General features: G+C 36.7%; 93 protein-coding genes, 4 pseudogenes and 1 riboswitch. Of the genes and pseudogenes, 65 read left to right on the forward strand and 32 right to left on the reverse strand.

Going from position 1 to position 91382, the window contains the following annotated elements:
• A pseudogene (locus tag D569_RS23715) lies at positions 1-602 on the reverse strand (hypothetical protein); the annotation flags it as partial.
• Positions 603-689: 87 nt separating this feature from the next.
• On the reverse strand, positions 690-1688 hold the full coding sequence (locus D569_RS23720) for a BMQ_0737 family morphogenetic spore coat protein (RefSeq protein ID WP_018933623.1): 999 nt from the start codon (positions 1686-1688) through the stop codon (positions 690-692).
• Between the two features lie 209 nt (positions 1689-1897).
• Here D569_RS23720 and D569_RS23495 point away from each other — a divergent pair.
• From D569_RS23495 to D569_RS0116970, 5 genes and pseudogenes are all read left to right on the forward strand, one after another.
• A pseudogene (locus D569_RS23495) lies at positions 1898-2399 on the forward strand (DJ-1/PfpI family protein).
• A gap of 339 nt (positions 2400-2738) precedes the next feature.
• On the forward strand, positions 2739-3386 hold the full coding sequence (locus tag D569_RS0116955) for a class I SAM-dependent DNA methyltransferase (protein ID WP_018933624.1): 648 nt from the start codon (positions 2739-2741) through the stop codon (positions 3384-3386).
• Between the two features lie 7 nt (positions 3387-3393).
• Positions 3394-3861 (forward strand): S-ribosylhomocysteine lyase, encoded by a 468-nt coding sequence (locus D569_RS0116960; RefSeq protein ID WP_018933625.1) that lies wholly within the window; start codon positions 3394-3396, stop codon positions 3859-3861.
• Positions 3862-3875: 14 nt separating this feature from the next.
• Positions 3876-4790 (forward strand): PLP-dependent cysteine synthase family protein, encoded by a 915-nt coding sequence (locus D569_RS0116965; RefSeq protein ID WP_018933626.1) that lies wholly within the window; start codon positions 3876-3878, stop codon positions 4788-4790.
• Between the two features lie 125 nt (positions 4791-4915).
• A complete protein-coding gene (locus D569_RS0116970; RefSeq protein ID WP_018933627.1) occupies positions 4916-6049 on the forward strand; it encodes a bifunctional cystathionine gamma-lyase/homocysteine desulfhydrase in 1134 nt (377 codons plus the stop codon).
• A gap of 298 nt (positions 6050-6347) precedes the next feature.
• On the opposite strand, the gene D569_RS23725 is transcribed toward D569_RS0116970, so the two are convergent.
• The gene (locus tag D569_RS23725; RefSeq protein WP_018933628.1) at positions 6348-6986 is read right to left on the reverse strand and encodes a DUF1307 domain-containing protein; all 639 of its coding nucleotides are present in this window, start codon (positions 6984-6986) and stop codon (positions 6348-6350) included.
• 192 nt (positions 6987-7178) lie between these two features.
• Between D569_RS23725 and D569_RS0116980 the strand changes: the two genes are divergently transcribed.
• From D569_RS0116980 to D569_RS0117015, 8 genes and pseudogenes are all read left to right on the forward strand, one after another.
• Entirely contained in the window at positions 7179-8552 is a 1374-nt protein-coding gene (locus D569_RS0116980; protein WP_033405133.1) for a dipeptidase, read from the forward strand.
• 87 nt (positions 8553-8639) lie between these two features.
• The gene (locus D569_RS0116985; RefSeq protein WP_018933630.1) at positions 8640-9011 is read left to right on the forward strand and encodes a rhodanese-like domain-containing protein; all 372 of its coding nucleotides are present in this window, start codon (positions 8640-8642) and stop codon (positions 9009-9011) included.
• Between the two features lie 126 nt (positions 9012-9137).
• A complete protein-coding gene (locus D569_RS0116990; protein WP_018933631.1) occupies positions 9138-9830 on the forward strand; it encodes a response regulator transcription factor in 693 nt (230 codons plus the stop codon).
• A 3-nt stretch (positions 9831-9833) separates the two neighbouring features.
• Entirely contained in the window at positions 9834-11231 is a 1398-nt protein-coding gene (locus D569_RS0116995) for a HAMP domain-containing sensor histidine kinase (protein WP_018933632.1), read from the forward strand.
• A gap of 52 nt (positions 11232-11283) precedes the next feature.
• Positions 11284-11361: pseudogene (locus D569_RS24085) on the forward strand (methyl-accepting chemotaxis protein); the annotation flags it as partial.
• A gap of 72 nt (positions 11362-11433) precedes the next feature.
• The gene (locus D569_RS0117005; RefSeq protein ID WP_018933633.1) at positions 11434-12849 is read left to right on the forward strand and encodes a SpoVR family protein; all 1416 of its coding nucleotides are present in this window, start codon (positions 11434-11436) and stop codon (positions 12847-12849) included.
• A gap of 583 nt (positions 12850-13432) precedes the next feature.
• Positions 13433-13876 carry a GyrI-like domain-containing protein gene (locus tag D569_RS0117010; protein ID WP_018933634.1) on the forward strand — a complete coding sequence of 148 codons (444 nt, stop codon included), beginning with the start codon at positions 13433-13435 and terminating at the stop codon, positions 13874-13876.
• Between the two features lie 68 nt (positions 13877-13944).
• On the forward strand, positions 13945-14379 hold the full coding sequence (locus D569_RS0117015; RefSeq protein WP_018933635.1) for a hypothetical protein: 435 nt from the start codon (positions 13945-13947) through the stop codon (positions 14377-14379).
• 567 nt (positions 14380-14946) lie between these two features.
• On the opposite strand, the gene D569_RS0117020 is transcribed toward D569_RS0117015, so the two are convergent.
• The 6 genes from D569_RS0117020 to D569_RS0117045 all read right to left on the reverse strand — a co-directional run bounded on the left by D569_RS0117020 (position 14947) and on the right by D569_RS0117045 (position 20766).
• Positions 14947-15255 carry an ArsR/SmtB family transcription factor gene (locus D569_RS0117020; protein WP_018933636.1) on the reverse strand — a complete coding sequence of 103 codons (309 nt, stop codon included), beginning with the start codon at positions 15253-15255 and terminating at the stop codon, positions 14947-14949.
• 18 nt (positions 15256-15273) lie between these two features.
• A complete protein-coding gene (locus D569_RS0117025) occupies positions 15274-16191 on the reverse strand; it encodes a cation diffusion facilitator family transporter (RefSeq protein ID WP_018933637.1) in 918 nt (305 codons plus the stop codon).
• A gap of 115 nt (positions 16192-16306) precedes the next feature.
• Positions 16307-17491: a chromate efflux transporter gene (chrA, locus tag D569_RS0117030; protein ID WP_018933638.1), complete on the reverse strand. Its 1185-nt coding sequence runs from the start codon at positions 17489-17491 to the stop codon at positions 16307-16309.
• Positions 17492-17606: 115 nt separating this feature from the next.
• Entirely contained in the window at positions 17607-18608 is a 1002-nt protein-coding gene (locus D569_RS0117035) for a TIGR00341 family protein (RefSeq protein ID WP_018933639.1), read from the reverse strand.
• A 69-nt stretch (positions 18609-18677) separates the two neighbouring features.
• Positions 18678-20081, reverse strand: coding sequence for an ATP-binding protein (locus tag D569_RS0117040; protein ID WP_018933640.1), 1404 nt, complete (start codon positions 20079-20081; stop codon positions 18678-18680).
• Entirely contained in the window at positions 20071-20766 is a 696-nt protein-coding gene (locus D569_RS0117045; RefSeq protein WP_018933641.1) for a response regulator transcription factor, read from the reverse strand. The genes D569_RS0117040 and D569_RS0117045 overlap by 11 nt, the downstream gene beginning before the upstream one ends.
• Before the next feature lie 278 nt (positions 20767-21044).
• Between D569_RS0117045 and qoxA the strand changes: the two genes are divergently transcribed.
• From qoxA to qoxD, 4 genes are read left to right on the forward strand one after another with little or no spacing between them, the layout of a single operon-like run.
• Positions 21045-22061 (forward strand): cytochrome aa3 quinol oxidase subunit II, encoded by a 1017-nt coding sequence (qoxA, locus tag D569_RS0117050; RefSeq protein ID WP_018933642.1) that lies wholly within the window; start codon positions 21045-21047, stop codon positions 22059-22061.
• 18 nt (positions 22062-22079) lie between these two features.
• Complete coding sequence (gene qoxB, locus D569_RS0117055; protein ID WP_018933643.1) at positions 22080-24026, forward strand: cytochrome aa3 quinol oxidase subunit I; 1947 nt, start codon at positions 22080-22082, stop codon at positions 24024-24026.
• The gene (qoxC, locus tag D569_RS0117060; protein ID WP_018933644.1) at positions 24023-24619 is read left to right on the forward strand and encodes a cytochrome aa3 quinol oxidase subunit III; all 597 of its coding nucleotides are present in this window, start codon (positions 24023-24025) and stop codon (positions 24617-24619) included. The genes qoxB and qoxC overlap by 4 nt, the downstream gene beginning before the upstream one ends.
• Entirely contained in the window at positions 24620-24925 is a 306-nt protein-coding gene (qoxD, locus tag D569_RS0117065; RefSeq protein ID WP_018933645.1) for a cytochrome aa3 quinol oxidase subunit IV, read from the forward strand.
• Positions 24926-25270: 345 nt separating this feature from the next.
• On the opposite strand, the gene D569_RS0117070 is transcribed toward qoxD, so the two are convergent.
• Positions 25271-25852 (reverse strand): HAD-IA family hydrolase, encoded by a 582-nt coding sequence (locus D569_RS0117070; protein ID WP_018933646.1) that lies wholly within the window; start codon positions 25850-25852, stop codon positions 25271-25273.
• 69 nt (positions 25853-25921) lie between these two features.
• Here D569_RS0117070 and D569_RS0117075 point away from each other — a divergent pair, with 69 nt between their 5' ends.
• The 9 genes from D569_RS0117075 (at position 25922) to D569_RS0117115 (ending at position 33250) form a co-directional block, all read left to right on the forward strand.
• The gene (locus D569_RS0117075) at positions 25922-26926 is read left to right on the forward strand and encodes a DoxX family membrane protein (protein ID WP_018933647.1); all 1005 of its coding nucleotides are present in this window, start codon (positions 25922-25924) and stop codon (positions 26924-26926) included.
• An 85-nt stretch (positions 26927-27011) separates the two neighbouring features.
• Positions 27012-27854: a DegV family protein gene (locus D569_RS0117080; protein ID WP_018933648.1), complete on the forward strand. Its 843-nt coding sequence runs from the start codon at positions 27012-27014 to the stop codon at positions 27852-27854.
• Between the two features lie 749 nt (positions 27855-28603).
• Positions 28604-29740, forward strand: coding sequence for a trans-sulfuration enzyme family protein (locus D569_RS0117085; protein ID WP_018933649.1), 1137 nt, complete (start codon positions 28604-28606; stop codon positions 29738-29740).
• 9 nt (positions 29741-29749) lie between these two features.
• Positions 29750-30505: an SDR family NAD(P)-dependent oxidoreductase gene (locus D569_RS0117090; protein ID WP_018933650.1), complete on the forward strand. Its 756-nt coding sequence runs from the start codon at positions 29750-29752 to the stop codon at positions 30503-30505.
• A gap of 87 nt (positions 30506-30592) precedes the next feature.
• Entirely contained in the window at positions 30593-30697 is a 105-nt protein-coding gene (locus tag D569_RS24095; RefSeq protein WP_018933651.1) for a YjcZ family sporulation protein, read from the forward strand.
• Between the two features lie 202 nt (positions 30698-30899).
• Positions 30900-31661 carry a type I methionyl aminopeptidase gene (gene map / locus D569_RS0117100; RefSeq protein ID WP_018933652.1) on the forward strand — a complete coding sequence of 254 codons (762 nt, stop codon included), beginning with the start codon at positions 30900-30902 and terminating at the stop codon, positions 31659-31661.
• A 21-nt stretch (positions 31662-31682) separates the two neighbouring features.
• A complete protein-coding gene (locus D569_RS0117105) occupies positions 31683-32396 on the forward strand; it encodes an AzlC family ABC transporter permease (protein WP_018933653.1) in 714 nt (237 codons plus the stop codon).
• The gene (locus D569_RS0117110; protein WP_026287367.1) at positions 32396-32689 is read left to right on the forward strand and encodes an AzlD domain-containing protein; all 294 of its coding nucleotides are present in this window, start codon (positions 32396-32398) and stop codon (positions 32687-32689) included. Before D569_RS0117105 ends, D569_RS0117110 begins: the two co-directional genes overlap by 1 nt.
• A gap of 18 nt (positions 32690-32707) precedes the next feature.
• Positions 32708-33250, forward strand: coding sequence for a GNAT family N-acetyltransferase (locus D569_RS0117115; RefSeq protein WP_018933655.1), 543 nt, complete (start codon positions 32708-32710; stop codon positions 33248-33250).
• A gap of 215 nt (positions 33251-33465) precedes the next feature.
• Here D569_RS0117115 and D569_RS0117120 read toward each other — a convergent pair whose 3' ends face one another.
• On the reverse strand, positions 33466-34341 hold the full coding sequence (locus D569_RS0117120) for a cation diffusion facilitator family transporter (protein ID WP_018933656.1): 876 nt from the start codon (positions 34339-34341) through the stop codon (positions 33466-33468).
• A gap of 220 nt (positions 34342-34561) precedes the next feature.
• Here D569_RS0117120 and D569_RS0117125 point away from each other — a divergent pair, with 220 nt between their 5' ends.
• From D569_RS0117125 to D569_RS0117150, 6 genes are all read left to right on the forward strand, one after another.
• The gene (locus tag D569_RS0117125; protein WP_018933657.1) at positions 34562-34807 is read left to right on the forward strand and encodes an IDEAL domain-containing protein; all 246 of its coding nucleotides are present in this window, start codon (positions 34562-34564) and stop codon (positions 34805-34807) included.
• Positions 34808-35215: 408 nt separating this feature from the next.
• On the forward strand, positions 35216-36046 hold the full coding sequence (locus D569_RS0117130; protein ID WP_018933658.1) for a M15 family metallopeptidase: 831 nt from the start codon (positions 35216-35218) through the stop codon (positions 36044-36046).
• Between the two features lie 515 nt (positions 36047-36561).
• The gene (yabG, locus tag D569_RS0117135; RefSeq protein ID WP_018933659.1) at positions 36562-37422 is read left to right on the forward strand and encodes a sporulation peptidase YabG; all 861 of its coding nucleotides are present in this window, start codon (positions 36562-36564) and stop codon (positions 37420-37422) included.
• 169 nt (positions 37423-37591) lie between these two features.
• Positions 37592-38977 (forward strand): class II fumarate hydratase, encoded by a 1386-nt coding sequence (gene fumC / locus D569_RS0117140; protein WP_018933660.1) that lies wholly within the window; start codon positions 37592-37594, stop codon positions 38975-38977.
• A gap of 93 nt (positions 38978-39070) precedes the next feature.
• Complete coding sequence (locus D569_RS0117145; protein WP_018933661.1) at positions 39071-39274, forward strand: alpha/beta-type small acid-soluble spore protein; 204 nt, start codon at positions 39071-39073, stop codon at positions 39272-39274.
• Between the two features lie 142 nt (positions 39275-39416).
• Complete coding sequence (locus D569_RS0117150; protein ID WP_018933662.1) at positions 39417-39671, forward strand: hypothetical protein; 255 nt, start codon at positions 39417-39419, stop codon at positions 39669-39671.
• Positions 39672-39789: 118 nt separating this feature from the next.
• On the opposite strand, the gene D569_RS0117155 is transcribed toward D569_RS0117150, so the two are convergent.
• From D569_RS0117155 to D569_RS0117170, 4 genes are all read right to left on the reverse strand, one after another.
• Complete coding sequence (locus D569_RS0117155) at positions 39790-40890, reverse strand: ABC transporter ATP-binding protein (protein WP_018933663.1); 1101 nt, start codon at positions 40888-40890, stop codon at positions 39790-39792.
• 155 nt (positions 40891-41045) lie between these two features.
• Positions 41046-41942 (reverse strand): PucR family transcriptional regulator, encoded by an 897-nt coding sequence (locus D569_RS0117160; protein WP_018933664.1) that lies wholly within the window; start codon positions 41940-41942, stop codon positions 41046-41048.
• 111 nt (positions 41943-42053) lie between these two features.
• Positions 42054-42242, reverse strand: coding sequence for a hypothetical protein (locus D569_RS0117165; RefSeq protein ID WP_018933665.1), 189 nt, complete (start codon positions 42240-42242; stop codon positions 42054-42056).
• A gap of 43 nt (positions 42243-42285) precedes the next feature.
• Positions 42286-43521: a YheC/YheD family protein gene (locus D569_RS0117170; protein ID WP_018933666.1), complete on the reverse strand. Its 1236-nt coding sequence runs from the start codon at positions 43519-43521 to the stop codon at positions 42286-42288.
• Positions 43522-43611: 90 nt separating this feature from the next.
• Here D569_RS0117170 and D569_RS0117175 point away from each other — a divergent pair, with 90 nt between their 5' ends.
• The 5 genes from D569_RS0117175 to putP all read left to right on the forward strand — a co-directional run bounded on the left by D569_RS0117175 (position 43612) and on the right by putP (position 49407).
• On the forward strand, positions 43612-44736 hold the full coding sequence (locus D569_RS0117175) for a DUF445 domain-containing protein (protein ID WP_018933667.1): 1125 nt from the start codon (positions 43612-43614) through the stop codon (positions 44734-44736).
• A 94-nt stretch (positions 44737-44830) separates the two neighbouring features.
• A complete protein-coding gene (locus tag D569_RS0117180) occupies positions 44831-45181 on the forward strand; it encodes a YlbF/YmcA family competence regulator (RefSeq protein ID WP_018933668.1) in 351 nt (116 codons plus the stop codon).
• A gap of 99 nt (positions 45182-45280) precedes the next feature.
• Positions 45281-46180, forward strand: coding sequence for an ABC transporter ATP-binding protein (locus tag D569_RS0117185; protein WP_018933669.1), 900 nt, complete (start codon positions 45281-45283; stop codon positions 46178-46180).
• Positions 46173-47432: an ABC transporter permease gene (locus D569_RS0117190; protein ID WP_018933670.1), complete on the forward strand. Its 1260-nt coding sequence runs from the start codon at positions 46173-46175 to the stop codon at positions 47430-47432. The genes D569_RS0117185 and D569_RS0117190 overlap by 8 nt, the downstream gene beginning before the upstream one ends.
• A 505-nt stretch (positions 47433-47937) precedes the next feature.
• A complete protein-coding gene (gene putP / locus D569_RS0117200; protein WP_018933672.1) occupies positions 47938-49407 on the forward strand; it encodes a sodium/proline symporter PutP in 1470 nt (489 codons plus the stop codon).
• Between the two features lie 54 nt (positions 49408-49461).
• On the opposite strand, the gene D569_RS0117205 is transcribed toward putP, so the two are convergent.
• Positions 49462-49977, reverse strand: a complete 516-nt coding sequence (locus tag D569_RS0117205; protein WP_018933673.1) for a GNAT family N-acetyltransferase — start codon at positions 49975-49977, stop codon at positions 49462-49464.
• Between the two features lie 114 nt (positions 49978-50091).
• Here D569_RS0117205 and D569_RS0117210 point away from each other — a divergent pair, with 114 nt between their 5' ends.
• Genes D569_RS0117210 through D569_RS0117220 form a run of 3 tightly spaced genes read left to right on the forward strand, consistent with a single transcriptional unit; the run spans position 50092 to position 54563 of the window.
• Entirely contained in the window at positions 50092-51309 is a 1218-nt protein-coding gene (locus D569_RS0117210) for a metallophosphoesterase family protein (protein ID WP_018933674.1), read from the forward strand.
• A 3-nt stretch (positions 51310-51312) separates the two neighbouring features.
• Complete coding sequence (locus D569_RS0117215) at positions 51313-54147, forward strand: ATP-binding protein (RefSeq protein WP_018933675.1); 2835 nt, start codon at positions 51313-51315, stop codon at positions 54145-54147.
• Between the two features lie 14 nt (positions 54148-54161).
• Positions 54162-54563 carry a GNAT family N-acetyltransferase gene (locus D569_RS0117220; protein ID WP_018933676.1) on the forward strand — a complete coding sequence of 134 codons (402 nt, stop codon included), beginning with the start codon at positions 54162-54164 and terminating at the stop codon, positions 54561-54563.
• Between the two features lie 248 nt (positions 54564-54811).
• Here D569_RS0117220 and D569_RS0117225 read toward each other — a convergent pair whose 3' ends face one another.
• From D569_RS0117225 to D569_RS0117265, 9 genes are all read right to left on the reverse strand, one after another.
• Entirely contained in the window at positions 54812-55414 is a 603-nt protein-coding gene (locus tag D569_RS0117225; protein WP_018933677.1) for a DedA family protein, read from the reverse strand.
• 2 nt (positions 55415-55416) lie between these two features.
• The gene (locus D569_RS0117230) at positions 55417-55833 is read right to left on the reverse strand and encodes a GNAT family N-acetyltransferase (RefSeq protein WP_018933678.1); all 417 of its coding nucleotides are present in this window, start codon (positions 55831-55833) and stop codon (positions 55417-55419) included.
• A gap of 18 nt (positions 55834-55851) precedes the next feature.
• Entirely contained in the window at positions 55852-55986 is a 135-nt protein-coding gene (locus tag D569_RS25040) for a hypothetical protein (protein ID WP_018933679.1), read from the reverse strand.
• A gap of 234 nt (positions 55987-56220) precedes the next feature.
• A complete protein-coding gene (locus D569_RS0117240) occupies positions 56221-57450 on the reverse strand; it encodes a hypothetical protein (RefSeq protein WP_018933680.1) in 1230 nt (409 codons plus the stop codon).
• Between the two features lie 95 nt (positions 57451-57545).
• Positions 57546-58526, reverse strand: a complete 981-nt coding sequence (locus tag D569_RS0117245) for a peptidylprolyl isomerase (protein ID WP_018933681.1) — start codon at positions 58524-58526, stop codon at positions 57546-57548.
• A gap of 118 nt (positions 58527-58644) precedes the next feature.
• Complete coding sequence (locus tag D569_RS24915) at positions 58645-58824, reverse strand: hypothetical protein (RefSeq protein ID WP_018933682.1); 180 nt, start codon at positions 58822-58824, stop codon at positions 58645-58647.
• 171 nt (positions 58825-58995) lie between these two features.
• On the reverse strand, positions 58996-59535 hold the full coding sequence (locus D569_RS0117255; protein WP_018933683.1) for a DUF3267 domain-containing protein: 540 nt from the start codon (positions 59533-59535) through the stop codon (positions 58996-58998).
• Between the two features lie 335 nt (positions 59536-59870).
• Complete coding sequence (locus tag D569_RS0117260) at positions 59871-60239, reverse strand: YtxH domain-containing protein (protein ID WP_018933684.1); 369 nt, start codon at positions 60237-60239, stop codon at positions 59871-59873.
• A gap of 70 nt (positions 60240-60309) precedes the next feature.
• Positions 60310-60729 (reverse strand): HIT family protein, encoded by a 420-nt coding sequence (locus D569_RS0117265; protein ID WP_018933685.1) that lies wholly within the window; start codon positions 60727-60729, stop codon positions 60310-60312.
• 452 nt (positions 60730-61181) lie between these two features.
• Here D569_RS0117265 and D569_RS0117275 point away from each other — a divergent pair, with 452 nt between their 5' ends.
• The 9 genes and pseudogenes from D569_RS0117275 to D569_RS25170 form a co-directional block, all read left to right on the forward strand.
• A complete protein-coding gene (locus D569_RS0117275) occupies positions 61182-61928 on the forward strand; it encodes an ABC transporter ATP-binding protein (RefSeq protein ID WP_018933687.1) in 747 nt (248 codons plus the stop codon).
• Complete coding sequence (locus tag D569_RS0117280; protein WP_018933688.1) at positions 61921-63138, forward strand: ABC transporter permease; 1218 nt, start codon at positions 61921-61923, stop codon at positions 63136-63138. Before D569_RS0117275 ends, D569_RS0117280 begins: the two co-directional genes overlap by 8 nt.
• A 479-nt stretch (positions 63139-63617) precedes the next feature.
• Positions 63618-64496: a polyprenyl synthetase family protein gene (locus D569_RS0117285; protein WP_156822992.1), complete on the forward strand. Its 879-nt coding sequence runs from the start codon at positions 63618-63620 to the stop codon at positions 64494-64496.
• A 13-nt stretch (positions 64497-64509) separates the two neighbouring features.
• Positions 64510-64668 (forward strand): competence pheromone ComX, encoded by a 159-nt coding sequence (gene comX / locus D569_RS24100; RefSeq protein ID WP_018933690.1) that lies wholly within the window; start codon positions 64510-64512, stop codon positions 64666-64668.
• A gap of 11 nt (positions 64669-64679) precedes the next feature.
• Positions 64680-66953 (forward strand): sensor histidine kinase, encoded by a 2274-nt coding sequence (locus D569_RS0117295; protein WP_083939068.1) that lies wholly within the window; start codon positions 64680-64682, stop codon positions 66951-66953.
• Positions 66950-67591, forward strand: a complete 642-nt coding sequence (locus D569_RS0117300; protein ID WP_018933692.1) for a response regulator transcription factor — start codon at positions 66950-66952, stop codon at positions 67589-67591. Before D569_RS0117295 ends, D569_RS0117300 begins: the two co-directional genes overlap by 4 nt.
• 218 nt (positions 67592-67809) lie before the next feature.
• Complete coding sequence (locus tag D569_RS0117305) at positions 67810-68100, forward strand: hypothetical protein (RefSeq protein ID WP_018933693.1); 291 nt, start codon at positions 67810-67812, stop codon at positions 68098-68100.
• A gap of 255 nt (positions 68101-68355) precedes the next feature.
• Complete coding sequence (locus D569_RS0117310) at positions 68356-68547, forward strand: hypothetical protein (protein WP_018933694.1); 192 nt, start codon at positions 68356-68358, stop codon at positions 68545-68547.
• A 119-nt stretch (positions 68548-68666) separates the two neighbouring features.
• A pseudogene (locus tag D569_RS25170) lies at positions 68667-68873 on the forward strand (transposase); the annotation flags it as partial.
• A 304-nt stretch (positions 68874-69177) separates the two neighbouring features.
• On the opposite strand, the gene D569_RS23110 reads toward D569_RS25170, so the two are convergent.
• The gene (locus tag D569_RS23110) at positions 69178-69396 is read right to left on the reverse strand and encodes a Blp family class II bacteriocin (protein WP_018933695.1); all 219 of its coding nucleotides are present in this window, start codon (positions 69394-69396) and stop codon (positions 69178-69180) included.
• Positions 69397-69438: 42 nt separating this feature from the next.
• Entirely contained in the window at positions 69439-69672 is a 234-nt protein-coding gene (locus D569_RS23115) for a Blp family class II bacteriocin (RefSeq protein WP_018933696.1), read from the reverse strand.
• A 232-nt stretch (positions 69673-69904) separates the two neighbouring features.
• Here D569_RS23115 and D569_RS0117325 point away from each other — a divergent pair, with 232 nt between their 5' ends.
• The 4 genes from D569_RS0117325 (at position 69905) to D569_RS0117345 (ending at position 75876) form a co-directional block, all read left to right on the forward strand.
• Positions 69905-72133, forward strand: coding sequence for a peptidase domain-containing ABC transporter (locus D569_RS0117325; protein WP_018933697.1), 2229 nt, complete (start codon positions 69905-69907; stop codon positions 72131-72133).
• Entirely contained in the window at positions 72123-73739 is a 1617-nt protein-coding gene (locus D569_RS0117330) for a beta-barrel domain-containing protein (RefSeq protein ID WP_018933698.1), read from the forward strand. The genes D569_RS0117325 and D569_RS0117330 overlap by 11 nt, the downstream gene beginning before the upstream one ends.
• A gap of 409 nt (positions 73740-74148) precedes the next feature.
• On the forward strand, positions 74149-74322 hold the full coding sequence (locus D569_RS24475) for a hypothetical protein (RefSeq protein ID WP_018933700.1): 174 nt from the start codon (positions 74149-74151) through the stop codon (positions 74320-74322).
• 330 nt (positions 74323-74652) lie between these two features.
• Positions 74653-75876: a TraB/GumN family protein gene (locus D569_RS0117345; RefSeq protein ID WP_018933701.1), complete on the forward strand. Its 1224-nt coding sequence runs from the start codon at positions 74653-74655 to the stop codon at positions 75874-75876.
• Positions 75877-76115: 239 nt separating this feature from the next.
• Here the strand turns inward: D569_RS0117345 and D569_RS0117350 are convergent, their stop codons facing one another.
• Positions 76116-77282, reverse strand: coding sequence for a M20 metallopeptidase family protein (locus D569_RS0117350; RefSeq protein WP_018933702.1), 1167 nt, complete (start codon positions 77280-77282; stop codon positions 76116-76118).
• A 143-nt stretch (positions 77283-77425) separates the two neighbouring features.
• Positions 77426-77869 (reverse strand): ferritin-like domain-containing protein, encoded by a 444-nt coding sequence (locus tag D569_RS0117355; RefSeq protein WP_018933703.1) that lies wholly within the window; start codon positions 77867-77869, stop codon positions 77426-77428.
• Positions 77870-78010: 141 nt separating this feature from the next.
• Positions 78011-78107: riboswitch (TPP riboswitch) on the forward strand.
• Positions 78108-78197: 90 nt separating this feature from the next.
• On the opposite strand from D569_RS0117355, the gene tenI reads away from it, so the two are divergent.
• The 7 genes from tenI to D569_RS0117395 all read left to right on the forward strand — a co-directional run bounded on the left by tenI (position 78198) and on the right by D569_RS0117395 (position 82956).
• On the forward strand, positions 78198-78815 hold the full coding sequence (gene tenI, locus D569_RS0117365; RefSeq protein WP_018933705.1) for a thiazole tautomerase TenI: 618 nt from the start codon (positions 78198-78200) through the stop codon (positions 78813-78815).
• A complete protein-coding gene (gene thiO, locus D569_RS0117370) occupies positions 78808-79920 on the forward strand; it encodes a glycine oxidase ThiO (protein ID WP_018933706.1) in 1113 nt (370 codons plus the stop codon). The genes tenI and thiO overlap by 8 nt, the downstream gene beginning before the upstream one ends.
• A 29-nt stretch (positions 79921-79949) precedes the next feature.
• Positions 79950-80153, forward strand: a complete 204-nt coding sequence (gene thiS, locus D569_RS0117375) for a sulfur carrier protein ThiS (RefSeq protein ID WP_018933707.1) — start codon at positions 79950-79952, stop codon at positions 80151-80153.
• 6 nt (positions 80154-80159) lie between these two features.
• On the forward strand, positions 80160-80930 hold the full coding sequence (locus D569_RS0117380; RefSeq protein ID WP_018933708.1) for a thiazole synthase: 771 nt from the start codon (positions 80160-80162) through the stop codon (positions 80928-80930).
• A complete protein-coding gene (locus D569_RS0117385) occupies positions 80923-81942 on the forward strand; it encodes a ThiF family adenylyltransferase (protein ID WP_026287370.1) in 1020 nt (339 codons plus the stop codon). The genes D569_RS0117380 and D569_RS0117385 overlap by 8 nt, the downstream gene beginning before the upstream one ends.
• Before the next feature lie 98 nt (positions 81943-82040).
• Positions 82041-82463: a disulfide oxidoreductase gene (locus tag D569_RS0117390; protein ID WP_018933710.1), complete on the forward strand. Its 423-nt coding sequence runs from the start codon at positions 82041-82043 to the stop codon at positions 82461-82463.
• A 1-nt stretch (position 82464) separates the two neighbouring features.
• Positions 82465-82956, forward strand: a complete 492-nt coding sequence (locus tag D569_RS0117395; protein WP_018933711.1) for a thioredoxin family protein — start codon at positions 82465-82467, stop codon at positions 82954-82956.
• A 112-nt stretch (positions 82957-83068) separates the two neighbouring features.
• Here D569_RS0117395 and D569_RS0117400 read toward each other — a convergent pair whose 3' ends face one another.
• Positions 83069-83542, reverse strand: coding sequence for a hypothetical protein (locus D569_RS0117400; RefSeq protein ID WP_018933712.1), 474 nt, complete (start codon positions 83540-83542; stop codon positions 83069-83071).
• A gap of 135 nt (positions 83543-83677) precedes the next feature.
• On the opposite strand from D569_RS0117400, the gene D569_RS0117405 reads away from it, so the two are divergent.
• From D569_RS0117405 to hemY, 4 genes are all read left to right on the forward strand, one after another.
• Positions 83678-85864 (forward strand): transglycosylase domain-containing protein, encoded by a 2187-nt coding sequence (locus tag D569_RS0117405; protein WP_018933713.1) that lies wholly within the window; start codon positions 83678-83680, stop codon positions 85862-85864.
• A gap of 127 nt (positions 85865-85991) precedes the next feature.
• On the forward strand, positions 85992-87023 hold the full coding sequence (hemE, locus tag D569_RS0117410) for a uroporphyrinogen decarboxylase (RefSeq protein WP_018933714.1): 1032 nt from the start codon (positions 85992-85994) through the stop codon (positions 87021-87023).
• A gap of 16 nt (positions 87024-87039) precedes the next feature.
• Entirely contained in the window at positions 87040-87975 is a 936-nt protein-coding gene (gene hemH, locus D569_RS0117415; RefSeq protein ID WP_018933715.1) for a ferrochelatase, read from the forward strand.
• Positions 87972-89369, forward strand: a complete 1398-nt coding sequence (gene hemY / locus D569_RS0117420) for a protoporphyrinogen oxidase (protein ID WP_018933716.1) — start codon at positions 87972-87974, stop codon at positions 89367-89369. The genes hemH and hemY overlap by 4 nt, the downstream gene beginning before the upstream one ends.
• Positions 89370-89798: 429 nt before the next feature.
• Here the strand turns inward: hemY and yhfH are convergent, their stop codons facing one another.
• Positions 89799-89927, reverse strand: coding sequence for a protein YhfH (gene yhfH / locus D569_RS25045; protein ID WP_083939069.1), 129 nt, complete (start codon positions 89925-89927; stop codon positions 89799-89801).
• Positions 89928-90084: 157 nt separating this feature from the next.
• Between yhfH and lplA the strand changes: the two genes are divergently transcribed.
• The gene (lplA, locus tag D569_RS0117430; RefSeq protein WP_018933718.1) at positions 90085-91080 is read left to right on the forward strand and encodes a lipoate--protein ligase; all 996 of its coding nucleotides are present in this window, start codon (positions 90085-90087) and stop codon (positions 91078-91080) included.
• A gap of 61 nt (positions 91081-91141) precedes the next feature.
• On the opposite strand, the gene D569_RS24110 is transcribed toward lplA, so the two are convergent.
• The coding region (locus tag D569_RS24110) for an integrase core domain-containing protein (RefSeq protein ID WP_156822994.1) at positions 91142-91382 on the reverse strand (241 nt) is incomplete at its 5' end.

A 91382-nucleotide genomic window follows, 5' to 3' on the forward strand; every position in this document is an offset into this window, starting at 1 on the left:
TTGGGAATCAATGTATCACCACAACGTATACGCCCAGAAATTATATCACTACAATCAATCGAATCTGGTCCAAAAAGAAATAGTACACAAGGGTCTGATGGACATTGTACAATAGTTGGTAACGAATCGGTTATTTCTTGATTATCTACTACTACGCTTGCCGTAATTAAAATTTCGGTTGGATCGGTGTCTTCAGGAACCGTAATGATACTTTCAAAGTGGCCCGACGAATCACTAATAGTAGGATTAGGAGAAAAGGAAACAATATCAGGTGTAGCAGAAAAAGATATGTTTGCCCCGGTTAAAGGCTCTCCATCCAACAAAATAGTAACGCTTACTGTCCTTTCGCAGATAGTAACTGCTGGTACAAATAAATCTATTGTAGCAATTTGTTCACATGAAACCGTCAAATTGATTGTTTCTGTGAGAGTTTGATCGTCCACAGTTGCAGAGGCAGTTATCGCTACTTCTGTAGGAGGTGTACCTACTGGAACATTAATACTTGTTATATATTCTCCGTTCATGTCAGTGAAAGCAGGATTAGGAACAAATTCAATTATATCTGGATTAGCGGTGAAGCTTACTTCTACATTCGGTACCATGATACCACCACAGCTGACCATACCAGAAACGAACCCGTTGCAATCGATCGCCTCTGGTCCTGATAAAGTTAAATCACAGGTTTCAGGCTAGCATTGTACAGTAGTAGTTGCTGTACTGGAAATTTCTTGATCGTTAATAACTGTTGATGCTGTCACAGTAATATCGGTGCTTGCTGTTCCTTCAGGTACGGTTACTACAGTCTCAAATTGTCCGAATTCATCAGAAGTAGCTGGATTTGGAGTTATATCAACAATATCTGGAGCTGCAGTGAATATTACAGAAGCCCCTGCTACTGGTTCACCATCACATTCTACTGATCCAGTGATGGTATTCTCACATGTTACTGCTGGTACCAACAAATTAATGGTACATATATCGCAGACAAAAGCAATTTTATCTGCATTCTTGTATAATTTTATGGTTGATTGCTGTACAACCCAATCAACAACTCTCCTTGTATTTACGTATATCTCCTCTTGCTGAAGCGTTGTTTTATTTGCTGTATTTATTTCTTTTTCGTCAGTGAACGATGGAGGACTAGTCCCATCACCCTTTAAAACCTGCTTGGTTGTGTTAACAGGTGGGGAAGCGCATTGAGTTAGAGTAATCTCATTTCTTGGGGAGCAGAGATGTCCCACTAAATTAACTGTCGTGTTTGCTACCGACTGAACACTTTGACAAATGTCTAACGCAATTTGTACTGATTGGTAAGCATTATTTCGACATTGTACAGATGCTACACACCGAAAATCGGTAATGCTACAATCGATCTCCGTTCCTTCTGGTGCACAAAGTAACAATTGCTCTATTTGACAAAAGGGTATAGGCTCTGACATGCATGTATCGAGCTCATTTGTTACTTGGATAACGATATAGCCAGATTTGCGTAGGTAGACCTTTTGCAGTATTATTTGTTCTCTTGATGGTAAAGTAACAGGAACGTCTTCCCGCCCTTGTGGTTGTGGGATTTCTTCGCATAATAAAGATGAAGGTGCAAAAGGATCAATTTGTTTTCCCTCACTGTTAGTTAAAAAGCAAGAAATAACGCCCCCTCTATCTAACAATTCACATAACTCTGGATTCAAAATACCTCACCTACTTCAAAATTATAGATATAAAAGCAGTATATGTATAAATGATGGAAAAGTCTGGGGCTATATCATAAAACTAACATGTTCACTTAACGTAGCATAATGGCTACCGGATAATTAGTAAAAAAAGTCATGTATCACTTATGGTATATTTCACTACAAAGAGAATACTAATTCTATAATTTAAGAAGGAGCGTTTTATTATGGTAAAAATAACAACTGTGATCACAGATATGTTTGAAGATGTAGAGTATACTTCACCGGCAAAGGATTTTAAAGATGCTGTCCATGAGGTTGTCACTATTAAATATGAAGCAGGTAAAAACGGTGAAAGCTAAACAAGCTGATGCAACTGTTACAATTGTTCATGGAATTGATGATGTACAACGTAAGGATGATGATGCATTATTTATTCCGGGAGGTTTCTCACCGGATATGTTAAGAGCGGCTGACCACTTTGTAAAATTTGCTAAGCATTCCATGGATGAAAAGAAACTGTATTTTCCATTTGTCCATAGTTATTAGTTACAGCCAAAACATTGGAGGGGCGTGATACGACCGGTTTTAAGTCGATCCAGGTCTAGAATATGGGGTGCTAATGTCAACGATGAAGAGGTAGTCGTTTGCGGTAATCAACTAGTAACCAGCAGACAGCCAGATGATATTCCGACATTTACCAAAGAATCACTTCAATTACTACAATAAGGAATATTATCTGCCCGTAAGTTATCAGACTTACGGGGATACATATATAGTTAACGATTTTGGTTCTCCCACAAATTCAATTTTCTATAAAGTTCATAATAGTCTTAGTTTAGAGTGTACCTATCTCTCATTTTCACTCAGGATGCTTTTTCAAAATTCTTTTGCTTATGCATGCTTTACACCCCACTCGTGCATAGCTTCTAAAAAGGGCTGAAGACTCTTACTATTTATTTATACTTGTCGCATTTTTGCATATTAAGGGTATTTATGCTATATTAGTGTCAATTCCGATAAAACAGAGTAAAATAGTATGGATTAACATAGATGGAGGAGTTTACCATGGGGAGAGAGTTTTTAGAAGTGTTTGAAGAGTGGGCTTCTACGTATGATGAGGCAGTTACGGGTCATGACCCTCAGTATAGAGATGTATTCGAAGGATATGATACAATATTAAAGGAAGTTGCTCAGCTAGCAGAAGGAACGGTAATGGAATTCGGTGTTGGCACGGGTAATTTAACAGAAAAAGTGTTAGCGAAAGGATTACCAGTGATTGGTATTGAACCATCTGATCCGATGAGGGAATTAGCGAAAGAAAAATTACCTCAATTAGATTTATACGAAGGTGATTTTCTTGAGTTTCCATTACCAAATAAGCCGGTGAATACGATTATTAGTACGTATGCTTTCCACCATTTAACGAAAGCTGAGAAGAACAAGGCGGTTGCTAAATTTTATTCCTTGTTAGCTAATGGTGGGCGCGTTGTATTTGCTGATACGGTTTATGAAAATGAACAGGCAGAACAACAAATTAAACAAGAAGCACATGAGTTAGGCTATCACGATTTACTGGAGGATTTAAACAGAGAATACTATCCTCAATTAGAGGAAATTCGAGAGCTGTTTGAACAAAATGGATTTCATTTTGAAGCCAAAAAACGAAATAAATTTGTCTGGTTATTTGTAGCTGAAAAATTTGAAGAGGAGTGATGGAAAGATGACTAAAAAAATGAATGTTGAAAGTTTTAATTTAGATCACACGAAAGTAAAAGCACCATATGTACGCCTTGTAGGGGTTACTACAGGACAAAATGGGGATAAAGTGTACAAATATGATATTCGCTTTTGTCAGCCTAATAAGGACCATATGGATATGGCAGGATTGCATTCGATTGAACACTTGATGGCAGAAAACATTCGCAACCATATGGACAATGTGTTGGATATTAGTCCAATGGGCTGCCAAACTGGTTTTTACCTCGCTATTCTAAACAATGACAGCTATGAGGATGTAGTAGAAGCGTTAGAGAAAACACTGCAAGATGTATTAGAAGCAACAGAAGTACCAGCTTGTAATGAAGTCCAATGTGGTTGGGCAGCTAATCACAGCTTAGAAGGGGCAAAAGACATCGCTAAGAACATGTTAGCTGGAAAAGACGAATGGCACATCGTGTTTGCTGAATAAAAGAGGGATTAAGATTGGCACTTTATAAAAATATACAACAATTGATCGGCGGTACACCGTTAATGGAGATATCGAATTTCGAACTCCCAGACGGTGTACGACTTTTTGCGAAGTTAGAATTTTTTAATCCTGGCGGCAGTATTAAAGATCGCTTAGGAATTAATTTGATCGAAACAGCATTGGAATCTGGTGAGTTGCAACCAGGTGGAACGATTATCGAACCTACTGCTGGTAATACAGGCATTGGAATTGCTTTAGCTGCAGTTAATAAAGGATTTCGCGTTATTTTTGTTGTTCCTGAACACTTCAGTCAGGAAAAGCAAGTATTAATGCAAGCTTTAGGAGCAGAAATTATCCACACACCTAAAGATGAGGGGATGCGTGGAGCAATCGAGAAAACAAAACAGCTGCTTTCAGAAATCCCGAACAGTTATGCCGCGCAACAATTTGAAAATCCAGCAAATCCAGAAACTTATTACAAGACAATAGCACCAGAAATTGAAAAAGACTTAAATGGTGAAGTATCGATTTTTGTTGCAGGTGCAGGAACAGGTGGCACCTTTATGGGAGCTGCTCGATATTTTAAAGATCAAAATCCAGAAACAAAAACAGTAATTGTGGAACCTGAAGGATCGATTATTGCTGGAGGCGAAGCAGCATCACATCGAACGGAAGGAATCGGTATGGAATTTTTACCAGACTACATGGATCGTGCATTATTCGATGCAATCCATACCATTGATGATGCTGATGCGTTTGATATGGTAAAGCAACTGGCAGAAAAAGAAGGCTTGCTAGTAGGGAGCTCATCAGGAGCAGCAATGGTTGCCGCCTTACGAGAAGCGAAAAAAGCAAAACCTGGAAGCAATATTGTTACCATTTTTCCTGATAGTAGTGAGCGATATTTAAGTAAAGATATTTATCAATGATGATAGCCGTCCGAAGTTTTTCAAAGAAGAAGGATAACGAATGCTGACACCCGAATCCGCTTGGTAATCCATCCCATTGAGAGGGCGTATTACAATTATATGTTTGATTCGTAGGAGGAATAGTTATGAAACGTAAAACAAAAATGGTACATGGTGGTATCACAGGAGATGAAAGAACTGGTGCTGTATCTGTACCGATTTATCAAGTAAGTACGTATAGACAACCTGAAGCTGGAAAACACACTGGTTATGAATATTCCAGAACAGGTAATCCGACACGACATGCATTAGAAACAGTTACTGCAGAGCTAGAGAATGGTAATGCAGGCTTTGCTTTTGCATCAGGAATGGCAGCAATTACAACTGTGATGATGTTACTGAAAGCTGGTGATCATGTCGTATTAACAGACGATGTATATGGTGGAACCTATCGTTTAACAACTAAAGTGTTGAATCGTATTGAATTGGGACACACTTTTGTTGATACAAGTGATATCGCAGCGGTAGAAGCAGCGATTCAGCCCAATACTAAAATGCTATATATTGAAACACCAACTAACCCACTGTTGAAAGTAACCGACTTGAAAAAAATGAAAGAAATTGCTGATAAGTATAACCTGTTATTAGTGGTTGATAATACATTCGCGACACCTTATTTGCAAAATCCATTAGACTTCGGTGCAGATATTGTCTTACACAGTGCAACGAAATATATCGGTGGACACAGTGATGTGGTTTCAGGGCTTGTTGCTGTAAAGGACGAACAACTAGCAGAAGAAATTCACTTTGTTCAAAACTCTGTTGGTGCTGTTTTAGGTCCACAGGATTCATGGTTATTAATGCGCGGTATCAAAACATTAGGATTGCGAATGGAAGCAATCGAGAAAAACGCAAACAAAATTGCTGCTTATCTTGACCAACATCCAAATGTCGAGAAAGTATATTACCCTGGTTTAGCATCACATGCAGGGCATGACGTTGCTAAACAACAGGCAGAAGGATTCGGTGGTATGATCGCATTTGATGTTGGAAGTGGCGAAAAAGCGGATCAAGTATTGAGTAGAGCTGATTATTTCACCTTAGCGGAAAGTCTTGGTGCAGTAGAAAGTTTAATTTCGATTCCAGCACGCATGACACATGCTTCAATTCCAAAAGATCGTCGTGAACAATTAGGCATTACTGACGGATTAATTCGGCTATCCATCGGAATTGAGGATGTCGATGATTTAATAGAAGACTTAGCAAAAGGTTTAGACTAACAAAAATAAAAACACTTATCTCTTGTTTGAAGAGGTAAGTGTTTTTTCATAAATTGCTCCATAACGAGGAATCCCAAGTTAATCTTCGTTGATCGCGAACATTTGTTCCGCTATTGGTGATAAAAATACCGTTTTTAGAGTGCTCGCGGACATCTATTCCGCTATTCATCGAAAATAGTGCTAATAGAAGTCAAAATGAAGCAAATAAGGGATTCAATGTCCGCTAACATTGAAAAATAGGTGATTATTAGTCAAATAACGCACTAAATGTCCGCTCAATCACAGTATGTATCTAATGCTATTCTGTTATAATCTCATATCCTTGTTCTTGCAGCATTTGCACCGATCTTTGCAGGCTAATAAAATCGCTCGCTCCATCTTCCATCATTGCCCCTGTTAATTCCGCAAAGTCATCTGGATCAGTTGTTTCAAAGTCTACTTTTGTCGTCTCGACGATTTGATCGTCTTGGTAATCAATGCTATGTGATACCCCTTCTACGTCTTGATACTGAGCCACACCTTCTGCGAACATTGCTTCAGCTTCCTCTTTATCAGCTATTTCTAATAGATCATAAGGAATAATATTATCTGCCGTTTGTTCAATAACTCGGTCCCCTTCGGCTTTATAAGCAATTTTAGAGACCATACCTTCTTGGTCAAGTTGCAGCGTTACATTATTTTCACCATCGGGATCAATATCTAATTCAGAAGGAGCAGTATCGTTAGCAGTTTCTATGTTATCTTCGTTTAAGTCGTCGATTTCCGCCACTTCTTCGGCATCAGTTTCCTCCTCGACTACTTCCTCTTCAGTGTTTTCAGTTGTTTCAGTACTGTCACTCTCAGTATCCTCTTCGTTACTGCCAACATCATCAGAATTACAAGCAACTAGCGTAATGCTGATAAGTAATGTAAGACAAAACATTATCCATTTTTTCAATCAACCTCTTCCTTTCTTTTGAAATATAGTAAAATGTTAGGTGCATAAACACAATGATAAATTAATCATCCTTTTTTAGCAACAATTACCATATTAAAACGCTCTTTTTTTTGCGTTAAACTTTTTTAATGAATGATTCCCCAATTCCATGTTAAACTATGGAAAGGTAGAAGGGAAAGGAATGTGATCAAAATGAAAGAAGTAATGGAGTACCTTGAGAAATATAAGGAGCAACATTTAGAAGAGCTTCAACATTTTTTACATATACCAAGTGTCAGCACAGATTCAATTCATAAAGAAGATGTCAAAACAGCAGCAAAGTTTGTAGCCGACTATTTAACAAATGCAGGCTTTGAAACCGTCGAAGTGCAAGAAACAAAAGGTCATCCACTTGTATATGCTGAATGGATGAATGCTGGAGAGGACGCACCAACTGTTTTATTTTATGGTCATTATGATGTGCAGCCACCAGATCCACTTGATCAGTGGGAAAGTGAACCTTTTGAGCCAGAAGTTAGAGATGGAAGGATCTATGCTCGTGGTGCCAGTGATGACAAAGGGCAAGTGTTTATGCACCTTGTAGTCTTGAAAGCATTTCTAGAAACGAAAGGCTCTTTGCCAATCAATGTCAAAGTTTGTGTAGAGGGAGAAGAAGAGATTGGAAGTGCCAATCTTTATGATATTCTACATGAACAAAAAGAAAAATTTCAAGCTGATTTTGCGGTCATTTCTGATTCAGGAATGGTTGCTAAGGATCAACCAACCATTCTATATGGATTAAAAGGTTTCACCGGATTGGAATTCACCTTGAAAGGACCTGACAATGATCTGCATTCAGGTCTATACGGTGGTGCGGTAAAAAATCCCGCAATAGCAATGGCGCAGTTGTTAGCTACGATGAAAAATGAAGAAGAAGTCGTCCAAGTTGCTCATTTTTATGATCAGGTTGAACCTTTATCCGATGAGGAACGTACGTTAATTAAAGATGCCCCAAGTGAGGATTACGAAGAGTCTACTGGAGTGAAAGAAACTGTTTCGGAAAAAGGGTATACGGCAAAAGAGCACACGATGGCCAGACCGACTTTAGAAATCAATGGTTTATATAGTGGCTATCAGGGAGAAGGAACCAAAACGATTATTCCGTCAACTGCTACCGCTAAACTAACATGTCGTTTAGTACCGGGACAGGATCCGAAAGAAATTCAGGATTTATTAGTAAAGCATTTGGAGCAACATGTCCCAAAAGGTGTAGAGTTAACTATTAAACGGGAACCTTTATCGGCAAAAGCATATAAAGTGGATCCTGACCATCCGTTAATTACGAAAGCAGCGGAGAGCTTTAAAGAAACTTTTGAAAAAGAAGCAGTATATGTTAGAATGGGTGGCTCTATCCCAGTTGTAGAATGGATTGACTCGATTTATCAGATTCCTGTGGTATTGTTGGGATTTGGAACGCCGGATGACCGCTTGCATTCACCAAATGAAAGTTTTCCAGTTGTCCATTTCGATAAAGGAATGAAGACGATTGTCCATTATTGGGAGAAAGTTAAAAATCTTAAACTATAAAGTGAGACTATGATCAGTGATGGTCTTACAGTGATAAACTATGGTGTTTGTGAATCTTTCATCATAGGTAATGGAGGATAACTTAACATGTCAATCTTTTGGATTGTTTTATTACTGATCATCGTTATGGTGAGCCATCAATTCTATACACGTTATGTACCGATTAAAGGGATACCGTGTGTAGAAATAGATAAAAAGCGAAATCGGGAAAAATTAACGGTAGATATTCGTGATTATCAAGAGGCAGACAATGATAAAGTAGCAGAAGCGGTTGTAATTCCAATTCCATACCTAAGAAGACATTTTCACGAAATTCCTTCTAGGTCAGTTCATATTGTTGCTTCCAACCATGTCGAAAAGAATTTAGCAATTCGTTTTTTGAAACAAAAAGGGTTTGAAATAACAGGATATACTCTTACGAAATGTAGATGTAAGAAAAAGATAGGGAAACTAGCATGATTAGGAAAATAAACTTTACTTATGTTTGAAAATAAGTAAGGTTTATTTTTTTATCTAAAAGCCGTGTTCGATATATGATACAATAGTCTTGAATACATCGTTGGAGCAGGGGGAGGAGATATAATATTGAATCGGGCTAGTATATTAGTCGTGGATGATGACGCTGATATCCGACATTTGATTGGGATATATTTACAAGAAACGGGGATGCAGTATAAAGAAGCAAAGAGTGGAACAGAAGCTTTAATCTTACTAGAAAATGAATCATTCGATTTGATCATTCTTGATTTTATGATGGATGATGCAGATGGATTACATGTATTGAACTTTCTTCATTCACACCAAATAGAGACACCTATTATTGTATTAAGTGCTCTTACAGAAATTAAAGGAAAAATAGAAAACTTAGGATTAGTTGCAGATGATTACGTTGCTAAGCCATTTATTCCGAATAAGCTTATCGCTCGTGTTATCGCAATCCTTCGAGGATCACAAAATCCTTCAACCATTGTATCGTTGAACCGTATTCAATGTGGACCAATTATTTTAAATGAGCGTTCACGATCCGTAGAGAAACATAACGTAAAATATAGCTTATCTCAAACGGAATGTGATTTACTATCCATGTTTATGCGTCATCCTGGACAAACTTTTACGAAAGATGAAATGTATACTTTGATATGGAAGCATGACATTTTTGATACAAATAAGCTAGATACTCATATTCAATCTTTACGAAATAAATTAGAAGATGATCCAAAATCGCCACAACATATTAAAACAATTCGCGGGATTGGTTATCGTTTTGAAGGTGAATAGCTAATGAAACTGTCTTCCAAGCTATGGATATATTTTATTGTTAGTAGTATTACAGCAGTTATACTATTTATTAGTTTTAGTCTTCTTATAGGTAAGATTAGTCGAACAGGATACACCAATGAAACGTTAGAGACACTTGCAAATCAAGTAATTAGCGAAATCACACATGCCGACAGGATTACTCCATCTTCTCTTGTTAAAACAATGGACGAATATCATTCTGATCATCCTTCTGTCCAATTTGAGTGGTTTAGCACAGAGGGAAAGATCCTATACTCCTCCAGCGATCGAACACAGCCTTATAGTTTTTCTGCATACAGTGATCTATTCATTAATGAACCATTCAACCTATGGATTCCAGAACATGATGTTAATTTGATTTATCGAACACAAATAAATGATCTTTCCTATTATTTGCATTTACAAGTCCCGAGTGAAGCAATGAATGATAAAGCTGTTTATTTTTATGTCCGTGAATGGTCTGCTTTTTTCACTCTTATTGTCCCATTTCTTGCTTTCATCATAACGCCTTATTTTTTTACTTTTTTTTTCTTTTTTAAATTACGTAAGCGATTAAAAAAATTGAATGAGGGGTTATCTAAAACGACTCTTGACCAACAGATAGAAATTGATGATCAATCGATGGATGAAATTGGACAATTGAGTCAACATTTCAATGTAATGTCCAGACGGATTCATGAGCAAGTCACTAAGATTCAAGAGCAAGAAGAAAAGCGAAAAGCGTTAATTTCAAATCTATCTCATGATCTACGAACACCTTTGACGAATATACTTGGTTATGCTGATTCCATTCAAAACGGACTGTACAAAGATGAAAATGAGCTAAGGGCACATTCTAAGGTAATTGTTCGTCGCTCGCAATACATGGAGAAATTGATTAATACATTATTTGAAGTTTCTCAATCCGATTTGCATGGTATTCTACCACAGAAAGAATCTTGCAATGTACCAAGTATGTTACGAAAAATTTTGACTGAATATCTACCAGTTTTTGAAGCGAAACATATCCATATTGAAATTGAAGTTCCCGATGGTTCAAATAGCATTATGATAGATCCTCATTTAATTGAAAGAGTAATACGTAATTTGTTAGATAATGCGATTAAACATGGTGAGAGCGGCAATTATCTAAAAGTAAAATATATGGAGGACGTTAAACAAGTAAAGGTTGCTATCATAGATCATGGAAAAGGAATTCCTCCTGAACAAATCCCTTTTTTATTTGACCGTTTCTATCAAGGTAGCCAAAACAGAAACAAAGAAAGCTTTGGATTGGGATTATCTATTGCCAAGGAATTTACAAATGCACATAACGGTGATATTACCGTTCATAGCATTCCCAATAGAGAAACATGTTTTACCTTAATTTTGCCTAAATAAACTAATGAAAGGTTCTTCCATAAATTAGAAAATAAACCTTACTTAAGTATGAATGGTAACAGATATTGCTGAGCAAACGAATTTGCTTGCATTAAATGCAGCAATTGAGGCTAACCGTGCTGGAGAAGAATAGCGCACCAAATCTCATAATGGGTGTCCTATTTTCAAACACCTCTCATATATTATAGTGGAGGTGTTTTGTTTGAAAGCAGAAGAGAAAAAGAAATTAGAAAAGGCAATTCATGAAATCACTGAGATTGCAGAAGGATTTGGCTTAGATTTTTATCCGATGCGCTATGAAATTTGCCCACCTGAAATTTTATATACATTTGGTGCATATGGCATGCCAACTAGATTTTCGCATTGGAGCTTCGGCAAACAATTTCATCGGATGAAACTGCAATACGATCTCGGCTTAAGTAGAATATACGAATTGGTGATCAATTCGAACCCATGTTATGCTTTTTTATTGCATTCCAATAGTTTGATTCAAAATAAATTGATTGTTGCTCATGTATTAGCACATTGTGACTTTTTTAAAAATAATGTACGGTTTCAAAATACGAAGCGTGATATGGTTGAAAGCATGGCTGCGACCGCTGAACGTGTGGCAAAATACGAGAAACAACACGGGATTAAGGAAGTCGAAAAATTCCTTGATGCGGTACTCTCGATTCAGGAGCACATCGATCCTACCTTGTTAAAAGCACAATTAGATTGGCAAAAAAATGAGGAGGAAGAAGAAATACCAAAGCCTAGAAGAACAGAGTATGATGATTTATGGAATCTAGACCAGTCTTCTTCAAATTCGGGGCAGGCAACTAAAAAGAAAAAGGCTTTCCCGCCTCACCCGGAAAAAGATATTTTATTATTTATTGAAGAGCATAGTAGAGAATTAGAGGATTGGCAGCGTGATATTTTAACTATGATGCGGGAGGAAATGCTGTATTTCTGGCCGCAATTAGAGACGAAAATTATGAATGAGGGCTGGGCGACATACTGGCATCAACGAATTGTAAGAGAGTTAGATTTAACAAGTGATGAAACAGTGGAATTTGCCTCTCTCAATGCTGGTGTTGTTCAACCATCGACAACACAGATCAATCCTTATTATCTCGGCGTAAAAATGTTTGAAGATATCGAAGAACGGTACAACAATCCTTCTGAAGAAATGAAACAGTTTGGCGTAGAACCTGGTTCAGGAAGGGAAAAAATATTTGAAGTGCGCGAAATCGAATCAGATATTTCGTTTATGCGCAATTATTTAACAAAAGATCTGGTGGAGAAGGAAGACCTATACCTTTTTCAAAAACAAGGACCAGAATATAAAATAGTCGATAAAAATTGGGAAGAAGTACGCGATCAGTTGATTTCTACTAGGTTAAACGGAGGATTTCCTTATTTGACAGTCGTCGATGGTGATTATATGCGAAACGGAGAATTATATATTCGCCATCATTATGAAGGTGTAGAGCTTGATGTCCGTTACTTAGAGAAAACTTTACCATATATTTATCAATTATGGGGAAGAGACGTCCATCTTGAAACCGTAATGGAAGATAAAGAATGTTTATTTTCTTGTAATGGTACAAAGGTGATGAAAAAATTCATCTCATAAAAAGCAGGAATTAAAAGAGGTCATGTAGAATTATAGAATCAGTATTAATACTGGTTCTTTTTTTGTTTCTAAGAAAAGTATAAAATTAGTGCAATGACTGCGTTAAGCGAAGTAGTTATTTTGAAATGTTTGATGTATATTTGCAACCACTCCGACTAATTACTCCGCTTTCCGCGGGAGTCTACGTAATTAGTCTCCGCTATGAAGAGGTGCAACAATTCATGTCATAAGTAATAGGTTGCCTTTTATACAATGGATGAAGTGAATATCGCTATTCGTGAGTACATAAGTATTTGTGTTACTTCATGCTAGCGTTGTAGGACAGATATTAGCGAAGGCCGCCCACTTCCACTCCTGTGGGAATCGTTTGGCGTGAAGATCCACTTTTACGAGCGGTTTTTGCTCGAAAAAGTTAGCTGAAGGACAAACCCCACGGAAAGGGAAGTGGGCAGCCGAAGCGGTGGTTAAGCTATTCAAATATTTCATCATTACTACCAAAGTAATCGAAATCCAATTAGCCTTTAATAAAGGATCGGCGGGGTTTGCTGGTTTTTCTTATCATATAAGGAAGGGGTGAGGAAAAATGAATATTGTGGAAAAAGATGCAATGTCAGTAATAGGGATTATAGTCGCTCGAGATTGGCAAGGCTTGATCCGTGATATGCCAGTAAAGTGGGAAGAATTTAAAAGCAGATTAACGGAAATAAAGCAAAGAAAAACGGACATCATGATGGATATAAGTCTGGAGAAACTTGAACAGACCTATACTCAATTTATCTGTGTAGAAGTAGAACAAGATGCTGAGGTACCTGAAGGAATGGAGAAAATGGTGATTCCTTCAGCGAGTTATTTACATCACAAGCACGATGGCAGTTTAGTTGCGATTGCACAGACTTTTGGTGACATGTACCAATATGGTAAAGAACATGAATTGGCGTTAGAAGAGATGAAAATAGATATTGGTTATACCATTCAAGGTACAGAAACATCACATGATTTATATATTAAAATAAATGGAATCGCCTAATTTTAATATGGACAAATTACCTAACCTCGTGTCTAACATATAGTGTTAGTGATAGGAGGTTAAACATTATGGAACAATATTATCCATCTCATTCATATATGTATGACCAATATGGGAATGTGTATGCAGATTATGGTCAGTTTCCTCAACGAGGCTATCCTGGTACAGGACAAGGAGAAGGTCCTTCTGCTCCACCACCATTCGCCCCACCAAATATTGGACAGGGGCCACAAGGTATGCCACCAACAGGACCGCCACCGGCACAAATACCACAGCAAACACAACAACTAGGTGACGGACCACAATTGTATGCAGTTGATCCCGGTTCAATGAGAGGCTGTCTATATCGATATACGTATGTTTGGCTGAGTCGCTATAACTCATTCTGGTTTTATCCAACGTATATCGGCAGACGTTCAGTTGCTGGTTACCGCTGGACAGGATTTAACTGGATATACTTCGGAATTGATACAGAAAGAATTCAATCCTTTACATGTGTGTAAATAAAACACAATTAACACATGCTTTTCAAGCGCATGTGTTATTGCTTTTTTAAAAGGTAAGAAAGTATGTAATCCGCGTTATCAACGCATTTGTAAGCAGAGTAGCCATTTTGAATTAGCTTGTATAGGAAACCATCGCTGCGGCTGTCCACTTCCCTTTCCACGGGATTTTCGCCTAAGCTAACTTTGGTAAGCAAAGAGCACTTACCAAAGTGGATCTTAGTCGAAAATCATCCCGTAGGAGTGGAAGTGGACGGCCTCCGCTATGAAACTGTTCTACAACGTTTGTGACTGCTAACTTCTCGAGCCTTCTTAACCTGTGTCATAAAACTGGAATGTCAGCGAGTACATTCATTGTAGAGCATTAATTAGCGTAGGCGTCCACTTCGACTCCTGTGGGATCAGCGTGATCTGAAGATCCACTTTTGTAAAGCGATCTTCTTTACAAAAGTTAGCTGAAGACACGGCCCACGGAAAGCGAAGTGGGCAAGCCGCAGCGGTTGTTACGCCTATTATTCATGTCAAAATAATACTTTGGACAGGACCGGCGGGCTTTCCCGGTTTTTCTTAATGATGGGTCGCATGATCAATGGATTGCTGCAATATTTTCATCACATGTTCATCGTCCTGAGAATAATAAATGGTTTTGCCATCACGTCTATATTTTACTAGACGTAAATTTTTTAAAAAACGTAATTGATGGGAGACATTTGATTGATTTAGGTCTAGTTGTTGTGCAATGTTAGAGACCGACATTTCCTGATTAAATAACAAATGTAAGATACGGATTCTAGTCGGATCAGCCAGTGCTTTAAAAGTTTGTGATACTAAAAAAAGTGTTTCTTCATCTAATGATTGATAGTTTTCATCTGACATACATAATCCCTCCTGTAATCAATTGCAATTGTTTTCATCATGCTCCATTTCTGCATGCCGACCTTCTATTTGGATGGTTGTATGATGAATCGCAAAGTCATCATGTAATAATTGGGCAGCTTTTTTTAATAGCAGATCTCGGTCGATATTTTCCTCTACCACCATATGACAGCTTAACGCAGGAAAATCTGAAGTGATCGTCCAGACGTGTAAATCATGTACATTAATAACGCCGTCTAATTGGACCAATTTATTTTCAATTTCCTCATAAGATAGATAATTAGGGGTCCCTTCCATTAAAATATGAAAAGAATCACGAGTTACTCGATAGCCACTAAGTAAAATAAGAGCAGCAACAATTATACTTGCAATTGGATCTGCCAAATTCCAATTAAAAAACATAATCAAGAGTCCAGCAATAATCGCTCCAACAGAGCCTAATAAATCGCCGAATACATGTAACAATGCACTGCGCATATTTAAGTTATCCTTCGTATCACCACCACTTATTAATATAAAGGCAACACTAATATTAACGATTAGACCTATTATCGCAATCCAAAGCATCATCGGACTTACATTAGGCGGTTCGAGGAAGCGGTAATATGCTTCATAAAAAATGTAAATAGAAATCGCTAGAAGTGTGACACCATTAATAAATGCTGCCAAAATTTCAAATCGTTTATAGCCGTATGTTTTCTGAGCATTAGCAGCTTTTTCGCTTAATTTAAATGCAAATAAACTCAATCCTAAAGCGAAAGCATCGCTCAACATATGACCAGCGTCAGACAATAATGCTAGGCTATTGGTTAAAAAACCTCCGATAACTTCGACTATCATAAATGTCGAAATCAATATAAAACTGATCAGCAATGCTTTTTTGTTGTTGGTATGATGATGATCATGACTATGACCATGTCCGTGATGATGTCCCATACAATACCCTCCTCGATATAATACGTGAACACATATTCATATTATAAAATGTATAGAGAAAATGTGCAAGAAAATCTCGAGTGTCAAGAAAAAAGTGACCGGAATAATCCGATCACTAAAAAGGTAAATATGGTAATAGGATGCCACCAATTAAGCCAATTATAACGACTATCCAGGATGGTAACTTCCAAAATGCTAATAAACTAAAAAGGATGGCAGCTAAGATAAAATCTTTCGTTTCTAAAATAGTACTTGTCCAGATTGGCTGATAAAAGGCTGCAATTAACAGGCCAACAACGGCTGAATTGACACTAACTAAGGCACCACGTACTGAAGAGATATGGCGTAACGCATGCCAGAAAGGTAAAGTACCGATAATTAGTAAAAAGGCTGGCAGAAAGATAGCAGCTGTTGCAAGGAGTCCACCAGATATACCGCCGATGACCGTTCCAAGGTATGCGGCAAAGGTAAAGAGTGGGCCAGGTACTGCTTGTGCAGCCCCATAACCTGCTAAAAATTCTTGTTCGGATACCCAACCAGTTGGCACAAATTCTTGCTCTAGTAACGGTAAAACCACATGTCCGCCACCAAATACAAGAGCACCTGAGCGATAAAAGCTGTCAAACATCGCTAGCCATTGCCAATCGGTTATTTGGCTAGCTAGCGGAAGCGTTACTAATAAAATAAAAAATAACGAAATACTAATAATAGCTGTTTTCTTAGATAAGCTTAAATGTAAATGTGCAGGTTGTTCTTGGTTTTCTTGTTTTTGAAAAAAGCAAATACCAATTACCGCAGCGACCAAAATGATCACTACCTGTGTCAAAGTTGTTTGTAATAAGAGCATGATGGTAACTGCGCTTAAGGCTATCGCTTTTCGTGGTAAATCCGGTGTTAATTTAGCACCCATTCCCATAATGGCATGGGCAACAACAGCGACAGCAACTATTTTTAAACCGTGAATAAAGCTTGCATCATAAAAAGCAAACTGATGTAAAGCCAATGCAAATAAAATAAGTACGATGACAGATGGCAAGGTAAAGCCAATAAAGGCGAGAATACCGCCTAATACACCACCACGAATGATTCCGACTCCAATACCTACCTGACTGCTAGCAGGACCGGGCAGGAATTGGCATAATGCAACTAAATCTGCATAAGCTTTCTCATCGAGCCACTTCTTCTGGCGCACGTATTCTTCATGGAAATAGCCGAGGTGTGCAATAGGCCCACCAAATGAAGTAAAACCTAAGCGTGTTGCAATCCATAAAATGATGAGATAATCGCGAACTGTAGTCATATAAGCCCCCTTGAAATCGAAATTTCTCTGTAAAGTATAGCAGTACCGTGATATCTCAACAAGAAGTGATTTGTAAAGTTTTTGTTAAAGATTGAAGCGCTAAAAAAAGGGATTTTTAAAATTGAATAATAATGATCATCACAGCTAAGATAATAATAACACTGCTAACAAATATAAGCGCATAGGTTTTCGATGTATGGGCAACTTGAATTTCGCTCCAATTTACCGGTTCAATACCACTCGTCCAAAAAACAACGATAGCTGAGAAGAGAATCGCACTTATATTGACCATTAAGAGAATTAATGGAGTTAATGCCTGTTGAAACTCTAGAGCTCCCAGCATCATTCCCAATACGACAGCAGGTGGTAATAATGCAACTGATACCATTACCCCAACAAGTGCTTCTGATACTCTTTTTGCAAATGACATCGCACCTGCAGTACCCGCGGCGAGCGCTACGACAATATCCATTAATTCAATGTTTGTCCTGGCCAAAAATTCATCGCTATTAACCGGCAAAGTAAAGAGTAACCCGAAAATAACTGCTATCCCGACTGGAATCGCTAAACCATATAAACATGTTAGAATAGACCTTTTCATCAAATTATAATCGCCTAATGTTGCAGCAAAAGCTAGTGCGGTAAAAGGACCGATCAGTGGTGCGATTACCATCGCTCCAATAACAATAGCAGGGCTATCCTTAACAATCCCAGCTGTAGCAACGACAGAAGATAATAGTAGCATCCACAAATAATTGACACTGGAAGTACTGGATGATTGCACGACATTATATAGTTCATGGCGGCTGGCACGGGTAATTTCTTTTTGTTTTTCTTCAGGATCTTCTTCTTCTTCCTCCTCGTCAACCTCAACTCTTGGTACATATGTCGAAATATTATAGAGTAGTGCTCGTATATTTTCTTGACCACGGTCATTTACTTCAAGAAAATCTAAAATCTCTTCTGCATATTTTTTTTCGATTAATATTTTGACTAACTGTTCTTCTTCTGATATTTGCGTATACCATTTTTCGATGACATGGTATTCTTCAACTTCATCTAGAAATCGTTCAAATCGATGGGCAGGGATATAGACTTCGATCAACTGAAGTTCCATGATGCTCGTCCTTTCCATTATAAGTGTGTAAACCAAGCTTCATTCTATCTTCCACTTGAAGTATAGTAATTAATCATTTAATTGTTCTTCCTTAGGAAAGCGCAAGGTAATCGTTGTTCCTTTATTTAATTCACTATCAACATGAATGTCTCCATCATGCATTTCAACAAGATTTTTTACGATAGCTAATCCCAATCCGGTTCCACCATTTGCTCGGGAACGGGATTTATCTACACGGTAAAAGCGCTCAAACAGGTAAGGAATGTCCTCTTTTTTAATTCCAATACCTGTATCTTTCACCTGCATGATGACGTCATTCCGTTCCTCTTTTATTGCTAATGTAATACTGCCTTTTTCTGTGTAGCGAACGGCATTTTCAACTAAATTGGTTAACACTTGATCAAGTCTGCTTTTATCTGCGAATAAAAAAGTGGTACTGTCGGGTATGTCAAGATGTAATGATAATCCCTTCTCAGAAGCCCTGAACTGAGATCGTCTTATCATTTCCTCTGCTAATTTATTAATATTGATATCTTCCTTATTTAAATCAATTTTTCCTTCTTCAATTTTGGATAAGTCTGTGAGGTCGTCCATTAAATTACTAATATGATCTGTTTCATTCTCGATAATTTCAAGAAATTCATCCCGTTCCTCTTTACTTTGGTACATCTCGTGACGAACGGCGTTGGCATATCCTTTTACATAGGTTAACGGTGTCTTCAGTTCATGTGTAATATTCGAGAAAAATTCATTACGATTAGTCTGATAACGTTCCAATGTTTCGGATAAATGGTTGATGGCATGTGCCAAAGAGCCAATTTCGTCATTCGCCTTATAATCAACACGTAGAGAAAAATTCTTTTTTTCTGCTATTTGTTTGGCGACTTTCTCCATCGCGATTAATGGTGCACCTAATTTTTTCGAAATAAAGAAGGTGAACCCGATTGCTAAGGCAACTGCTCCGAGACTTGCCAAAATCACAAAAAAGATAATATTATGAATCGAATTACTAATAAGTCCGAATGATGAGAATAAAACGACACTCCCCTGGATATTATCCTGATTCGTGATCGGTTGGGCTACTTTTAAATAAGTCGTACTGTTAAACGTGTAATCTTCTACAATAGTTTCTCCGGCTTCTAGCTGTTTTATTTGCGGATTTGCGAGTACTTCATCGGTTATATCATCGTGCCAGTTTGTTTGCAAAACCGTTTCTCCATTTTGATCGAGAATCACCGCACTTGTATCGGTCATATCAGCGAGGTGTTCCAATAATTGAAGATTTTCTGGATCATCGATACTGTTTACTTGCGTGGCATATTTTTCTGACAGCTGCGCAAGTTGTTGCTCCGTTTCATTCATCGAGTAATTTAAAATAAGCTGTAAAATAATATACCCAAGTGGAATTAATATAATAAGTTGTAAAAATAAGATGGTCGCTCCAAGCTTAAAAACAACACTATTAAGTTTCATTGTGATCCTCCCAGTCAAATTTGTAACCAACACCCCAAACCGTTACTATCGGCTGATTGGTGATGCCGGCTTTCTTTAATTTATCTCTTACATAGCGTACATGTGAATCGACTGTTCGAATATCGACAATCTCATCTAAGCCCCAGATCAAATCTAATAGTTGTTCCCGGGTGTATACCCGATTGGGATGAGAGGCCAATAAATAAAGTAAATCAAACTCTTTAGGACTGTATTTAACTTCCTTTCCATTAACTGTAACAGTATGGGAAACGGGATCAATCTTTAATTCTTTAAACTGAATGATTGTTGCCTGCTTTCCTTCTTTTTGAAAATGTCGGAGTTGTACATGAATCCTCGCTATCAATTCCTCCGGTTCGAAAGGTTTCACTACATAATCGTCTGCTCCAATTGTTAATCCTTCTACTTTTTGAGAGGTTTCATTTAATGCGGTAAGTAAGATGATCGGCACATCTGGCTTATGTTTTTTCATCTGCTTACACGCTTCTATACCATCTAATTCAGGCATCATAATATCCAACAAGACAAGATCAATCTCATTTTGTTTTAACGCAGCGATTGCTTCATTGCCATTTTCCGCTTCTATCAGTTTAAAATCTTTTCTTAAATATAAGGTTAACATCATTCTCATTTGTTGTTCGTCGTCGACAATTAATATCGTCTTCATAGTTATCCCTCTTAACTTCAATTTTGTCTCTACTCAAATAGTATAGAAAAATTCGCTATTAGTAAAATGGATGATGTTACAACCTCGAGTTAAGTGTGATAACAGACGGAAGAGGTAAATCTCCACTTACTTTATTTTGAACAAATTATGACATTTGTAGCTTTATCATACTTTCATCACATTTAGCTGTCACAATGTAAAACAGATGTAATCTTACTTATCAAACTAAAGGGTATGTAAAGTAATAGAAATGTTTTTTAGACGAAAGGAGAAACACCATGAATGCAATGAAGAAGCTCACATATGCTCTCACTTTATTGTTAATTCCTGTTTTACTTGCAGGCTGTGAATCAAAACTGCTCGTATTTGATCCTAAAGGGCCGATTGCAAGAAGTTTAACGGATTTAATTGTGTATTCGATTATCTTTATGTTAGTCATTGTAGTCGTTGTTTTCGTGTTATTCGGCTATATTGTTTGGAAATACCGAGCTCGCAAGGACGATGGTGATTTCGAACCAGAAGAAGAGAAAGGAAACCATCTTCTTGAGATAACCTGGTTTACGATCCCAGTACTAATTGTTATTGCTTTGATGATTCCAACAACGAAGACCATTTACGAGGTCGAGGATGTTCCACAGGGATATGAAGAGGAAGAACCGCTTGTTATCCATGTAACATCAGCTGATTGGAAATGGATATTCAGCTATCCAGATCAGGATATTGAGACAGTTAATTACATTAATATCCCAGAAGATCATCCTGTTCAATTTAAAATGACTTCAGCCGGTACTATGCAATCGTTCTGGGTTCCAGAGCTTGCAGGTCAAAAGTACACGATGGCTAATATGCAAACAAACCTATATATGGTAGCAGATCAGCCAGGGTCTTATTACGGTAGAAATACTAACTTTAATGGTAAAGGTTATGCTCATATGGAATTTGAAGTTCAAGCACAAACTCGAGAGGACTTTAACAAATGGGTGAATGATGTAAAAAATACAGCAAATGAATTAACAGAAGACACCTATAGTCAAATATTAGAGCCTGGTCTATTAGGACGAATGACTTTCAATGGTACCCATTTAGATTGGATTGATCACGCACATGGTGGTTCTGAACAATATATTGATCCGGAAAAATATCAGATTACACATGGGGAACATGATGATATTTATCAGGAAATAGACGAGAATCGAGAAGTCGATAACGCGGAGCAAGATACAGAAGATCATGAACACAATCACGAAGAATTGGAACACAGTGAGTCTGAAACTACAGATCACTCACATCATTAATAAGAGGTGGTGAACAACATGTCATTAGATGAATTTTTTGTAACAGGTGATCCTTTAATTTTTGCATCACAAATTGCAATTGGTCTGACAATGGTTGGTCTGATTGCTTTAATTACGTATTTAAAAAGATGGAAATGGTTGTGGAGTGAATGGTTTACAACTGTTGATCATAAAAAAATCGGGATTATGTATATTTTATCTGGAGTGCTCATGTTCTTCAGAGGTGGCGTGGATGGACTTTTAATGAAGGCACAAACATCTAGGCCAGAGTTGGGTCTCTTAGATGCACAGCATTATGATGAAATATTTACAACACATGGTGTCATCATGATTCTATTCATGGCGATGCCGATGTTGATTGGTATAATGAACGTCGTTGTTCCGTTACAAATTGGAGCACGCGATGTGGCATTTCCGAAACTGAATGCCTTCAGTTTTTGGATATTCTTTGCAGGGGCGATGTTATTTAACCTTTCCTTTGTTATTGGTGGTTCACCTGACGCTGGATGGACTTCTTACTTTCCATTAGCAGGTAAAGAATTCACGCCTGGTGTCGGGAATAACTATTATGCCCTTTCCCTGCAAATAGCCGGAATTGGTACGTTAGCAACAGGTATTAACTTTGTCGTGACCATTATTAAAATGCGCGCACCAGGGTTGTCTTGGATGAAGCTACCAATATTTACGTGGTCAACATTTATCACATCGATCATTATCGTGGCAGCATTCCCAATCCTAACAATCGCATTGCTTTACATGACCTTAGATCGTTTATTCGGCACACACTTTTTCACCGTAGCAGCTGGTGGCGATCCAATGTTATGGCTCAATCTGTTCTGGTTATGGGGACATCCAGAGGTATATATTGTCGTATTACCGGCATTTGGTATGTTCTCAGAAGTGATTGCAACCTTTGCACGGAAAAATTTATACGGATATAAATCAATGGTTTATGCTGTAGCCGGTATTGCGTTTTTAAGTATGTTAGTTTGGGTACACCACTTCTATACAATGGGGAACAGTGCAGCGGTGAACTCAATTTTCTCACTAACGACAATGATGATTGCAATTCCAACCGGTGTGAAAATCTTTAACTGGTTATTTACGTTACGAAAGGGTCGGATTGAGTTCTCGACAGCGATGTTATGGTCATTAGCATTTATTCCATGTTTCACTATTGGTGGAGTAACTGGTGTTATGCTTGCCATGGCAGCTGCAGATTATCAATACCATAATACGATGTTCTTAGTGGCACACTTCCACTATGTATTGATTCCAGGAGTAGTATTCGCGGTATTTGCGGCACTATACTACTGGTGGCCAAAAATGTTCGGCTTCAAGCTTAACGAAAAAATCGGTAAATGGCATTTCTGGTTATTTGTAATTGGCTTCAATATGACATTTATGCCAATGTTCTTTGTCGGACTAGACGGTATGTCCCGTCGTATGTACACTTATGCAGAAAGTACTGGATGGGGTGCATGGCTAGGTTTCTCAGCGGTTGGTTCACTTGTGATGGCAGCAGGATTTGCAGCATTATGCTACAACATCTACTGGAGTTTCCGCTATGCTTCCAGAGATGTAGGAAACGATCCATGGAATGCTCGTACACTAGAGTGGGCAACAGCTTCGCCAGCACCACATTATAATTTTGCGGTTGTCCCAGAAGTAGAAACCTTAGATGACTTCTGGTATAAGAAGAAAAAAGGTAAAACTGGTTTGAAAAAGGCAGACTTAAAACCTGTTCATATGCCAAGTAATTCATGGACACCGATTGTGTTAGCAGCAGCATTTGGTCTGGTCGGATTTTTCTTAGTGTTTGAATGGTTCCCACTAGCAATTATTTCAGCGATCGGTATTGTTGTAGGATTAGTGGCCAATACCTTTGATTATGATGATGGTTATCATATACCTGTTGAAGAATTAGAAGAGGAAGAAAGAGAGTGGAGAGGTGATTTACAATGACATCCCATACAACACCGTTAGAATATCAATCAGAACAAACTCAAATGAATATTTTAGGTTTTTGGGTCTTCCTTGGTGCTGAAATTGTTCTTTTCTCCACATTGTTTGCTTCTTACTTCGTATTGGAGCATAACACAGCTGGCGGACCGGCGGGTCAAGACATCTTTATACTAAAAGATGTCTTGATTGAAACCTTTATTTTGTTAACAAGTAGTTTCACAAGTGGATTAGCGATTCATTCGATGCGTAATCATGATAAAAAAGGATTACTCATTTGGATGATCGTGACTTTACTACTTGGAGCAGGATTCTTATATATGGAAATTAATGAGTTTATTCATTATGTTCATGAAGGTGCAACAATTCAAACAAGTGGTTTTACTGCTGCGTTTTTCACATTATTAGGTACACATGGAGCACACGTAACCTTCGGGATTATTTGGATTAGTTTATTACTAGTACAGCTTGTTCGCCGTGGTATTACGGTAAAAACATCCAGTAAGTTATTTATTGCAAGTTTATACTGGCACTTTTTAGATGTTGTGTGGATCTTTATTTTCACATTTGTCTACTTGAAAGGAATGGTGATGTAAATGAGTGCAAAAAATCATGGGTTTCCATGGAATCTGTTAGTTGGTTTCATTCTGTCGATTGCACTAACATTACTAGCCGTTTTTGTAGCATTTTACACCGATTTCTCCAGCCATGTGATTTTGTGGGTTATCGGAGTAATGGCGCTATTTCAGGCGATCATTCAACTCTTTATGTTTATGCACGTGACAGAAGGGAAAGAAGGGATCATTAATGTTGTCAATATGGTAAACAGTATCATCTTGGCATTAATTATTGTTTTTGGTTCTATTTGGGTATTAACATCCGGACACGCATCCTTACATTAAGCAATAATCAGGGCTGCCTAAACCACTACGGTTCAGTGCAGCCCTTTTTTAGTAAGAGTTGATAGTAAATCGCAAAAGTTGATAGAGAACTCCCGGAAGTTGATAGTAAATCGCAAAAGTTGATAGAGAACTCCCGGAAGTTGATAGTAAATCGCAAAAGTTGATAGAGAACTCCCGGAAGTTGATAGTAAATCGCAAAAGTTGATAGAGAACTCCCGGAAGTTGATAGTAAATCGCAAAAGTTGATAGAGAACTCTCGGAAGTTGATAGTAAATCGCAAAAGTTGATAATAAACTCCCCGAAGTTGATAGTAAATTATCAGGGACAACTATAAACTTTTAAAAATTATTTTAGGACAAGATGATCGACTTTTGTAATCCATTTATTACTTGGATCAGCATGAATCGTTTGCCAGCCCAATTCAACTGCAGGGCTCAAGTTTTCTTTTTTATTATCAACAAATACAATCGGTCGATCGGGGTCTAATTGGTCATTGCAGATATTATAGATTTCAGGGTTTGGCTTAGCTACACCAACATCTGCAGAAACAGTGGTACTAGTTAAAAAAGGATGAAGCCGATCTATAACAGGTTGGAGCCATTCTGAACGGTGATTACTTAAAATATGTATATCGCTTACAGTACTCCATTTGTCGACATGCTGAATGCCTTCTAGTTCGACTAGGCTTTTCTGCATAGCTATTTGCAAATAATCCAGGTTGATTTTGGGAAAAGTATAGCTGAGCCATTGCCAAAAAGCACGCTCGGAAATATCACCTTGCCATAGCTGTTCACGAATTTCTGTTTTATAAATGGCTCGGATTTTATCATAAGGAAGACCTGCCTGATTAACGAGTTCCTCCCAAAAGAGATCTAAATCGGTAGCAAGGACACCACCAACATCTAATACTAGTTGAAATTTATTCAAGATTAAATCCTTTCCTTTCTTCCATATGATATGATTAACATCGAACATTCTATTAAAAGGAGAAGTACAATGTTATTACGTAAAAAAGGACTAATATCATTCTTTATAGCACTTTTACTAGCAACACCTATTACTACTTTTGCGCATGTAAAATGGTTTGCGGAAGTCGAGCCGGAAAAAGTTCCGATTGAGCAAATACTATCCCCATTTTTCATTACATTTGCAATTGTTGTAGCAGTTACTTTAGCTATTTTATCACAAGTAATGGATTATTTTTTGAAAATACCGTATGCAACGAAAGTAGACGATTTCCTTAATGGTATTCGCAAATATTCTCGTCATATTCTGAAATATGGTACAGCAATTGCATTCATTATTCAATTAGTATCAGGAACAATGTTTGCACCCGAGTTTGAAATAACAGCTTTCTGGCAAATAATAATAATGGGGATTATCATTGTCTCCCTGTTAATTCCTCATCATATCAGTACGAAAGTGGCTGCCTTTTTCATGCTGGCACTGTTTATTATGGTATGGCAAGATTATGGCTGGTTTTACATGTTGGATTATGGCTTTTATTTAGCCATTATTTTTGTATTATTTATTGGAAAAACAAAGCTGGAACGTTGGGGTTTTCCTTTCTTATATTTGGGAACAGGATTAAGTCTTTGTTGGGTCGCAGTTGAAAAATGGGTGTACCCGGCAATGTCATTGGATATTGTCGTGAATCACCATGTACCAACCTTTGGGTTTGATCCAGAAGTTTTTATTGTAATGGCAGCTTTCGTTGAATTTGTCGTTGGATATTTATTAGTTGTAGGGATTTTAAATCGAATTCTTGGTTTGGTCGTTACACTGATCTTTATCTCCACGACATTACTATTTGGTATGACAGAAATTATCGGTCATGCCATGATTCACATTGTATTGATTATCTTTATTATTGAAGGAGTATCATTTTATGATCCACCGATTCGTATACATAAGACAAAAGTAGACCAATTTGTCTTTGTGTTCTTAAACTTTATTTTGGTGTTAGCTACTTTTATCTTAATTTATTACCGTTTTGCGTAATTTGTCGATTTACTTGACTACTGATATCAAGTAAAATAGACGCTAATACGATTGCACACATTGTGCAGGAAAAGGGGCGAGTGTCATGAAGAAAATAGCATGGATTACGGACAGCTCATGTGGTTTAGATAGAGAATATGCGGAACAACATGATATTTTTATTATTCCTTTAAATGTAATCATCAACGGTAAAACATATAAAGAAGAAGTCGATTTAACGAAAGAAGAGTTTTATCAAATGTTAAAAGAGCACGGTGATGATGCAAAAACTAGTCAACCAGCCTATGGAGACTTCATTACCTTATATGAACGATTAAAAGAGGAGTATGATTTTGGTATTGCCATTCATGCTTCTAGTCAGCTTACTGGGACATATCAAAGCTCGATTTCTGCATCTGAAATGGTCGGATTTGATGTGGAAGTAATTGATTCGAAAATTGGCGATTTTGCTTTAGGCAAAATGATTGAAAATGGTGTGCAAATGGCAAGGGATGGTTATAGTGTAACTGAAATTGTCCAACAATTAAGATCATATCCAGCGTTTGCCCAAATGTACCTGATGCCACAAAGCTTTGACCAACTAAGGAAAAGTGGTAGAGTAAGTGCGGCACAATCCATATTTGCGTCATTATTAAACATTCACTTAATACTTGGCTTTGATGATGGAAAGGTTGTTGTCAAAGATAAAGTACGGATTAAAAAGCGAGCGAAACGAAAAATGTTTCAATTATTGGATGATGCAATGGATAAATATCATTTAAAAGAAATTTGTATACTACACGCAGGTGTCAAAGACCAAGCGTACAAATGGAAAGATGAAATCGAAAAACTACATGCAGAACTAAAAGTTAACATTCAAACCCTCGTTCCAGTAGCAGGTGTTCACACCGGTCACGGTACCATGTGTTTGGCATGGTTAAGGGATTAAACTATGAGCGTTAAATAGCTGCAGGTTATCCATAAACTGCGCAGTATCTCTCTTGAGGAGCTGCTCTGTCCATCCTCCCATAGAGAGTGCACCGAATACCGCTTCGGCAGAATACTGCGCTTTCCGTGGGCACGGCCTCAGCTAACTTGGTAAAGAAAAGCACTTTACCAAGTGGATCTTCGGCTCGCGTGAGTTCCCACAGGAGTCTCCGTATTCTGCCTACGCTATTTTTGTTATCTGATTATAGAAAGAAATGAACTCATGGAACTAAAATTTTCTGTTTAATTACAGTGCTAATCGGCTGTGAATACATCTTTAGCATAGTCGTATTCTATGCTAAAGATGGTGGAGAAATCGACTGGTTGATTGCGGAAAAGTGTTGTGGATTATACCTTAACGAAGGCCGTCCACTTCAACTCCTGTGGGATCTGTTTGACCTGAAGATCCACTTTTTCGAGCGATTTTTGCTCGAAAAAGTTAGCTGAAGGGCAAACCCCACGGAAAGGGAAGTGGGCAGCCGGAGTGGTAGTTATCATCACGATATATGTCAAAATTATCTTTTAGGTGACCGCACATCTAATTACCACGCTACTTCAGACAGAACTTTCATTACTTCACAGTATGTATCTACTCTGAATTAAAGCAAGGTGGAAAGATCAAGTTTTTCTTATTGGAAAAACTTGATTTTTGCGTTAAAGTAGTATTATTAGAAAAAAGTCAGAATGTTTAGATAGAGAGGGCGAGCAACAATGGGACAAGGATTTGATACGAAATCTGTGCACGTAACAATGAAAAGAAAAGAAAGTGTACCAACAAAAGTAACACCCATTCATCAAACATCAGCTTTCACCTTCGAAAACCTAGAAGATATTGAGAATTTCTATAAGGGTGAACGAGAATATCTGTATACGAGAGTAGGGAACCCCAACACAGATGAACTAGGTCATGCTGTAGCAAAACTAGAGGCAGCACCAGCAGGAATCGCTTCTTCTTCAGGACTGTCAGCAATCATGGTCGGAATGCTTTCCATTGCAAAAGCAGGAGATCATATTATAGCGTCAGAAGACTTATATGGTGGTACGTATGAATTGCTAGCAAATGAACTAACCGCATTTGGTATTGAAGTAAGTTTTGTCTCCTTCGAAAATGATCTGGAACAGAATATTCGAGAAAATACAGTATTACTATATACCGAATCGATTACCAATCCACTTTTACGAGTTGAAAATATAGAAAAGGTAGTCGAAATTGCTAAGAAGCATAACTTGAAGACAATGATAGATAACACATTTGCCACTCCTTATTTATTACAACCTTATGCAATGGGAGTTGATCTTGTCGTACATAGTGCAACCAAATACCTAGGTGGACATAGTGATATTACAGCGGGTGTGTTAGCAGGTGACGAAGATTTGATTGCAAAAGCCAAAACAAAAATGGTCAATTTAGGCTCGAATTTAAGTCCATTTGAAGCATGGTTAACAGTTAGAGGTCTTAAAACATTAAGTGTTCGTATGGAACGTCATGTAAAAAATGCAGCCAAATTAGCAGATGCACTAGCTGAACATCCCGCTGTAGATAAAGTCTATTACCCGGAATTTGTCTCAGAAAAAGGCAATGGAGCTATTGTGACGATTGACATTACGAACAATGCCGATATTGCAACTTTTTTTGAGTCATTAGATTGGATCAAAATTGTGGCGACATTGGCTGGGGTAGAAACAACGGTATCTTATCCAATTGGTACTTCTCATCGAAACTTGCCAGAGTCGTCTCAACAAGCATTAGGAATAACAAAAGGCTTAATCAGAATTTCGGTTGGAATTGAAGATGCAGCGGATATTATTTCTACGATGAAACATGCTTTAGATCAATCAAAAAAATGAGGTGATCCCATGAAATATGCCGTTATAACAGGTACTTCAAAAGGTCTTGGTGCATCGATAGCAAAACAGCTAATGGAAGCTTCTGTTCATGTGATTGGACTTGCCAGAGGAAAAAATCAAGAATTGGAAAATGCTGATTTGCCAGGCAACTATATGCATTATCAAGTCGATTTATCTGATATCGAACAAACAGAAGTAACGTTTCAAAACATCATTTCCTTTTTGAAGGAGCAGCCAGTAGAATCCTTGCAATTAGTGCAAAATGCAGCATTAGTCTCGCCAATTGAACAAGCAGGGAAACAAGACATTGCACAGTTAACTGCCCATGTCCATGTCAATTTATTAGCCCCAATGGTAGTGACTAATTTATGGTTGGATGCCTGGCGTGATACAGACTTATCATTGGTTATAGCTAATGTAACTTCAGGAGCAGCCAATCGATCTGTATATGGCTGGAACGCGTATGGAAGCACAAAAGCAGGATTAGATCGTTACACGGATACAGTAGCATTGGAACAAGAAACGCTAGGGACTGGCCATAAAGTTTTTTTATTCGATCCAAGTATTATGGACACTGATATGCAAGGTGAAATCCGCTCTGCAGATCCAAGCCAGTTTGTAGATGTTAATCAATTTAAAAATTATAAAGCAGAAAATAAACTCCGTGATACAGATGTAGTTGCAAAAGTATTAGTCGACCGATTATTAAATGAAGCATCGATACAAAATGGGGAGTATTACAGTGTGAAAGATATTTTTAAGTAGGTTATCACCCATTTTCCGTCATAACACTGACCATTTTCTTTCCTCTTACATAGTTTATAAGTGTAAGTATTATAAGGAGGGATATAGATGGGTGCACAACAATATGGTTATGGCTCAGGTTTTGCGCTAATCGTCGTGTTGTTTATTCTCTTAATCATCATTGGTGCTTCTTGGGGATACGGCGCGTACTAATTTAACAAGAGAATAGGCTTTCTCAACAGCTAGCCTGACAAAACATGACCCGTTTCATTACAAGAATGAAGCGGGTTTTAAATATGTTGTAAGCTTGTCTATCATTAAATTACTGAGTATTTTCTTACACATCTTTTCAGCAAAATATGATAAACTTTATAGAGATGAAATTTGGCAAAGGGATTTAGAAAGGAAGTTTTAAATGATCACTAGAAAAAGTAAACGTGAAATAGAAATGATGCACGAAGCTGGTAAATTACTGGCACGTTGTCATAAAGAAATTGCAAAGCGAATTAAACCAGGCGTAACAACGAAAGAAATCGATGCATTTGTAGACTCCTTTTTGGCTGAACATGGCGCAACTCCAGAACAAAAAGGATACAACGGTTATCCATATGCTACTTGTGCTTCTATAAATGATGAAATTTGCCATGGCTTTCCACGTGATGAAAAGCTAGTGAGTGGTGATATTGTGACGATCGATATGGTTGTCAACCTCAATGGTGGTTTGGCAGATTCTGCATGGACATATGTAGTTGGTGAACCAGATGAAAAAACAAAGAATTTATTAGAAGTAACCAAAACTTCCCTATATAAAGGTATTGAACAAGCAATGCCTGGAAATCGAATCGGTGATATTGGTCATGCTATTCAACAATATGCGGAAGCAGAAGGCTATTCAGTAGTTCGTGAGTTTACAGGGCATGGAATTGGTCCGACGATTCATGAAGATCCACAAATTCCGCATTTTGGTTTGGCTGGCAAAGGACCGCGTCTTAAAGAAGGTATGGTCATCACCATCGAGCCAATGATTAATGAAGGTGTATGGCAAAGTAAAATGGATGATAACAATTGGACTGCACGTACGGTCGATGGGGAACGTTCCGCACAATTTGAACACACATTAGTGATTTCTGAGGAAGGGCCAATTATTTTAACAGATCAAGACAATATCGAAGAATAAGCTAAAGGGGAAAAAGTTGTAATGAGCCTAGAGGAGAAACAGGTAATCAAGATGCAGATAAGAGATGGGTTCATTGCCGGATCACCAATTGTTGTAGGCTATTTACCGATAGCAATTGCTTACGGTGTTTTAGCGAAGCAGGCAGGGATGACATTAATGGAACTTACTGGTATGAGTCTCCTTGTCTATGCTGGTGCAGCTCAGTTTATGGGCGCAGGTATGATTGGTCTTGGTGTTAGTGCTCTAGAGATTATCATTGCGACGTTCGTTTTAAACTTCCGTCATTTTGTCATGAGCCTATCTTTTATTAATCAAATTAAGCAGTATGCAATGAAGTGGAAATTTGGTTTATCATTGGGCTTAACCGATGAAACCTTTTCCGTTTCATCTATTTATAAAAAACAGGGAAATCAGGCATATGGATACTTTTTCTATGGAACGATTATGCTTACTTCCTATCTATCTTGGGTTTTGGGCTCGTTCCTTGGTGGTGTGCTCGGTGATATTATTCCTCAAAACTTAAGTCAGAGTATGGGTGTTGCGCTATATGCAATGTTTATAGGATTATTGATTCCTTCGATACGAAAATATAAACGAATTGCGATTATAAGTATTGCTGCAATGTTAATCAACTATATAGTAAGCCCATACATAGGAGATGGCTGGGGGATTGTAGTGGGTACTGTCCTAGGTGCATGTATCGGTATTTTCGTATTAGAGGAGGAGAAATTATGATGATTTGGGTCATTATTATTGGAATGGCGCTTGTCACAGTGATTCCCCGAATAATCCCAGCCTTTATCGTTGATTTCATTCAATTTCCTGATTGGGTGAATAAGTGGTTACAAGCCATTCCATATGCAGCATTAGGTGCACTGATATTTCCGGGAATTATGACAGTCGTACCAGACCAACCATATATTGGTGTCGCTGCAGGAATAGTGGCAATTTTGCTGGCTTGGCTCCGAATTCATGTTATTTTAGTTGTATTAAGTGCGATTTTAACAGTGTTTCTTTTAACCATTTAAATGTTAGGGTGTTAACACATGTATTATATTAGAAAAGCACGTATCGAAGACGCGCAAGCTATTGCGGAGGTTCATGTACATAGTTGGAAAGCAACTTATCAGAATTTAATTAATGAACATGATTTATCCAATACAACAGTTGAACATCGACAAATCTATTGGGAAACGATCCTGAAGTTGCCGAGACAGCAACAACCAGTGACAGTGATTGAGGAAGAGGGAGAAATTGTCGGGTTTATTTCAGGAGGCAAGGAAAGAACTGATCGTTTTGGTTATGATGGGGAAATTTTTGCAATTTATTTATTACCATCCCATCAAAGAAAAGGTCTAGGAAAACGTTTGTTAAAAGCTTTCGCGGAAGAAATGAAAGAATTAGGCTACCAGTCATTATTAATTTGGGTATTAACAAATAATCCTACTCATCAGTTTTACTTACAATTTGGGGCTGAGAAAATCGAGCAAGAACAAACAACGATTGGTCATGGCACATATCAGGAAACAGCATACGGTTTTGTGAATATTGACACTCTCATAGATAAATTAATTGCAAAAGGACTGTAACCTAATTTGGATACAGTCCTTTTTGATGTCCAGGTATTGATCATGTGGATAAAGTTGAGTTCACTGTCCCACGTCCATAACGCCCTCAGAAACTAGGCGACTTCATCCATGCTCTACGATACGAAACAGTCTGCCTTCGCTTACCATTTTCTACAACGAATAATAGAAATAGCATATTGGTTTGATAGTGATTTCCTATCTCTCAACATAAGACCTTATTGTTCGTTTTCGTATGGTTCAATATGAATATGGGCATGTGGTACGTCATGCTTTTCTTTTAACTTTTCCTCGATATGATCTGTAATATCGTGACTTTCTTCCACGGTCATATGTGGATCTACATAAATAGTTGCTTCAATCAGGGCTTGGTTACCATGCAATCTTCCTTTTACATCTTTAATCTCTAATACATCAGGATGGTCATGGATACTTTTTTTGATTTGATCTAATTCTTTTGGTTGAAATCCATCTGTGAGTGTATGAGTAGCTTCTCTAAAAATATCCCAAGCTGTTTTACAAATAATCAAACCTACAATTGCTCCGGCCAAAGGGTCAAGCCAGTATATTTGAAATTGTGCCCCGATAATCCCGACAAATGCCCCAATACTTACAAGTGCGTCGGATTTGTTATCTTGAGCAGCTGCTTGAAGTGCGCTGCTGTTGATTTTTTTTCCTAAGCGTAAATTATATAGATATACAATAAACATAACAATTGCTGCTCCTAAAGCCGTCCAAGCGGTTAACATATCTGGTTGTGAAAAATCGCCAGCAATAATGGATTGGACTGTATCAAATAGTACTTGGATACCAACCATCATCATAATGAAGGCAGCTATGAGTGAAGCAATCATTTCTGCGCGGAAGTGGCCGTAATGATGGTCTTCATCTGGTGGCTTCCGAGATATTTTTAAGCCGATTAATACAGCTATGGATGCCACAACGTCAGTGGCGTTATTTAAACCATCAGCACGTAACGCGGAGGAATTACCAATTGTGGCTATGACTAATTTAATAGTGGATAGCAGAATATATGTGATAATACTAAGCCATGCCCCTTTTTCTCCTTCTTTATATTTATGATATTGATCCATAAGCGTCCTCCGATGTTTCTTATAGTAAGATAAGCTTATCAAATGAAAGTGTTTTACGTCTACTTTTAGTGTTTCCTAATCACTAAAAAAATTGCTGAAAAAGGATTACCATACGTTTAAGATAACCATTTTCAGGGAATATGTTTAATAACCATTAACAAAATGAATTTTTCGTCATAAAATGGTATTCAAGTAGAGCTTAGAAAGGGAGGCGTGCTTCATGAAAAAACATAAGGTGAGTTATCAATTGAAAGTGTTCCATATGAACTCTAAATCGGTACTTAGAGCTAGAAGAGAGATTCCGTATGAAATTCGTTTAGCGTCACAACTTGTATTGGACGATCTTTGTTTTACTTGGAATAAGGCACGCTTGGAAGAAGAAATAAACCAATCTATTGATGATAACAATAAAGAAACATTCAAAAAATTGAGTGAAACATATAACAGTTATATATGGGAATCATAAGCGTTTACCTCGTTCGTTAACTCGACGAGGTTTTTATTTTACATAAAACCATATAATGCGCGGTCACGATTTGATCTCTTCCGTTCTTCCTTTGAGAATGCTGACATATGTTCAGGTAGAATAGTTCGCAAGTGCAACATCTACTCAAACAAAAATTACTTTCGTAGTGTTTTCTATGCTGTCGTTCTACTCCTACCGAAGGAGATATCCCTGGAAGCGCCGTTCTGTTCCAAGGAAAAAGTCTTCTCCATCTGAGGATAATCAGAACTTTCGTGACTCGATGCAGGTGTCTACTATACCTTTTTAATAGGCATTTTAATTCTCTCCATCTATATGGATTCTGTCTAAAATATGTTATAGTAATAAGAGTGTAGATTGTTTAGTTGTCATATGGAAAGGGTTATAATAATGAAAAAAACAGCAATTTTTATCTTGCTAATAACTTTCTTGATTGGATGTCAACAAGAAAACTTTTTAGCACAACAGATAGAAAAAAGAGATACTCAACAAGATTATAAAGAAGAACCGGAATCTTTTGTCCAAGTGGAAGAAGAAGATAAAGAACAAGCAGAACAAGGAAAAGAAGAAGAGGATAAAGGAAATGGAGAAAAGCAGGAAAATGAGCAGATCGATGAAAATAAAGATGATTCACTGACAGTTATCGATAATCCTGACAGTGTATCACTTGTTGTTAATAAACAGCGAAAATTGCCAGACGGTTTCGAACCGGATGACTTAGTAGAGGCGAATGTCCCTTACCATGCAGCAGAAGGGGATCCGAAGCGTTTAATACGAAAAGTAGCAGCAGATGCATTGGAGGACCTTTTTGCAGCCGCAAAGGAAGATGACTTAGATCTAGTAGCTGTTTCAGGCTATCGCTCCTATGACCGCCAGAAACAAATATATGAAAATAATGTTGCGACAAAAGGTCAAGATCATGCGGATAAATTCTCAGCGAAACCTGGAACTAGCGAGCATCAGACAGGTTTGGCAATGGATGTTGCCTCAGCAGCATTAGTGGCTGTTCTGGAACAAAGTTTTATTGAAACAGAGGAAGGGCAATGGCTGGAAGATCATGCCCATGAACATGGTTTTATCATTCGCTATCCAGAAGGAAAAGAAGACATTACTGGATACAGTTACGAACCATGGCATTTACGTTACGTAGGAAAAGAAACTGCGACAGAAATTTATCAAGCGCAAGTAACATTAGAAGAATTCTTTGGACTTTATCCTTAAACCAAGAAGCTAAAGCTTCTTGGTTTTTTAATTAGCATTTGTAAATATTCTTCATGAAACTGGAGTATTAAAAGAGCACTTTCTTGTTTTGCAAGAAGTGAAGTTGCCAGTCGGATAGTCGAACTTATGCGCAATCGTACTTTTTTATCAGGAAAGTCCACGCAAGCACAGAAAACTAGGCAATTTCACGAATCGCTCAATCATCGCTTATTGCGGTCCCTAAAATATCGGGAAAACTTCTTATTCCACTTGTTAGATTTCCCTGTAATTTCATTTTTACCGGGAAATCCGTCAATTTTAAAAGGGTGATTTCCTGGTGAATGTAGCTTTACCGGGAAAACATACAGTTACATGCAACGGTTTTACTGGTATTAGATATGTTAACAGAAAAATACAGATACAGGTGGGAGAGATGTATTACAAAGGCTACAAACAGACTGGGTGATTTCATCTTATTCACCAAAAATACTAACCTCACATAACCTATAGTAGCAAGCTCATTATGGGGTGATTTGGTGAAGCTGATGACAGGAATGCTTGTGACACGATATTCTTATAAACATGATATCGTTTTTCGTATCAAAAATATAAATGATGATAAGGTATTACTACACGGAGAAGATTTACGTCTAGAAGCAGATGCACCTTTTGATGATCTTCGTATTTTACCAGAAGAAGATATTAGAAAAAGACAGGATGAAATAAAAGAAAAAGAAGAGTATTCATATCGTCTTTTTCGTCAAGATTATCAGCTAATGAAAGAAAAAAAAGATTATGAGCATAAAAAAATAGAGCCACGTAATATTCAACGATTTCAATTACCAGTAAAAGTACTACACATTGATGGTGATCGACTTTATTTAAAGAAATGCATTGAATTATATCAGCGACTAGGATTGCAAGTGCATGGTGTGTATGTGCAAGAAAAAGAATTACCGATTGAAATGGAAGACCTGGTTAAAAAAGTGCAGCCAGAGATTATCGTTATTACCGGACATGATGCTTACTCAGAATCAAAGGGCAGTAAAAAAGATATGTCCGCATACCGCAACACACGATTTTTTGTTGAAGCTGTACGTCAAGCGAGAGCATGGTCTCCCAATTTGGATCAATTGATTATTTTTGCAGGGGCATGTCAATCACACTTTGAATCGCTTATTCGCGCAGGGGCTAATTTTGCAAGCTCACCAGATCGCGTCAATATTCATGCGTTAGATCCCGTCTATGTTGTAGCAAAAGTAGCCTACACACCTTTTATGGATAAAGTGAATGTTTATGATGTGTTAAAAAACACACTTACTGGTGAAAGAGGTCTAGGGGGAATGGAAACAAGGGGGCTTTATCGTACCGGTATACCTTATGTAGAGACAAAATAGTTTTGTCTCTATTTTTTTCGCATTTTTTGATACAATATAAAGGGAAACTTGTCACAGGGTGTTAAGGAACGTGATCTCCTAACTTAGAGCTCTTTAAATTTGAAGTGAGGGGATTTACTGACAATTAGCTCCGTGATAAATGAAGATTACATAAGGGGGAGAATGTATAATGGATTATCGTATTGAACGTGACACTATCGGTGAAATGAAGGTTGCGAAGGATAAGTATTGGGGAGCGCAAACACAGCGTAGTAAAGAAAATTTCCCAATTGGTAATGAGACAATGCCAACAGAAATTATTGAAGGCTTTGCCATTTTAAAACGAAGTGCTGCCATTGTAAATAGCGAACTAGGTCTAATGGAACAATTGAAAGCGGATGCGATAAATCATGCTGCAGACCGCATTTTAGCAGGCGAATTATATGAGCATTTCCCATTAGTAGTTTGGCAAACAGGTAGTGGTACACAATCCAATATGAACGTTAATGAAGTGATTGCTTATGTAGGAAATTTGTGGTTAAAGGAACAAAACAGTGATGTTACCTTACATCCAAATGATGATGTCAATAAATCACAAAGTTCCAATGACACCTATCCAACCGCATTACATATTGCTGCTGTCCGTAAATTAGAGGACGTTGTTTTACCTGCATTAGCAACTTTAAAAGCAACGGTAAAAGAAAAGATGGAAGCGTTTGACGATATCGTGAAAATCGGACGGACACACCTCCAAGATGCTACCCCATTAACGTTAGGACAAGAGATTAGTGGCTGGCATCGCATGCTGGAAAAAACAGAATCGATGATCAAAGACAGTATTCCCTACGTAAAAGAATTGGCTATTGGTGGTACTGCTGTTGGTACCGGATTAAATGCTCATCCGGAATTTTCAGAGCGTGTAACAGCAAAAATTAGTGAATATACCGGAAAAGATTTTGTTTCTGCACCAAATAAATTCCATGCATTGACAAGCCATGATGAGTTAGTCTATGCACACGGAGCATTAAAAGGATTAGCTGCAGACTTAATGAAGATAGGTAACGATGTGCGTTGGTTAGCTAGTGGACCTCGTTGTGGAATTGGGGAAATTACGATTCCTGCCAATGAACCAGGTAGCTCCATAATGCCAGGTAAAGTTAATCCGACTCAAAGTGAAGCAATTACCATGGTAGCGACACAAGTAATGGGCAATGATGCAGCGATTGGTATTGCTGCAAGTCAAGGTAATTTTGAATTAAATGTCTTTAAACCAGTTATAGCTTATAACTTCTTGCAATCTGCACAACTATTAGCAGACAGTATGCTATCATTTAATGATCGTTGTGTTGTCGGAATAGAGCCAAATCATGAACAAATTGAGAAAAACTTAAATGATTCACTTATGCTAGTAACAGCACTTAATCCGCATATCGGATATGAGAATGCCGCAAAGATTGCCAAAAAAGCATTTGCTGATAATACAACCTTAAAAGAAGCTGCAGTTGAATCAGGCTTATTAACAGCTGAGCAAGTTGATGAATGGATCAAGCCAGAAGAAATGACTTATCCAAAATAAACACGTTGGAATTGTTGCTAGAAATTGCTAACGAAATAAAAGCATATTGATCTCCTTTTTGTTCACAATATGGGGTACAGGAGGTGATCAAAGATGGCAACTAACAATTCAAATCAATTAGTTGTTCCTGGAGTAGAGCAAGCCCTAGATCAAATGAAATATGAGATTGCACAAGAATTTGGTGTAAACTTAGGTGCAGACTCTACTTCTCGTGCTAACGGTTCTGTTGGTGGAGAAATCACAAAACGATTAGTAACAATGGCTGAACAACAATTTGGTGGAAACCAACAACAATAATTGAATAATAAGAAGAAGGAGACGCTTATTTAAGTGTCTCCTTTTTACAGATTAAGAAAATATAAAAAAGTTGTAAAGCAATGAAAAAAGTACAATATATAAGTGAAATGAAGGAATGTAATATTCATTGCGGAGGATAAATATGTATATTTGTTATCTATGTAATGGTCTAGAAAAAATGGAGCATAGATGTCCGGTATGTGATGCACATATGTTAGATGGAGGTAAGGTTGTCGATTACTATGATGATTATGCGCCATATATTGAAATAAATGATGCGCAATTGATCGATGGAATTCCTAATTCCAGTTCCTCACATCAATGTGTGCACGTTGGAGTTTGTTCAGCTTGTAATTATTCTGAAGAAGTTGTTATCCATGAGCATGAATTTTCATGATAGTTTGACCAAAGGAAATAAATGTTTTTCATTCATTGAAAAGATATCAAAAGAATAAACCAATATGGAAAATAGAAAAACCCGTTTCGATCTAACGAAACGGGTTTGATTACATCATTTATTTAATGCGTTGTTCATTGTCTTTATCGAAGAAGTGGCATTTATGCATATCGAATGCCAAGTCAATTTTTTCACCACCGTGGATATCTGTACGAGAATCAACACGTGCAACGAATTCTTGACCATTTACTTCAGAGTATAGATAAGACTCAGAACCCATTAGTTCGGATACATCGATCGTAGCGGTAATTTTCTTACCTGGATTCGCATCTAAGAAGACAGGCTCATCATGGATATCTTCTGGACGTACACCTAGTACTACTTCTTTACCAACATATCCTTGTTCACGAAGTACTTTCATTTTTCCTTCAGGTACTTCAACTTTTGTATCACCAAGTGCAATTTTTCCTTCTTCTAATGTACCGTTAAAGAAGTTCATAGCTGGTGAACCGATGAAACCACCAACGAAGATGTTGTTTGGCTTATCATATACTTCTTTAGGGGCACCAACTTGCTGAATAACACCATCTTTTAATACAACAAGGCGAGTTGCCATTGTCATCGCTTCTGTTTGGTCGTGTGTAACGTAAATAGTTGTTGTTTGTAGACGGTGGTGAAGCTTTTGAATTTCCGCACGCATTTGTACACGAAGTTTCGCATCCAAGTTTGATAACGGCTCATCCATTAAGAATACTTTTGCATCACGGACGATTGCACGACCTAATGCAACACGCTGACGCTGACCACCTGAAAGTGCTTTCGGTTTACGGTCTAAGTAAGCTTCCAAACCTAGAATACGAGCTGCTTCTTTTACACGACGCTCGATTTCGTCTTTTTTGAATTTACGAAGTTTAAGACCAAATGCCATATTGTCATAAACATTCATGTGTGGATATAGTGCGTAGTTTTGGAATACCATCGCAATATCACGGTCTTTAGGAGCGACTTCATTCATCAATTTGTCATCGATGTAGAACTCTCCACTAGAAATTTCTTCAAGACCTGCAATCATACGAAGTGTAGTTGATTTACCGCAACCAGATGGACCTACGAATACGATAAATTCTTTGTCTTTAATTTCAAGGTTGAAGTTGTCAACTGCTTTGTCTTCACCTTTTGTATAAATTTTGTCAATGTTTCTTAATGATAATTCTGCCATTGTATTCCCCTCCTAATTTGTTGAAAGCGTTTCATCTATGTCTATTAGTTTACTAATAAAATGGCCAAAGGTAAATAGAAAGCGTGCACAAAAAAAGTCACCCTATTTGTGCACGGTTACAAAAGCATGTCCCTAACGTAAGATATTGTCTCATTTTACCATTTTGTACGCATGAGCAGACATAAATAAACGGCAATAGCTCCATCGAATTGTTTCACATCTATCCCCGTTTTCTCAATGAACTTGTCCACACGATACTGTAAACTATTACGGTGCATGTACATTTTTTTTGCCGCTAAGGTCGTATTGGAATTGGACTCCAAAAAGACCTGAACTGTTTTTAATAATTCTTCGTCACTTTTTACCTCATTAAGGATTGAATCTGTAATCATCTGTTGTTCTTTATCACTTATATCATGTAAAAATAGATACGGAATCGCTTTAATATAATCCAAAACAGCATGATTATGGCGTCTGGTTAAGTAGTAACATTTTTTGATCCATTCATAGAAATCTGGCGCCTGTTGAATATGATGTAATGTTGGACCGACAAAAAGCTTTATATTGATATAAAAATCTGTCGTCAGTACTTCGATAATCTCGGAATAGGATACATAGTCTTCCGTTGTTTGGACTTCTTCCTGAATGATCACTCCTTCATGATTGTTTTCCCACAGGATGGAGGTCTTTTGCGGGAACAAACCATGGATCGCTTCTCGAAATGATTCAGGATCAATCGACTCATCTGATAGGGAAAAATAAACAAAATGGAAGGCGGACAAATTATCTTCCATCATTTTTTTAGGAATTTCTTGTTGAAATAAGATATCCATCCATAATTTTTCGCGCTCAGTAGTCGGTGGTTGACTAGCTTTATATGGTGTAAGTAATATTTCTAAAATTTTCGATTCTCTCTCCGTTAATTCTTCTTTAGGTACTCCGATAATGTCATTTTCATTTGTGACATACCATTTATACGAAATCGTATCCATTTTTGTCTCATTTGAATGTGTAACTAAATTAGGGAACATTTGTTGAAGTTGTTCTAACATGTTTAAGCCTCTTTCATTGAAATATCATTTACTTCTATTATAACAAAGAATATGTGTTATGAGCGTTAACACCATAAAAATACACACACTTTTTAAAGAGTGTGTGTATTTTTACTCCCCGTCTGTTTCGGCGGGAAAGGCTTCTTTTTCTTTTGGCAATTTTCTTGCTTGTTCGATTTGCATTCGACCATGTACCGAATGTGCTGTACCACCAGCCATTCCTTCATTAATCATACGATCAACATCTACTTCATATTTTTCGCGAGAATCTGTCTGTTTTTTGGATGAAGGTTTTGCCATAATACTCCCTCCTCTAAGCATAGCTTGAACCAAAAGGTGAAAATCATTCAACATATAAGGAGAACTCAAATAAAGAAGTGAGATACGCTTGTGTTTTAGTTGCAAGCGCAGGATGAAAAAATACTTGCCAACTAGGTTTTGCCTGAACTTCTATTAACCAAAGTCTTCGTTCCTGATCGATACCGATATCAAATCCCAACTCTCCAATCGTACCAGGTAACATATTTTCCAACAGCTTGCTTAATACTATGGCTAATTCTTTTACTTTTTTGATGGTGTTTCTCCCTAAATTTAGTGTGTCTAAATCAACTATTTCATTCCCAGTATTTTTTCTTCCATATAATAAGGTCACTTGCCATTGCTTGGTTTTGTTTGTATGCACTCTTAGGTAAAAGGAATCTCCCTGATGTTGAATTAAATCTATTGCGTCCTGTAATACATATTGCCGGAAGCCATTAGGAAAAAACGCTTGTTTAAACTGTTCAAGGTCTTGATAATATTGTCGACTGTTATGATTGTGCGTAACAAATAGAAGGTCTCCCACTTCTTCTAAATAGAAATGATTGCTATCATCATCTTTCAATGGCATTAGTGTAACTGGATGCTGGGAAAGTTTATGTTGAATGGTCTGAATCGAAGGGTGAAAAGTGGTATCAGGTAGAAGATAATTGATTCGTTCATGATTCATAATATTATCATATACTTGCCATTTGTTAAAAAAGTCGGGATTAAATATAATAGAGTTTGTGGTCAAATACTGTTTTATTTTTTGTACCTTTTTATGTGACTCGATCTTGCGATTAGGTATGCGATTGTATATGACTGGTGGTATTTCTGTTTCAATCGTTTTCCACTCCTGTTCTTGCCAAACAACCCCTGTTGAGCTATTTGTTTGCAAATGAACGTCATGATAGGAGAAAAAAATCGTTTCAAATCCGAGTGTGTGCCCAACTCTAGCCATTTCTTGATATAATCTTTGATAGGATGATTGCTGTGGCGAACAATGGCTGAATACACCAAAGAGATAGTTTATGTGGCAGGTATTTGTATCGGTATTCAAAATGATTGGTGCATGATTGATTAAATGGAATTGCTTCATAATCGAAGAAGAAAGATAAATCGTGTTTGTTCTGTTATGATGGCTTAAGATATCACAAGGAATATTTTGTAAGCCGTGCTGTAGCATAGACATCTGTTTTAAATGATAGTAAGCCTCGGTAGGGACAATCATTCTATTTTTGTCATTAGGGTAGGCTATTATTCGGAATGTCTGTCGCATGTGAACACCTGCTTTCTACATGTAGGCTAATTCATTATATGCAGCAGGAAGGTGTACTATACTTTACAAAGAGGAAAGGTGGAAAGAAGGGTGGAAAACCTGATTATAATACTTTTCTTGGTGGTCATTGGTAGTTTTATTGGTGGGTTAACCAATTCTGTGGCCATTAAGATGCTGTTTCGGCCTTATCAGGCAATATATATCGGTAAATGGAAGGTGCCTTTCACTCCGGGTGTTATCCCAAAAAGGCGTGATCAATTAGCGAAACAACTTGGACAATTGGTTGTCAATCATTTACTAACGATCGATAGCATTCAATTAAAATTAGAGGACCAAGGATTAAAACAACAAGTACAACAAAGGATACACAAAGAGTGGCAGCATTTTCTGACCAAATCGATCACGATCAGCCAACTATCAGACAAGTTTCAACTAAACGTCAATGCTGATCGTGTGAAAGGAATGATTGCGGATAAAGTAATCGACCAAGTTCAGAACTTTCTGCAAAAAAATCACCAAAAACCGTTCAAGCATTGGCTTGGTCAGATGATAACAGAAAAAGAACTAGAAAAGACATCCATTTTTTTGCGAGATAAAGGAATCGATTTATTAAATAATGAAGAAACGCATCAAAAGATAGAAGCAGTTATTAAACAATATGCTGAATCCAAAGGTTTTCTAGGAAATATGGTGTTATCGATGTTCAGTAGCGATGAATTAGCACTGAAAATCCAGCGATTAGTAACGGATTATTTACGTTCTGAAGAAGGGAGCAGGTGGATTGAGCAAGCAGTCCAAAAAGAGTGGCAAAATCTTTTAAACCAAGAAGTTCAACTTATCGAACCATTATTTGCAAAAAAAGAAACACAACAGTTACTGCGCGAATTGATTTATGAAAATGTACCAGCAGAAGAATGGTTGGACAAGCCCATTCAGGAATTCGTAACCCCTTTTTCCAATCAAATAAAGGAAAAGGTACTACCGTTACTAGTCGAGCAGTTATTTAGCAAATTGTCAGATAGTGTTCCGACTATGCTGCAACATTTAGAAGTGGAGAAAATGGTCGAAAATCAAGTAGCATCCTTTCCAACGTCGAGGATAGAAGAAATCATTTTATCGATTTCTCGAAAAGAATTTAAACTGATTACTTATTTGGGTGCTTTATTAGGTGGATTTATTGGGTTAATTCAGGCGATTCTCTTTATCGTCGTTTAAATCTTTGTTATAGTGGTAAAGTACATGTAGGAACATATACATGAAGGTATAGCGACCTATGAATGACGTAACTATTTTAGGAGGATTTTATTTTATGTCTAACGTTTATGACAGTGCAAATGAGCTTGAAAAAGCAATTCAGGAAAGCGACGAATTCAAGGATTTGAAAGCTGCTTATGATAAAGTAATGGAAGATCCGAATTCTAAGCAAATGTTCGACAATTTCCGTAACACGCAGTTAGAATTACAACAGAAACAAATGCAAGGTGAGGAAATTACCGAAGAGGAAGTTGAAAAGGCAAAACAAGTTGTGGAACTTGTCCAACAGCATGAAGATATTTCCAAACTAATGGAACAAGAACAACGTGTCAATGTTTTGATTAATGATATTAGCCGTATTATCACAAAACCATTAGAAGAATTATATGGTGCACAACAACAATAACGAACACATCATGAGTTGCAGTATTTTGCTGTAGCTCATTTTTATTTGAAACTTTTTGCCTGTTACTACCGTAATAATAATTGGAAGGAGTGAAAGAATGTGACGTTAAAATTAGAGAATGTTACGAAAAAATTTGGATCATTTACAGCTGTTGATGATTTATCGATTGAGATACCTGAAAAGAATATATTCGGTTTTCTTGGTGCAAATGGTGCAGGAAAAACAACGACATTTCGAATGATCCTCAATTTATTAGATCAAACATCTGGATCTATTACATGGAATGGAGAAACAATTGATTACAGCAAAAGTGATCAAATTGGCTATTTACCAGAGGAGAGAGGTTTGTATCCTAAATTAAAGGTTCGCGATCAATTAATTTATCTAGGAAAATTACGAGGGATGCAAAAGAAAGAAGTATTAGATGAATTGACTAGCTGGTTGGATTATTTAAAAGTTCCACAGTATATGGATAAAAAAGTAGAAGAATTATCGAAAGGGAATCAGCAAAAAATCCAATTTATATCGGCTGTGATACATAAACCAAAGCTGCTTATTTTGGATGAACCTTTCTCCGGTTTGGATCCCGTTAATGTCGAATTGTTAAAAAAGGCGGTAATTGAATTAAAAAACACTGGAACGTCGATCGTCTTTTCCTCACACCGGATGGAGCATGTAGAAGAATTATGTCAGCATTTATGCATGATGCAGCACGGTAAACCGATTTTACATGGTGATCTTCGTGAAATTAAACGATCATTCGGTAAGAAGAATTTATCAATACAAGCGGATTTTGACCTATCCTTTTTAGAAAATGTTGCTGGTGTTGTTAAAGTGAAATACTTTAGCGATGGTGTTCTTTGTCAAATCGAAAATGAAAATGTCTCCCAAAGCGTATTAGAAGAAATATCAGGCAAAGGTTTTATCCGTAAATTTGAATTGGACGAACCAAGTTTGAATGACATTTTTATTGAGAAAGCTGGTGAGTCATATGAATAAATTTTGGATTGTCTTTTCTCATACTTATTTATCAAAAATCAAATCAAAATCATTTATTATCACCACTGCTATCATTCTAGCGTTAATTGTTTTAATGTCGAATGTTCAATCATTTATAGAAATGTTTGATTCAGATGAGACAGATCAAGTTGCAGTTGTAACAGAACAAGAAGAAGTTTACTCACAATTGGAAGCAAGGACGGAAGCCGACTTTGAATTAGAGCATTTTGACGGGACGCTTGAAGAAGCACAAGATGCGGTCGGGGAAGAAAAATTCATTGCTGTGTTGGATATCAGGGAATCGGAAGACGGCTTACCTGAAGCTACTTACTATAGTAAAGATTATACTAATCAAACTGCACAAAACATATTAGAAAGCCAATTACAACAAATAAAAGTGGAGATGGCAACCAATCAATCAGGTATTGATCCCGCTGTTATTGCTTCGATCTATGAACCAGTTTCTTTTGAGAATGAATTAATTGCTACAGGTAACGGTGACGCTAGTGACGTCAAAACAGAAGAAGAGTTAAGCGGAGCGCGAGGGCTTGTTTATGCTATCTTATTTTTACTATATATGGCGGTTATATTGTATGGAAATATGATTGCGATGGACATAGCCAATGAAAAAACATCAAGAGTCATGGAAATTTTAATTTCGAGTTCCTCCCCAGTCAGTCAAATGTTTGCTAAAATTTTCGGAATAGGCTTAGTAGGTCTAACCCAAATGGTTGTGCTATTAGGGACAGGTTACTTCGTCATTATGCAGAAACAAGATGAATTGATTGGTGATTTCTTTGAGTTTTTCGGACTATCTGATGTAAGTCTTTCTACATTTGTATACGCGATCGTTTTCTTCTTGTTAGGGTATTTCTTATATGCGACATTAGCAGCAATGTTAGGGTCATTAGTCAGTAGAACCGAAGATGTCCAGCAATTGATGACTCCTGTTACATTTTTAATTATAGCTGCCTTTATGATTTCTATGGTCGGATTAGGTATGCCAGAATCAACATTTGTCGTTATTTCATCGTATATCCCATTCTTCTCGCCAATGGCAATGTTCTTGCGGGTCGGCTTACTGGATATCGCATTCTGGGAAGTGGGGTTAAGTATTCTTATATTAATTGCAACGATTGTAGTATTTGCCATTTTAGGAGCCAAAATATATCGAGGCGGCGTACTCATGTACGGCACATCCACCTCATTAAAAGACTTCAAAAAAGCATTACAACTATCGAAAAAAGAATAAAAAAGAGGAAGCTATTTCGCAACAAGCGAAATAGCTTTTTTCAAATTTGTTTGGTTGTCCAAGTTGATAGTAAACCAATCGAAGTTGCCAGAAAAGTCGCCGAAGTTGATAGTAAACTCGAAAAGTTGATAGAGAAATACCTGAAGTTGATAGTAAACTACTGTCTCAAATAAAAAGAATTTTTCACAGAATCATTGGTCAAGTAATCAACCTCCCTTACTATTTTTTACCATAATACCATACCAGACTAAAATTGGAAATATTCTGAACCTTATATTTCAAATCATTCTACCATTGTTTACGTTGGTTTACTTATGATAAAATAACTTTTTTGAATATATAGTAAAGCAATACAGACACTATATATACATATTTAGCATAGGTGGTGATCTTGATGGAACAGGAAACAATCAATGCAGCAACATGGGGGTGGTTATTAGTCCCAATGTTATCCGTTGTTCTCTTATCGTTAATCACCTTTTTTACAGAAAGAGGAGAGTAAATAATGGATAGTGTTACGTTAATCACGTTTATCGTTTATTTAGTCGGAATGTTAGTTATTGGAATTATTGCTTTTCGTTTAACGAATAACCTTTCTGACTATGTTTTAGGTGGCCGAAATTTAGGCGGAAGTGTAGCAGCCCTAAGTGCTGGAGCTTCTGATATGAGTAGTTGGCTTTTACTTGGTTTGCCAGGAGCAATGTATGCAGGTGGCATGAATCAAATCTGGCTTGCGATTGGTTTAGCAGTAGGGGCATACTTGAATTGGCAATTTGTAGCGAAACGGTTAAGGACTTATACTGAAGTTGCCAAAGACTCCATTACTATTCCAGACTTTTTAGAAAATCGTTTTCGAGACAAATCACGGATTCTACGTGTTATTTCTGCTCTGGTAATTTTGATATTCTTTACATTTTATACGTCTGCAGGACTTGTCGGCGGAGCCATTTTATTTGAGCAGTCCTTTGGAATAGAATATCAATCTGCGTTATGGATTGGAGCCATTGTCATTATATCGTATACATTTTTAGGCGGATTTCTAGCAGTAAGCTGGACAGACTTTTTCCAGGGGATCTTAATGTTCATAGCATTAATTATTGTACCGATTATAGCTATCAATGCTGCGGGTGGCTGGGATAAAGTCGTTAGTCAAGTGGGGAGCATAGATCCAGGATATCTGAACGCATTTACAGATACCACAGCCATTGGTATTATTTCGTTATTAGCTTGGGGGTTAGGTTATTTTGGACAGCCACATATCATAACAAGATTTATGGCTGTAAAATCGACTAAAGAAATCCCTAAGGCCAGATTTATAGGAATGTCATGGATGGTATTTGCTTTATATGGTTCGATTTTTACCGGTTTTGCTGGGATTGCCTATTTTGCCGACACACCGTTAGATAATGCGGAAACAGTCTTTATAGCTTTCACGCAAGAACTTTTTAACCCATGGGTTGCAGGTATATTATTAGCTGCGATTTTATCTGCGATTATGAGTACCATTGATTCACAATTATTAGTATCCTCTAGTGCAGTTGCAGAGGACTTCTATAAGGGAATTATAAGAAAAAATGCTAGTCAAAAAGAATTAGTATGGATAGGGAGAATTGCAGTCATTATCATCGCGATTATTGCGATCCTGATCGCTCAAGATCCTGAAAGCCAAGTTCTTGATTTAGTCGAATATGCATGGGCAGGATTCGGCGCAGCATTTGGCCCGATTATCATATTGAGTTTGTTTTGGAAAAGGACAACGGTAGGTGGAGCGATTGCCGGAATGGTGGTAGGCGCTTTAACGGTAATTGTTTGGGAGCAGCTTGAAGGAGGCATATTTGATTTATATGAAATTGTACCAGGGTTTGCATTTGGTACAGTTGCAATCATTATTGTCAGCCTTATTTTTGGAAACCCAACAAATCCATCAAAAGTTGTGAGAGAAGAATTTAATGAAGCTACCGAAAATGAATCGTGAGATTTTTAAAATAATATTGTTGCAAGGAGTCCGAAAATTGAAAGGACTCCTTGTTCATGTTTCAATCCAAAATCTTTTCACTACATTACCGTCATCTTCCATATAATCTGCATCTTCTATTCCGCCGTTTTTTAAAATAGCTTTCAGAGAACCGATATTGTCAGCATCACAAGTAACGAGTGCTCTAGTAATCCCTATTCTTTTAGCTTCAAGTAACGCCAATTCCAAAATTTTGGTCGCGTAACCTTTCTTTCGCTCACTCGGACGTATACCATAACCGATATGACCTCCAATGGAAAGAAGTATTTCTGATAATCGATGTCTAATATTGACAACGCCAATAATCGTTTTCTCTCTAACTAACCAAAAAGTAGAATCAGGAACCCATCCATCAGGTAAGTTCGCTCCTTGTTCGTGATCATTAATAAATTGCAGGAAACGATCCATATCATCCGGATGTTTTTCGATGACCCAAGGTATCATTTTCTCACCGCTTTTTTTCCACTCTAAGTAAAAATCCTGATATTCTCTCGTTAACATTTTCGTTGGCTTCACTAATTTAACAGACATACCACCACGTCACCCCCGTATTTAAAGTTTAACATAAAATTCCATAAAAAAGACAAATCGAACGTGCATTCTTATTTATGCTCTGCTACAATAGAGGGAGGAAGAGGGTGAAGAATGATGAAAAAAGAAATTTCTTTCATTCATTGTGCGGATTTACATTTAGACAGTCCATTTAAAGGATTGAAAGACATACCATCTGAATTATTAAGAGATATTAGACAAAGTACATTTCAAGCCTTAGAAAATCTCACCGAACAAGCCATCAAACATCAAGTAGATTTTGTCCTTTTAGTAGGAGATATTTTTGACCAGGAAGAACAAAGCATGCAAGCGCATATGGCATTACAGAAAGCTTTTCAAAGATTACAAGAACAACAGATTAAAGTATACCTCTCTTACGGTAACCATGATTATTTGAACAGTCAGTCCTTTCCGCGTAACTACCCGGACAATGTACATGTTTTTGATAAAGAAGAGGTTACATCCTTCTCATTTATCAAAGATGGACAAGTTCAAGCGAGAATCTATGGCTTTAGTTATGAAAATAGAGCAGTAGTGGAAAACAAAACGAAAGAGTACCAGAAAACAGCCGATCATTGTTTTCATATCGCTACGTTACATGGAAGTATAGGAAATGAACTCAACCAGGATCATGCAAGTTATGCTCCTTTTCAACTGACAGAACTGAAAGAAGCTGGATTTGATTATTGGGCACTAGGGCATATACATAAGCGCGAAATAGTAGCGGAAAGTCCGCCAGTTGTCTATCCAGGAAATATCCAAGGTAGGTCAACGAAAGAAACAGGGGAAAAGGGTTGCTACCTTGTCAGCTTATCTGAAAATAATGCAAAGCTTGAATTCCTACCTCTATCTCCTATTAACTTTGAAAAAGTACCAGTAGATGCCAGTGGTTGGACAGATCTTCCAAGTGTGACGGAACAGCTAATAGAAATCTCCAATCAATGGAAAACAGGAAAAAGATTAATCCAGATCATTTTTTCGCAAGTAGCGGAAGACAAGGAAGTCTGGTTCACTAATGGCCAGATAACAGAAATGATTACCTATTTGAATCAGGAATTAAAGCATAGCTATATTATCGGTTATAAATGGAACATGGCAGCTAAACGTTCTGAATGGCAACATGGCGGTCGTTTTTTGGAAGAGTTAGCAACTGCTTTTCAAGAAACAAATCTGGAGCAGACAATCAGCCCGTTATGGCAGCATGGAGAAGGAAGAAAATGGCTGCGAGAATTAGATGGTGATGATCAAACGGAAATCCTGCACGAAGCAGAATATCTTTTAGATCAATTACTGCATGAAAAGGAGGGATAAGTCTTGCGGATAGAAAGCATACATATATATGGTTTTGGAAAATGGATTGATCAGCATTTTTCTCTCGAGCAAGACGGTCCTATTGAAATTGCAGGGGATAATGAATCGGGCAAATCAACTTTGAGACAATTTATTTTATACATTTTGTTTGGCTTGAAATCGAAACAGGTAGAACGTTTCACACCGAAACAAGGATCAACTGTAGGTGGGAGGCTTACTGTTTCCGGGCTTGCGAACCAAACTGTCACGATAGAACGAGTACAAGGCAAGCATAAAAATCAGGCGATCATATATGGTGAGAGCGGAACACAGATGGATGAAGAATGGTTAAAATCTGCTTTGCAAGGGATTGATCGTAAGGAATTCCAATCAATCTATACATTTGATGCTCATGACCTCAAGCAAATTCAAGATCTTGACAATCAATCTTTGCATGAAGTCTTATTAGCGGTAGGGATGACAGGGTCAGATCGGATCTATTATGCAGAAAAAAACTTGGAAAAAACGTTGGCAGACCTGTTTAAACCGTATGGAAAAAAGCCGGAGATTAATCAACTTTTTCAAGAGCTAGCAGATCTCAAGAAGAAATTAACCGAAGCGAAAGAGAAGGAAAGTAAGTATCAGCAACAATTAACAGAAATAGAAGAGTTAGACGAGCAATTAATCCAACTACAACAAGCTAAGAGCAGCACCATCCAAAGGCAGGAACAAGCTGAAAAACGGTTAACACACTATGCTTTAATCGAGGATTACTATTTCACCACTGCTCAATTAAAAAGACAAGATGCAACTATTACGTTTCCGGTTGAAGGATTAAAGCGTCTAAATGAATGGAAGGACTCGCTCTTACCATTAAAAAGTGAAGAGCAGGTGCTGCGTAATAATCTAAACGAAGTGGAGCAGCAGATAAGCCAGTTGGCGTTGATGCCTAATCAAAAATTTAAGACGGTCGAACGTGGGTTAAAGATACAAAATGAAATGGACCAAATAGAGGCAGATATCCATCAAATCGGAAAACGCATCAATGAAATCGAAAAGGAAATGATCAGCAAGTTAGAAAATATGCAGATTAACCTGACGTTTGAACAATTACGGGAGACAGAACTTCCTTTTTATCTAGAAGAAGCATGGGCAGATTTAGCGAATCAGCGTGAGAAATTATCCTTGGAAAAACAGTATGTCGAAAACGACAAATCCTCTACGGGCAGAATAAAACAGGAATTGCTGAAGGAAAAAGAACAACTACAAAAAGCATTGCTGAGTCAGGATAAGATCAAACAATATCAAGAGGAGATTGCACAAGCAAATCAAGCAGAACAACAAGAACAATATCGTAAATGGCAGCAAACATTTCAACAACAATTGAAAGTATCTAATCTCGTTATCCTTATCGGGTTCCTACTAGCCGTAGGGCTTTTCTTGGTAACTGATTTACTATGGGTTGTTGTCACTCTTATTCTGGCTGTAGGTCAAAATGTCGCAATTAGACTATATGGAAAGGCAGTTAAACAATGGTTACAGCCTGATCTGAAAGAGGTCGTTTCATTATCTCAAGCTGAAATTCAGGAGCGGGAGCGGATTATCGAGCAACAAACGGAGCTCCAGCAATCATTATCCGAAATGGATAAAGATGTACAAAAATATCAAAATGAACAGTTAAAACAAGCAGAACGACTTTCTTTTTTAACAGAACGCATCGAGCAAATCGAACAAAAAATTACCGATCAAAAGCAGCAGTATCCTTTCTTAACTAATGTTGAATTGACTTATTGGCCAAGGCTTTATCAACAGGTGATCACGCAAAAAGAAAAGCTCTTGGAGATACAACAATTAGAAACAGAAATAAGTAATCTTCACGAGCAGTTAAAGGAAAAACAACGAGCCATTGATATCCTGGAAATAGATACGGATGATTTAGAATCAAATATGGAGAAGGAGCAGGCAAAAAGAACAAAGCATCAGCAGCTCCAAACGAGAAGAGCAGAATGGCAATCACAACTGGATGCTGTTGTAGAGAAGCAAAAACCGTACCAAGAGGAAATCAATCTGTTATTGCACAAGGCAGAAGTGGATACAGAGGAAGCCTTTATCGAAAAAGGAGAACGGAAAGAAGAACTTGATCGCCTGCAGCAAAAACGTAATCAGTTATATGATAGCTTAGCTGTCCTTTTTTCAGAAGAGGAAATCAAGCGAATCGCTGATGGAGATTTTGATGAGGAAAAGACGTTACAGGCTTTATTAGAAGAGTATAAACAAGTAATCAACGAAACTACTGAGCAAATAAAAGAAAAGCAAGCATTATTAAGTGACAAAAAGGCAACGATTGCGATGCTGGAGGCAAATGAGGATACCTCAATTCTCAAGCATCAACTGGCCATCAAACAAGAAGAGTTACAAGAAATAGCAAAACAATGGGCTGTTTATCAAGTGGCATTATCAAACTTAACGGAAGCAAAATCAACTTATTCACAAAAATATATGCCTCAAGTGTTTGAGCAAGCTAGTCAGTATTTTAGCAAACTGACGTTGGGTAGGTATCAGCACATATATATAGAAGATAATGAAACGGTGATTGTAGAAGACAGAGATGGCTTTGTTTTTGAAGTCATCGAATTATCACAGGCAACTAAAGATCAATTATATATTGCTCTTCGTTTTGCATTAAGTCATGTCATGGCCAACCGATTAGCACTACCTTTTTTAATTGATGATGGGTTCGTACATTTTGATGCTAATCGAAAAGAAAAAGTGTTAGAGATGATCGAAGAATTAAGTAACGATCATCAAGTCCTCTATTTCACTGCTAATGCGACAGCAAAAGCAAGTATTACATTATAATGGGAGAGTGTGCTATGAATCATATTATGTATAAAAGTGATGTAACGATAACGCCAAGAGACTTATCAGAAGTGTTTCAAGCTTCAGGCATAAAAAGACCTTATGATGACCTTGATCGTCTACAACAAATGCTTGATCATGCTAATGTATTAGTCACTGCTTGGGATCAGGAAAAAATAGTAGGGGTGGCAAGAGGCTTGACTGATTTCAGCTATTGCTGCTATTTGTCCGATTTAGCTGTAGATGAAGCTTATCAGCATCAAGGAATTGGTAAAGAACTGATAGAACAGGTTAAAGCAGAACTAAATGAGCAAGTTGCTTTGATTCTGTTATCAGCACCAGCTGCAATGGATTATTATCCAAAAGTGGGCTTCGATAAAATAGATAATGGTTATATCATTAAAAGGAAAAACTAAGAGAGGAAGGGTTTTGAACAATGGCTGCCTTATTCGAATTCCTTTCAAGTACGTGTTATATATTAAGTTGGTTTCTCTTTGTGGTTAGCCTGTATTTATTATATTGGATGGTGGTTTTACCTGGTTGGTTTGTTATACCATTTTTGATATCCATAAGTTTATGGTTGATACTACGTTTATTATCGAAGAAATTACTGCCGAATTAAGCTTTATAAAGCCATCCTCCGTGGAGTGAGGATGGCTTTATTTCATTTTCTTCTCCGTAATAAACGAATGACAAAGAATAAAGCACCAAGGAAAATAAGCAAATAGAAAAGGTTAGCATAAATATCAACATAATAGACAATATCTTCCCATGATTCCCCGACATATGCTCCCAATGAAACTAAGATAGTATTCCAGATCAGGGTTCCTAAGGCGGTAAAGATTAAAAATAGCGTTACATTCATTTTAGCCATTCCGGCTGGAATAGAAATAAGACTGCGAATTAGAGGGATAAATCGACAAAAGAAGATCGTCCAATAGCCATATTTATCAAACCAAGCATCAGCCTTGTAGATGTCTTCCTTTTTGATACGGAGAATGTGTCCCCATTTTTCAATGATCTTTTCCAAGCGTTGAACGTTCAGTAGCATACCTATCAAGTATAATACAATTGCGCCTAGAACAGAACCTGCAGTTGAGGAAAGGATGACACCAACTATATGTAAGGAAGATACCGTAGTGAAAAAACCGCCAAAAGTTAACACGACTTCCGAGGGTATAGGCGGAAAAATATTCTCCAAGGCTATTAAAAACATAATACCGAGATATCCAAACTCATCCATTACGGTCAAAAACCATTCCTGCATCTTTACTGTTCTTCCTTTACCATTCTTCGTACCATACATGGCCGCTCTGTAAAGTTAAAAGTCTCATAAAATCGGTGAGCATCCTTAGTAGCTAAAGCAAATTTCGTATTTTTAAGCAGGGGATGTTCTAGTATGCATTGCATCAAAAAAGAACCACTCCCGCGTCCTTGATATTCCAAGTCGATCACAACATCTAATATCCAGGAGAAAACGGCTTGGTCAGATACAACTCGAGCAAAGCCAATTTGTTTATCTTTTTCGTAAATCCCAAATGAAAATGAATTCTCTATGCTGTGCGCGATCGTTTCTTTGCTTCGCTCATTCGCCCAATATGTTGGTTTCAAAAGTGTATAAATGGTATCCAGATCGAGTAATTCTTTATCATCACTTACCACATAGTTATTGTGATACCATTCCATATAAATTCCCCATTTCGTCTATTTGTTATGGTTCTCTTCTAACAATCTAATGATCTCCTGATTTTGTTTCATGATCCGGTTTTGTTGATGTCGGATTTTATCCACAACGAATAATAGAATGAAAAGCATAATAATAGAAATGACTGCAAACAATTATAACCCTCCATTTTATATCTGAGTAAATGAATTATAACATAAAATTATTCAAAAAAGTCTAAAAATGGATGTTTCCAGTGGTAGAAAAGGTGAGACTATGTTTTAGCTCACCAACCATTTAAATAGAAAATAGTTTTGTAACGTCTACTGAAAAATCGTGAAAGAGGGTGGAAGAAGCCATTTCGTTCTCTTTTGCTATATGTTGCTGTACATATGTTTAAGCTAGTCTTATTATTTCTCCTCATCTGTTTCTGTATTCTCATAACGACTATCTAAATAATCAACAATGTGAATGATATAGCCTTCTAGATTACTAGGTTTACGAACGGCGCTACCCCATTCAGGTAAGCCATGGTGGCAAAGAATGCAGTGAGACATCAAATGGATATCCTCCATTGTGACCGCAATGTTATGGTGCTCAATCATTTTTGATAATAACATGACACCGTATGGAATATGACCGATATTTACCCCTAATGGGTCCATGGCAATACCAGCTTGTTTACGGTTTGAGTCCTTAAATTCACCGGTAGGGAATAAAAAGTGGAAAACATCAAATGACTTCCCGGCATAATCATATTCTGCTAGTTTACCTATGTCGTGGAACAAAATACTTGTTATCAGTGCATCATAATTAATACTGTCATATTTATATTCAGCCATCCCTTGTACCATGTGATAGAGATGGTCAATACTGTCTTTCCATACATATGCAGGTCTGGCATGGTCATCTTTTAAAGAGTTCCAAATTTCTAATTTATACTCTGTTTCTATTTTATTGATTAATTGCAACACGGCACGGAATGGATTATCTGATTGAATAGTTATGTATCTACAAAAACGCATCAGACCAACAGTATGTTTCAGTAGTCCGCCTAAATAATTGTGGTGGAATCCTTTGGCAGCAGGACTAATACGAAATCCTTCCCATAGCTGTTCCATCGCTTTAATGGCGATGTCTTGATATGGTTGCTGCAATTCATAAAGGTAGGCGAACAGTTCATCACGTAATGCTTCAATATCTTGCTGCGTATAAGCTAATAGTGTAAAAGGATCGATATCTTCCGTACACGGAGTCATTTCATATACGGTAACACTTTTAAAGCCGTTAAATTCATCAACTTGACCACGGATATCAAAGACACCTTTTTGTTCTAAAATGGGAAGCATTGCATCGACTTCGCCATTGTTATCCCACATTTTTGCGGAAATGGTTCCAGATTGATCACTTAATGTCACTTTCAAGAAGGATTTGTTTGTTTTCGTTTTTCTAACTTCGAATTCATTTAACAATACCCGAGCTGAAACGGCTGTCCCTTTTGCTAACGTATTTAAATGTACGCCTTTTATCGCTTCTGGTAACGAAGGTGCAGGGAAATTGGTCGCTAGTTTTTCTTTTTGTAGATCTGCAAGCTCATAATCAATTGTAATCATGTCATAAAAATATTTCAGGTTAGTCATTATTATCACTTCCTAATTCTTTTTCAACTTAGTATTAGAATAACATAAAAGCCCCTATCTTCTCACTTAATGGAAGATAGGGGCTGTGTTCGTTCTTATTCAGTTTCTTCTTCAGAAGCTTCTTCGCTATCTGTTGATTCTTCTTCTGACGTTTCCTCTTCTGTGGCTTCATCTTCAGTTGTTTCATCAGTAGCAGGCTCTTCTAGCGTTGGTTCTTCAAATGTGAATAAATCTTCGTATTGATCGATTTTAACATCGATATCAGCATCTTTCATAAGATCTTGAATTTTTGTTTGTAATGCCGCTTGATCAATTTTGGTGTTAGCTATCTCTCTTCTTAATTGATCTTCTACATCTTCTAAAGGTTCCACATCTTCTACATCTACACGATCTGTCACTTTAATAACATGGAAGCCGTTTGAAGTTTGAACAGGTTCACTGATTTCGTCAATTTCAAGATTGTATGCTGCGTCTTCAAATTCAGGAACCATTTGGCCAACTCCAAATTCTCCTAAGTCGCCACCGTTATCTTTACTGCCAGGGTCTGTGGAATACTCTTCAGCTAATTCTGCAAAGTCTTCACCATCGTTTAATTTGTCAATGACTTCATTGGCAGTATCTTCATCGCCAACAAGAATATGGCTAGCAACGAGATTTGTTTGCATTCTGTCATAACGTTGTTGAATTTCTTCGTCAGTAACTTCGACATCTTCTGTTGCTGCTTTTTCTTGAAGTAAACTTACTCGCAACTGATCGCGGAATTCATCTTCATCTTCAATACCATTTTGGTTTAAGACCATTTCAAATTGATCTTCTCCATATTGTTCTTTCACTCGTTCGACTTCATTATCAATTTCTTCATCGGATACTTCATATTTATCTTCTAGAATTGTTTCAAGCACCATTTGTTGGAGAACTTGTCCACCAGAAGGGGATGCTACCAATTCATCATAAAATGCTTCTTTCGTAATATTACCCGATCCTGTTTCCACAACTGTTTCAGAATCATCTGAAGAACACGCGGAAAGTGCGATAACGCTTGCTGCAAATGTTGCAGTGATTGCTAATTTTTTCATTCTACCTACACTCCTACTATTTACTAAAGCTATTTTTTAACTCTTGCAATAATATAACACATTTCTCATTAAAAATAACAAGAAAAATGCAGATTACATTTTTTTTACTCATTTTTCATTAAATATATATAACTTCGACATATGAAGATACAAGTAAAATGGTAATTAAAATATTAATAGTTCGGAAAACATTTGGTTGCTTTTCCTGCGACATTTCAGTTTGTAAGCAAAGTCTCATTGTTAAAGAGTTGAATATAAATAATATAAAAAAAGCAAAAATGACAAAAACATACAGCATCAAGCTTACCTCCTTATTCTCATGTCATTACTTTAACAAAAAATTAAAGATTTGAACAGTATGTCTTTTTATAAATTGAAAAATATGTATGAAGGTATTATATCATGCTCGTGCCTGAATCATAAAGGATGGAAAATATAAAAACCCGCTTCGTCTTATAGCGAAACGGGTTTAACGTGGTATTAAAATATCATAGCCTTGTTCTTCATTAGATATTAGACATTTTTTCGGTGCTTTCCATAAATGACGAATATATAGAAAATCAACATAAGATAAACTTAAATTAATTGCACCAATTAGCAGAAAATAAGGATAATAGGCCGGAACAAAATAACTGCCAATGATACAAGGAACTGTGATCATTAATGTTGGAGTCAACAAAGCAAAAAAGAATGTCGGTTTGGTTGTTTTTGTATGATTTTTTACATGGAAATTAGGGATGAATCCCTTCTCTAATGTCCATTTAATTCGCAAGTTTTTATTGGTGAATATTAACGGTAAAATTCGTAATGCTTTGTGTAGCAAAGGTAATAGTGCTACTCCAAATACCACTGGGATGAGACCATGGTCTTTTACTACAACATCTTTATGAATCAATGTAAATGGTAAATACAAAAAGATAAAAGATAATAGTCCAAATAATAAAGATAAAATAAGACTTCGATAAAAACCAAGTTTTTTGGTTACATTGATGGAATCCCAACAGTTCACCAGGATCACCCCTTTTCTAAAATCGACTCTTTTAAAATAACACTACATGACTATAGTATGTTTTGTATGAAAAATCAATAGGTTTTATGTAAAATTTTGATAAGCATTTTATCGCAAGGCATGAAAAAAGAGTTGGCAAGCAGCCAACCCTTTCTAATAGGACAAGAAAGTATAAAATTTGCGGAGATGTCTAGCTCCAAGCGCCCAAAAACTAGGCGACTTCACGAATCGCCCTACGATAAGTCATCATCGGTTCGTAAACTCACCGTGATTCCTTTATCTCAGTTGATGCTGAAGTCGCTACGTTTCTAAACGGGCGCTCTGCGCTTCTCTTATTAACTATCTGATCGTGCATTTGTCTTGTCTTCTAGTTCTTTTAAGCTTTCTTCAATTTGCGTTAAATATTTTTGAATATTTTTTTGATGTGGTTCGACAGTTTTCTTCCATGATTCAATCGATTCTTTCACATCTGCGGAAAGATCTTTAATTAACGCTGCACCCTCTTTTGAAGTTTTGGTAATCTGTTCTTTTATGTCGACACCTTCTGTTCTTAAATGGTTGATATAGCGTATAGCCTCATCGCTCTTTTCTCTAACGTCAGTTCGTAATTCTTTTCCTGCTTTTGGTGTGCTTAATAGTGTAGCAGCAGCGCTTACTAATCCTCCAGCTAAAAAGCCGATTAATAATGACTTGCTGTTAATCATTCCGAACACTCCTTTCATATATATAACATTCTCTTTTTCGTTCATAATCAAACCATCATTTTAAAAAAAATTAAAGGTTTGTTGATATTTGAGAGGCAAGATCAGCTAAATCGTATTGATCTTCATGTGTGATCCAATTAGGCTTAAAGCCATCTGATTCATCATAACGAGGGATGAGATGTATATGTAAATGGAACACAGATTGGCCAGCCGCTTCCTCGTTATTATTTAGTATATTTATTCCTGCAGGTTGAAATGTTTCTTTTAAGGCATTTGTAATTTGCGGTATACGTGCAAACAGTTTTGCAGCGATCGTCTCATCTGTTTCATATATGTTTTTAGTATGTTGTTTAGGTATGACTAACGTATGCCCTTTCGTCACTTGACTAATGTCAAGGAATGCGTAAACATCTGCGTCCTCATAGACTTTTGCCGAAGGGATGTCACCTGCTACAATTTTGCAAAAAATACAATCATCATGCGTTTCCATATCGTTCGCTCCTTCAATTTACAAGTCTTTTCCTCATTATGCAATAACCTTATACGATGTGTCTAGATCTTTAGCACTAAAATCAAGAATGTTTTCAATGCTATATTCTTTCTTCATATTATACATTATTTTCATGATTCTTTAAAATGCTAAGGGGTAAAAAAAAGCAGGAATGCTACAAAACGACATATCGTTTCATAGCACATCCTGCATGAAGGGGAGAAATTTTACTTTAACCTTGAACCGGGGAAGATTCTTTCGGATAAAGTACGTGATAATCAAATTTAGAAACAATGATTTTCAATTGTTGAAAGGATCGATATAACACTTTTTCTTTCCCCCTTCCTTCATAGCTTGTACCGAATTTTTTTCTTTATACAAATAAAATTTGGTATAATGATTAGGAAATGGAAATACGTATAAGCAAGTGAAAAAGAAAGGACGTTGAATAGATGGAGCCTTTATTACATATTAGAGATCTTGAAGGTGGTTACACACATAAAAATGTACTGCATGGTATTTCATTTGATGTGAAGCCGAATGAAATTGTTGGATTGATCGGATTAAATGGTGCTGGAAAAAGTACGACGATTAAGCATGTAATTGGCTTAATGCAAGCTAAAAAAGGAACTGTCTCGATTAAAGGAAAGACATTTCAAGAGGCACCAGAAAGCTATAGACAACATTTTTCTTATATTCCGGAAATGCCTGTTTTGTATGATGAATTAACATTAGAAGAGCACTTGCGTTTAACTGCTATGGCATATGATATACCTGAAGAGGTTTATCAGGCACGTGTCACACCTTTGTTAAAAGAGTTTCGATTAGACAAGAAGTTGAAATTGTTTCCGATTCATTTTTCTAAAGGGATGAGACAGAAGGTGATGATTATGTGTGCATTTCTGGTTGAGCCTGATTTATATATTGTGGACGAGCCTTTTGTCGGATTAGATCCACTTGGGATTCAATCCTATCTACAATTAATGAATCAGATGAAAGAGCAAGGTGCTGGTGTATTAATGTCAACACATATTTTAGCAACAGCAGAGCGATACTGTGACCGTTTTGTTATTTTACATGATGGAACCATTCGGGCAAAAGGGACGTTGGAGGAATTAAGAAAGTCCTTTGACCGTCCACAAGCTACGTTAGATGACCTGTATATTCAATTAACGAAAGAAGCCGATCAATATGCTTAATTCCCATCGGTTATTTGTTGAACGTTTGTCTGCACATATGAAGGAATTAAGCAGATATTTGCGTTATATACTGACAGGACATCTTGCGATTGCCATGGTGTTTATTGTCGGCGCAATGTCTGTATATTATCAGCAGTTTTTAGAAGATATTCCTGATTACTTTCCGTCTACTTTGGTGATTGCGGTTGTACTAGGTGTGGTTACGGCACACAGTCCGATTCAAACATTGTTAAAGAGGGCAGATATCGTCTTTTTGATTCCAGCAGAATCACAACTATCAGGATACTTCATTAGAGCTTTAATCTACAGTTTTGTGACACAGCTTTATTTATTTGTATTAGCAATCGCTGCTGTTGCACCGTTATATATGACTGTTTTTCCAGAGAACTCGTCATTCGGTTTATTGTTTGTGGTATTGTTGGTGATAAAAGTTTGGAGTTTAGCAGCAAATTGGTGGATGCTACGTGTTCGGGATAAGAATACTAGAAGGATGGACAAGGTCGTAAGGTTTGCTTTAATTATAACGTTAGTGTATTTCTTTCTAGTGCAAGAAATGATCTTTTTAGCGATCATTACTGCTTTACTTATCGTTCTTTTTGTTACGAACTATCAGACAGCTAGAAAACAGCGTGCATTAAATTGGGATTTGTTAATTGAAAGTGATTATATGCGAATGCGTTCCTTTTACAGATTGGCCAATATGTTTACGGAAGTGCCCCATATGGAAACACCAGTAAAAAAGCGTCACTGGCTTGCCCGCTTGTTAACCGGTTCGATCCCTTTCCAACAGAAGCAGGCATATCCTTATTTGTACCGCTTAACAACGGTTAGAAGTGGAGAATATTTAGGTATCTATGTAAGGTTGCTTGTTATTGGCGGTTTACTGATTTATTTCGTTCCCAATTCATGGCTAAAGCTTGTTTTTGCTTTGTTATTTATGTATATGATCTTTTTACAGGTGATTCCGTTATGGAAGCACCATGCAACATTAGTATGGTTAGATCTGTATCCAATTGGAATTAGTGAACGAAAGCAAGCTTTTATTAAATGGATGCAGCAGCTAATGATATTCGCAGGTGTATTATTTGTCCTATTGCTTATCGTGATAGGGGAATGGTTGATGGCTACTATCATGGCGGTGTCTGTTGTATTATTTATTGGAATGGTTGTTCCTAACTATTTAGATAAGAAGATAGCTCAAGAAAAGTAAACAACTAATCAAACACTTCATAGGTCTAACTTATGGAGTGTTTTTTATCGACTGAAGAATATCAGCTTTGAATTGTTCCCGCTTTGCTTTATCGTTTATCACTTCATCAGCATCATCTATTTCATCCCCTTTAAATAGATTTTAATGAAAAGAAATAAATTTTACCACTACCTAATCCATCTGTAGTCACAAATGTAAAATATTTATCACAAATATTAACCGATAAAATTAGGAAGTTATCTACATTATCATGACGTGTAAAGAAATTATTATCACAGAAATTTGATTTTATGGCTAATAATAAGAAGAAAATTATTAATGTACAATTTACTATTTTACATCTCTAGTTTGGCTACTAAAATAAATTAGAAGAAATATGACAATTAATTGTAGAAAAATTATCCAATATCATATATACTAAATATAGTAAAATAAGACTATGTGGGTGTATGTAATTGAATAGGCATGTGTTTGAGGAAATGAAATCACATATAAATAACTATCTTAACAATAGTGCGATGAAATCTATTGTATTCGAATTTGTCAACTATAAACACAAAACTGAAGGGTTTATGTTTTATGAACTAGTTATTTTTCACTATAAATACTTTGGTGGAAAAAGGATAGATATCTACTCAGTTGCAGCAGCGATTGAATTATTGGTACTGGTCGCTGATATATATGATGATTTAGAAGATAGGGATAATCACCAAGCAACTTGGATGCAATATCCTTCATCGATTGTGTTAAATATTACTTCCGGATTATTGGTATTGATTAAAAATATATTAGACGATGTCTTTGAAGATAGATCATTAAGTGAAATGAATCAATTATTCTATTCAACCGTACAAAAAATAATAGTTGGTCAACATAGGGATCTAACCAATGATATCCAGAATGAAACTGATTATTATGAGGTAATAAGATTAAAATCAGGTTCGCTAACACAAATTGCATGTTCGTTAGGTACACTTCTAGCTTTAAATAAAATACCTTCCGAGATTGAGAATTATAGTGAGAAAATTGGGATGATTGCTCAAATGAACAATGACATCAAAAGTATTTACAATTGGAATAGGAAAAGTGATGTAGCTAGAAAGTTAAAAACTATACCTATTTTATATATGTTAAGTGTTGGAAAGGATAATTTATTATCTAGTTATATTAATGGAGAGATTACATACGAAAGCTTACTTTTTCAACAGGAAAAGGTCTTTAATGAAATAGAAGATCTAGGAGCTATACATTATACCAATATGATAATTCAAATGCTTAAAAATGAAGTACTTGAAGAATTACAATTATTAAAAATGTCAAGTAACTATATCGATCAGTTTACAAAAATTGCATTCTAAGGAGGAATTTATTGTGCAAGCAACCATACTTTATTTATCACAAAATCCAGACATTATGGAAAAAATCAAAAGGGGTAAGGCTAGTCTTTTAGGAGTTACCCAAAAGGAGAATAAAGCTATTACAGAGTATTTAAAATCTAGTAGTGATCCAGTAGTTCAATATTGGACTTAAAAGGTAGTTAGATGATGGCAAGTAAAAAACATATTTTAACCATAGTGACGGTTGCTATTTTAATAGCAACCTATTTAATTGTACTAAATATGTCACCATATATAGGCATTCAGTTGAGTAAGACAAAGGATCAATTTTTTATAAGTGGAATGGATAGATTAGGTTGGGGCTGGCATAGTGATTTGAAAACAGGACAGGAAATATTACTTGTTAACGATCAGGATCCATCAAATTATCAGACAGTACATGCTAATAGCCGTATAGAAAATGCTGATACAATTACCGTTCTTGATAATAACGAAGCAATAACTCATAATGTGGAATTTTCTTCAACTCTTTCATTGCAATGGTTGTTTTATTTTCTGTTTCCTTTGCTTTATTTTATTTTTACATTAATTTGTATTTATCTTTTATTGAAAAAGAAATCGATACATAAAAGTACAATCTATCTAATGTATTTAATGTTATTGCTTAGCATTTGCTATTTAAGTGCAAGCCTATCAACTAAACTAATTGAACCAGGAGAAAGTTTTTTATATGTAACCTTATTATTTGCGCCTATTATCTTATTGCACTTTATCTATCAATATTTTTATGAAAAGAAGATTGCTTTATTTTCTAAAAAAAATGTATATTATTTATACCTTTTTGCCTTATTTGTGAACGTGGGTATTGTAATGTATCGTTCCGTTAGTAATAAAGAAATTAGTCCTACTACTGTATTAATACCATTTCTTATAATAATAGGAGTAGCAGTATATTTATTAATCCAAGGGTTTCGATTATTAAGAGAGGATAGGTTATCGGAAGTTTTTCACTGGCTTTTTTATAGCTTTATTCTTGCTATCGCACCTTTCATTAGTTTATATGTGCTTCCACTTTTGGTATTTGATACATTTATTATTAGACCTGAACTAACTACATTATTTATATTTGTGGTACCAATTACTTATTTATATCTACTGGTTACAGGTAATCTATATCAAATGAAACTTACGATTCAAACGGTACCCTATTACTTGTTTATATCTTTATTATTTAGTTTGCTCTTTGATTTAATTTATTATTTACAAGCAGATAATCATACAATTGTTGATTTAGTAAAATTCCATCTATTGACTCAATTTAGTATTATTCTGCTTTTATATGTAAAAAATATTCTTGATCGTCATTTGCGAACAAGCTTAGTGATAAATCAATATGATTATCAAGCTAGTCTATACCGATTTAGTAATCTGATAAAAAAAGAAACGAGTACAGAAATTATTTTAAAACTTGCATCAAGAGAAATAGAGGAAGTGCTTCGTTTAGATCATCTAAAGGAAATCCAACTATCTAAAGATACATTTTTTATTTGTACTAAAGAAAGTATAGATAGTACATGGATAGAAAAAATTAATCGTAGTCTATTGAAAATCGGAGATATTATCTCATATGAGCAATCAATTGCAATAGTGATGGGAGAAAATGATAAATGTTATTACATATTAGTGGAGGAAAATGCTATCACAAATTTGTCTGTTGATCAAAGAGAATGGCTTCGGACGATCGCCTATTATACAAGTATTTCAATAGAAAATGCTAGAAAAATTGAACAAACTGTTGATGAGTTAAATCGGATGCGATCCAATTCGAGATGGGTTTCTAAATTGTTATTTTCTATATCCGAGCAAGAAAGAAGGCGTCTTGCTAGTGATATCCATGATAGTTTCTTACAAGATTTAATTAGTTTAAAACGAAAAACTGGGGAATTACAGAATTCTAATAAATCATTAAATCAAGAAATTAAGAATATAGACGAGGAAATACTTGATATCATTGAAGAAATTCGTGAGACATGTCAAGAGCTCTATCCTGCATTGGCAGAGGAAACTGGATTAAAAGAAGCACTTGAAGAACTATTTCAAAAATTTCGATTACGTACTAATATCCATTTGCAAGATAGAATTAGTGATAAGGCTTTTGGAAATTTATCAGCAGATTTAAAAATAGCGAATTTTAGAATTATTCAAGAGTTATTAAATAATGCGATCAAACATTCTAATGCATCAATTATTACCCTTCATTTGTCAATTAACCATGTTAATAGAATGATTTTATATTATATAGATGATGGTGTAGGTTTTGATCAAAATAGACTAACTAATCAAATGGGTATCCGTGGAATAAAAGAGCGAGTTTACAGTCTATCTGGAAACATTGATATCAATACTGAAGTAAATACGGGAGTAGAAATAACCATTTCCTTCCCTTGTACAAAGAATGAAGTGAAGGTGATAGAATGATAAATATTTTAATTGTAGATGATCATCAAGTAGTTGGAGAAGGAACAAAAGAAATGCTAACATCAGAACCTCAATTTCATGTGAAATTAGCTCTGAAAAGTGATGAAGCGGTTAGATTGGCTGAAGAAAACCGTTATGACATTTATTTATTAGATTTAAATATGCCTGATAAGAATGGAATAGAACTGACAAATGAAATATTACAAAAAGATCCAGGTGCTAGTATTTTAATATTCACTGCTCATAATATAGCAACCTATTTTAATTATTTAGTTGATGCAGGAGTTACTGGTTTTATTAGTAAAACCTATTCCAAACAGCAATTAATTCGTTGTGTCTGGTGTGCAATCGATAATTTAGTAGTAATTCCAGCAGAACTTCTTACGCAATTAAGAAAACCAAAAAATGAAGTGTTATTAGATAGTGGACAAACTATAACATTAGATCAAATGGAGGAAGACATTCTGGTGCTAGTATCGAAAGGAATGACTAATGAAGAGATTGCTGAAAAATTGTACATGAGTCGTAGGAATGTTGAGAGATATCTGACGAAAATATTCAGTGAAATGGGTGTTAAATCGAGAGCAGAGGCGATTTTGAGAGGGAAAGAATTAGAATTAATTCCGGAGGTTATATAATATAATTTACTTAAGCTTTAATAAACTTAGATATTTCTATGGAGAAACCGACAAGATATGTCGGGAATTTGTTTGACATTGTCGGAGTTGGTTTTATTATTGTAAGTTATTATTATATAATAGTTATGCTCCAAATTAGATTAAAGAGAGTGTAATATTGAATTTCTTATTCATAAAATTCAAAAATAGGTGCTTATTTACATAAGGAGGAGTTATGTATGGACTTACTAAAGGAAGCTATTGTATTTTCATTTATTCTTGTACTTGGAATAATGTTAGGCACAATGGCTACAAAAAAGGGACGGAAATATACCAAAAACATTAGGAAATTAAGTAAACATAACTGGTTTAGAGAGTTTACCAGTACGTATACACCTTTGTTTATACAACATGATGCTTATCGTTCGTTTATCGCAAATACCGATGTTGATGAGGTGATAAATGACGAGGAAAAGCAAGAAAAATTCAAACGAGATATTCTTCACTTGATGAAAGATAATAATTTATAGTGTGAAAGCTATTAAAGTAAACATTTATTAGTTGTAGTCTTTTAATATGTGTTGTTTATGCAAAAAAATAGTGCAGAACTTTGTAAGATAAAATATAAAGCGTTGCACTATTTTTTTTTTTTGATAGATCGGATAAAATGGCTCTAAAATATATGTTGGGTAAAAAAATTCAGGCAAATAGAAAACACGCAATCTCCTAATTTTGTTAAACTTTGTTTAGACGAATAAACAAATCCCAAAAGGAGATGCGTGTAATTGAATTCTAACATTTCTTTACCAGGATTAGAAGGGGTTATGGTTACAAAATCATTCGAGAAAGATGGATATTATCAACTTCATGTAGAGTTGGAACGTGTCCCTCACCATTCTCCGAGTTGTAGTCAAGTAACAGAAAAAGTGCATGATTATCGACTACAAAAAGTTCAACATCATCATTATCTTTGGTAGACACACCACTTTATTTTATCGAAAACGTCGATATGTTTGCCCCTAACGGTTTAAAAGAAACAAAAGAAAGAGTTTATCCATTTTATGATCTCGTAAAAAGCTCTTGATTGCAGGAATATGAAGGAGCAATCGAAACTTTTCAAAATTGGCAGAAACAGATTATGAATAGTTTTGGATATAACTTACATAATGGCTTTATAAAAGGCCTGAATAACTAAACCAAAGTCATTAAGCGTAACGCATTTGGCTTTAAACGATTTGATCGATTTAGATTAAAAGTGTTATTGCACCATCAATATAAAAATATCAAAGTTCGGGTCGAATAATTAGGAGTGAGCGTTTAGCTCACCCCAACATTTGACTTAGAACCGATAAAATAGATGATGGTCATATTTTCATTAGAAATTAAACATTAGTATGTATGTTTCTGATATGTGGATCAATAGGGTAATGATTACTCAAAAATATTAAGTTTTTAGAGGTAGTTCCTCCTACTAAATATGAATTCTTTAATATTCGGTATTTGATTGTTCTAATAATATAGCTAATTTACCCCATACCATTCTATAAATGATATGGGATAAGATAAATTGATAAGGATTACAGTTGTTAATACTATATTGTAGTAAATTACCAAGTTTCTTTTGCGTTCTCATATAGAGAGTATCCAACTCCAGTAATTGCACCGCTTGCTGCACCAGCTGGACCACCTAGGGCTCCTACTGTTCCTCCTGCTATTCCATAGCCAACAGCTTCTCCAACCCATTCTTTCCAGCCTACACCACCATCAAGAGCTAACAGTTCTTGCTCGGTAAGCGATTCAAATGAATGTTCACTAATGGAAATCATTAACAAACTCCTTTCTTTTAGATAATTAATAAATATTTATCTTCATGAGCTTTTTATTACATTTTCTGCCAGATATCCTAATGTGCCACCGATTGCACCTGCATGAGCACCCGCGATAGCTCCTGGAATCGCCCCTAACCCGAGAGCAGGCATACCGGCTGCTGCCCCTGCTGCAGCTCCACTTATTGCGCCCATAGCTAGATAATCAGCATAACTTCTACCGCCTTCAATTTTTTTACTTTCGAAAGATGAAATTTCTTGAAAGTTTGTAGTCATTCAATCTACTCCTTTAATTTTATTGTTGGCCAACTAATAATTAATATATCTATTTTAAAGCTAAATTTAAACGTTATGATACTTCGGGTCATCGCACAAAAATGTCGGTTTGTTCAGGATTATATCTGTATTAGAATAATTGAATGAGGTTCTAAATAGAAACAGATAGATAGAAATATAACTCGTAATTAATTTTGGTTTCGAAGATATGAAAGGAGTGACAAAATGTAAAATGACATCATCATTTAAAAATGTTTCTTTAAAACCATTCAAGAAGTTTTATTATATAAAACAATATGACATTACAGATTGTGGTGCAGCATGTCTTGCCACAATCTCCAAACAATACGGCTTAAAAATACCAATATCAAAAATCCGTGAAGTTGCGGGCACAGACAAACAAGGAACAAATGTGTATGGATTAATCAAAGCTGCAGAAAAGCTAGGCTTCACTGCAAAAGGAGTAAAGGGTAATCAAGATGCTCTTTTTGAGGAATTTCCCTTACCTGCAATAGCACATGTTGTTATTGATGGGTCCCTGCTTCATTATGTGGTCATTCATCGGATAAAAAAAGACGAGGTACTTGTTGCAGATCCAGCAAAAGGCTTAGTTAAGTATAGTCTAGAAGAATTTTTTAAAATCTGGACAGGTGTGCTAGTTTTGATGGTTCCGACACCTCAATTTGAGAAAGGCGATGAGACGAAAGGGTTATTTCAACGTTTTTTTGGGCTATTAAAACCGCAGAAAAAATTAATTAGCCATATTTTTCTTGCATCCCTGCTATATACGATATTTGGAATATTAGGAGCTTTTTATTTTCAATTTCTGATTGATGACATATTACCGTACAGCTTAAATAAAACGTTACATATTATTTCAATAGGCGTTATTATTCTTTATGTCTTTCAAGTTATCTTGAACATGTTTCGTTCACAATTACTTCTCTATCTAGGGCAAAAATTGGATATTAGTCTGATGTTAGGCTATTACCATCATGTTCTCTCCTTGCCTATGCAATTTTTTGGTACAAGAAAAGTGGGTGAAATTGTATCACGTTTTAGTGATGCTTCAAAAGTGAGAGAAGCTATTTCCAGTGCTACATTAACGGTCATGATTGATGTATTAATGGTTGTCGTTGGTGGAGTGATTTTGTATGCCCAAAGTGGTTTTCTGTTTGCAATAACTCTAGTCATAGTGCCGATTTATGGATTGATCGTTTGGTTGTATCAAAAGCCTTATGATCGTATTAATCGACATGAGATGGAGGAGAATGCACAGCTAACATCTTACCTTGTTGAATCAATTAATGGCATCGAAACCGTCAAAGCCTATAATGCCGAACGTAAAACAAATCTTGAAACAGAAACCCGTTTTATTAAGTTTGTTAAAACGGTTTTTAAGCGTGGGACAATGAATAATGTCCAGAGTTCTGCTAAAACATTCGTAGAATTAATTAGTGGTGTTGTGATTCTTTGGGTAGGTGCTTATCAAGTTATCGAAGGTAATTTATCTATTGGTCAGTTAATTACCTATAATGCTTTGTTAGCCTATTTCTTAGACCCAATCAAAAATTTAATTAATCTTCAACCTACAATGTTGACAGCAGTTGTTGCGGCCGATCGTTTAGGAGATATTTTAGACTTAGAGCCTGAAAATGATCCAGAGGAAGATCGTAAAATTAATCCCGAAACACTTAAAGGTGAAGTAGAAATTAATAATCTTGATTTTCGCTATGGTACTAGGGAATGGGTCTTACAAAATATCAATCTATCAATTAAACAAGGGGAAAAAGTAGCACTAGTAGGAGAAAGTGGTTCGGGAAAAACAACATTAGCTAAATTGTTAATGAATTTTTACCCTTTGGAAAAAGGAGAAATATTACTCAAAAATTATAATATACAAGATATTAATCGAGAGGTATTGCGTGAAAAAATAGCTTATATCCCTCAAGATACTTTCTTCTTTAGCGGAACAATTAGAGAGAATTTAACGTTAGGTGTTGCTGATAACATTGAGTTTGAAGATATTGTAATGGCTTGTAAATATGCTAGAGCGCACGATTTTATTAATCAATTACCGTTAAGATATGAGACAACATTAGATGAAGATGCTTCTAACTTATCAGGAGGACAGAGACAACGACTAGCAATTGCAAGAGCTATATTAAAAAATCCAGATATGCTTATTATGGATGAAGCTACAAGTAATCTTGATTCGAGCACAGAAAAAGCAATATCAGAAACTATTCAAGAAATAAGTGGTGATATTACGACGATCATCATTGCACATCGCTTAAGTACAATTATGAAATGCGACACGATTATCGTCATGGACAAAGGTGAAGTTATTGAAAGTGGCTCGCATCAAGAACTAATGCAGAATGGCGGAAAATATTATCATCTGTGGAAAGATCAGCTTCCACCGGTTCAAATAGAGGATGGTGAGAGAGATGAAAGATGAATATCGTACGTTGGAGGAGATGACAGATAGTCGTGAATTGTTAGAAGCAAAACCTAATCCTGTCATTCCTTTGTTTATATATTTACTTATTATCATATTGGTCTCAGCGATTACTTGGACTTATTTTGGTGAAATGGATGAAGTCGTTAAGGCAAACGGAGTGATACGGTCTAGTGAAACGATTAGTACGGTTCAAAACCAGCTTGCTGGCGAAGTGAAAGAGATCTATTTTGGTGAAGGACAAGTAGTGGAAGAAGGAGATAAATTATTTGAATTAGACCAAAGTGATCAAGATTTAAAGAAAAAGCAATTAGAAGAAGAACGTGATCAATACGAAAATAAATTAGAAGACTTACATACATTGAAAGAAAGTATAGATAATGGAGAAGATTTGTTTAATGAGAAGCATACGGAAAATAATCAAGTGTATGAACGCTACATTTCCTATAAAACGAATTTGTCTTTAATGAAGGGAGAATTTGATGGAAAGTCAATTGAAATTAATCAACAATTAGAGGAACAAAATATGCAAAAAGAGCAATTAACTGAACAAAAGGAAACCATTATAGAAAAAATAGAGCAATTAGAGAGAATGCAGGATGCAATAAAAAAGGAAGAAAATATATTTAGTAAAGATGAAACGCCATATTACAATCGGTTGGAAAATATCATTTCAACTATTACTCATAGAAAAGATAACATGGAAGAGTTGAAAGAAGAATATAAGTCATTAGATGAAAAAAGGAAAAATCCTTCAAATACTGATGGTCAAGAACTTGACGATGTAGATAGTAATGGAATAAGAGAGAGTACTAACCAGGAACAAAATGAGTTGATTACGTCCGAACAAGTAAATAATGCAAAGAATGCATATAAAGAAGCAGAATACGAATTAGAGCAGTATATCAACCAACAATTATCTGAAATTGATCTTGAATTGCAACAAAAAGAGGAACAACTACAAGATATAAATATTTCGTTAGATTCGTTAGATACACAAAATAAGATACAACAAAATCAAGAAGAAAATTACCAATCAACAATTGATAACTTTACATCTGAAACCTTAATACAAGTAGACAATGATATAGAAACTGTGGAACAACAAATCAATCAGTTAAGCAAAGATTTAACTACTCTAGAAGAACAAATGAAAATTGGTGTGGTGAAAGCTCCTATTGATGGGGTGGTCAATACAAAGACACATGTTAGAGAAGGTGACTTCTTACAGGCTGGAACAGAAGTTTTAACTATTGTCCCTAACTCTAAAGAATCAACCTTTAAAGTACAACTAACGATATTAAATGAAGATATTGCGGAGACGAAAGTTGGTGACAAAGTAGATTTAAGTATTCACTCTTTACCTTATCAAGAGTATGGCCATATAGAAGGCGAAATTACAAAAATTAGCGCAGATGCGTTAAATGATCCTGAAACAGGAACTAGTTTTTATGCAGCTGAAGCCGTGATTGAAAACGGAAGATTGTATAGTTATAAAGGAGAACCAGCGCAAGTAAAAGTCGGAATGACAACAGAGGCACATATTGTTTCAGGTTCGAAAAAAATCTTATACTTCTTGTTAGAAAAAATCAACTTAAAAGAGTAAAATTAATGATATTATAATTATGATGGTAAATGATGGGGATGTATCAATGATATGAATATTGTGAAAATAGGTGAAAATATGTTTCGAAAGTTTCAGGTTATTTCTATAATCATCTTTATTATTTCTGCTGTTACTTGCATTATTCACTTGATAGTCGTTGGAAATATGGTTAATCAATTAACAGCTTTAATACTATGTTTCACGACAGCAAGCTTTATCATGATGAATAGTATAGATAATGAGGAGAAGAGACATGCTTATCTGAGGTGCGGAGGAGCATGGAGCTTAAGTATTATCTGCTTATTAATATATATTATTGCATAATCTGTTTAATGAGAAACGAATAAAAATAAATTACAATTACATGTGAACCACATTCTATTTGGGAATACTTGGAGGTAAAAGGGTTATGGCATCTTTGTTCTTACAAATCTTGTTTATAACTGCTGGAATTTTTGGACTTGTTACTCTAGTATTAGAGATAACAACGGATGAAAAGAGTGATAAAAGACAACTATTTATCTCATCAGCTATTTTGATTAGTAGTATAGCAATGTTTAGTAGTTTCACTTTCATTAATTGAATAAGCTAGTATTATATAAGGTGTGACAAATATATGCTTACTTTTATTTACATATGCATATCTTTTATCTTTGCGTTGTTTTTAGAGTTTACGATAAAAAATAACATTCGGTTGAGAAAGAGAGTGATAGATAAGTTTGGCGGTTATAAGACGATGATTGGATATTTCTAGTGATAATTGTGATTCATTATATATATTTACAAATTAATCCAAGCATAGTGGAACATCCAATGCTTTTTTATTTTTCAATTATATGGATCGTCTATTTTATCCCTTGAAAAGAGGATAAAGTTGAATAATTTTGTTTAGAAGAGAAAGGAGTCATTTCATTTGCAACACATTATAAAGTTAACATTCTTACTATTTATTCCGTTGGCTCTGATCAGTTGTAGTCAAGACACGATAAACTTTGAAGATGCCAACTTAGAAGCAGCGATTGAGTCAGAGTTAGGTGAATCATTCTCAGACGAGGAGGTAGAGAATGTGACGGAATTAAAATTAACGGACGCCGACATTTCCAATTTGGAAGGTTTGCAGCAGTTTTCTTCCTTAGAATCCATTTCGTTGCAAGATAATCAAGTGGAAGATTTTTCGGTATTACAAGAGTTAGAACATTTAGAGTCCGTAAATGTAGTAGGTAATCCTTTGGAGGCAGGTCAAGATCAATTAGATGAGCTCGCGGATGAAGGTATTGAGGTTATCCAAACGGTTGGCAGGGCAGATGGCCCAGGTGGATTCTTGTGGAAAGTGGAAGATGAAAATACGGAAGTATATTTACAAGGAACGATTCATGCTGGTGTAGCAGATTTTTATCCTTTACATGAAGAAATAGAAAAGGCGTATTTAAAAGCAGATGTAGTTGTTCCTGAGGTTGATATAACGAATGTTGAGCAATCGGAAATGCAACAAATAAATATGTCGTTAGGGACTTATCAAGATGGTTCGACAGTCAAAGATCATATTTCAGATGATGTCTATTTAGAAATGGAAGAGACGCTAAGTCAATTTGGTATCCCGATAGAAGCGGTTGAATTTTACAAACCATGGATATTAGCAAATACGATTCAGCAGCTCATGACACAACAGTTAGGCTATACCCAAGGGGTTGATCAATATTTTCTGAATAAAGCAGCGGATGATAGCAAAGATATATTTGATTTAGAAACCGCAGAAGAGCAACTGGAAATCTTTGCAGATACATCTGCAGAATATCAAGAGGCAATGTTGGCATCTTCTTTAGTAACTGTGATCGAGTATCAACAGCAAATGGAGGAACTGTTTGAAACGTATGAGCAAGGTGATGAAGAAGAATTGCTTGAAGTATTGTCTGAAGAAGAGGGCGGTTCTTCGGAAATGCAAGAAGAAAACGAAGCATTTATGAAAGCAATCAATGATGACAGAAATCAGAATATGGCAGAGCAAATCGTTCGCTTTCTAGAAGAGGATGAAGCAGATACATATTTTGTGATGGTAGGTAGTCTTCATTTATTACAAGAGCCTCATATTCGTTCGATTTTGGAGGAAGAAGGATACACAGCCGAACGGATTCACTAAGTAAATAAGGATCGATACCACCCTTCCTTGGATATTAAGTTCTGCTCCTTGGACAACGCGTGCTCTTCCATGGATATTAAGCTCTGTTCCTTGGATAACCTATGTTCTTCCTGGGATATTTGCCATTATCCACGGAGGAAGGATACTTTTCCATGGAATAGCAACTAAACCAAAAACGTGAGCATCAAAAATAAAATGATGCTCACGTTTTAATGTAACTTGAAAACTTCTTTATTAACTTATTCATTCACATTCAACGTAGCAGCTATTAATGTTTTGGCTGCTATTTTCATTGCTCGCTCATCAAAATCAAATAGAGGGTGATGGTGTGGCACGAAGCCATTTTCGATTTGGGCTCCTGTAAAGAAATAGGCACCAGGTTTTTCTTCTAAATAGTAGGCAAAGTCTTCACCTGTCATACTAGGTACAATCATTTCAGCCTTCTCTACTTCTTTCACCTGTTCGGCAGCAGTTAATACTTTTTCAGCATGCTCGGCATGGTTGACAACGGGTCTGTATCCGTAGGCATAATCAAACTCATAGGATACATCATAGCCAATACATGTGCCTTTTATCACTTTTTCGATTTTCTCTTTTATAAAATGTTGTACGTCCGGATTAAAGGTGCGTACCGTTCCATCAATCATCGCTACATCAGGAATAACATTGTACGCATCACCTGCATGAAATTGCCCGATCGATAGGACGGCTGTCTCTAATGGATCAATCCGTCTTGAGACAATTTGCTGTAGATTCGTTACAAGTTGTGAACCGACTACAATCGGATCTTTCGTTTGGTGTGGTATTGCTCCATGGCCACCTTTTCCTTTTATTTCAATGGTGAAGTGATCTGCTGCAGCCATAAAGTTTCCTCGTGATGTCTGAACGATTCCATATGGGGTATTGGTCCAAAGGTGTGTACCGTAAACGACATCAACATTCTCCAATACTCCTGCTTCAATCATTGGTTTAGCACCACCAGGGGCAAGCTCTTCTGCGTGCTGATGGATAAACACAACGGTACCCGCCAGTTCTTCTTGATATTTCTTGAGTACTTTGGCTACAGCAAGTAATGTCGTTGTGTGTCCGTCGTGTCCACAGGCATGCATCACACCGTCGTTTTTGGATTTATAAGGCAAATCTTTTTCATCTTGAATAGGTAGTGCATCGAAGTCCGCACGTAATGCCACGGTTTTACCAGGTTTAGCCCCTTTTAAAGTGGCTACAACACCATTTCCTCCGACATTTGCTTGATATGGAATATCTAATATTTTATATTGCTCCTGAATAAATGCAGCTGTTTTATATTCTTGAAAGGAAAGCTCAGGATATTGATGTAAAAACCTGCGCATTTCCACCATTTCATCGTACAAACCATCAATTTCCTCAAATAAAGTGTCCCTCATATCCTCACCTCACAGAAGCTTTTCTTTCTATTATATCATAGATTACTAGTATTTCCTTTTTATGAGAATCAAGAAAAGAGACAAAAAAACAACCTCCTGGTGGAAGTTGTTTTTTCTATATATGAAAAAAAGGGGTTAACAAGTTATTGAAAGCTCTTGTCTGACAAAAGTCGTTCTGTTTCTTCTTTATGGCTTGTTTCATCTGCAATAATATCTTCTAATTTCACAACAAGTTCGGTTAAACCAAGCTCGTCTGCCTGTTGTTTTCTTTCTTCATAGCGCTCAATCGTTTCTGTTTCAGCTTTAAGAGTAGCCTCTAACATGGCTTTAACGTCTGTTAATTGTTCAACTTTTGCTGGTGTTGTAGTTGGTGTACCGCCTAATGTTTTAATTTTGTCAGATAAGTATAAAGCATGTCCGATCTCATCATTTATTTCATCTTCAAAAAAAGGTTTTAAGAAAGAACGATATAATCCTGAAACAACAGATGCATGATACGTATACATGATCGTTGCTGCATATTCATTTGCTAAATCCTCATTTAATCCATCAATTAAAGCTTGTAATTTTTCATCTCTTTGTGCCATTTCTTTCAACATCCTTTCTATTGATCATCTCCATTATATATCTACCCTTAAGTGAAAATGGTTAAACATAATAATGGAAAATTTTTTATTGGCGATTATGTCATACTATGTTATCCTTTTCATATAAGAAAAAATAATACGTAAGAACACTAGGGGAGCCATTTGGCTGAGACGAATCTTCGGACCCTTTGAACCTGATCTGGTTAACACCAGCGGAGGGAAGTGGTAGAAAAGCAACCAAATTGTAGCTTTTGATACATACCACTCGTCCATGCTGGATGGGTGGTTTTTCTATTTTCACTTCCTCTAGAAAAAAGGAGTATGAACAATGCATGGAATACACCTTATTTCAAATGGCAGATTGACAGAACAACATATGCAGCTAGTATCGGAACAGATTGCGCAGATAAATTATATTCATCTGCGAGAAAAGACCAAAACGGCGAAAGAAATCTTGGAAATGATTGATTTTTTGATAGAAGCGGGTGTTCCGGCTGAACGGATCATTATTAATGATCGTGTAGATGTAGCATCGATAAAAAAATGCTGTGGCGTACAGCTTGCCTATCATAGTATTCCGGTTGCAGATGTGAAGCGCTCGTTTCCGGCACTTCGTATCGGTAAGTCCGTCCATTCCTTGGAGGAAGCCATTACGGCAGAACATAATGGTGCAGATTTTCTAATCTATGGGCATATTTTTTCAAGCAACTCTAAACCTGATCTTGAGCCAAGAGGCATTACCGTATTAGCTGATGTCACCAAAAACGTTTCTATTCCTGTCATCGCAATTGGCGGGATTACTGAACAAAATATGAACCAAGTACAAGAGGTGGGGGCTAGTGGTGTTGCGATTATGTCAGGAGTATGGGATGCCGAAGATCCTACCGAAGCAATAAAGTGTTATCGTCAAGTGTTCGACGCGAGGAAGGAGGAACAGTTTGAATAAATTATATGATCAGATCATTGTTGGCGGTGGAGTAATGGGAGCTTCAATTGCCTACCAGTTAAGTAAACGAGGTTACAAGGTTTTGCTGTTAGAAGAAAATAAAATTGCTGCAGAGGCATCCAGTGCAGCAGCTGGTATGCTTGGTGTGCAGATGGAGTTTGAGCAGGATTCACCGTTATTTCAATTTGCTAAAGAAAGCAGGAAATTATACCCTGATTTAGCGGAAGAACTGATGCAAGAAAGTGGTATGGATATTCAATTAATCGAAAAAGGCGCCTTAAAGCTTGTCTATCATCAAGATGAGCTGGATACGTTAAAACGAATTGCTAGCTTTCAAACAGAACAAGGAGCAGAGGCAAAGGTGATCTCACCAGGGAGTATCCCGGAAAAAGAAATGACAACCGATTTTTATGCAGCTCTTTATTGTCCAAGAGAAGGGCAAGTATCTGCTCCTCACGTAACGAAAGGCTTTGCGAAGGCTGCTGAACATCATGGTGCGGTCATAATGGAACAGACGAAGGTAGAAGATATCGTCATCGAAAACGGAAAAGCGACAGGTGTGAAGACAAAAGAAAAAACGTATACTGCTGACAGGATCATTATCACTTGTGGATTTAAGAGCTCACATTTTTCCCGGTACATGCAAGAACTCACACCTGTAAAAGGAGAATGTCTGTCTGTTGTGACAAAAAAGCCTCTGATTCAATCAACGATCTTTACAGAAGGCTGTTACCTTGTTCCGAAAAGAGGTAACCGGATCATTATTGGCGCAACATCGAAGCCGAATCAAACGGATAAAGAGGTGAAAGTAGCAAGTGTCCTGCATTTGTTATCACGCGCCAAACAGATACTCCCTGCTTTAAACCAGGCAACGATAGAGAAGGTTTGGGCCGGTATACGCCCCTTAACGAAAGACGGTTTTCCTTATTTAGGCGAAGTACCAGATGTATCAGGTTTATATGTTGCAACAGGACATTATCGTAATGGTATATTACTGGCGCCTAGAACTGCTTTATTTATGGCAGATATGATCGAAGGAAAATCAGTCGATCCAATCTATTTAGATACATTTTCCTTGAGAAGAGAAAGCCTTCTATCTGTTTAAAGTGAAGGCTCACAAAAGGAGGGTTGATTTTGGAGATTATCGTAAATGGTGATCCATTAGAAGTTAGTGAAGGGATCACTAATATTGAAGAGTTAATCCAAGAATTACGTTTGGAGAAGAAATCATTAATTGTGGAGCATAATCAAACCATCTTAAAAAAGGAAAAACATAAAGAAACGGCAATTTCAGAAGGTGACCGATTGGAAATTGTCCATTTTGTTGGAGGAGGATGAAAAATAATGCTACAAGTAGGTAATGATACCTTTCAATCACGATTATTTTTAGGAACAGGAAAATATCCAAACTATGATATCCAGAAACAGGCAGTAGATGTATCAGAAACAGAGGTACTGACTTTTTCGGTGCGTCGGATGAATATTTTTGATCCGGACCAACCGAATTTTCTCGAAAAAATAGATTTAAAGAAATATCGTTTTCTGCCTAATACTGCTGGTGCTAAAAATGCGGAAGAAGCGGTCAGAATCGCTAAATTAGCAGATGCATCGGGGTTATGTGATATGGTGAAAGTAGAAGTAATCGGTTGTGACAAAACATTACTGCCAGATCCGGTAGAAACGTTAAAAGCGACCGAGACTTTACTTGCGGAAGGTTTCACTGTACTGCCATACACGTCTGATGATGTTGTACTCGCCAGAAAGTTAGAGGAGCTAGGCGCACATGCCATTATGCCAGGTGCATCACCAATTGGATCTGGGCAAGGGATTATTAATCCATTAAACTTGCAATTTATTATCGAGCAAGCTAGTGTACCTGTAATTGTCGATGCAGGGATTGGTTCGCCAAAAGATGCTGCCTATGCAATGGAATTAGGCGCAGATGGTGTTCTTCTCAATACAGCTGTTTCTGGTGCCAATGATCCTGTCAAGATGGCTGAAGCGATGAAGTTAGCAGTGGAAGCTGGCAGACTAGGGTTTGAAGCAGGTCGGATTGCGAAGAAGGAATATGCTGTGGCAAGCAGTCCTAAGGAAGGGATAAGTGTTGGTGAATAATCGCTATCATCGTCAAATGCTCTTCGATCCTATTGGTGAAACAGGGCAAAAAAGATTACAGGAAAGCCATGTTGTCATTGTTGGTGTTGGTGCACTGGGTTCAAGCAGTGCGGAAATGTTAGCACGAGCAGGGGTTGGCACGTTAACCTTGATCGATCGTGATTATGTGGAAGAAACCAATTTGCAGCGGCAGCAGCTTTTTTCTGAAGAAGATGTCCGCATGCAAACACCTAAAGTAATTGCTGCAAAGAAACGATTGCAAGAGATTAATCATTTGACCAACATTCATGCAGAGGTGATCGATGCTGGAGTTGATGAACTGGAAGTAATTGTTCCACAAGCGAACCTAGTAATCGATGCCACAGACAATTTTGATACGAGATTAATCATTAACGATATTTGTCAAAAGCATCATAAACCATGGATCTATGGAGCGTGTGTGGCAAGTTATGGGGTAACATTCACCGTCTTACCAGAGGAAACCCCTTGTTTACAATGCTTGATGGATCATATACCAAGTGATGGTGCAACATGTGATACAGTTGGCATTATTAGTCCAGCAGTACAGATGGTTGTCTCTCATCAGGTAACAGAGGTACTGAAAATACTGACTGAAAATCTCGATGCACTTTCTGGAAAATTAATTGCCTTTGATCTGTGGAAAAATCAACAAATGGAATTGAAAGTAGCTAGTTTAAAGGATGAAACATGTCCATCTTGCTCAAAAAAACAGTATCCACATTTAGCTTATCAAGCGCAGTTGAAAACAGCCGTACTGTGTGGTCGGAATACGGTCCAAATTAGAACGAGTGCAGAAAAAATCATTCACTTTGATGAAATGAAAAAACATTTGGAACGCAATCAACACATTAAATTGTTTAGCAATCCATATTTGTTATCATTTGAGATTGATAAGTATCGTGTGGTCGTCTTCCGCGATGGACGCACACTCATTCACGGCACAAAAAATGTACAAGAAGCTAAAAAAGTATATTATCAATATGTAGGGTGAAGCAGCTTTTAAAAAGTTGCTTCTTTTTTTCACAATTCATTCATTTGTTTTTCAATCGCTAGTATGTATAATTAGTGTGAGAGGAGAATGTGAACGAAATGGACAAGCGAAAGGAAATCTTGTTATTTATTAGTTGGGCCGCGAGTCTAATGGCAACGATGGGGAGTTTGTTTTACTCCGAAATTATGAAATTCATACCTTGCGAATTGTGCTGGTATCAACGAATTTTAATGTATCCACTTGTCGTCATTTATGGATACGCAGTTTATAAAAAAGATATTCGTTACGCTTTTCCAGGGCTAATTCTAAGTGGAATCGGCATTTTGGTTTCCAGCTATCATTATTTGATACAAAAAGTGCCTGGATTACAAGAGGCTGGCGATGGATGTGGTATCATTCCATGTACCACAACATATGTGAATTATTTTGGCTTTGCATCAATACCTTTTCAAGCATTGATCGCCTTTCTTGTCATCTTTGTTATTCACATTTATTTAATTGTTCAACAAAGGAGCGTTTAAAGTGAAGAAAATGGTCATATTTGTATTAGTGCTCGTCGTTATTTTTGGAGCATTAATATTTGTCGTACAATATCAAAATTCAAAACAGCTTGATGGGGTAGACAACCCTTATAATAAAACAGACTTACATCAAGCCACAATTGATCAGTTGGACGATCCGATGTATCAAAATCAAATATTACCTGATGAATTAGCGGATAAGTTAAGTAATGGTGAAGATGTTACAGTTTACTTCTACAGTCCTACTTGCATCCATTGCCAACGAACCACACCTGAATTGGTACCAATCGCAGAGGAATATGGCGTGGATTTAGTGAAATTGAATTTAAAAGAATTTGAAAGTGCATGGTCAGAATTTAATATTGAAAGCACACCTACGATGGTACATTATGAAGGTGGAGAAGAATCTGCAAGAATAGTGGGTGAACAACCACAAGCTAATTTTGAAGATTTCTTCGAGCAAGAAGTACTAGCAGAAGCTGATGACTCATAAAAGTTATCAGCTTCTGCTTTTTTAAAAGTGTCCAATAAAGTTGGAAAAGTGTCCAATAAAGCTAGAAAAGCGTCCAATAAACGAACGAAAGTGTCCAATAAAATAAAACTGACTATTCTTCTTCGTCTTCCCCAACTTGGAAGGTTTCGGTATAGACTGATCCGGCTATATAGGAATCTTCTTTTTTATTTGGAAGTGGGTTTGTCTTTTTCCATGCATGGTAATCTTTCGGATCATCCCATTCCACTAGTAAGATATAGGAATTTCCTCTAAACGGTCGCAATAACCTTGCAGCAACTACCCCACTTAATTCATTCACTTTCTGCTTTTTATCCATTTCGAAGATCGGACTTCCTTCCTCTGTAACAGGGATGAGTGACAGGCTGATAAAACCAATTTCTGATAATTGTCCAACCTGTGCTAACACAAGGTAATCTCTGCTTGTTTCAAAAATAGATGGATTTGTATCTTCATAGTAGGCGACGGCTTTGACATCGTTATGCATGATAATAAAAGGATAAATATGATGCTTACTCTTTAATTTCTCTAAATATGGATAGGTGCCGTTAGTCATGTAACCATTCATAATACTTCCTCCTTTAAATGAATATATTCATTTTAGTTTTGTACTTTTTTTGCCATTATAACATTCGTCGCACAAACAAGTTTTGTGATAAAATGAAGCTATTGTCGAAATTTAAGAGAAAGGTGGTGTAACAGTTTGGATAAAGAAAAAATAAAACAGCTTTTCCAGTCTGTATGGTCCTGGATAAAAAGATATAAGTGGCTCTCGATTATCGTCAGCTCTATGTTTTTATTAGCAGTATTAGGTTATCTTTTTATAATATTCGGAGGCCGCTTTGTGTTTGACGAGAAAGCGGTCATTTTGCCGACTGCTTCCAAAGTGGTTGCGAAAGATGGTACCGTGTTAGGTAAATTATACTCAGAAAATAGAGATTATGTCACATTGGAACAAATCCCGGACCATGTAGAAGAAGCGTTTATTGCGATGGAAGATCAGCGTTTTTATGAACATGCTGGTATTTCTTTGCCCGCTGTTACACGTGCCGTTTACCGTGATATCGTTGCGATGAGCAAAGTGGAAGGCGGCAGTACTATTACACAGCAATTGGCTAAAAACCTGTTTTTAGTCAATGATAAAACATGGATGAGAAAAACAAAAGAAGTGATGGCATCGGTTTATCTGGAACGCAATTATACTAAATCACAAATATTAGAACTTTATTTAAATCAAATATATTTGGCGCATGGTGTACATGGGGTAGGTACAGCAGCTGATTATTATTTTGGAAAAGATGTAGCGAATTTATCAATCGAAGAAGGGGCGTTACTCGCAGCAATGGTGAAAGCGCCCAATACGTATTCCCCACATCATGATTTAGAAGAAGCAAAAGACAGAAGAGATCTGGTATTACAACAAATGGCAAACGAAGGTAATATCTCGACCGAACAATTGCTAGCGTTACAAGCAACGGAAATTAAAGTCAAGGATCAAGAAAGGCAAAGAGATCCATGGTTAGACGATTATTTTGCTTACGTGCTAGAAGAAGTAGAAGCTACATATGGATTAAGTCGTGAAGCATTAAAACGTGGTGGTTACACCGTGGAAGTGCATATGGATCCTGACATACAGCAAATTGCATATGATCAAATGCAAGATAGTGATTATTATCACGGATCAAATGATGCCGTTAATGGTAGCTTTGTTTTAATGGAACAAAAAACAGGTCAATTGAAAGCATTAATTGCTGGACGCGATTTTCAATTAAATGATACTAATCATCTTTTAACGAAAAAACAACCAGGTTCGGTCATGAAACCTTTGGCCGTTTATGGACCAGCAATGCAATTAGGCAATTATCAACCATATGATATGATTCCAGACCAGGACATCGAATATGATGATAGATATCGTGTTAACAATGTTGACGGGCAATTTGATGGAGAAGTTAGTATGTTTCAAGCGGTAGTTGAATCAAAGAATGCTCCTGCAGTGTGGTTGTTGGATCAAATTGGTGTCGATTATAGTAAGTCCATGTTGGAAAAAATGAATATCGATATTAATGATCAAGGATTGGCCATTGCTTTAGGTGGTTTAGAAACAGGAATCACACCGATTGAAGTGGCAGAGAGCTACCGCACCTTTATTAGTGGCGGGGAATGGCTAGAAGCAAGAAGTGTTCGAGCTGTTTATAACAAAGATCAGGAAAAACTACAACCTGCAGAGCAAGAAAAAGAAAATGTGTTTAATTCGCAAACTGCCTGGAATATGCTGAGAATGCTAGAGGGAGTAACGAAAGAAGGTACTGGTACAGCTGGTGAATACAGAAAAGCTTTGGCAGGCAAAACAGGATCAACCCAACATCCAGAACAAGATGGAGCAGTAAAGGATGCATGGTTTGCTGGTATTACTCCTGAATATGTGACCGCAACATGGATTGGCTATGATCAAGCAACAGCAGAAAATTATTTAACTACAGGTTCTGAAGCGACGACAAGATTAACAAAATCAATTTTAACTGAAATTGACAAAAGGATGCCATTAGCAGAAAAATTTGAACAACCCGATGATGTTGAAGATTTACCAGAACCGATACAACTCCCGGTGATTGATGATTTAACAGCATCGATTCAGTTTGGTGGTTTTTCGATATTGCGTGGTGAATTAAACTGGACAGCAGCAGAAGACAGCCGTGTCATCTATCGAATCTATGAACGTGGTGAGGATGAAGATCACCTCATTGGCGAAGCGGAAGGTAAAGGTAGCTATACAATTGACCGCATCAATGTTTTCCGGACGGGTGAATACTACGTTGTACCTTATAATCCATTAACCAAACAAACAGGTAAACCATCCAATATCACGTCTTTAGAGTTTGACTTTTAATCGAAAACTAATTACAATTACTTTTTAGTTATAATAATTACAATTTAGTGAACGTTTTTAAAAAATACTATACAGGATCGATCAAACCTTCTATAGTAGAATAGAATGGGAAAAAAGGGTGAAATAAATGACGAAATTTAATGATACGATATTAAAAGCATTTAGAGGGGAAGAAACAGACTATACACCTGTCTGGTATATGCGGCAAGCCGGCAGATCTCAAAAAGAATACCGAGAATTAAAAAAGAAATATTCTTTATTTGAAATTACTCACCAACCAGAACTTTGTGCCTATGTGACAAGGTTACCAGTTGAAATGTATAATGTGGACGCTGCGGTTTTATACAAAGATATTATGTCGCCATTACCTGCAATTGGCGTAGATGTCGATATTAAATCAGGGATAGGGCCTGTGATTGATAATCCGATTGTATCATTACGTGATATTGAAAAGTTGGGAACGATCGATCCAGAGAGTGATGTTCCTTATGTATTAGATACAATCCGCTTATTAACGAAAGAGCAGTTAAATGTCCCATTAATTGGTTTTAGTGGTGCTCCTTTCACGTTAGCGAGCTATATGATTGAAGGCGGTCCATCGAAAAATTATCATAAAACAAAAGCACTCATGTACAGCGATTCGAAAGCATGGTTTGCCTTGATGGATAAATTAGCAGATATGACGATTGCTTACGTAAAAGCGCAGGTTAATGCAGGTGCGCAAGCTATTCAAATATTCGATTCCTGGGTCGGTGCATTAAATGTAACAGATTATCGTACGTATATTAAACCTGTCATGAACCGTATTTTTAGTGAGTTACGTGAAACGAATGTACCATTGATTATTTTTGGTGTAGGTGCCAGCCACTTAATACAAGAATGGAATGACCTACCTGTTGATGTCATTGGTCTTGATTGGCGGATGTCAATCAAAGAAGCACGTGAATTAGATATCACCAAAGCACTCCAAGGAAATCTTGATCCAGCGTTTTTGGTAGCGGATTGGGAAGTAGTGGAGGAAAAAGCAAAACAAATCATTGATGAAGGAAAAGCACACCCTAGTCATATTTTTAACCTAGGACACGGTGTAACACCTGAAATCAGCCCAGAGCGATTAAAGAAATTAACGACTCTTATACATGAATACTCGAAAAGATAAGAAAGGATGTCACATCATGGCAAAGAAAAAAGTAGGATTACTCGTAATGGCATATGGTACGCCATACAAAGAAGCAGATATTGAACGATACTACACACACATTCGTCACGGACGTAAACCAACCAAGGAAATGTTAGATGACTTAACAGAGCGTTATCAAGCAATTGGTGGTATTTCTCCGTTGGCAAAAATTACAGAAGAACAAGTCCAGAGCTTGCAAGCACGTGCGAATGAAATCCAAGACGATGTAGAATTTGTTTATTATTTAGGATTAAAGCATATCGAACCTTTTATTGAAGATGCAGTACAGCAAATGGCTGAAGACGGAATTGACGAAGCACTATCCATTGTACTTGCTCCACACTATTCTACCTTCAGTGTTAAATCATACAATGGCAGGGCGAAAGAAGAAGCAGATAAACATGGTATTGCGATTAAATCAGTAGAAAGCTGGTATGATGCTGAAGGCTTTATTAACTATTGGGCAGATGCTATCACGAAAGAATATGAGAAAATTGACGATAAAGAGAAAGCAGTATTGATTGTTTCTGCGCACAGTTTACCAGAGAAGATTTTACAAAATGGTGATCCATACCCGAAACAATTAGAACGTACAGCTACATTAATTCAAGAAAAAACAGGCATACCAAACGTCGAAATCGGTTGGCAAAGTGAAGGAAACACACCAGATCCTTGGTTAGGTCCAGATGTACAGGATTTAACGCGCGACCTTTTTGAACAGAAAGGCTATCAATCGTTCATCTATGCTCCGGTTGGCTTTGTTGCTGATCACTTAGAAGTATTGTATGACAATGATTATGAATGTAAAGTCGTTTGTGAGGAAATCGGCGCAGCTTATTACCGGCCACCAATGCCCAATGTAAACCCGACGTTTATCAATACTCTAGCAGGAATTGTAGTGGACAAATTCCTGCGTGATGACGAGTCATGAAGAAAATAACGGTGATAGGCGGCGGTATAGCGGGGCTTACTGCCGCTTACTATTTAGACCAGAAGATTAAAGAACAGAATTTGGATTATCAGCTTCAACTTTTAGAAGCGAGTAATCGATTAGGCGGAAAAATTAATACGGAAAGACGGGATGGCTTTACGATCGAACGTGGCCCCGATTCCTTTTTAATTCGTAAACAATCAGCTGAACGCTTAGCTCGAAATGTTGGCGTTGGTGACAAGTTAGTTAAGAATGGAACAGGTAAATCTTATATTTTAGTGGGTGATCAGCTCCATAGTATGCCTCAAGGCTCTTTTATGGGCATACCAACCCAAGTCCGCCCATTTTTAACGTCAAGTTTATTCAGCGTAACAGGCAAATTACGAGCAGGTATGGATTTTGTCTTACCTAAAGGTGAAGCACAAGACGATCAGTCACTAGGAAAGTTCTTCAGACGACGATTAGGAGATGAAGTGGTTGAGAATTTAATTGAACCCTTATTATCAGGTATTTATGCTGGTGATTTAGATGATTTAAGTCTGATGGCAACATTTCCGAATTTTTATCACTTGGAACAAGAGCACCGTAGTCTCATTCGCGGACTGCAAAAAACAACACCAGTACCGAAACAACCAAGTGGTAAGAAGAAAAGTATGTTTTACAGCTTGGAAGGTGGACTGGAAACATTAGTAGAAGCGATTGAAGCGTCACTGTCGGAAGGCATTGTGCAAAAAGGGCGAGCCGTTAATAAGATTAACAAATCTGAAGATGGCTACGAGTTAGAGTTAAAAGGTGGTTCTACGTTATCATCTGATGTTATTTTAATTACTACACCTTATCCTGTGATGAAACAGATGCTCAAGCCCTATGATTCTGTAGCAGATCTGCATAATATGAAAGCTACTTCAGTTGCCAATGTGGCCTTAGCGTTTGATCAATCTGCCATTAAGGAAGATATTGATGGTACTGGATTTGTAGTGTCACGTAATAGCAATTATCGTATTACTGCTTGTACATGGACACACAAAAAATGGCCGGATACAGCTGCACCAGCAGGAAAAGCGTTACTAAGATGCTATGTTGGACGTCCAGGTGATGAGGAAGTAGTGGATCTTTCTGATGAAGCATTAGAAGAAATTGTTTTACATGATTTAAATAAAATTATGAAGATTGACGGTGATCCTTTATTTTCTGTTGTATCTCGCTGGAAAGATGCGATGCCGCAATATAGCATTGGTCATAAGCAAGTAGTAGAAAATTTGGAGAATGGTTTAGCCTCAGAGCTTCCCGGTGTATTCGTAGCAGGTAGCCCATACCGAGGCATTGGAATCCCGGACTGTATCGACCAAGGAGAAGCAGCCGTTGAGAAAATAATAGGTTATTTAGCAGAGTGACTTTAAGTGCTCTGCTTTTTAGCTATATCCAGGGAAGGGAAGGAAATATCCCGGGAAGCGTCGTGCTGTTCCGAGGAAAAAGTGTTCTCTTCCGAGGATAATCGACTATATCCAGGGAAGAGAAGGAAATATCCCTGGAAGCGCCCGTGCTGTTCCGAGGAAAAAGTGTTCTCTTCCGAGGATAAACGATTATATCCAGGGAAGGGAAGGAAATATCCCGGGAAGCGCCGCCCTGTTCCGAGGAATATGTATCAACTGTGTAATTGTACAAGCTTTTTAGATACAAAAAAAAGCAGCTACATTAATAGCTGCAGGTGTCTGTCTTTTACATATATCTTGATTAATTGGATGGGAATGTTCATCATCCTTGTTCAGCAGGATAAGAAGGATGAAAGAAACGAAAGATATGGTTGTAAAAGACGTAACAGGTTAGATGGCGGGATGACTGCAGTTGTCACAGATGTTATGATAACAATCTGCTTGTTCTACAATATCATTTCCGCACTTACTACACTTTTTTCTGGGAATGTTGCGAAAGAACTCAACGATGCTCTGCATAACGGACCTCCCAAAAGCGTGTCGTGTTATTATTGTATTATAACAAGTGTAAAAAATCAACTATTTGTATTAGTACAATTTCTTTAAAATTGTTTTCTCTCTGTAATTCTTTTATACTTGTAGAGAGAATCAGCTTACAATAGGAGTGAAATAACAGATGAAATTTATCGATAATAAAGGAATTACTGATCCATATATTAATCTAGCCATCGAGGAGTATGTACTCAAAAACTTTGGTGAGGAAGATACATATTTATTATTTTATATAAATGGACCATCGATCATCATTGGTAAAAATCAGAATACAGTAGAAGAAATTAATACCGATTATGTAGATGAACATGGTATTAAAGTTGTTCGCCGTTTATCTGGAGGTGGCGCTGTATACCATGATGAAGGGAACTTGAACTTTAGTTTTATTACAAAAGATGATGGTGACAGTTTCCATAATTTCGCTAAATTCACGGAACCAGTAGTAGAAGCATTGAATAAATTAGGCGTTCCAGCAGAATTAAAGGGACGTAATGATTTAGTTGCCGAAGGACGCAAAATTTCGGGGAATGCCCAGTTTACGACAAAAGGACGTATGTTCAGTCATGGGACATTAATGTATGATTCAGAAATCGAAAATGTTGTACGTTCTCTTAATGTAAAAACTGAAAAAATTAAGTCAAAAGGGATTAAATCAATCCGTAGCCGTGTTGCTAACATTACTGAATTTATGGATGAGAAATTATCGATGGATGATTTGAAGGCACATATTCTTAAACACGTTTTTGACGTTGAAAACGTGGAAGATGTTCCACAATACGTGTTAACAGATGAAGATTGGGACAACATCCATCAATTATCCAAAGAACGTTACCAAAAGTGGGAATGGAATTATGGCAAATCACCGAAATTTAATATTCAACACTCTCATAAGTTTGATGGTGGATTAGTAGACGTTCGCCTTGATGTTCATAAAGGTATCATTGAACAATGTACGATCTATGGGGACTTCTTCGGTGTCGGCGATGTCAAAGAATTAGAAGATCAACTACAAGGTGTTCGCTATGAGCGTCAGGCAATTGACGAAGTGTTAAGTGACTTAGATGTTTCCCACTACTTAGGGAAAATTACAAAAGAAGACTTCTTAGGGCTTATATATTAGCGTAAAAAATCCTCTTATCTTAGTTTGAACTGACCCAGTAAAACGGGACAAGAAAAAACACCTATGCTGCCATAGTCCTGAATTCAACAGGACTGTGGCAGTTTAGTTTTGTAAACGGTCGTATATAGTTGTAATAATACATGTAAGATTGCACTTTTTCTAGTACAATAGAGTTTGTAAGGTGCACTCTATTTTGAGTGTTGAATTCTTCCGACTTTAGCGAGGAGTGGAAGGATTCGATTACGGCATTATCAAAGCAGTTTCCTTTTCGGGACATGCTTGTGGTAATGCCTTTTTCTTTA

Origin of the sequence: Gracilibacillus lacisalsi DSM 19029 (assembly GCF_000377765.1) — a bacterium.
Lineage (GTDB): Bacteria > Bacillota > Bacilli > Bacillales > Amphibacillaceae > Gracilibacillus > Gracilibacillus lacisalsi.

Coding starts and splice junctions, on each gene's coding strand:
- D569_RS0116955 (WP_018933624.1), top strand. CDS start 2,739: ATGGGGAGAGAGTTTTTAGAAGTGTTTGAAGAGTGGGCTTCTACGTAT.
- D569_RS0116960 (WP_018933625.1), top strand. CDS start 3,394: ATGACTAAAAAAATGAATGTTGAAAGTTTTAATTTAGATCACACGAAA.
- D569_RS0116970 (WP_018933627.1), top strand. CDS start 4,916: ATGAAACGTAAAACAAAAATGGTACATGGTGGTATCACAGGAGATGAA.
- D569_RS0116980 (WP_033405133.1), top strand. CDS start 7,179: ATGAAAGAAGTAATGGAGTACCTTGAGAAATATAAGGAGCAACATTTA.
- D569_RS0116985 (WP_018933630.1), top strand. CDS start 8,640: ATGTCAATCTTTTGGATTGTTTTATTACTGATCATCGTTATGGTGAGC.
- D569_RS0116995 (WP_018933632.1), top strand. CDS start 9,834: ATGAAACTGTCTTCCAAGCTATGGATATATTTTATTGTTAGTAGTATT.
- D569_RS0117010 (WP_018933634.1), top strand. CDS start 13,433: ATGAATATTGTGGAAAAAGATGCAATGTCAGTAATAGGGATTATAGTC.
- D569_RS0117015 (WP_018933635.1), top strand. CDS start 13,945: ATGGAACAATATTATCCATCTCATTCATATATGTATGACCAATATGGG.
- D569_RS0117020 (WP_018933636.1), bottom strand. CDS start 15,255: ATGTCAGATGAAAACTATCAATCATTAGATGAAGAAACACTTTTTTTA.
- D569_RS0117025 (WP_018933637.1), bottom strand. CDS start 16,191: ATGGGACATCATCACGGACATGGTCATAGTCATGATCATCATCATACC.
- chrA (WP_018933638.1), bottom strand. CDS start 17,491: ATGACTACAGTTCGCGATTATCTCATCATTTTATGGATTGCAACACGC.
- D569_RS0117035 (WP_018933639.1), bottom strand. CDS start 18,608: ATGGAACTTCAGTTGATCGAAGTCTATATCCCTGCCCATCGATTTGAA.
- D569_RS0117040 (WP_018933640.1), bottom strand. CDS start 20,081: ATGAAACTTAATAGTGTTGTTTTTAAGCTTGGAGCGACCATCTTATTT.
- D569_RS0117045 (WP_018933641.1), bottom strand. CDS start 20,766: ATGAAGACGATATTAATTGTCGACGACGAACAACAAATGAGAATGATG.
- qoxA (WP_018933642.1), top strand. CDS start 21,045: ATGAATGCAATGAAGAAGCTCACATATGCTCTCACTTTATTGTTAATT.
- qoxB (WP_018933643.1), top strand. CDS start 22,080: ATGTCATTAGATGAATTTTTTGTAACAGGTGATCCTTTAATTTTTGCA.
- qoxC (WP_018933644.1), top strand. CDS start 24,023: ATGACATCCCATACAACACCGTTAGAATATCAATCAGAACAAACTCAA.
- qoxD (WP_018933645.1), top strand. CDS start 24,620: ATGAGTGCAAAAAATCATGGGTTTCCATGGAATCTGTTAGTTGGTTTC.
- D569_RS0117075 (WP_018933647.1), top strand. CDS start 25,922: ATGTTATTACGTAAAAAAGGACTAATATCATTCTTTATAGCACTTTTA.
- D569_RS0117080 (WP_018933648.1), top strand. CDS start 27,012: ATGAAGAAAATAGCATGGATTACGGACAGCTCATGTGGTTTAGATAGA.
- D569_RS0117085 (WP_018933649.1), top strand. CDS start 28,604: ATGGGACAAGGATTTGATACGAAATCTGTGCACGTAACAATGAAAAGA.
- D569_RS0117090 (WP_018933650.1), top strand. CDS start 29,750: ATGAAATATGCCGTTATAACAGGTACTTCAAAAGGTCTTGGTGCATCG.
- D569_RS24095 (WP_018933651.1), top strand. CDS start 30,593: ATGGGTGCACAACAATATGGTTATGGCTCAGGTTTTGCGCTAATCGTC.
- map (WP_018933652.1), top strand. CDS start 30,900: ATGATCACTAGAAAAAGTAAACGTGAAATAGAAATGATGCACGAAGCT.
- D569_RS0117105 (WP_018933653.1), top strand. CDS start 31,683: ATGAGCCTAGAGGAGAAACAGGTAATCAAGATGCAGATAAGAGATGGG.
- D569_RS0117110 (WP_026287367.1), top strand. CDS start 32,396: ATGATTTGGGTCATTATTATTGGAATGGCGCTTGTCACAGTGATTCCC.
- D569_RS0117115 (WP_018933655.1), top strand. CDS start 32,708: ATGTATTATATTAGAAAAGCACGTATCGAAGACGCGCAAGCTATTGCG.
- D569_RS0117120 (WP_018933656.1), bottom strand. CDS start 34,341: ATGGATCAATATCATAAATATAAAGAAGGAGAAAAAGGGGCATGGCTT.
- D569_RS0117125 (WP_018933657.1), top strand. CDS start 34,562: ATGAAAAAACATAAGGTGAGTTATCAATTGAAAGTGTTCCATATGAAC.
- D569_RS0117130 (WP_018933658.1), top strand. CDS start 35,216: ATGAAAAAAACAGCAATTTTTATCTTGCTAATAACTTTCTTGATTGGA.
- fumC (WP_018933660.1), top strand. CDS start 37,592: ATGGATTATCGTATTGAACGTGACACTATCGGTGAAATGAAGGTTGCG.
- D569_RS0117145 (WP_018933661.1), top strand. CDS start 39,071: ATGGCAACTAACAATTCAAATCAATTAGTTGTTCCTGGAGTAGAGCAA.
- D569_RS0117150 (WP_018933662.1), top strand. CDS start 39,417: ATGTATATTTGTTATCTATGTAATGGTCTAGAAAAAATGGAGCATAGA.
- D569_RS0117155 (WP_018933663.1), bottom strand. CDS start 40,890: ATGGCAGAATTATCATTAAGAAACATTGACAAAATTTATACAAAAGGT.
- D569_RS0117160 (WP_018933664.1), bottom strand. CDS start 41,942: ATGTTAGAACAACTTCAACAAATGTTCCCTAATTTAGTTACACATTCA.
- D569_RS0117165 (WP_018933665.1), bottom strand. CDS start 42,242: ATGGCAAAACCTTCATCCAAAAAACAGACAGATTCTCGCGAAAAATAT.
- D569_RS0117170 (WP_018933666.1), bottom strand. CDS start 43,521: ATGCGACAGACATTCCGAATAATAGCCTACCCTAATGACAAAAATAGA.
- D569_RS0117180 (WP_018933668.1), top strand. CDS start 44,831: ATGTCTAACGTTTATGACAGTGCAAATGAGCTTGAAAAAGCAATTCAG.
- D569_RS0117190 (WP_018933670.1), top strand. CDS start 46,173: ATGAATAAATTTTGGATTGTCTTTTCTCATACTTATTTATCAAAAATC.
- putP (WP_018933672.1), top strand. CDS start 47,938: ATGGATAGTGTTACGTTAATCACGTTTATCGTTTATTTAGTCGGAATG.
- D569_RS0117205 (WP_018933673.1), bottom strand. CDS start 49,977: ATGTCTGTTAAATTAGTGAAGCCAACGAAAATGTTAACGAGAGAATAT.
- D569_RS0117210 (WP_018933674.1), top strand. CDS start 50,092: ATGATGAAAAAAGAAATTTCTTTCATTCATTGTGCGGATTTACATTTA.
- D569_RS0117220 (WP_018933676.1), top strand. CDS start 54,162: ATGAATCATATTATGTATAAAAGTGATGTAACGATAACGCCAAGAGAC.
- D569_RS0117225 (WP_018933677.1), bottom strand. CDS start 55,414: ATGCAGGAATGGTTTTTGACCGTAATGGATGAGTTTGGATATCTCGGT.
- D569_RS0117230 (WP_018933678.1), bottom strand. CDS start 55,833: ATGGAATGGTATCACAATAACTATGTGGTAAGTGATGATAAAGAATTA.
- D569_RS0117240 (WP_018933680.1), bottom strand. CDS start 57,450: ATGACTAACCTGAAATATTTTTATGACATGATTACAATTGATTATGAG.
- D569_RS0117245 (WP_018933681.1), bottom strand. CDS start 58,526: ATGAAAAAATTAGCAATCACTGCAACATTTGCAGCAAGCGTTATCGCA.
- D569_RS24915 (WP_018933682.1), bottom strand. CDS start 58,824: ATGCTGTATGTTTTTGTCATTTTTGCTTTTTTTATATTATTTATATTC.
- D569_RS0117260 (WP_018933684.1), bottom strand. CDS start 60,239: ATGATTAACAGCAAGTCATTATTAATCGGCTTTTTAGCTGGAGGATTA.
- D569_RS0117265 (WP_018933685.1), bottom strand. CDS start 60,729: ATGGAAACGCATGATGATTGTATTTTTTGCAAAATTGTAGCAGGTGAC.
- D569_RS0117275 (WP_018933687.1), top strand. CDS start 61,182: ATGGAGCCTTTATTACATATTAGAGATCTTGAAGGTGGTTACACACAT.
- D569_RS0117280 (WP_018933688.1), top strand. CDS start 61,921: ATGCTTAATTCCCATCGGTTATTTGTTGAACGTTTGTCTGCACATATG.
- D569_RS0117285 (WP_156822992.1), top strand. CDS start 63,618: ATGAAATCACATATAAATAACTATCTTAACAATAGTGCGATGAAATCT.
- D569_RS0117295 (WP_083939068.1), top strand. CDS start 64,680: ATGATGGCAAGTAAAAAACATATTTTAACCATAGTGACGGTTGCTATT.
- D569_RS0117300 (WP_018933692.1), top strand. CDS start 66,950: ATGATAAATATTTTAATTGTAGATGATCATCAAGTAGTTGGAGAAGGA.
- D569_RS0117305 (WP_018933693.1), top strand. CDS start 67,810: ATGGACTTACTAAAGGAAGCTATTGTATTTTCATTTATTCTTGTACTT.
- D569_RS23110 (WP_018933695.1), bottom strand. CDS start 69,396: ATGATTTCCATTAGTGAACATTCATTTGAATCGCTTACCGAGCAAGAA.
- D569_RS23115 (WP_018933696.1), bottom strand. CDS start 69,672: ATGACTACAAACTTTCAAGAAATTTCATCTTTCGAAAGTAAAAAAATT.
- D569_RS0117325 (WP_018933697.1), top strand. CDS start 69,905: ATGACATCATCATTTAAAAATGTTTCTTTAAAACCATTCAAGAAGTTT.
- D569_RS0117330 (WP_018933698.1), top strand. CDS start 72,123: ATGAAAGATGAATATCGTACGTTGGAGGAGATGACAGATAGTCGTGAA.
- D569_RS24475 (WP_018933700.1), top strand. CDS start 74,149: ATGGCATCTTTGTTCTTACAAATCTTGTTTATAACTGCTGGAATTTTT.
- D569_RS0117350 (WP_018933702.1), bottom strand. CDS start 77,282: ATGAGGGACACTTTATTTGAGGAAATTGATGGTTTGTACGATGAAATG.
- D569_RS0117355 (WP_018933703.1), bottom strand. CDS start 77,869: ATGGCACAAAGAGATGAAAAATTACAAGCTTTAATTGATGGATTAAAT.
- tenI (WP_018933705.1), top strand. CDS start 78,198: ATGCATGGAATACACCTTATTTCAAATGGCAGATTGACAGAACAACAT.
- D569_RS0117380 (WP_018933708.1), top strand. CDS start 80,160: ATGCTACAAGTAGGTAATGATACCTTTCAATCACGATTATTTTTAGGA.
- D569_RS0117390 (WP_018933710.1), top strand. CDS start 82,041: ATGGACAAGCGAAAGGAAATCTTGTTATTTATTAGTTGGGCCGCGAGT.
- D569_RS0117400 (WP_018933712.1), bottom strand. CDS start 83,542: ATGAATGGTTACATGACTAACGGCACCTATCCATATTTAGAGAAATTA.
- hemE (WP_018933714.1), top strand. CDS start 85,992: ATGACGAAATTTAATGATACGATATTAAAAGCATTTAGAGGGGAAGAA.
- hemH (WP_018933715.1), top strand. CDS start 87,040: ATGGCAAAGAAAAAAGTAGGATTACTCGTAATGGCATATGGTACGCCA.
- hemY (WP_018933716.1), top strand. CDS start 87,972: ATGAAGAAAATAACGGTGATAGGCGGCGGTATAGCGGGGCTTACTGCC.
- yhfH (WP_083939069.1), bottom strand. CDS start 89,927: ATGCAGAGCATCGTTGAGTTCTTTCGCAACATTCCCAGAAAAAAGTGT.
- lplA (WP_018933718.1), top strand. CDS start 90,085: ATGAAATTTATCGATAATAAAGGAATTACTGATCCATATATTAATCTA.